97 protein-coding genes and 1 tRNA gene (2 of these 98 cut by a window edge) are annotated in these 115,343 nt (G+C 64.6%); 48 read left to right on the top strand and 50 right to left on the bottom strand.

The genetic code is table 11. From position 1 onward, the window contains the following. Together FHS03_RS05350 and FHS03_RS05345 are read right to left on the bottom strand one after the other, a co-directional pair. Positions 1-557, bottom strand: partial view of a glycosyltransferase family 2 protein gene (locus FHS03_RS05350; protein ID WP_183439960.1) — the 5' portion only. Its footprint begins 253 nt before the window's first position; 557 of the gene's 810 nt are visible here — the first part of the coding sequence; its start codon is at positions 555-557; its stop codon lies beyond the left edge, outside the window. A 7-nt stretch (positions 558-564) separates the two neighbouring features. Beyond that, positions 565-2,190, bottom strand: coding sequence for a hypothetical protein (locus FHS03_RS05345; RefSeq protein WP_183439959.1), 1,626 nt, complete (start codon positions 2,188-2,190; stop codon positions 565-567). A gap of 248 nt (positions 2,191-2,438) precedes the next feature. On the opposite strand from FHS03_RS05345, the gene dnaE reads away from it, so the two are divergent. Next, positions 2,439-5,993, top strand: a complete 3,555-nt coding sequence (dnaE, locus tag FHS03_RS05340) for a DNA polymerase III subunit alpha (protein WP_183439958.1) — start codon at positions 2,439-2,441, stop codon at positions 5,991-5,993. Between the two features lie 3 nt (positions 5,994-5,996). Beyond that, positions 5,997-6,968 (top strand): glycosyltransferase family 9 protein, encoded by a 972-nt coding sequence (locus FHS03_RS05335; protein WP_183439957.1) that lies wholly within the window; start codon positions 5,997-5,999, stop codon positions 6,966-6,968. Here the strand turns inward: FHS03_RS05335 and FHS03_RS05330 are convergent. Both FHS03_RS05330 and FHS03_RS05325 read right to left on the bottom strand, forming a co-directional pair. Further along, positions 6,935-7,168 (bottom strand): DUF6139 family protein, encoded by a 234-nt coding sequence (locus tag FHS03_RS05330; RefSeq protein ID WP_050411701.1) that lies wholly within the window; start codon positions 7,166-7,168, stop codon positions 6,935-6,937. The two genes, FHS03_RS05335 and FHS03_RS05330, sit on opposite strands and share 34 nt — an antisense overlap. A gap of 75 nt (positions 7,169-7,243) precedes the next feature. Then, a complete protein-coding gene (locus tag FHS03_RS05325; protein WP_183439956.1) occupies positions 7,244-8,161 on the bottom strand; it encodes a VirK/YbjX family protein in 918 nt (305 codons plus the stop codon). Between the two features lie 258 nt (positions 8,162-8,419). On the opposite strand from FHS03_RS05325, the gene FHS03_RS05320 reads away from it, so the two are divergent. After that, on the top strand, positions 8,420-9,028 hold the full coding sequence (locus tag FHS03_RS05320; protein ID WP_221208045.1) for a response regulator transcription factor: 609 nt from the start codon (positions 8,420-8,422) through the stop codon (positions 9,026-9,028). A gap of 142 nt (positions 9,029-9,170) precedes the next feature. Here FHS03_RS05320 and FHS03_RS05315 read toward each other — a convergent pair whose 3' ends face one another. Beyond that, positions 9,171-10,025 carry a glycosyltransferase family 2 protein gene (locus FHS03_RS05315; protein WP_229426064.1) on the bottom strand — a complete coding sequence of 285 codons (855 nt, stop codon included), beginning with the start codon at positions 10,023-10,025 and terminating at the stop codon, positions 9,171-9,173. 18 nt (positions 10,026-10,043) lie between these two features. Between FHS03_RS05315 and FHS03_RS05310 the strand changes: the two genes are divergently transcribed. From FHS03_RS05310 to FHS03_RS05290, 5 genes are all read left to right on the top strand, one after another. Then, the gene (locus FHS03_RS05310; protein ID WP_183439954.1) at positions 10,044-11,294 is read left to right on the top strand and encodes an O-antigen ligase family protein; all 1,251 of its coding nucleotides are present in this window, start codon (positions 10,044-10,046) and stop codon (positions 11,292-11,294) included. Beyond that, on the top strand, positions 11,287-12,324 hold the full coding sequence (waaF, locus tag FHS03_RS05305) for a lipopolysaccharide heptosyltransferase II (protein ID WP_183439953.1): 1,038 nt from the start codon (positions 11,287-11,289) through the stop codon (positions 12,322-12,324). The genes FHS03_RS05310 and waaF overlap by 8 nt, the downstream gene beginning before the upstream one ends. Before the next feature lie 17 nt (positions 12,325-12,341). Beyond that, positions 12,342-13,856: a sensor domain-containing diguanylate cyclase gene (locus tag FHS03_RS05300; protein WP_183439952.1), complete on the top strand. Its 1,515-nt coding sequence runs from the start codon at positions 12,342-12,344 to the stop codon at positions 13,854-13,856. 118 nt (positions 13,857-13,974) lie between these two features. Then, the gene (locus FHS03_RS05295; protein ID WP_183439951.1) at positions 13,975-15,720 is read left to right on the top strand and encodes a methyl-accepting chemotaxis protein; all 1,746 of its coding nucleotides are present in this window, start codon (positions 13,975-13,977) and stop codon (positions 15,718-15,720) included. Between the two features lie 96 nt (positions 15,721-15,816). After that, positions 15,817-16,338: a hypothetical protein gene (locus FHS03_RS05290; RefSeq protein ID WP_183439950.1), complete on the top strand. Its 522-nt coding sequence runs from the start codon at positions 15,817-15,819 to the stop codon at positions 16,336-16,338. Positions 16,339-16,355: 17 nt separating this feature from the next. Here FHS03_RS05290 and rng read toward each other — a convergent pair whose 3' ends face one another. The 9 genes from rng to FHS03_RS05245 all read right to left on the bottom strand — a co-directional run bounded on the left by rng (position 16,356) and on the right by FHS03_RS05245 (position 24,317). Continuing rightward, the gene (gene rng / locus FHS03_RS05285; protein ID WP_183439949.1) at positions 16,356-17,819 is read right to left on the bottom strand and encodes a ribonuclease G; all 1,464 of its coding nucleotides are present in this window, start codon (positions 17,817-17,819) and stop codon (positions 16,356-16,358) included. 8 nt (positions 17,820-17,827) lie between these two features. Beyond that, a complete protein-coding gene (locus FHS03_RS05280) occupies positions 17,828-18,448 on the bottom strand; it encodes a Maf family protein (protein WP_183439948.1) in 621 nt (206 codons plus the stop codon). A 19-nt stretch (positions 18,449-18,467) separates the two neighbouring features. After that, positions 18,468-18,938: a 23S rRNA (pseudouridine(1915)-N(3))-methyltransferase RlmH gene (gene rlmH, locus FHS03_RS05275; RefSeq protein ID WP_050411710.1), complete on the bottom strand. Its 471-nt coding sequence runs from the start codon at positions 18,936-18,938 to the stop codon at positions 18,468-18,470. Positions 18,939-18,941: 3 nt separating this feature from the next. Then, a complete protein-coding gene (gene rsfS / locus FHS03_RS05270; protein WP_183439947.1) occupies positions 18,942-19,658 on the bottom strand; it encodes a ribosome silencing factor in 717 nt (238 codons plus the stop codon). Next, complete coding sequence (gene nadD, locus FHS03_RS05265) at positions 19,659-20,306, bottom strand: nicotinate-nucleotide adenylyltransferase (protein WP_183439946.1); 648 nt, start codon at positions 20,304-20,306, stop codon at positions 19,659-19,661. Continuing rightward, positions 20,303-21,226 carry an oxygen-dependent coproporphyrinogen oxidase gene (gene hemF, locus FHS03_RS05260; RefSeq protein ID WP_183439945.1) on the bottom strand — a complete coding sequence of 308 codons (924 nt, stop codon included), beginning with the start codon at positions 21,224-21,226 and terminating at the stop codon, positions 20,303-20,305. The genes nadD and hemF overlap by 4 nt, the downstream gene beginning before the upstream one ends. A gap of 63 nt (positions 21,227-21,289) precedes the next feature. Continuing rightward, the gene (gene purD, locus FHS03_RS05255; protein WP_183439944.1) at positions 21,290-22,558 is read right to left on the bottom strand and encodes a phosphoribosylamine--glycine ligase; all 1,269 of its coding nucleotides are present in this window, start codon (positions 22,556-22,558) and stop codon (positions 21,290-21,292) included. 64 nt (positions 22,559-22,622) lie between these two features. Further along, on the bottom strand, positions 22,623-23,348 hold the full coding sequence (locus FHS03_RS05250; protein ID WP_183439943.1) for a YebC/PmpR family DNA-binding transcriptional regulator: 726 nt from the start codon (positions 23,346-23,348) through the stop codon (positions 22,623-22,625). A 93-nt stretch (positions 23,349-23,441) separates the two neighbouring features. Further along, positions 23,442-24,317 carry a DUF4214 domain-containing protein gene (locus FHS03_RS05245; protein WP_183439942.1) on the bottom strand — a complete coding sequence of 292 codons (876 nt, stop codon included), beginning with the start codon at positions 24,315-24,317 and terminating at the stop codon, positions 23,442-23,444. 212 nt (positions 24,318-24,529) lie between these two features. On the opposite strand from FHS03_RS05245, the gene FHS03_RS05240 reads away from it, so the two are divergent. The 5 genes from FHS03_RS05240 to FHS03_RS28365 all read left to right on the top strand — a co-directional run bounded on the left by FHS03_RS05240 (position 24,530) and on the right by FHS03_RS28365 (position 29,698). Continuing rightward, a complete protein-coding gene (locus FHS03_RS05240; protein ID WP_229426063.1) occupies positions 24,530-27,028 on the top strand; it encodes an alkaline phosphatase D family protein in 2,499 nt (832 codons plus the stop codon). Between the two features lie 198 nt (positions 27,029-27,226). After that, entirely contained in the window at positions 27,227-28,147 is a 921-nt protein-coding gene (locus FHS03_RS05235) for a DMT family transporter (RefSeq protein WP_371871601.1), read from the top strand. A gap of 25 nt (positions 28,148-28,172) precedes the next feature. Then, positions 28,173-28,565 (top strand): methylglyoxal synthase, encoded by a 393-nt coding sequence (locus FHS03_RS05230; protein WP_183439939.1) that lies wholly within the window; start codon positions 28,173-28,175, stop codon positions 28,563-28,565. A gap of 24 nt (positions 28,566-28,589) precedes the next feature. After that, the gene (locus FHS03_RS05225; protein ID WP_183439938.1) at positions 28,590-29,573 is read left to right on the top strand and encodes a quinone oxidoreductase family protein; all 984 of its coding nucleotides are present in this window, start codon (positions 28,590-28,592) and stop codon (positions 29,571-29,573) included. Further along, positions 29,570-29,698 (top strand): hypothetical protein, encoded by a 129-nt coding sequence (locus FHS03_RS28365; RefSeq protein WP_260108689.1) that lies wholly within the window; start codon positions 29,570-29,572, stop codon positions 29,696-29,698. Before FHS03_RS05225 ends, FHS03_RS28365 begins: the two co-directional genes overlap by 4 nt. Here FHS03_RS28365 and FHS03_RS05220 read toward each other — a convergent pair. The 11 genes from FHS03_RS05220 to FHS03_RS05170 all read right to left on the bottom strand — a co-directional run bounded on the left by FHS03_RS05220 (position 29,689) and on the right by FHS03_RS05170 (position 40,386). Beyond that, complete coding sequence (locus FHS03_RS05220; protein ID WP_183439937.1) at positions 29,689-30,582, bottom strand: HpcH/HpaI aldolase/citrate lyase family protein; 894 nt, start codon at positions 30,580-30,582, stop codon at positions 29,689-29,691. The genes FHS03_RS28365 and FHS03_RS05220 overlap by 10 nt on opposite strands. Before the next feature lie 2 nt (positions 30,583-30,584). Further along, positions 30,585-31,808, bottom strand: coding sequence for an 8-amino-7-oxononanoate synthase family protein (locus FHS03_RS05215; RefSeq protein WP_183439936.1), 1,224 nt, complete (start codon positions 31,806-31,808; stop codon positions 30,585-30,587). Between the two features lie 22 nt (positions 31,809-31,830). Beyond that, the gene (locus FHS03_RS05210; RefSeq protein ID WP_183439935.1) at positions 31,831-33,297 is read right to left on the bottom strand and encodes an MATE family efflux transporter; all 1,467 of its coding nucleotides are present in this window, start codon (positions 33,295-33,297) and stop codon (positions 31,831-31,833) included. 56 nt (positions 33,298-33,353) lie between these two features. Next, a complete protein-coding gene (locus tag FHS03_RS05205) occupies positions 33,354-33,779 on the bottom strand; it encodes a hypothetical protein (RefSeq protein WP_183439934.1) in 426 nt (141 codons plus the stop codon). Next, the gene (locus FHS03_RS05200) at positions 33,776-34,228 is read right to left on the bottom strand and encodes a DUF2000 domain-containing protein (protein ID WP_183439933.1); all 453 of its coding nucleotides are present in this window, start codon (positions 34,226-34,228) and stop codon (positions 33,776-33,778) included. The genes FHS03_RS05205 and FHS03_RS05200 overlap by 4 nt, the downstream gene beginning before the upstream one ends. A gap of 33 nt (positions 34,229-34,261) precedes the next feature. After that, the gene (locus tag FHS03_RS05195) at positions 34,262-34,579 is read right to left on the bottom strand and encodes a (2Fe-2S) ferredoxin domain-containing protein (protein ID WP_183440058.1); all 318 of its coding nucleotides are present in this window, start codon (positions 34,577-34,579) and stop codon (positions 34,262-34,264) included. Positions 34,580-34,663: 84 nt separating this feature from the next. Further along, positions 34,664-35,860, bottom strand: coding sequence for a fatty acid desaturase (locus FHS03_RS05190; protein WP_183439932.1), 1,197 nt, complete (start codon positions 35,858-35,860; stop codon positions 34,664-34,666). Positions 35,861-35,983: 123 nt separating this feature from the next. Next, on the bottom strand, positions 35,984-36,796 hold the full coding sequence (locus FHS03_RS05185; protein WP_183439931.1) for a phytanoyl-CoA dioxygenase family protein: 813 nt from the start codon (positions 36,794-36,796) through the stop codon (positions 35,984-35,986). Between the two features lie 37 nt (positions 36,797-36,833). Beyond that, positions 36,834-38,096, bottom strand: a complete 1,263-nt coding sequence (locus FHS03_RS05180; RefSeq protein WP_183439930.1) for an ATP-grasp domain-containing protein — start codon at positions 38,094-38,096, stop codon at positions 36,834-36,836. A gap of 61 nt (positions 38,097-38,157) precedes the next feature. After that, a complete protein-coding gene (locus tag FHS03_RS05175; RefSeq protein WP_183439929.1) occupies positions 38,158-39,033 on the bottom strand; it encodes a DUF6202 family protein in 876 nt (291 codons plus the stop codon). Between the two features lie 708 nt (positions 39,034-39,741). Then, positions 39,742-40,386, bottom strand: coding sequence for a DUF4136 domain-containing protein (locus FHS03_RS05170; protein WP_183439928.1), 645 nt, complete (start codon positions 40,384-40,386; stop codon positions 39,742-39,744). Positions 40,387-40,561: 175 nt separating this feature from the next. Here FHS03_RS05170 and pepN point away from each other — a divergent pair, with 175 nt between their 5' ends. The 7 genes from pepN to FHS03_RS05135 all read left to right on the top strand — a co-directional run bounded on the left by pepN (position 40,562) and on the right by FHS03_RS05135 (position 50,368). Then, complete coding sequence (gene pepN / locus FHS03_RS05165) at positions 40,562-43,333, top strand: aminopeptidase N (protein ID WP_183439927.1); 2,772 nt, start codon at positions 40,562-40,564, stop codon at positions 43,331-43,333. Between the two features lie 41 nt (positions 43,334-43,374). Beyond that, on the top strand, positions 43,375-44,376 hold the full coding sequence (locus FHS03_RS05160) for a class 1 fructose-bisphosphatase (RefSeq protein WP_050411726.1): 1,002 nt from the start codon (positions 43,375-43,377) through the stop codon (positions 44,374-44,376). 83 nt (positions 44,377-44,459) lie between these two features. Next, positions 44,460-44,535, top strand: a tRNA-Thr gene (locus FHS03_RS05155). 106 nt (positions 44,536-44,641) lie between these two features. Beyond that, positions 44,642-45,280, top strand: a complete 639-nt coding sequence (locus FHS03_RS05150; RefSeq protein WP_183439926.1) for a CCDC90 family protein — start codon at positions 44,642-44,644, stop codon at positions 45,278-45,280. A gap of 164 nt (positions 45,281-45,444) precedes the next feature. Then, positions 45,445-46,440 carry an AAA family ATPase gene (locus FHS03_RS28045; protein ID WP_183439925.1) on the top strand — a complete coding sequence of 332 codons (996 nt, stop codon included), beginning with the start codon at positions 45,445-45,447 and terminating at the stop codon, positions 46,438-46,440. Further along, the gene (locus FHS03_RS28500; RefSeq protein ID WP_183439924.1) at positions 46,398-48,584 is read left to right on the top strand and encodes a DEAD/DEAH box helicase; all 2,187 of its coding nucleotides are present in this window, start codon (positions 46,398-46,400) and stop codon (positions 48,582-48,584) included. The genes FHS03_RS28045 and FHS03_RS28500 overlap by 43 nt, the downstream gene beginning before the upstream one ends. A 53-nt stretch (positions 48,585-48,637) precedes the next feature. Continuing rightward, a complete protein-coding gene (locus FHS03_RS05135; protein ID WP_183439923.1) occupies positions 48,638-50,368 on the top strand; it encodes a methyl-accepting chemotaxis protein in 1,731 nt (576 codons plus the stop codon). A gap of 13 nt (positions 50,369-50,381) precedes the next feature. Here the strand turns inward: FHS03_RS05135 and FHS03_RS05130 are convergent, their stop codons facing one another. Further along, entirely contained in the window at positions 50,382-51,506 is a 1,125-nt protein-coding gene (locus FHS03_RS05130; protein WP_183439922.1) for a branched-chain amino acid ABC transporter substrate-binding protein, read from the bottom strand. A 266-nt stretch (positions 51,507-51,772) separates the two neighbouring features. On the opposite strand from FHS03_RS05130, the gene FHS03_RS05125 reads away from it, so the two are divergent. The 3 genes from FHS03_RS05125 (at position 51,773) to FHS03_RS05115 (ending at position 54,110) form a co-directional block, all read left to right on the top strand. Next, the gene (locus FHS03_RS05125) at positions 51,773-52,372 is read left to right on the top strand and encodes a winged helix-turn-helix domain-containing protein (protein ID WP_183439921.1); all 600 of its coding nucleotides are present in this window, start codon (positions 51,773-51,775) and stop codon (positions 52,370-52,372) included. Positions 52,373-52,482: 110 nt separating this feature from the next. Beyond that, positions 52,483-53,553 carry an extracellular catalytic domain type 2 short-chain-length polyhydroxyalkanoate depolymerase gene (locus tag FHS03_RS05120; RefSeq protein ID WP_183439920.1) on the top strand — a complete coding sequence of 357 codons (1,071 nt, stop codon included), beginning with the start codon at positions 52,483-52,485 and terminating at the stop codon, positions 53,551-53,553. Between the two features lie 23 nt (positions 53,554-53,576). Further along, the gene (locus FHS03_RS05115) at positions 53,577-54,110 is read left to right on the top strand and encodes a hypothetical protein (RefSeq protein WP_183439919.1); all 534 of its coding nucleotides are present in this window, start codon (positions 53,577-53,579) and stop codon (positions 54,108-54,110) included. Between the two features lie 102 nt (positions 54,111-54,212). Here the strand turns inward: FHS03_RS05115 and FHS03_RS05110 are convergent, their stop codons facing one another. Next, positions 54,213-55,604 (bottom strand): hypothetical protein, encoded by a 1,392-nt coding sequence (locus tag FHS03_RS05110; protein WP_183439918.1) that lies wholly within the window; start codon positions 55,602-55,604, stop codon positions 54,213-54,215. Between the two features lie 201 nt (positions 55,605-55,805). Here FHS03_RS05110 and FHS03_RS05105 point away from each other — a divergent pair, with 201 nt between their 5' ends. The 6 genes from FHS03_RS05105 (at position 55,806) to FHS03_RS05080 (ending at position 59,809) form a co-directional block, all read left to right on the top strand. Then, complete coding sequence (locus tag FHS03_RS05105; protein ID WP_183439917.1) at positions 55,806-56,342, top strand: DUF2589 domain-containing protein; 537 nt, start codon at positions 55,806-55,808, stop codon at positions 56,340-56,342. Positions 56,343-56,368: 26 nt separating this feature from the next. Next, positions 56,369-56,650 (top strand): hypothetical protein, encoded by a 282-nt coding sequence (locus tag FHS03_RS05100; protein ID WP_183439916.1) that lies wholly within the window; start codon positions 56,369-56,371, stop codon positions 56,648-56,650. Further along, positions 56,628-57,047 (top strand): hypothetical protein, encoded by a 420-nt coding sequence (locus tag FHS03_RS05095; protein ID WP_183439915.1) that lies wholly within the window; start codon positions 56,628-56,630, stop codon positions 57,045-57,047. Before FHS03_RS05100 ends, FHS03_RS05095 begins: the two co-directional genes overlap by 23 nt. Positions 57,048-57,172: 125 nt before the next feature. Next, complete coding sequence (locus FHS03_RS05090) at positions 57,173-57,793, top strand: DUF2589 domain-containing protein (RefSeq protein WP_183439914.1); 621 nt, start codon at positions 57,173-57,175, stop codon at positions 57,791-57,793. A gap of 72 nt (positions 57,794-57,865) precedes the next feature. Continuing rightward, positions 57,866-58,531: a glycoside hydrolase family 19 protein gene (locus tag FHS03_RS05085; protein WP_183439913.1), complete on the top strand. Its 666-nt coding sequence runs from the start codon at positions 57,866-57,868 to the stop codon at positions 58,529-58,531. Between the two features lie 24 nt (positions 58,532-58,555). Further along, a complete protein-coding gene (locus tag FHS03_RS05080; RefSeq protein ID WP_183439912.1) occupies positions 58,556-59,809 on the top strand; it encodes a hypothetical protein in 1,254 nt (417 codons plus the stop codon). 178 nt (positions 59,810-59,987) lie between these two features. Here FHS03_RS05080 and FHS03_RS05075 read toward each other — a convergent pair whose 3' ends face one another. Further along, positions 59,988-62,291, bottom strand: a complete 2,304-nt coding sequence (locus tag FHS03_RS05075) for a coiled-coil domain-containing protein (RefSeq protein ID WP_183439911.1) — start codon at positions 62,289-62,291, stop codon at positions 59,988-59,990. 14 nt (positions 62,292-62,305) lie between these two features. On the opposite strand from FHS03_RS05075, the gene FHS03_RS05070 reads away from it, so the two are divergent. The 5 genes from FHS03_RS05070 (at position 62,306) to FHS03_RS05050 (ending at position 69,524) form a co-directional block, all read left to right on the top strand. Further along, a complete protein-coding gene (locus FHS03_RS05070) occupies positions 62,306-62,677 on the top strand; it encodes a hypothetical protein (RefSeq protein ID WP_221208044.1) in 372 nt (123 codons plus the stop codon). 96 nt (positions 62,678-62,773) lie between these two features. Continuing rightward, on the top strand, positions 62,774-65,194 hold the full coding sequence (locus tag FHS03_RS05065; RefSeq protein WP_183439910.1) for a catalase: 2,421 nt from the start codon (positions 62,774-62,776) through the stop codon (positions 65,192-65,194). A gap of 108 nt (positions 65,195-65,302) precedes the next feature. Then, positions 65,303-66,934 (top strand): MFS transporter, encoded by a 1,632-nt coding sequence (locus FHS03_RS05060; protein WP_229426062.1) that lies wholly within the window; start codon positions 65,303-65,305, stop codon positions 66,932-66,934. After that, entirely contained in the window at positions 66,925-68,118 is a 1,194-nt protein-coding gene (locus FHS03_RS05055; RefSeq protein WP_371871600.1) for an HlyD family secretion protein, read from the top strand. The genes FHS03_RS05060 and FHS03_RS05055 overlap by 10 nt, the downstream gene beginning before the upstream one ends. After that, the gene (locus tag FHS03_RS05050) at positions 68,115-69,524 is read left to right on the top strand and encodes an efflux transporter outer membrane subunit (RefSeq protein ID WP_183439907.1); all 1,410 of its coding nucleotides are present in this window, start codon (positions 68,115-68,117) and stop codon (positions 69,522-69,524) included. Before FHS03_RS05055 ends, FHS03_RS05050 begins: the two co-directional genes overlap by 4 nt. A 4-nt stretch (positions 69,525-69,528) precedes the next feature. Here the strand turns inward: FHS03_RS05050 and FHS03_RS05045 are convergent, their stop codons facing one another. The 12 genes from FHS03_RS05045 to FHS03_RS04990 all read right to left on the bottom strand — a co-directional run bounded on the left by FHS03_RS05045 (position 69,529) and on the right by FHS03_RS04990 (position 85,467). Continuing rightward, positions 69,529-69,990, bottom strand: a complete 462-nt coding sequence (locus tag FHS03_RS05045; RefSeq protein WP_183439906.1) for an AraC family transcriptional regulator — start codon at positions 69,988-69,990, stop codon at positions 69,529-69,531. A 12-nt stretch (positions 69,991-70,002) separates the two neighbouring features. After that, a complete protein-coding gene (locus FHS03_RS05040; protein ID WP_183439905.1) occupies positions 70,003-73,122 on the bottom strand; it encodes an efflux RND transporter permease subunit in 3,120 nt (1,039 codons plus the stop codon). Between the two features lie 9 nt (positions 73,123-73,131). Then, on the bottom strand, positions 73,132-74,292 hold the full coding sequence (locus FHS03_RS05035) for an efflux RND transporter periplasmic adaptor subunit (RefSeq protein ID WP_183439904.1): 1,161 nt from the start codon (positions 74,290-74,292) through the stop codon (positions 73,132-73,134). Next, positions 74,289-75,701 (bottom strand): efflux transporter outer membrane subunit, encoded by a 1,413-nt coding sequence (locus FHS03_RS05030; RefSeq protein ID WP_183439903.1) that lies wholly within the window; start codon positions 75,699-75,701, stop codon positions 74,289-74,291. Before FHS03_RS05030 ends, FHS03_RS05035 begins: the two co-directional genes overlap by 4 nt. After that, positions 75,698-76,369: a CerR family C-terminal domain-containing protein gene (locus FHS03_RS05025; protein WP_183439902.1), complete on the bottom strand. Its 672-nt coding sequence runs from the start codon at positions 76,367-76,369 to the stop codon at positions 75,698-75,700. Before FHS03_RS05025 ends, FHS03_RS05030 begins: the two co-directional genes overlap by 4 nt. Before the next feature lie 325 nt (positions 76,370-76,694). Further along, positions 76,695-77,528 carry a response regulator gene (locus FHS03_RS05020; protein ID WP_183439901.1) on the bottom strand — a complete coding sequence of 278 codons (834 nt, stop codon included), beginning with the start codon at positions 77,526-77,528 and terminating at the stop codon, positions 76,695-76,697. A gap of 27 nt (positions 77,529-77,555) precedes the next feature. Then, positions 77,556-78,911: a hybrid sensor histidine kinase/response regulator gene (locus tag FHS03_RS05015; RefSeq protein WP_183439900.1), complete on the bottom strand. Its 1,356-nt coding sequence runs from the start codon at positions 78,909-78,911 to the stop codon at positions 77,556-77,558. Positions 78,912-79,001: 90 nt separating this feature from the next. Then, a complete protein-coding gene (locus FHS03_RS05010; protein WP_183439899.1) occupies positions 79,002-79,739 on the bottom strand; it encodes a 2OG-Fe dioxygenase family protein in 738 nt (245 codons plus the stop codon). Between the two features lie 45 nt (positions 79,740-79,784). After that, positions 79,785-81,839, bottom strand: a complete 2,055-nt coding sequence (locus FHS03_RS05005; protein WP_183439898.1) for a TonB-dependent receptor — start codon at positions 81,837-81,839, stop codon at positions 79,785-79,787. Between the two features lie 26 nt (positions 81,840-81,865). Continuing rightward, a complete protein-coding gene (locus tag FHS03_RS05000; RefSeq protein WP_229426061.1) occupies positions 81,866-82,375 on the bottom strand; it encodes a DUF6702 family protein in 510 nt (169 codons plus the stop codon). Further along, the gene (locus FHS03_RS04995; RefSeq protein WP_183439897.1) at positions 82,375-84,786 is read right to left on the bottom strand and encodes a M1 family metallopeptidase; all 2,412 of its coding nucleotides are present in this window, start codon (positions 84,784-84,786) and stop codon (positions 82,375-82,377) included. Before FHS03_RS04995 ends, FHS03_RS05000 begins: the two co-directional genes overlap by 1 nt. A 222-nt stretch (positions 84,787-85,008) precedes the next feature. Then, on the bottom strand, positions 85,009-85,467 hold the full coding sequence (locus FHS03_RS04990) for a MarR family winged helix-turn-helix transcriptional regulator (RefSeq protein ID WP_183439896.1): 459 nt from the start codon (positions 85,465-85,467) through the stop codon (positions 85,009-85,011). 289 nt (positions 85,468-85,756) lie between these two features. Here FHS03_RS04990 and FHS03_RS04985 point away from each other — a divergent pair, with 289 nt between their 5' ends. The 5 genes from FHS03_RS04985 to FHS03_RS04965 all read left to right on the top strand — a co-directional run bounded on the left by FHS03_RS04985 (position 85,757) and on the right by FHS03_RS04965 (position 92,594). Then, on the top strand, positions 85,757-88,198 hold the full coding sequence (locus tag FHS03_RS04985; RefSeq protein ID WP_183439895.1) for a M4 family metallopeptidase: 2,442 nt from the start codon (positions 85,757-85,759) through the stop codon (positions 88,196-88,198). Between the two features lie 48 nt (positions 88,199-88,246). Then, positions 88,247-88,663, top strand: a complete 417-nt coding sequence (locus tag FHS03_RS04980) for a hypothetical protein (protein ID WP_183439894.1) — start codon at positions 88,247-88,249, stop codon at positions 88,661-88,663. A gap of 89 nt (positions 88,664-88,752) precedes the next feature. Then, a complete protein-coding gene (locus FHS03_RS04975) occupies positions 88,753-89,064 on the top strand; it encodes a hypothetical protein (protein WP_183439893.1) in 312 nt (103 codons plus the stop codon). A gap of 67 nt (positions 89,065-89,131) precedes the next feature. After that, complete coding sequence (locus tag FHS03_RS04970; protein ID WP_183439892.1) at positions 89,132-90,223, top strand: HD domain-containing phosphohydrolase; 1,092 nt, start codon at positions 89,132-89,134, stop codon at positions 90,221-90,223. A gap of 70 nt (positions 90,224-90,293) precedes the next feature. Further along, on the top strand, positions 90,294-92,594 hold the full coding sequence (locus FHS03_RS04965) for a CHASE domain-containing protein (RefSeq protein ID WP_183439891.1): 2,301 nt from the start codon (positions 90,294-90,296) through the stop codon (positions 92,592-92,594). Between the two features lie 22 nt (positions 92,595-92,616). On the opposite strand, the gene FHS03_RS04960 is transcribed toward FHS03_RS04965, so the two are convergent. Together FHS03_RS04960 and FHS03_RS04955 are read right to left on the bottom strand one after the other, a co-directional pair. Further along, positions 92,617-93,441, bottom strand: coding sequence for a sugar phosphate isomerase/epimerase family protein (locus FHS03_RS04960; RefSeq protein ID WP_183439890.1), 825 nt, complete (start codon positions 93,439-93,441; stop codon positions 92,617-92,619). An 8-nt stretch (positions 93,442-93,449) separates the two neighbouring features. Then, complete coding sequence (locus tag FHS03_RS04955; RefSeq protein WP_183439889.1) at positions 93,450-94,289, bottom strand: phytanoyl-CoA dioxygenase family protein; 840 nt, start codon at positions 94,287-94,289, stop codon at positions 93,450-93,452. Positions 94,290-94,417: 128 nt separating this feature from the next. Between FHS03_RS04955 and FHS03_RS04950 the strand changes: the two genes are divergently transcribed. Next, positions 94,418-95,323 carry a LysR family transcriptional regulator gene (locus FHS03_RS04950; RefSeq protein WP_183439888.1) on the top strand — a complete coding sequence of 302 codons (906 nt, stop codon included), beginning with the start codon at positions 94,418-94,420 and terminating at the stop codon, positions 95,321-95,323. 120 nt (positions 95,324-95,443) lie between these two features. On the opposite strand, the gene FHS03_RS04945 is transcribed toward FHS03_RS04950, so the two are convergent. Next, positions 95,444-96,469: a M29 family metallopeptidase gene (locus FHS03_RS04945; RefSeq protein ID WP_183439887.1), complete on the bottom strand. Its 1,026-nt coding sequence runs from the start codon at positions 96,467-96,469 to the stop codon at positions 95,444-95,446. Positions 96,470-96,629: 160 nt separating this feature from the next. Between FHS03_RS04945 and FHS03_RS04940 the strand changes: the two genes are divergently transcribed. Together FHS03_RS04940 and FHS03_RS04935 are read left to right on the top strand one after the other, a co-directional pair. Then, positions 96,630-97,088 carry a hypothetical protein gene (locus tag FHS03_RS04940; RefSeq protein ID WP_183439886.1) on the top strand — a complete coding sequence of 153 codons (459 nt, stop codon included), beginning with the start codon at positions 96,630-96,632 and terminating at the stop codon, positions 97,086-97,088. Between the two features lie 151 nt (positions 97,089-97,239). Beyond that, on the top strand, positions 97,240-97,713 hold the full coding sequence (locus FHS03_RS04935) for a cache domain-containing protein (protein ID WP_183439885.1): 474 nt from the start codon (positions 97,240-97,242) through the stop codon (positions 97,711-97,713). A gap of 24 nt (positions 97,714-97,737) precedes the next feature. On the opposite strand, the gene FHS03_RS04930 is transcribed toward FHS03_RS04935, so the two are convergent. Beyond that, on the bottom strand, positions 97,738-98,586 hold the full coding sequence (locus FHS03_RS04930; RefSeq protein ID WP_183439884.1) for an HNH endonuclease: 849 nt from the start codon (positions 98,584-98,586) through the stop codon (positions 97,738-97,740). A gap of 167 nt (positions 98,587-98,753) precedes the next feature. On the opposite strand from FHS03_RS04930, the gene FHS03_RS04925 reads away from it, so the two are divergent. From FHS03_RS04925 to FHS03_RS04905, 5 genes are read left to right on the top strand one after another with little or no spacing between them, the layout of a single operon-like run. Further along, complete coding sequence (locus tag FHS03_RS04925) at positions 98,754-100,259, top strand: hypothetical protein (protein ID WP_183439883.1); 1,506 nt, start codon at positions 98,754-98,756, stop codon at positions 100,257-100,259. Next, on the top strand, positions 100,256-101,758 hold the full coding sequence (locus tag FHS03_RS04920; protein ID WP_183439882.1) for a hypothetical protein: 1,503 nt from the start codon (positions 100,256-100,258) through the stop codon (positions 101,756-101,758). The genes FHS03_RS04925 and FHS03_RS04920 overlap by 4 nt, the downstream gene beginning before the upstream one ends. A gap of 17 nt (positions 101,759-101,775) precedes the next feature. Then, positions 101,776-102,288, top strand: coding sequence for a hypothetical protein (locus FHS03_RS04915; RefSeq protein ID WP_183439881.1), 513 nt, complete (start codon positions 101,776-101,778; stop codon positions 102,286-102,288). Between the two features lie 16 nt (positions 102,289-102,304). Next, positions 102,305-105,937, top strand: coding sequence for a tubulin-like doman-containing protein (locus FHS03_RS04910; RefSeq protein ID WP_183439880.1), 3,633 nt, complete (start codon positions 102,305-102,307; stop codon positions 105,935-105,937). A gap of 12 nt (positions 105,938-105,949) precedes the next feature. Beyond that, on the top strand, positions 105,950-107,404 hold the full coding sequence (locus FHS03_RS04905) for a hypothetical protein (RefSeq protein WP_183439879.1): 1,455 nt from the start codon (positions 105,950-105,952) through the stop codon (positions 107,402-107,404). On the opposite strand, the gene FHS03_RS04900 is transcribed toward FHS03_RS04905, so the two are convergent. From FHS03_RS04900 to FHS03_RS04890, 3 genes are read right to left on the bottom strand one after another with little or no spacing between them, the layout of a single operon-like run. After that, positions 107,385-108,788, bottom strand: coding sequence for a hypothetical protein (locus FHS03_RS04900; protein WP_183439878.1), 1,404 nt, complete (start codon positions 108,786-108,788; stop codon positions 107,385-107,387). The genes FHS03_RS04905 and FHS03_RS04900 overlap by 20 nt on opposite strands. Next, positions 108,785-109,609, bottom strand: coding sequence for an ABC transporter ATP-binding protein (locus FHS03_RS04895; protein WP_183439877.1), 825 nt, complete (start codon positions 109,607-109,609; stop codon positions 108,785-108,787). Before FHS03_RS04895 ends, FHS03_RS04900 begins: the two co-directional genes overlap by 4 nt. After that, positions 109,606-109,998 (bottom strand): GntR family transcriptional regulator, encoded by a 393-nt coding sequence (locus FHS03_RS04890; RefSeq protein WP_183439876.1) that lies wholly within the window; start codon positions 109,996-109,998, stop codon positions 109,606-109,608. Before FHS03_RS04890 ends, FHS03_RS04895 begins: the two co-directional genes overlap by 4 nt. A gap of 133 nt (positions 109,999-110,131) precedes the next feature. Between FHS03_RS04890 and FHS03_RS04885 the strand changes: the two genes are divergently transcribed. Then, positions 110,132-110,476 carry an apolipophorin gene (locus tag FHS03_RS04885; RefSeq protein ID WP_183439875.1) on the top strand — a complete coding sequence of 115 codons (345 nt, stop codon included), beginning with the start codon at positions 110,132-110,134 and terminating at the stop codon, positions 110,474-110,476. Positions 110,477-110,509: 33 nt separating this feature from the next. On the opposite strand, the gene FHS03_RS04880 is transcribed toward FHS03_RS04885, so the two are convergent. The 3 genes from FHS03_RS04880 to FHS03_RS04870 all read right to left on the bottom strand — a co-directional run. Then, on the bottom strand, positions 110,510-112,618 hold the full coding sequence (locus FHS03_RS04880; RefSeq protein WP_307729523.1) for a tetratricopeptide repeat-containing diguanylate cyclase: 2,109 nt from the start codon (positions 112,616-112,618) through the stop codon (positions 110,510-110,512). A gap of 156 nt (positions 112,619-112,774) precedes the next feature. Next, positions 112,775-114,571, bottom strand: coding sequence for an ABC transporter ATP-binding protein (locus FHS03_RS04875; RefSeq protein ID WP_183439874.1), 1,797 nt, complete (start codon positions 114,569-114,571; stop codon positions 112,775-112,777). Next, a protein-coding gene (locus FHS03_RS04870) for an ABC transporter transmembrane domain-containing protein (RefSeq protein ID WP_183439873.1) crosses the window boundary here: on the bottom strand, positions 114,561-115,343 show its end. Its footprint extends 969 nt past the window's final position; the window shows 783 of its 1,752 coding nt (coding positions 970-1,752); its start codon lies beyond the right edge, outside the window; it ends in the stop codon at positions 114,561-114,563. The genes FHS03_RS04875 and FHS03_RS04870 overlap by 11 nt, the downstream gene beginning before the upstream one ends.

Here is a 115,343-nt window from a genome sequence, read left to right as displayed (position 1 = left end):
TCCGGGAAGGCGCGGTAATAGCCTTCGCGCAGGGCGGCCAGCCGGTACAGGTTCAGGCCCGAGCCGAGGTCGTGGATGGCGCGGCCGGCCACCAGCGAGAACAGGACGTTGTAGACGTGGTTGCCGACGGTGCGCAGCAGCGAGTAGCCGAGCAGGCGGCTGCCGCGCATGAAGCGCGCGCCGAGCAGGCAGTCGGCCGTCTGGTAGCTGCCGTTTTCGAGTTGCGGCAGCAGGTCGCGGATATCGGCCTGGTCGTCGCCATGCAGCACCACCAGGTAGTCGAAGCCCTGTTCCAGCGCGTAGGCGAAAGCGGCTTTGTGCGAGCCGCCCAGGCCATAGTTGTCGTCATTGGTCCAGGCCAGGAAGCGGCACCGCTGGAGGCGCTGGCCGGCGCGCTCGATGGCCGCGTCCAGGGTGCGGTCGGGCGAGCGGTTGTCCACCACCATGACAGTGTCGACCCAGGCTTGCACCCTAGCGTCGAACTGGTCGATGACCCGGGTGATCTGCTGTTCGCAGCGGTAGGCCGGGATGAAAACGAGGATGCGGGGCTTGTGCATGGCGGTATCAAGGGGGCGGCTGGCGCCGGTAATTGAGCAGGATCTGCCGCATGGCCGCATCGAGTTCATTGCCGTCGTAGAGCCAGAGTTGCACCTTGGCGGCCGGGCAGGCATGGATGCGGCTCGGCGGCGGCAGCAGCTTGCCCAGCGTGTCCGGCGTGTAGGTGAACTGGTCGTTATGGCCGGGGTTGTTCAAAATCGCGAAATTATACTGGTATTCCGGATAGGCCTGGGGCCGGCGGACCGGGCCGATGGTCGACACCCAGAAGAACGGCTGCAGCGTGTTCCAGGTGGCCAGGATGGGATTATGGCGCGGCAGATAGTGGCTGACGGCGCGGCTGTTCCAGTAATCGGCGACGCCGGCTTTCAGCGGCACGCCCTGTTGTTCCGCCGCGGCCAGGCAGTCGGCCACGGTCTGGGCCAGGTCGGTGCGCACGGGCGGGTGGCGGTTGACGCGCACGGTCGAAGCCAGCAGGAACAGCGCCAGCAGCAGGGCCAGCCCCTCCAGCGTCCAGCGCAGGCGCGGGCCGCCGCATTCGAGCAGGATCACCGCCAGCATCAGCCCCAGCGTCAGCGGGAACACGAAGTAGCGGTAGCAGGCCGGATCGACGAAGGCGCCCGAGAGGATGACGCCGAGCAGATTGATCGGCAGCAGCAGCAGCAGGAAGGCGGCGCTGGCGCCCAGGCGCCAGTCGGCGGCGGCGCCAAAGTCGATGCGCAAGCCCTTGGCGTCGAGCTTCACCTGGCGCAGCAGGCGCCAGCCCAGGTAGGCGAAGGCCAGCAGCAGCAGCACGGCCAGCGCCTGGGTCAGGCGGTTGTCGGCGGCGAAGGCGGCCTTGGTGGCGCGCATGAACAGCTTCAGCGCGTTGGCGGCGGTGTCCGGGTTGGCCTCGACCTCGCCCTCGATCGGACGGTTGGGCAGCAGCACCTTGCCCAGCGCGCCGGCCAGCACTTCGGCGGCAGCCAGCAGGGCGCCCATGAGCAGCAGGCGCCGCCGCGCCAGGCGCTCGCTGCCTTGCAGGCGCAGCAGCAGCCAAGCCAGGCCGCACAGCAGCAAGGCGGGCACGGTGAAGCTGAGCGTGAACAGGCCGGTGGACAGGCTGGCAAGCGTGCCCAGCAACAGCAATTGCAGGGCCAGCAGGCGGCCGCCCTGGACCAGGTAGCGCTGATACAGCACCAGGCCGAGCAAGCCCAGGATCACGGCCGCGATATGGTTATTGGTGCTGTAAAAATACAGCCACATATTCGATCGCGCCGCCGTCAGCGTGACCAGGGCCAGCAGCAGCAGCAGCCAGGACTGGGCGCGCCGGCTCAGTCCCGGCGCCAGTTGGCGCGCCGTCCAGACGATGGTCCAGCCCAGCAGCAGCACCTGGATGGCGGACACCCAGAAGATGCGCGCCGGCGCGTCGGGCAGCACGAAATACGCGGCCAGATACAAGAGCATATCGGGGAAGAAGGAGGGCGCGCGCGCGAATTTCCACTCCGTCCACACCCCATGGTGCGTCAACAGATCGCTGGCCAAGGCATCGAGGAAAAGCGCATCGGTCTGGATAGCCGTCTTAAAGCGAAGCAGGGAAGCCGTGCCAGCCAGGATCAGCCAAACAATGAATATTCTTGCCTTGTCGCTCTTCATTGAACCACTTTGTTTCTTTGGATAAAAGTTGCGACATTATAAATCATCCCACCCCCACCTTTGATCTACCGCAAACAATGTCCACCCTGGTGTCAGGCACTGGAGTCAGACATTCTTTGATCCAGATCAGCAAATGTCCGACCGTGGTGCCTGACACCAGGGTGGACATTGTTTGTGGTAGATCAAAGGCGATGCGGGGCGGCCAGGCGTTACAATACCGGCTTCCTGAGTCTTGACTGGCAGTACTTATGAATATGGCAACAATCGAACAAGAAGGCGTGGCGGACGTGGTGGAAGCGGCGGCCCCAACTGGCCCGGATTTCGTCCACCTGCGGGTGCACTCGGAATATTCGATTGTGGACGGCCTGGTGCGCATCGACGACCTGGTCAAGTCGGCCGTCAAGGACAAGCAGGCGGCGCTGGCCGTGACCGACCTGGCCAATCTGTTCTGCATGGTGCGCTTCTACAAGGCGGCGCGCGGCAAGGGCATCAAGCCGGTGGTCGGGGTCGACGCCTGGATCACCAACGACGATAACCGCGACAAGCCTTCGCGCCTGCTGCTGCTGGCGAAAAACCGCATGGGTTATCTGCAGCTGTGCGAGCTGCTGTCGACCGCCTGGCTGACCAACCAGTACAAGGGCCGCGCCGAAATCCGCCTGGAGTGGTTGCAGGCGCTGGCCACCAATAGCTATGAGCTGCTGCCCGGCGAGAGCGGGGCGGGCGGCTTGATCGCCCTGTCCGGCGCCCAGTTCGGCGATATCGGCATGGCCATCGACAACGGCAATCTGGAACTGGCCGAGCGCAATGCGCAGAAGTGGGCGGCCATCTTCCCCGGCCATTTCTATCTCGAGATCCAGCGCGCCGGCCAGCCCAACCAGGAAGCCCAGGTGCGCCACTCGGTGGCGCTGGCCTCGAAACTGGGCTTGCCGGTGGTGGCCACCCATCCGGTGCAGTTCCTGTCGCAGGACGAGTTCATCGCCCACGAGGCGCGCATCTGTATCGCCGAAGGCGAGATGATGGCCAACGCCAAGCGCGTCAAGCGCTTCAATGAACAGATGCGTTTCCTGTCCCAGGCCGAGATGCGCGAGCTGTTCGCCGACCTGCCGGGCGCCCTGCAAAACTCGGTGGAAATCGCCAAGCGCTGCAACCTCACGCTCACGCTGGGCAAGCCGCAGCTGCCGAACTTCCCGACGCCGCCGGGCGTGACCATCGACGAGTACCTGGTCTCGGAATCGAAAGCCGGCCTGGAAAAGCGCCTGGAACACCTGTTCCCCGATCCGGTGGTGCGCGAAGCCAAGCGGCCGCGCTACGAGGAGCGCCTGAAGTTCGAGACCGATACCATCTGCAAGATGAAGTTCCCGGGCTACTTCCTGATCGTGGCCGAGTTTATCCAGTGGGCCAAGGAGAATGGCGTGCCGGTGGGGCCGGGCCGGGGCTCGGGCGCCGGTTCGCTGGTGGCGTACTGCCTCTTGATCACCGACCTCGATCCGCTGCAATACAATCTGCTGTTCGAGCGTTTCCTGAATCCCGAGCGGGTTTCCATGCCCGACTTCGATATCGACTTCTGCCAGGAAGGGCGCGACCGCGTCATCCAGCACGTCAAGGACTTGTACGGCAAGGAGGCGGTCTCGCAGATCGCCACCTTCGGCACCATGGCGGCCAAGGGCGCGATCCGTGACGTGGGCCGGGTGCTGGACTTCGGCTACACCTTCTGCGACGGCGTCTCCAAGCTGATTCCCTTCAAGCCCGGCAAGCCGGTGACGATCGCCGAAGCGATCGAGGAAGAGCCGATGCTCAAGGAGCGCCTGGAGGGCGAAGAAGAGGTGCGCCAGCTGCTCGACCTGGCGCAGCAGGTGGAAGGCATCACCCGCAATATCGGCATGCACGCCGGTGGCGTGCTGATCGCCCCGGGCAAGCTGACCGACTTCTGTCCGCTCTACACCCAGGGCGGCGACGGCGGCGTGGTGTCGCAATACGATAAGGACGATGTGGAGGCCGTCGGCCTGGTGAAGTTCGACTTCCTGGGCTTGACCACGCTGACCATTCTGGACCGGGCGGTGCGCTACATCCGCGATCTCGATCCCGCCATGGCCGACTTCGACCTGGCCAAGGTGACGCTGACCGACCGCGCTTCCTACGATCTGCTGACCAAGGCCAAGACGGTCGCCGTCTTCCAGCTGGAGTCGCGCGGCATGCAGGGCATGCTGAAAGACGCGCGCCCCGACCGCTTCGAGGACATTATCGCGCTGGTGGCGCTGTACCGCCCCGGTCCGATGGACCTGATTCCCGACTTCTGCAAACGCAAGCACGGCGAGAAATTCGACTATCCCGATCCGCGCACCGAGGGCATCCTGTCCGAAACCTACGGTATCATGGTGTACCAGGAGCAGGTGATGCAGATGGCGCAGATCATCGGCGGCTACTCGCTGGGCGGCGCCGACATGCTGCGCCGCGCGATGGGCAAGAAGAAGGCCGAGGAAATGGCCGAGCACCGCCAGATCTTCCGCGAGGGCGCGGCCAAGGGCGGCCTGACCATGGAAAAGGCCGACGAGATCTTCGACTTGATGGAGAAGTTCGCGGGCTACGGCTTCAATAAATCGCACGCCGCCGCTTACGCGCTGCTGTCCTACCACACGGCCTACCTCAAGCAGCACCATACCGCCGCCTTCATGGCAGCCAATATGTCGCTGGCCATGGACGACACCGACAAGGTGAAAATCCTGGTCGAGGATTCGATCGAGGTGTGCGGCCTGACCATGCTGCCGCCGGACATCAACCTGTCCGACTACCGCTTCCGTCCCGACGGTCCGCCGCCATCGGTCACGGGCAAGAAGGTGACGCAGATCCGCTACGGCCTCGGCGCGGTGAAAGGCTCGGGCCAGAACGCCATCGAGGCGGTGATCGCCGCGCGCGAGTCGGGCGGCCCGTTCACCAGCCTCTTTGACTTCTGCAAGCGCGTGGACAAGAAGCAGATCAACCGCCGCACCATCGAAGCCTTGATCCGCAGCGGCGCCTTCGACAGCTTCGGCGTCGACCGCGCCGTGCTGTTTGCCTCGGTCAGCTTCGCCATGGAGTGCGCCGACCAGGACGCGAAAGCGGCCAACCAGGTCAGCCTGTTCGGCGGCGAGGACAGCGACCTGGTGGCTCCGCCCGAATATGTCAAGGCCCAGCCCTGGAGCGACCGCCAGAAGCTGGCCGAAGAGAAGCTGGCGCTGGGCTTCTACCTGTCCGGCCATATGTTCGATTCCTTCGCCGGCGAGGCGCGCCGCTTTGCGCGCACCAAATTGTCGGAGTTGGAACCGTCGCGCGAGCCGCGCATGCTATGCGGCGTGATCACCGGCATCCGTCCCCAGATGACCCAGCGCGGCAAGCTGCTGATCGTCACGCTGGACGACAAGAGCGGCGTGGTCGAAGTCACCGTCTACAACGAGGTGTTCGAGCCGAACAAGCGCATGTTCAAGGAAGACGAGTTCCTGGCCGTGGTGGGCAAGGTGTCGGAAGACCGTTTCTCGGGCGGCTTGCGCATCTCGGCCGAGAAGGTGTTCGACATCGTCACGGCGCGCGTGCAGTACGGCCGCCAACTCGGCATGGCCCTGCCGGCCACGCTCGACAGCAAGAAGATCGCCGAAGTGCTGGCGCCGCACCGCAACCCGGCCGGTCTGCCGGTGGCCGCGCGCATCCAGCCGCAGGGCGTGAGCTGCGTGCTGCAGCTGGGCGATGAGTGGCGCGTGGCGCCGTCCGACGAGCTGAATCTGGCGCTGCAGCAGCAGCTCGGCGCCTCCGACGTGGCCATCGAGTACTAAGCCATGAAGGTCCTGTTCTTTTCGCACGACGGCAAGCTGGGGGACGCGGTGGTCAACACCGCGTTTGTGAACGGCCTGCTGAGCCACCATCCGGATTGCGAGATCCACGCCACGGTGGCCGGCGTGACCGACGCCTTCTGGACCCTGGATGGGCGCATCGCCAAGCGCTGGCCGCTGGCGCTACGTTCCTGGCGCGCCATCTGGCGCACCGGGCTGGCCATGCGGCGCGAGCGCTTCGACTACATCGTGACCTGGCGCCGCATGCGCAGCGAAAAGAACAAGGTCCTGCTGTGGCTGGCGCGGCCCGGCAAGGTGGTCGACCTGCGCGGTTTTTATGAAGACGGCTTGCAGCACCAGATCGAAACCAGCCGCAGCGCCGTGCGCGCCATCACGGGCCGGGACGTGGCCGAGCTGCGCTACGATCTGGCGCCGGTCGCACCTTGCCCCGAACTTGACCGCCAGCTCGCCGCCGGTGGCGAACTGATCGTGTTGAACCTGTTTGCCGCCGATGCCGAGCGCAATGTGCCGGCGGCGGCGGCGGCGGCCATGCTGCAAGGCTTGCGCGCCCAGGCGCCGCAAGCCCAGTTGGTGCTGGTCTGCACCAATGGCAGCGAGGCGGCGGCGCGCGCGGTGCTGGCCCAGGCCGGTGTGGACGGCTGCGCCGTCAATTGCGACGGCCACCTGGGCCGCCTGTTCGACCTGTGCAGCCGCGCCCATCTGCTGATCAGCCCGGATACCGCGCTGATCCACCTGGCCTCGGCTTTCGACACGCCGGTGATCGGCATCTACCAGAACAACCAGATCAAGCCGGTGCAATGGGGGCCGCGCTCATGCCGCAGCGCCATCGTGCTGTCGGACAGTCCCGACGATATCGCTTGCTTCTCGGTGGACGAGGTGCTGGACCAGGCGCGCCGGTTGCGCGCGCCCGAGTCCGATGCGGCTCAGCCCATATCTTTCAAGCCGGTGATCGCATAGCCTTTCAGGCCGATTTGCTGCACCAGCTGTTCGATATGGAATTGGGGCAGGGTGGCGGCGCTGTCGTCGACTTCCAGCGCCCGGGTTTCGGGTTGCCAATCGGTATTGATTGCTTCCTGGGGGATGGGTTTGCCTTCGGGCACGGCCAGGTATGAGAAATGGCCGTTGTGTTCGTGGCGGCGGTAAATGTCCAGACGCATTGCGTTTCCTCCCAGAATGGATTGATCGGCAGAACTCTGACAAAGCGGCCTCCTGGCGGAGGCGCCGCCTAAATTTTACTCCGCTCGCGCCGGCTTGGGCGCATTGCTTGCCGCTTGCAGCGCGGCGCCGAGGGCGGCGAACACGTCTTCCTGCATTTCATGGCGCTTGCGCGCTTCCGAACGCTTCTTCGATGGAATCTCTTCCATATTGGGGGCGGGCAGGGGGATGCAGTCGAGCGCGAAATCGCCGTCCGGGCGCAGGCGCGCTTCCATTTCTTGCCACAGGCCATCGTAATCGGCCAGCACCAGTCCCTTGCTCATGGAATGGCGCACGGCGCGGTTGGCATTGCTGACCAGGACCATTTCCTGGCAGCCGTAGAGATGGCCGAGCTGGCGCACCAGGCGCACCATCAAGCTCTTCGGACGCAGTCCATGCAGCTCGCGCGTCGCTTCGCGGTTCAATTCCAGGCCGCGTTCGCCTTGTGGTCCCTGGATGCAGCCGATGCCCACCGCCATCTGTCCGTTTGACTGGAAAAAGCTGAACGCCACCGAATACACCAGATCCTGGCCGGCGCGCAGTTGCAGCACCAGTTCGCCTTCACGCTCCATCGGCCACACGGTCTGCAGCTCGATCGCATAGGGCGCGCCGGATTTGCCGGCAAACTGGACTAAGGGCACGGCGCCGCGCGAGGCTTGCAGCGCCAGGCTGCCCCAGCCCTGTTCCAGCATGAAACGGTAATGGCTGGCCAGCAGGCTGGCGCGCTGGGCGCAATCGAGGTGGTGGCTCAGATAAGGGCGGTAAATCTTCAGGATCAGGCGCGGATGGGCCAGGGCCAGTTCGCGCAGCGCCGGATGCGAGTTGAGCATGGCCAGCCACTCGGCGGTCGGGCGGCGGTTGCGCCAGGCGCGCAGGCGCAGCTTGAGCGCATCGCGCACATAGTTCAGATTGAGGGGGGTGCCGCTGAGGCAGGTCTGTAGGGTAATCGACGACATGGCTACTTCCAATCCGGCTTATCCGGTTGCGCGGCTCAGGGGTGTCGTTACATGATAGCCACAAGCCGATACATTACGTTACAATGCGCGTGATGTTATCGCTAGGAATGAAAGTTGGCAATTAGAAAAAATCCTTACGGGTTTTGACTAGATGGATGTTCTGGACAGGATAAGGCTGGGAAGGCGCCCTCAAGCGTTTTCCTGGGATAAATAAGTAAAACACGTAGTGGCATGGCTGGGAGAGCCGGGAGTGCAAATTTGTCCACCAACTTGACCGTTTTTATTGTTGACGACGATCCCGCGGTGCGCGACGCGTTGGGCCTGCAACTGGGCGCGGCCGGTTACCGCATCGCCGTCTTCGCCAGCGGCGCCGCCTTCCTGCAAGCGTGGCGGCCGGACTGGAGCGGGTGTCTGCTGATCGACGTCCATATGGCCGAGCTGGACGGCTTGGCCCTGCAGCGCCGCCTGGTCGAACTCGGCTGCGAGATTCCGATGGTGCTGGTCGCCTGCGGCGGCGACGTCGGCATGGCGCGCGCCGCCTTCCGCGCCGGCGCGCTCGACTTCATCGACGACCCCTGCGACGCCGCCAAGCTGATGCCCGCCATCGAAGAAGCGTTCGCCCACGAAAGCCGGCACCGCAGCGCCCAGCTGCACAGCGCCGCCAGCCGCGAGCGCCTGAACGACCTGACCCCGCGCGAACGCGAAGTCATGCGCCTGGTCGTGGGCGGCCACCACAACCGCGAAATCGCCCCCCAGCTCGGCATCAGCGTGCGCACCGTCGAAGTGCACAAAGGCCGCCTGATGAGCAAGCTCGGCGTCGACAACGTGGCCGACCTGGTCCGCCTCTCCCTGCTCACCGGCGATTGATCCGCATCAAACAATGTCCACCCTGGTGTCAGGCGGGGCCGCCGAGGCACTGGAGTCGGACATTTTTTGATCTAGATCAGCAAATGTCCGACTCCAGTGCCTGACACCAGGGTGGGACATTTGTTGAGGAAGATCAAAGGAGTCAGGCCATGTCGCGCAGGCCGACGGTGGCCTGGGTGGTGCGGTCGGCGGCGCGCTGCAGGACGACGGCGCGGTTGCTGCTCTCCTGGTCGCGCTGGTTTTCCTTGTGCCAGAGGTGGAAGACTTCGGTGGCGCAGGCGCCATCCTTGCGCAGCACGCCGGCGTTGAACAGGCGGACCACGAGGTCGGAGTCTTCATGCCCCCAGCCGAGGAAGCTTTCGTCGAAGCCGTTCACCAGGTCGAGGTCGCGGCGCCAGACGGCCAGATTGCAGCTTTTGATGCGGCGCCAGCTGAAGCGCTTGCGGCGCCGCCCCAGGTCGGGCCAGGTAATCGCCGTTTGCAGGAATTTGTTGCTGTGGCCGGCCAGACGCAGGCGCAGGCGGCCCCACAGGCCCAGGCGCGGCAGGTCGAGATGCTCGGCCAGCAGCCGGGCCGTGTAATCCTGGCTCAGCAGCACGCGGCTGCCGGACACCAGATAGCCGGGCTCGGCCAGCTTGCGGTGCTGGGCCACGAAATGCCGCGGCGGAATGCAATCGCCATCCAAAAACACGATATAGTCGCCGCGCGCCGCCAGCGTGCCCAGGTTGCGCACGCGCGCCGCGCGGAAGCCTTCGTCCGGTTGCCAGACATGGGTCAAAGGCACGGGCGCGCGCGCTTTCAGGGCCGCGACCCGCTCTCGCGTGTTGTTCGTGGAGCCGTCATCAGCGATAATGATTTCGAAATTCCGGTCGTCCTGCGCAAAACACGCTTCCACCACGGCAGTCAGCGCATCGGGCCGGTTATATGTGGTGATAATGACGGAGATTGTTGACGCTTGCTGCATGAAGTCGATTGTGCCCGTGTTGATTTTATGCAAGTACAGCCTGCCTATTTAATGAATAATACCTTAACCAAGAGTCAAGCGAAGTCACCCGCCGTCATCTTTCTCCATTGCCTGCTGTTGTGTTTCCCCGCCCTGACCCTGCTCAGCAACTCCGGCACGGGTTTTTGCAGTTTTGCCTTCCTGCTGCTAGCCCTTGTATACCACAAGGCGGGCGGCGCGGCCCTGGGCCGCCATCTTAGCGAGATTCGCTGGGTTTTGACAGCCTTCGGCCTGGCCTTCCTGTTTGCCCTGAGCAGCCTGCTGCTGCATCCGGAATTGCAGCTGCGCTGGCTGGAAAAGCCCAGCCGCATGCTGGCCGCCGCCAGCGTGCTGCTGGTGGTGCTGGCGCTGCGGCCCAGCCGCCGCCTGTTCTGGCATGGCGTGATCCTGGGCGCCATCGCCGGCGCCGCGTTCATCGGCTACCAGCGCTGGGGCCTGGGCATGGAGCGTCCCGGCGGCCTGATCAATGCCATCACGTATGGCGACCTGATGCTCGCCGTTGGCCTGATGTGCCTGGCCGGCATGCTGGATTTCCGCGGCCGCGCCCTGTGGTGGCCGGCGCTGGGCGTGCTGGCCGGCCTGGTCGGCTCGGTGGCGACGGGCACGCGCGGCGGCTGGCTGGGCGCGCTGCTGGCCTTGCCGCTGCTGCTGTACTACGGCCGGCATATGCGCGGCAGCAAGGTGCTGGCCATCGGCGCCGCCGTGCTGACGCTGCTCACGGCCGTCTACCTGATTCCGCAGACCGGCTTGCGCGAGCGCGTGGCCGAGGGCGTCAACGATGTCAGCAGCTACTATAACGGCGGCAATGCCTTTACCAATGTCGGCGTGCGCCTGGAGCTGTGGAAGGGGGCGGGCATGCTGATCAGCCGCCATCCCTGGAGCGTGTCGAGTCCGCAGCAGATGCGCCAGGGCTTCGAGCAGGCCGTGGCCGAGCAGCGCCTCGATCCCTTCGTCTTGCAATTCGAGCACGTGCATAACGATGCCTTGCAGGCGGCCGTGTATGGCGGCTTGCCCGGTCTGCTGATCTGGGCCGCGACCCTGCTGCTGCCCTTGCTGTACTTCCTGCACCTGCTGCGCAGCCGCGAGGCCGACCGTCCCGGCGTGACGCCGCTGGCGCTGGCGGGCCTGCTGCTGGTGGTCGGCTATTTCAGCTTCGGCCTGACCGAGGTGATTTTCTGGACCATGCGCAGCAGCCTGTTCTACGCCCTGATGCTGTTCCTGATCATGGGCCTGTGCCTGAACGCGAAGGATGGCCATGACTGAACCCGCGCGCATCCTGGTCATCTCGCCCAACTGGATCGGCGACGCGGTGATGGCCCAGCCGTTGCTGCAATTGCTGCGCGCCGCCCACCCCGGCGCGCCCATCGACGTGCTGGCGCCGCCCGCCGTCACGCCGGCCTGGCGCCAGATGACGGAGGTGGCCGAGGTGCTGGAGACCCCGTTCCGCCACGGCGCGCTGCAGCTCAAGGAGCGCTGGAAGTATGCGCGCCTGCTGCGCCAGCGCGGCTATGCGGCCGCCTATGTGCTGCCGAATACGCTGAAATACGCCTTGATTCCCTGGCTGGCGGGCATTGCGCGCCGCGTCGGCTACAAGGGCGAGAGCCGTTATGGCTTGATCAATGTGATGCATTACGACGATGTGCCGCCGCGTCCCATGGTGCCGTTCTACGCCGCCTTGGCCGGTGCGCCGCGCGCGCCGCTGCGCGCCGACGTGCCGCGTCCGCGCATGGCGGTCACGCCGCAGCAGGCGGCGGCCGCCTGCGCCAAGACCGGCCTCGATGCGCAACGCCCGCTGCTGGTGTTTGCGCCGGGCGCCGAATTCGGCGCCGCCAAGCGCTGGCCGCCCGAGCATTTCGCCGCGCTGGCGCAAGCGATCCTGGCGCGCGACGCCTCGGCCCAGGTGGCGCTGCTCGGCTCGCCCAAGGACCGCGCAACCTGCGACGCCGTGCTGGCCGCCGCCGGCGCTGCCGCGTCCATCCACAATCTGGCGGGCCAGACCTCGCTGGCCGAAGCGATCGCCCTGATCGGCCACGCCGCGGCCGTGGTCAGCAACGATTCCGGCCTGCTGCATATCGCCTCGGCCCTGAACCGGCCGGTGGTGGCGCTTTACGGGCCGACCGATCCGGACCACGCGCCGCCATTCTCCGATCTGGCGGCCGCGCTGTCCCTGCGCCTGGAGTGTTCGCCCTGCCGCCAGCGTGAATGCCCGCTCGGCCACCAGGACTGCATGCGCAAGCTGGCGCCGCAACAAGTGTGGCAGACGCTGGAACCGATGCTGGCGGCAGCGCGCTAAACGGGTAGCAAGGCTTCATGTACAAACGCTTACCCATTACGTTCTGGGCGACGCTCTTCGTCACCGTGGTCTGTGTCTCGCTGCTGGCCAGCGATGCCTGGCGCAGCTGGAATGCGCGCGAGGTGCTGCTGGCCGACACCGAGCGCGCCGCCGCCAATCTGGCGCGCGCCATGGCGCAGCAGGCCGACGATACGATCAAGGCGGCCGACACCAGCCTGGCCGATGTGGTCGAGCGTCTCGAAGCCGATGGCCGCGGTGCGGCCGCGCTGGCGCGCCTGCACCGCGTGATGACGAGCCAGGTCGGCAACCTGTCCCAGCTCAATGGCTTGTATGCCTATGACGAGGAGGGCCGCTGGCTGGTCAACTCGCGTCCCGTGCTGGAAACGCGTTTCAATAACGCCGACCGCGAGTACTTCAAATACCACCGCGCCAATCCGGGCCGGGGGCCGTATATCGGCGTGCCCGTGATCAGCCGCTCCACCGGCAAATGGGTGCTGCCCGTATCGCGCCGCGTAAGCCATGCCGACGGCAGCTTTGCCGGCGTGGCCCTGGCCACCATCGATGTCGAGTACCTGAAGCGCTTCCAGCAAAGCCTGGACATCGGCAAGCATGGCGCCGTGATCCTGGTGTCGAACGGCGGCACGACGCTGCTGCGGCGGCCGTTCAGCCCCGAGCTGATGGGACGCGATCTGCGGACCTCGCCGCTGTACCAGGCGTATATGCAGGGCAAGGCCGGCACCGGCATCTGGCGTTCCACGCTCGACGGCGAGGTGCGCCTGAACAGTTTCCGCGCGCTGGACAACTATCCCCTGTTCGTCTCGGCCGCGCTGTCCAAGGACGAGGTGCTGGAACACTGGCGGCGCGACACCTTCCTGCATACGCTGGGCGTGGGCATGCTGGCCGTGCTGCTGGGCTTTTTCGGCCGGCGCCTGGTGCGCCAGATCCATCTGCGCCTGCAGGCCGAGCAGGAGCTGCTGCAGGCGCGCGACGCGCTGGAAAGCCTGAACCGCCAACTCGAGAAGATGGCCTTGCAGGATGGCTTGACCGGCCTGGCGAACCGGCGCCAGTTCGACGTCACCCTCGGCAATGAGTTCAGCCGCGCCATGCGCCAGGGCAGCGAGCTGGCCTTCATCATGATCGACGTCGACTACTTCAAGCAGTACAACGATTTGCAGGGCCACAGCGCCGGCGACGATTGCCTGCGCGCGCTGAGCCGCAGCATCCGCATGCAGACGCCCAAGCGTCCCGGCGACCTGGCCGCGCGCTACGGCGGCGAGGAAATCGGCGTGCTGCTGCCGAATACCGATGCCGAAGGCGCGCGCGCCGTGGCCGAGCGCATCCGCGCCGCCGTCGAGGCGCTGCAGATTCCCCATCCGGGCAGCCTGTTCCAGGTCGTGACGGTGAGCGCCGGCGTGGCCGCGCTCAAACCGCGGCGCGGCGTGGACCACGCCACCGCCTTGATCGAAGCGGCCGACCGCGCCTTGTACGCGGCCAAATCCGCCGGCCGCAATCGCATCGGCAGCGCCGCGTAATTCGTCGTATTCCCGTCGCGGCATATCGTCCGCCTTTATTGGCGCGCGCTTTGGTGCTACATTTTTCTCTCTGCGGGCAGGCAGGTTTTCTTTCATCTTGCAATGAGGAGGACGGGAAATGCGGCTGAGCGATTTCGGTATCCGGCAAAAACTCTACTTCGGCTTTGGCGCCGTTGGACTGATCCTGGCGCTGCTGCTGGGCAGCGCCTACACCAATCTGTCGCGCCTGGACGAGGCCAACGGCTGGAATAACCACACGCATGAAGTCATCGCGGAAACCCAGTTTCTGCTTGAAAGCCTGCTGAATATGGAAACCGGCGAACGCGGTTTCGCGCTCACTGGCGACGAAGCTGCGCTGGCGCCGCTGAGCGCCGGCCAGGCGGCCTTTAAAACCCATCTCGCCAAAACACGTTCGCTGACCGCCGATAATGCGCAGCAGCAGGAACGCCTGGGGCGGCTGGAGCAGGCGCAGGCCGAATGGTTCGCCAATGCCGTGCAGCCGGTGTTGACGCTGCGCCGCGCCGCCACCGACCAGGCCGGCCTGGAGGCCGTGCTGGCGTTCGAGAAGGCGGGCAAGGGCCGCGCCGGCATGGATGGCATGCGCGCCCTGCTCAGCGATATCGGCGGCGCCGAACAAGGCCTGCTCGAGCAGCGCGCCCGCGATGCGTTGGCCTTGCAGCGCTTGACCAACAATACCTTGCTGTTCGGCGGCCTGCTGGCCGTCGGCCTGGCCATGCTGCTGGCGCGCATGCTGAGCCGCGCCATCGTGCCGCCGCTGGAGCAGGCGGTGGCCATTGCGCGCCAGGTGGCGGCGGGCGATTTGAGCGGCACCATCCGCGCCGAGTCGCGCGACGAGACGGGGCAGATGATGCTGGCGCTGGCCGAGATGAAGCAAAGCCTGCTGAACATTGTGGGCGAGGTGCGCAAGGGCACCGACACCATCGCCACCGCCACCGGCGAAATCGCGCGCGGCAACCAGGACCTGTCGGCGCGCACCGAGCAGCAAGCCAGCTCGCTGGAGGAAACCGCATCCTCGATGGAGGAACTGACCGGCACCGTGCGCCAGAACGCCGACAATGCGCGCGCCGCCAACCAGCTGGCCTCGGCCGCATCCGACGTGGCGCGCAAGGGCGGCGCGGTGGTGAACCAGGTGGTGGGCACCATGGATGCGATCAAGGCCTCGTCCAGCAATGTGGTGGACATCATTGGCGTGATCGACAGCATCGCCTTCCAGACCAATATCCTGGCGCTCAACGCGGCGGTGGAAGCGGCGCGCGCCGGCGAGCAGGGGCGGGGCTTTGCCGTGGTGGCGACCGAGGTGCGCAATCTGGCGCAGCGCTCGGCCACGGCGGCCAAGGAGATCAAGGCGCTGATCGACGACTCGGTGAGCAAGGTGGAGGACGGCAGCCGCCTGGTGAACCAGGCCGGCGAAACGATGGCGGAGCTGGTGGCCAGCGTGGAGCGGGTCACCACCATCATCGAGGATATCGCCAGCGCCAGCAGCCAGCAGATCGGCGGCATCGAGCAGATCAACGCCGCCATCACGCAGATGGATACGGTGACGCAGCAGAACGCGGCGCTGGTGGAGCAGGCGGCGGCCGCGGCGGAGGCCTTGCAGGAGCAGGCGTCCAATCAGTCGCAGGTGGTCAGTGTGTTCCGCCTCGACGAGGCCTTGCTGGCGCACGCCGCCGTGCACCGCCCGTCCGCGCCGCGTCCCGCCGCCGCGATTGCCGGACGTAAAGCGCCGGCGCGCAAGGCGCTGGCCGGTACCGGCGCCCGCCGCGCGGCGCATCCCGAAGCCGGGGCGCGGGCTAAAACCGCTGCCGCGGCCAAACCCGCTGCCGACGACTGGGAAGAGTTCTAAGCCGCCGCGCGCTGGCATTTTGCTGGGCTGCTAAAATGGATTGCCCATCCAAGCCGATGCGCGCAATGATGTTTGAGCCTGGTTCGAGGAAAGTTAATGCCGGATTTTGATCATTTAGACGACTTCTCAGTGTTGCTTCGAAGATTTGACGAGAAATTCACGAAGCTGAGAAAGAAGGTTCATCGAGTCCTGGAGAATAATCTGGATGAACAGTCTTACGATATTTATGTCAACTCGATTTTGATAGATTGCCGGGCTTTATTCATCGAGAATATCCGGTACAAGCATAACTGCACGATTCAGAATTTCTACAAAGTGACGCAGCAGCCGGACTTTGCGCAAGCCATTGATGCGCATTTTGATGGCTTGACATCCGGTGGTCTGACTTTGCGTGAAGTCATAAAGAGCTGGGTTGACCGGCATCTGGTGCACTTCGATTTCGTTGATGAAAAAACGGAACAAGCGCACTTCGATGACCTGGCCTCAGTTCTTGATCGAAGAACGATAGCTAATCTGTTCGTGGATATTTTGCTCATTGCGCAGCAATACAGCGAATACCGCTTATTCCTGCATCAGCAGGCATATGCCGTCTGTGAAGCATTGACGGGGGATGGATGACTATCGTGGGAAAATCATCACATTAAGATGACGTCGTACTGTTCCTGGTGGTAGGCCGTTTCGACCTGCAGCGAAATCTTCTTGCCGATGAAATCGCCCAGCATGGCCAGGTGTTGCGATTCCTCTTCGAGGAACATATCGACCACTTCCTGCGAGGCGAGGATGCGGAATTCGCGCGGATTGAACTGCTTTGCTTCGCGCAGCAGTTCGCGCAGGATTTCGTAGCAGATGGTGCGCGAGGTCTTGACCTGGCCCTTGCCGGTGCAGGCGGGGCAGGGTTCGCACAGGATATGGGCCAGCGATTCGCGCGTGCGCTTGCGCGTCATCTCGACCAGGCCGAGCGCCGAGAAGCCGCTGATCGAGACCTTGGTGCGGTCGCGCGACAGGGCTTTCTTCAATTCGGCCAGCACGGCGTTGCGGTGCTCGGCGTTCTCCATATCGATGAAATCGAGGATGATGATGCCGCCCAGATTGCGCAGGCGCAGCTGGCGCGCGATGGCGTGCGCCGCTTCCAGATTGGTCTTGAAGATGGTGTCGGCGAAATTGCGCCCGCCCACATAGCCGCCGGTGTTGACGTCGATGGTGGTCATGGCCTCGGTCTGGTCGACGATCAGGTAGCCGCCCGACTTCAGGTCGACGCGGCGGCCCAGGGCGCGCTGGATTTCCTCTTCCACGCCATACAGGTCGAACAGCGGACGCTCGCCGGTGTAGTGCTGCAGGCGCGGCAGCACGCTCGGGGTGTAGGTGGCGCCGAATTCGGACAGGGCCAGGTAGTTTTCGCGCGAGTCGACCTGGATGGTCGCGGTCTCGTCGTGCACGAAGTCGCGCAGCACGCGCTGGGCCAGGTTCAAGTCCTGGTGCAGCAGGCTGGTGGGCGGGCGGGTGCGCGCGCCGTGCGTGATGGCGGCCCAGGTCTTGCGCAGGTATTCGATGTCGGCCTGCAGGTCGGTGTCGCTGGCGTCTTCGGCCTGGGTGCGCACGATGTAGCCGCCTTTTTCCTCGGCCGGCACCAGGCTTTGCATGCGCGCGCGCAGCGATTCGCGCTCGGTTTCCTTCTCGATTTTCTGCGAGATGCCGATGTGCGAGTCCTGCGGCAGATACACCAGCATGCGGCCGGCGATCGAGATCTGGGTCGACAGGCGCGCGCCCTTGGTGCCGATGGGGTCCTTGATGACCTGTACCGTCAGCACCTGGCCGTCGTACAGCAGTTTTTCGATCGGCGTGGGCGCGGCGTTCTGGCCGTCGTGCGGACGGGCTTCCCAGATGTCGGCCACGTGCAGGAAGGCGGCGCGTTCCAGGCCGATGTCGATGAAGGCGGACTGCATCCCCGGCAGCACGCGCACCACCTTGCCGGAATAGACGTTGCCGGCCAAGCCGCGCGTCAGGGTGCGTTCGATATGCAGTTCCTGCACGGCGCCTTGCAGGATCAGGGCAACCCGCGTTTCCTGCGGCGTGATATTAATGAGGATGTCTTCAGTCATGGGCGCCTTCAGGGCAGGGGCAGGCCGGCCTGGCGCAGCAGCTGCGCCGTTTCAAACAGGGGCAGACCCATGATGCCGGAATGGCTGCCTTCGATATGTTCAACGAACAGGGCGGCCAAGCCCTGGATGCCGTAGGCGCCGGCCTTGTCGTAAGGTTCGCTGGTGGCGCAGTAAGCCTGGATCGAGGCCGGCGAGAGCGCGCCGAAGCGCACGTCCGACACCTGGGTGATCTGGCCGGCGAAATCGCGATGGCGCACGGCGACCGCCGTCAGCACCTGGTGGGTGCGGCCGGAGAGCTGCTGCAGCATGGCGATGGCTTCGGCCGTATTGGCCGGTTTGCCGAGGATGGCGCCGTCGATGGACACGGTGGTGTCGGCCGACAGCACCGGGCGGTGCACCAGATGGCGGCGCTGCACCAGGTTCCAGGCGAAATCGGCTTTTTCCATGGCGACCCGGCCCACATAGGCGTAGGCGTCCTCGTTGGGAATGACTTCCTCGGTCACGTCGGCGCCGCGCGGGCCGTCGCTGCGCAGCAGCAGCAGCTCGAAGTCCACGCCGATCTGGCGCAGCAGTTCGCGCCGGCGCGGGCTTTTGGAAGCGAGATAGATTTTCTTGTCGACCGGTTTCATCGGAGTCTTTTTATTCGAATTACACGCGATGATACGGGTGATTCTGCGTAATTGTCCACGCCCGATACAGCTGCTCGGCCAGCATCACGCGCACCATGCCGTGCGGCAGGGTCATGCTGGAGATGCGGATCAAGCCTTCGGCCCTGGCTTTCAATTCGGGATCGAGGCCGTCGGCGCCGCCGATCAGGAAGGCGGTATCGCGCCCATCCTGCTGCCATTGCTGCAATTGCTGCGACAGGCCGACGCTGGTCAAATCCTTGCCGCGTTCATCGAGCGCGATGATGCGCACCGATTTCGGCAGGGCCGCCTCGATGCGCTCGCGTTCCAGCGCCATGGCCGTGGCGGCCGTCTTGCTGCCGGAACGCTCGACCGGCTTGATTTCCTTGAGCACGATGCGCAGCTCGGGGGGCATGCGCTTCGTGTACTCGGCAAAACCGCTTTCGATCCAGGCCGGCATTTTGTGGCCGACCGCGGCGATAATCAGCTGCACGCCTTACTCGGCTGCGGGCTTTTTGATGCGCTTGATGACGGTCTTGGCCGGCGCCTCGGCTGCCTTGGCGGCGGATTTGGCCTTGGCTTCCTTGGCTGCCTTGGCCGAGGCCACGGAAGTCTTGGAGGCGGCAACCTTCACCTTCTTGCCTTCCGGCGCCTCGACGGCCGGCGTGGCTTTCTTCGCGGCTTTCTTGGCGGCGGCGCCGGCAGCGGCGGCGGCCTTCACGGTGCCAGGCTTGCGCGCCGGCGCGGCCTTTTTCTCGATCACGGCTTCGGCCGACTTGGCCGCTTTGGACGCGGCCAGGTGGCCCGATTTCTTTTTCGGCGCGGCTTCGGCTTCGGTGGCGGCCTTGCCTTCGGCCGAGGACTTGCGCTTGGCGGCGCCCAGCTTGACCGGCTTCTCGCCCCAGATTTCTTCCAGACGGTAGTAGGCGCGGATCGGCGCCTGCATGATGTGGACGATCATATCGCCCAGGTCGACCAGCACCCATTCACCGGTGTCTTCACCCTCGACGCCGATCACGTCGCCGCCGGCTTCCTTGACCTTGTCGCGCACGGACGCGGCCAGCGCTTTGGTCTGGCGGTTGGAGGTACCGGAGGCGATGCAGATGCGGTCGAATAGGCTGGTGAGACCCGTCGTGTCGAACATGACGATGTCCTGGGCTTTCACGTCTTCCAGAGCATCAACGACGGTGGTTTGCAGTTTTTTGATATCCATTTAATTCTTATAAAGATTATGTTGTTCAATATAGTCTAGCACTACCGGCGGGATAAGCGAGGCCGCCCTCTCCCCCCGTTGTAATGCAGCACGAATGGCGGTGGCCGAGATATCCTCGGCCAGATCGGCGGCCAGACAAGTCAGGCCGGCCGCTGCGCCGCGCAGCCGGGAAGGGCTGGCCAGGCGGCGCTGGAATTGCTCTGCGACGGCGGTCGGCACGCTGGCATCGTCCAGCGCAAAGCCGGGCCGCGCCGCCACGCAGAAGTGGGCCAGTTCAAACAGGGTGGACCATTCCTGCCAGCTGTCCAGGTTTTGCAGCTGGTCCGCTCCCATCAGGAAGCACAGCGACACGTCGGCGCCGACTTCGGCCCGGATCGCGCGCAGGGTGTCGATGGTGTACGTCGCCTTGCCACGGGCGATTTCCTGGCGGTCGATCAGCACCGGGAAGGGCAGTCCGGCAAACGCCAGTGCCACCATTTCCGCCCGCTGCTCGGGTGTCGCCTGCAGCGCCGCCTTCTGCCAGGGCAGGCTGGGGATCACGCGCAACTGGTCGGCGCCCAGCAGCTGCATGAAATGGGCGCCGAGGGCCAGATGGCCCTTGTGCACCGGATCGAAGGTACCTCCCAGCAGGGCGATGCAGGCGTTCACTCAGCCAGCCAGTCGCGGTGCGGCAGGAAGTCGGTGTACAGCGCGGCCTCCGGCGAGCCGTCCGCCGGATGCCAGTCGTAGCGCCATTGCGCCTGCGGCGGCATCGACATCAGAATCGCTTCGGTGCGGCCGCCCGACTGCAGGCCGAACAGGGTGCCGCGGTCGAACACCAGGTTGAATTCGACGTAGCGCCCGCGCCGGTAAGCCTGGAAGCCGCGTTCGCGCTCGCCGTAAGGCGTATCCTTGCGCGCGTTCAGCACCGGCAGGTAGGCGGCGAGGAAGGCGTCGCCCACGCTACGCACCATGGCGAAGCTCTGCTCGAAACCGAGTTCGTTGAAGTCGTCGAAGAAAATGCCGCCCACGCCGCGCGCTTCCTTGCGGTGCTTGAGGTAGAAGTAATCGTCGCACCACTTCTTGAAGCGCGGGTAAAGCGTCTCGCCGAACGGCGCCAGCGCGTCATGGCAGCTCTGGTGGAAGTGGCGCGCATCGCCGGCATTGCCGTAGAAGGGCGTCAGGTCCATGCCGCCGCCGAACCACCATACCGGCTTGCCTTCGGTGGTGCTGGTGGTGAAAAAGCGCACATTGAAGTGCACCGTCGGCGCGTACGGATTGCGCGGATGCAGCACCAGCGACACGCCCATCGCCTCCCAAGCGCGCCCGTTCAATTCAGGACGGTGGGCGGCGGCCGACGGCGGCAGCTTCTCGCCCATCACGTGGGAGAAATTGCAGCCGCCGCGTTCCAGCGCATGGCCTTCTTCGATCAGGCGCGTGATGCCGCCGCCGCCTTCCTCGCGCTGCCACTCGTCGCGCAGGAAGGGACGGCCGTCGGCCTGCTCCAGGCCTTGCACGATGCGTTCTTGCAGATCCAGCAGATAGGCCTTGACGGCGGCGGGGGAGGGCATGGCGGCAGCTGTGTTCATTTTTGTGCTTGTTCTCGGTGGGGAGGCCGGGCGTCCCGCGCCCGGCTTGCGTACAGCGTGTGCTTAGTGTTTCAGGCCGCGCCAGCCGATATCGCGGCGGAACTGCATGCCTTCGAAGTGGATCTTGTCGGCCACTTCGTAAGCCTGCTTCTGCGCCATCTTGACGTTGTCGCCCAGGCCGACCACGCACAGCACGCGGCCGCCGCTGGTCACGAGCTTGCCGTCGACGTCGGTGGTGCCGGCATGGAAGGTCACGGCTTCGGCGCTTTCGGCCGGAATGCCGTTGATGGCGTCGCCCTTGGTGGGGTTGTCCGGATAGCCGGCGGCGGCCAGCACCACGCCGACGGCGGTGCGGCGGTCCCACTCCAGTTCCACGGCGTCCAGCGTGCCGTTGACGGCGTGTTCCATCACGCCCAGCAGGTCGGTCTTCAGGCGCGACATGATGGGCTGGGTTTCCGGGTCGCCCATGCGGCAGTTGAATTCCAGGGTTTTCGGATTGCCGGCGGCATCGATCATCAGGCCCGCGTACAGGAAGCCGGTGAAGACGATGCCGTCTTTCGCCATGCCCTGGATGGTCGGGTTGATGATCTCGCGCATCACGCGCGCATGCATGGCCGGGGTCACGATGGGGGCCGGCGAGTAGGCGCCCATGCCGCCGGTGTTCGGGCCCTGGTCGTTGTCCTGCAGGCGCTTGTGGTCCTGGCTGGTGGCCAGCGGCAGCACGTTTTTGCCGTCGCACATGACGATGAAGGAGGCTTCTTCGCCGGCCAGGAATTCCTCGATGACGATGCGCGCGCCGGCGTCGCCGAAGCGGTTATCGGCCAGCATATGGTCGACCGCCTGGTGCGCTTCTTCCAGCGTCATGGCCACCACCACGCCCTTGCCGGCGGCCAGGCCGTCGGCCTTGATGACGATGGGCGCGCCCTTGGCGTCGATATAGGCGTGGGCCGGGGCCAGTTCGGAGAAGGTCTGGTATTCGGCGGTCGGGATGCCGTGGCGCTGCATGAAGGCCTTGGCGAAATCCTTGGAGGACTCCAGCTGGGCCGCTTCCTTGCTCGGGCCGAAGACCTTCAGGCCGCGCGCGCGGAACAGGTTGACGATGCCGCCGGCCAGCGGGGTTTCCGGGCCGACCACGGTCAGGCCGATATGCTCCTGCTCGACGAAATCGGCCAGCGCGTGCAGATCGGTGATGGGGACGTTCTGCAGGCGCGCATCGCGCGCCGTGCCGCCGTTGCCGGGCGCGACGTAGACCATCTGTACGCGCTCGGATTGGGCCAGTTTCCAGGCCAGTGCATGTTCGCGGCCGCCGGAGCCGACTACCAGAATTTTCATAAGGACCGTTCGTTCGTTTGGTAAGAGCGGAAGAGCGGCCCTGCGGCCGCGGGTGGAATGCGGATCAGTCTTCGATCACGGCGTTGGTATAGACTTCCTGGGTGTCGTCCAGATTTTCCAGGGCGTCCAGCAGCTTCTGCATCTTGAGCGCTTCTTCACCGGTGAACACAGTTTCGGTGGCGGGCTTCATGATGATCTCGGCCACTTCGGCCTTGAAGCCGGCTTTTTCCAGGGCGTCCTTGACGCCGGCGAAATCGTTCGGCGCGCACAGCACTTCAAAGCCGCCTTCCTCGTCCGCCACCACGTCTTCGGCGCCCGCTTCGAGCGCGGCGTCCATCAGGCTCGCTTCGTCGGCGCCGGGGGCGAACAGGAACTGGCCGCAGTGCTTGAACATGAAGGACACGGAATTCTCGGTGCCCATATTGCCGCCGAATTTGCTGAAGGCGTGGCGCACTTCAGCCACGGTGCGCACGCGGTTGTCGGTCATGCAGTCGACGATGATGGCGGCGCCGCCGATGCCGTAGCCTTCGTAGCGCACTTCCTCGTAGCTGGAGCCTTCGTCGCCGCCGGTGCCGCGCGTGATGGCGCGCTGCACATTATCCTTGGGCATATTGGCGTCGGCCGCCTTGTCCATGGCCAGGCGCAGACGCGGGTTGGCGTTGACGTCGCCGCCGCCCATGCGCGCGGCCACGGTGATTTCCTTGATCAGGCGCGTCCAGATTTTGCCGCGCTTGGCGTCCGTTGCAGCTTTTTTGTGCTTAATATTGGCCCATTTGCTGTGTCCTGCCATGTTCAATCTTCCTTAGACGGTATGCAATCGAGGGCGATATTCTAGCATACCGCCCCCCTGGAATTGCGCCGTCCCGGGGGGCTTGGCGGGCGCTTATACAGCGATGTAGTCGATGCCGTTCTGGATGCTGCCGATGACCTGGGCGTGGTTCTCCGGACTCTCGGCGAAAGCCAGCAGAACCGCCTCGCGCGCAACCCCCTTGTCCAGCATATCGATCCAGAACGCCAGGCCGCCCTGGTCGGCTGGGCGGTGCAGGGCGTTCAGGTAGAGCTGGGAGAGGAAGGCTTCGTTGCTCAGGGCGCTGCCGTACAGGCGCGCAAATTCGCTGCTCTGGGTGAAGCCGGCGGTGATGTCGAGGATGGCAAGGCCGCGGTCGGCGGCATCGATCCAAAAACCCAGGCCGCCCAAGTCCGGGGTGCGGTTCAGGGCTGCCTGATAAATGCGGTAAATCTGGCCGGCGTTGCCTTCTAAATCGAATGCGACGGCGCGGTCGGCGAACAGCAGGCGCTCGATCCCCAGCGTGACGTCGCTCTCGCCGCTGTGACTGACGGTATACCCTTCGCCATTTTTGGCCAGGCTATAGTCGGCGCGCTGGCCGCCGAACTGGGCGCGGTCGAGGCCGGCCCCGCCATCGAGCAGGTCGTTGCCGGCGCCACCGAGCAGCAGGTCGTCGCCGCCGCCGCCGCGCAGCTCATCGTCGCCCGTGTCGCCCAGCAAAAGGTCGCGGCCGCTGGCGCCGAACAGATGGTCGTTGCCGGCGCCGCCATCGAGCACATCGCCCAGTTTATCGGGCAGGCGCAAGCCGCTGGCCTCGTTATAGAAATCGCCGCTTTTGAGCGTATCGTTACCATCGCCGCCGCTCAGCTTGTCGTAGCCGCCATTGCCTTCCAGAACGTCGTCGCCGGCGCCGCCGCGCAGATCGTCATTGCCGGTAGTGCCATTGAGAAAAATGGGTTTTTCTTCAGCCATGATTGCCTCCTGGATTGTAAATATTATAAAAAAATATAGTCAATATTGCACTGAAAGCCCGCTACTGTCGACCGCCGGGCCAATCGTGCGCAACAGATACGCACGATCGTGCAATTTTGGCTCGCCGCGTCATTGCCCTGACATAAAGAACTGCTAGGATTTCTTTCTCAATAACAACTCTGAGAGTGGTAGCGATGGATAGACGGCAGTTTATGAAGCTCGGCGGCTTCATCACGGTATCGGTAGCCAGTGTGGGTCTGGTCGGCTGCGGCGGCAGCAGCAATAGCGGCGACAGCACGGCGGGCGGCCTGCCGCCGGCCAGCGGCAGCGACTGGAAATTCCCGCAGAGCGTGGCCTCGGGCGATCCGCGTCCGGACAGCATCCTGCTGTGGACGCGCGCCGTGCCGGCCGCCAGCGATGGCGTGGCCGCCGTCGGCGGCAAGGCCGAAGTCACGCTGCGCCTGCTGCTCACGGCCAGCGACAACAGCGCCCTGCTGGGCAGCAATGCGGCCCTGGGCGGCAGCATGCTCAGCGATGTGCGCCTGCCGCTCAATCCCGAATTCGACAACACCATCCGCCACAAGGTCACGGGCCTGCAGCCGGGCCAGACTTACTACTACCAGTTCGTGGCCGGCGACGTGCGCTCGAATGTGGGCCGCTGCAAGACCGCGCCGGCCGCCACGGCCGACGTCGACCAGCTGCAGTTCGCCTACCTGACCTGCCAGGACTGGAGCATCAACCACTGGGGCGCGCTGGGCCATATCGCCGCCAACGAAAAGCTCGACTTCATCGTCCACCTGGGCGACTACATTTACGAGACGGTGGGCGAAAGCTTCCAGACCGGCCTGGTGGAGTCGCGCCACGACGCGCTCAAGCTGCCCGACGGCACCTTCAAGAGTGGCAGCGCGGGCGCCAAATACGCGTCCACGCTGGCCGACTACCGCTATCTGTACAAGAAATACCGCAGCGACACCCGTCTGCAGGCCGTGCATGAGCGCTTCCCCTTCATCGCCGTGTGGGACGACCACGAGTTTACCGACGATGCCTGGCAGGACGCCCAGACCTACGAGGGCAGCCTGGCCGCCGACGGCAGCCATGTGCGCCAGCCGCAGCGCCGCCGCAGCGCCAATCAGGCCTGGTTCGAATACATGCCGGCCGACGTCAGCCTGGACACGGCCGCCAGCGGCTTCCAGAACATCAAGATCTACCGCGATTTCCAGTTCGGCAAGCTGGCCCAGCTGGTGATGACCGACCAGCGCCTGTACCGCGCCGACCACGTGATTCCGGAAGCGACGCCGAATCCGGCCAGCGGCAAGCCGCTGGGCAGCATCGGCACGCGCTATATGGTGGCGCAGGACGTGTTCAACGCCGCCGAGGCGCAGAAAATGGCCGCCGCCGGCGCCGCCGGCGATGCGCTGGCCGCCACCACCATGCTCGGCGCCACCCAGCGCGACTGGTGGAAGGGCACGATGAAGTCCGCCACGGCCACCTGGAAGCTGTGGGGCAATGAAGTGTCGCTGTTGCGCATGGGCTTGAGCGGCGTGGACGCCATCGCCACGCTGCTGGCGCTGAAAGCGCTGCCCGATGTGGCCAGCAAGATCGGTGCTACGGCGGCGCAGGCCGGCGGCAATGTGGCCGTGGCCGGCGCCATCGTCGGCGCCGTCACGGCCGGCGCCGCGCCCGAGAAGGCCCAGGCCGCCGCCGGCGCGATCGCCGCCTCGGCCGCCGCCAATGGCGACACCGTGGCGCGCACCACGGCCGCCCTGGGCGTAGGGCTGAGCCAGATCCAGGCCGGCGTTGCCGTGTTGGCGTTCGGCATGGCCCAGTCGGTGGCGGCCGGCGGCGCGGCCGCCCAGGCCACGGCGGCGGCCCAGGCCATCGCCGTCGGCTATATCAAGCCCGATGTGCAAGCCAAGAAAGTCGAATCGCCCTTCGTCGCGGCCTCCGGCCTGCAGGCGGCGCTGGCGCCGTACTTCCGCCGCTTCCTGCTCAACTGCGACCAGTGGGATGGTTATAACGCCGAGCGCAAGGCCCTGATGGCGCACCTGAAAACGAATGCCATCGGCAATGTGGTAGCGCTGACCGGCGACATCCACGCCTTCTTCGCCGGCACCGTCAGCGACGATTACGACGCCGCTGGCGGCGGCACGCCGGTGATGGTGGACCTGGTCTCGGCCGGCATCAGCTCGGACTCCTTCTTCAGCTATCTGCGCGACGCCTCGGCCGCGCTGGGCGAGTTGGGCGCGCTGGTGGCCTACCCGCTGACCCTGCCGGTGCCGGACCTGGGTTCCGTCAGCCTCTCGGTCAACCTGCTCGACTACACCATGGGCAAGGCCGCGCCCACCCTCGACACCCTGCTGGAACAAGTCAAGGTCCAGCTGCGCGGCGCGCTGGCGGCCAAAGGCGTACTAGAAACCCAGCTCGACACCATCACCCTGGGTCTGCTGGCCGGCCTCAAAGCCAACAGCGGTTTCAGCACCACCCTGCTTGGCCTGGCCCAGCAGTTGGCCAGCCTGAACAGCAACCCCTGGCTCAAGCATCTGAACACCGATGCCCAAGGCTACACCGTGGTCACGCTCACCCCCGGCAAGCTGGTCGCCCAGTTCAAGCAGGTCAACAAGCTGGTCGGCGCCACCGCTCCGGCCAACGTGATCGCCCGCATCACCACCGCCACGGTCGCCGCCGGCACCCCCGCCGTGACGATCAGCTAAGCCCTTCCTTTGATCTAGATCAGCAAATGTCCCACCCTGGTGTCAGGCACCAGGGTGGGACATTGTTTGCGCAAGATCAAAGAATGTCCGATTCCAGTGCCTGACACCAGGGTGGGACATTGTTTGCGCGAGATCAAAGGCGGCGGCGGATGGGGCTGGCCGGCAGGCGCTGGCGTTTGCCTTTACAATCCTGGCATGATGAAGAATTTGCCGGACCCGGCCGCCAGCGGCGGCGCGCGTACCGCCTATCTGGGCGGACTGGCCATCGCTATCGGCGGGGCCGTTTTGTTTTCGACCAAGGCGGTGGTGGCCAAGCTGCTGTACCGCTATCACATCGATGCGGTGACGCTGATCGCGTTCCGCATGCTGTTTTCGCTGCCCGTTTTCGCCGCCATCGCGCTGTGGCAGATGCGCACGGCGCCGCCCCTCAGCACGGGCGACCGCTGGCGCTTGCTGGGCCTGGGCCTGATCGGCTATTACCTGTCTAGCTTTCTCGATTTCCTCGGCCTGCAGTACATTTCGGTTGGCCTGGAACGGCTGATCCTCTTTCTGACCCCGACCTTCGTCCTGCTGATCTCGGCCACCTGGCTCCAGCAGCACATCAGCCGCAAGCAGTGGCTGGCGCTGCTTGCTTCCTATGGCGGCATCGTGCTGGTCTTCCTGCATGATTTGAAGGATGGCGGCAGCCATGTGGCGCTGGGTTCGACCCTGGTGCTCGGTTCGGCCACCAGCTATGCCGTGTACCTGCTGGCCTCGGGCGAGATGGTCAAACGCCTGGGTTCGCTGCGCCTGGTGTCGTATGCGATGTGCGTGTCGAGCGCGGCCTGCATCGCCCAGTTTTTCCTGCTGCGCCCGGCGTCGCTGTTGCTGCAGCCGCTGCCGGTATATGGCTTGTCGCTGGTGAATGGCTTGCTGTGCACCGTGATGCCGGTGTTCATGACCATGGTGGCGGTGCAACGCATCGGCGCCAGCGCCGCCTCGCAAGCCGGTATGATCGGGCCGGTGTCCACGCTGTTTCTCGGCGCCCTGATCCTGGGCGAGGCCGTCACCGGCTGGCAGTTGGCGGGCACGGCCCTGGTGCTGGCGGGCATTTATCTGTTGTCGAAAGTGAAGCACTGAACCTCAACCCTGAATGGAAGCCGATATGAAAGCGCGCATTGCCCTGATTGCCCACGACAAGAAAAAAGACGAGATGATCGCCCTGGCCGGCCAGTATGTGGAGTTTTTGCGCGGGTGCACCCTGTGCGCCACCGGCACCACGGGCGGCCGCCTGGTCAATGAGCTGGGCCTGACGGTGGAGCGCAAGCATTCCGGCCCCTTCGGCGGCGACTTGCAGATCGGCGCCATGCTGGTCGAGGGCCAGATCGACGCCGTGATCTTCCTGCGCGACCCGATGACGCCGCAGCCGCACGAACCGGATATTAATGCCCTGGTGCGCGCCTGCGACGTCCATAATGTGGCGTGCGCCACCAATCCGGCCAGCGGCCATATGCTGCTGTCGCATTTGCGCGAGCGCCAGACCGGCGGCGTGCTTTAACAATCCCAACCGCAAGGAGGTTTGATGAGCAAGGCGATACGCATGTCCCGGACCGGCGGTCCGGAAGTGATGGAGTATCTGGAGGTCGAGGTCGGCCCGCCCGCGGCCGGCGAAGTGCAGATACGGCAGGAAGCGATCGGCGTCAATTTCATCGACGTCTATTTCCGCACCGGCTTGTACCCGCAACCGCTGCCGGGCGGCCTGGGCCTGGAGGGCGCCGGCGTGGTCGTGGCCGTGGGCGAGGGCGTGACGACGCTGAAAGTGGGCGACCGCGTCGCGTATGCCGGCCATCCGATTGGCGCTTATGCCCAGTTGCGCAATCTGCCGGCCGCGCTGCTGCTGGCGCTGCCGGAAAAAATCGGCTTCGACACGGCGGCGGCCATGATGCTGCAGGGCTTGACGGTGCACTATCTGATGCACCGCACGGTCCAGCTGAAGGCCGGCGACACGGTGCTCTTCCATGCGGCGGCGGGCGGGGTCGGCCTGATCGCCTGCCAGTGGGCGCGCGTGCTGGGCGTGACGCTGATCGGCACTGTCGGTTCCGAAGAAAAGGCGGCGCTGGCCATCGAGAATGGCGCGGCCCATGTCATCAACTACAACCGGGAGCCGGTGGCCGAGCGCGTGCGCGAGCTGACGGACGGGCGCGGCGTGTCGGTGGTGTACGACTCGGTCGGCAAGGATACCTTCCTCGCTTCGCTGGATTGCCTGGCGCCGCTGGGCATGCTGGTCAGTTTCGGCAATTCCTCGGGGCCGGTGCCGCCGTTCTCGCTGCTGGAGCTGGCCGCGCGCGGCTCGCTGTTCGTGACCCGGCCCACGCTGTGGCACTATGTGGCCGAGCGCGCGGCGCTGGAGGCGGCCGCGCGCGCCCTGTTCGGCGTGGTGGGCAGCGGCGAGGTCAAGATCGCCATCAATCAGCGCTATAATCTGGCCGACGCGGCGCAGGCGCACCGCGACCTGGAGTCGCGCCAGACCAGCGGTTCTTCCATCCTCTTACCCCACGCCTCATGACTGATCACCGCAACTCCGCCGGCGATGACGGCAATCCCAAGTTTGGCCGCCTGCTCATCGTGCTGCTGCTGGTGGTCGGCCTGATCGGCCTGATCACCTTCGCCAGCGAAGCGTTCTATTCCTGAGCGAACGCCGCCGGATCCGCAGCGCCGGCGGCCTCCTCCAGCGGCCCCAGTTCGCGCAGCAGACGCTTGGCCCGCTTGACGAAGGGCGGGCCGATCATCTGCCCGTCGACCGTCGCGATCGCGCCGCCATGGAGCGCGTCGGCCGCCACGATGGCGCGCGCCCGCGCCTGCTCTTCCTGGCTGGGCGTGAACAGGGCGCGGATGATTTCCACCTGCTGCGGATGGACCGCCGCCTTGCCGTGAAAGCCCAGAGCGCGGGCGCCGCGGCATTCGCGCTGCAGCAACTCCGGGCCGGCCAGGTCGAAGCAGGGCGTGTCGATGGCCACGATGCCATGGCGGGCGGCGGCGAGGCCGATTTGTTGCCGGGCATGCAGCATGTTTTCCCAGCTGATGTCGGTGCCCAGCAAGGCGGCGAAATCGGCCGCGCCGAACAGCAGGCCGTCGGCGCGGGCGGCGATGGCATCGACCTGGTGCAGGCCGTTGAGGGTTTCGATCAGGGCGAACAGCAGCGGAAACTTGTCCTGCGCGCCGAACAGGGCGCGCACGATGTCGATTTCCGCCGCCGTTTCGACCATCGGCAGCAGCACCATATGCGGCGTCATGGCGCAATCGAGCAGGGCTTGCATATCGCTTAAGAATTCGCGGCTGCGCAGCTCGTTGATGCGGACCGCGAAGCGGCAGCTGGCGCCATGCAGCTGCAGCGCCTCCAGGCAGCGCGCGCGCGCCAGCGCCTTGTGCGCGCAAGGGACGGCGTCTTCCAGATCGATCAGGCAAATGTCCGCGCCGGAGCGCTTGACCTTGTCGAAATGCTCGGCCTTCAGGGCGGACAGGAACATGACGGCGCGCGGCGGGGCGGCGGGCGTCCGGTCGAGAGGGCGGTGCATGCTCACTCCTCCTGCAGGCAAGCGTGGATGGCGGCCGTCAGGCGCAGAATCTCTTCCGGCGTATTGTTGGCGTGCAGCATGACGCGCAGGCCGGCCGCCTCCCGCGCCACGATGGGGAAGAACACCGGCGGCACGTAAAAGCCCGCCGCGTACAGGGCTTGGGCGCAGCGCGCCACGCGGTCGTTGGCAACGGTGACGAGCTTGATCGGGAAGCGGTTGCCGCGCTGTTCGGTCTGCACCTGGGCGTCGAACAGCGCGATATTGCGGAGCAGGGCGGCCTGGCGCTGCTGCAGCTCGGGCGTGCGGTGCAGGGCGGCGGAGGCCAGCGAAGCGCCGATGGCGGCCGTGTTCATCGGCTGCGACCAGGTCAGCGGCCCGCCGAAACGCGCCAGCAGCTGGGCGGCGGCATCGCCGCGCGGGCCGAACATGATGGCGGCGCCGCTGGTGCCGAAAGCCTTGTTGAGGGTGGTCAGGATGATGGTATCGGCGTTCAGCTCCGGCATCTGCGAGCGCACAAAGCCCTGGCCCTGCTCGCCGTAAATGCTGAGTCCGTGCGAGTCGTCGAAGTACAGGAACAGACCGTAGCGCTGCTGCAGGTCCAACAGCTCGCGCAAGGGCGCATGGCCGCCCATGCTGTACGTGCCGTCGGCCACGTAGGCGACTTTGGCATGCCGCTTGCAGGCGTCCTCGATGAAATTCAGGTCGTTGTGCGGGCAGGTGAGCACCTCGGTTTCATCGGCGCAAACCGGCTTCATCAGATTCATGCCGAAGTGGGCGTGCTTGTCGAACACCATGAGTGGCCGCTGGCCTTGCGTCAGATGGCCCGAGGCCAGCAAGGGCAGCAAGCCGGTGGTGGCGGCCGAGGCGGAAATGGCGGTGACGATGGGCGCCTGGAACAGTTCGCCCAGCGCCGCTTCGAGTTCCAGTAGCGCCGGCAATTGGACGCGCACGCGCGAGGTGCAGTGATCGAGCGCGCCATAGCGGTCCAGGGCGGCATGGGCGCCGGCGAGGATGGCCGGATGGCAGTCGAGGTCCAGATAGGAGCAGCAGCCGAAATTGATGAAGGCGTGGCCGTCCTCGCTGAGCAGGCGGTTGTCGCCGCGGCGGTTGGCCACGATGCCCATCAGGCCGTGCGCCGCCGAATCGGACCAGAAGCGGTTGCCGACCTCGATCATCTTGCTATTGTTGCGATACGCATTGCGTCCACTGCTGTGCAGCACATCCATGGCAGGTCTCCGTGAGTGGCGGTCAGGTTTGTTCCAGCGTGGCTTCGGCCCGTGCCGTCCGCTCCGCCGGTAGCGGCACGCCCCCGGTCTTGGCCTCGGCCTCGGCTATGCGGCGCAGGGTCAGGCGCTGCAGCAGGACGATCAGCAGCACGGCCGCCACCGTCAGCCCCGCGGCCAGGCCGATCCAGAAGCCGGTCGCCGCCAGCGGCTGTGGCTGCCAGGGGAACCAGGCTGGCAGCCAGCCCAGGCCCAGCAGGCAGCCCAGGGGCAGGGCCACGCCCCAGAACGAGGTCAGGTGGATGATCATCGGCAGCTGGCTGACCTTGTAGCCGCGCAGCGCCCACGAGGCCGCAACCTGGGTCGCGTCGGAGAGCTGGAAGAATGCGCCCAGCAGCAGCAGGGCGGCCGTCATGTCGATCACCCGGGGATCGGCCACATAGGCTGCCGCGATCTCATGGCGGAACAAGGCCATCAGCGCGGCCGACAGCAGGGCGAAGCCGACCGACACGCCGACCCCGGTCAGCGAGACGAAGCGGGCGCGGCGCGGATTGCCCTCGCCCAGCGCGTGGCCGACGCGCGTCACCATGGCGACGCCGAAGCTGAACGGCACGACATACATGAGGGAGGTGAAGTTGAAGGTGATCTGGTTGGCCGCCACCGCATCAACGCCGAAGCGTGCCACCAACAGGCAGACGGCGGAAAACGCGCTCATTTCGGCGAAATAGGTCACGCCCATGGGCACGCCCAGCTTGAGCATGGCGCGGATTTCCGTCCAGTCCGGTCCTTCCCAGTGCGACAGCGGGTAGCTGGCGCGGTAGGCCGGCGCGTGCCGCAACCACCACAGCATGCCGCCCAGCATCAGCCACAGGCCGCTGGCCGTGCCGATGGCGCAGCCGATGGCGCCCAGCCGCGGCAAGCCCCAATGGCCATACACCAGCAGCCAGTTGACGACGATATTGTGGGCCAGGGCGCCGAGCGCGATGATCATCATCGGCTTGGTCTGGTTGATGCTGGCGCTATAGCCGTACAGCGTGCGGTAAGCGGTCAGCGCCGGCAGGCCGAGACTGATCACCTGCACGAAGCGCGCGGCGTGGGCGGCCACGTCATCGGGCAAGCCGATATGGTAGAAGGCGGCGGTGGCCAGATTGACCACGGCCACGGCCAGCAGACCGATGCCCAGCGCCATCCACAGCGCTTGCCGCACCACCCGCGGAATCTGGTCGAGGGCGCCGGCGCCGTACTGGTGCGCCACCAGGGCGTTGACCGGCATCATCAGGCCGACCAGGGTGCCGAAGACAACGATCCACAGCGAGGCGCCGAGGGCGACCGCGGCCAGTTCGGCCGGATTGACGTGGCCGGTCATGGCGACGTCGGAGGCGCCCATGCCGGCGGCGGCCAGCTGGGCAATGAGAATCGGCCAGGCCAATTGCCACAGGGCGCGGATTTCCTGGCGGATGGCGTGGAAGTTGCGAGGGGAGTCGGAAGGCATGGGAGCGGAAAAAGTTGGAGGAAAAACGCGGCCGTGGCGCGCGGGCGGATACCGGTTCAGCCGGGCAGCGCCGCGAGCAGGGCGCGCACCACTTCGGCCCGTTCCGGGCTGACGCTGACATAGCGCTTTTGCTGGCTGTCCCAGCGGCGGTCCATATGAATCAGGCTGCAGCATTTGCCGCTGACCGAATACGGCCGGCCCGGCGCCAGCACCGCGCGCTCGCCGGCCTGCAGCGTGAACAGCTCGAAGGGCTCGACCAGTTCGACCACGGCGGCCCCCCACAGCACTTCTTCGGTTTCGGTAATGGTGTCGTTGACGTGGTAACCCTCGGCGGCGGCGGGATAGCGGCCATCGGTCAAGACCAGGCAGCGCAAGCCGTCCGGGCTGACCGCGCTTTTGCCGCCGGGCACGGTGTACTCGGGCCAGGCCTGGGCGCCCAACTGGGCCTTATAGGCTTCATAGATTTGTTCGATCTGGATCATGGCGTTTCCGGTTGGGGTGGCGCGGCTTTGAGCAGCGAGAATTTCTTGGCCAACGGTTCGACCTTGTCGCGCTCGCCGAACATGAGCAGCACCACGAAATCGAGCTGCTCGCCGCCGGCCGCCTGTGTCGCCTCGATTTGCAGCGCGGCCGAGGCGCCGATCATCGAGGTGGTGAACACGTTGTAGTCCAGGCTGTCGTCGGCCATCACCTGCGGCAGCAGGTTGCGGATTTGGTTGCCGTTCTTGGCTTCGAGAATGATGAACGGGTATTCGCTGATCTTGGCCGCGAAGCCGCTGGCTGGGTTCGGGTAGTCGAGCAGCTTGTCGCGGCCGGCGGTCTTGGCCGTCAAGCCGTTCGAAGCATGGGCCAGGGCATTCATCAGCACCGGCAGCGGGTGCTTGCGATTGACCACGGCCACAAATTTGCATGGGGTGTTCTCGTATGCCATACCATCCTTTGTCAAAAGTGGCGGTGCCGCGCTTTACACGCGCAGCCGTTCGACGATCTGGCCGCCCAGCAGGTGGCCGTCGATGATGTCGTCAATATCGTTGTCGTCCACATAGGTGTACCAGACGCCTGCCGGATAGACCACCAGCAGCGGGCCTTCCTGGCAACGGTCGAGGCAGCCGGCCTTGTTGATGCGGACCTTGCCCGGCCCGCTCAGGCCGAGCTCCTTGATGCGGCGTTTGGCATGCTCCTGGGCCGCCTGGGCGCCGAAGCCGCCGCAGCAGCTGCGGCCTTCCTCGCGCTGGTTGGTGCAAAAGAACACGTGCTGGGGATAAAACTGGTCGTCGCTCATGGTGATCTCATTCATCGGTTCTCGACTATGGCGTGCCAGGCCGGCGCACGCCCCGCAGGGTGCTACTGTCTTACTGCATGCGCCTCAGGCCTCGCGCGCCCACGGCTGGGCCGCCAGTTCCAGGGCCGGCGCGCGCGCCATCGCCGCCAGCACATGCGCGATCATCTGCGGCAGCCCCCAGAGCTCGCGCAACTCCATGCCGGCCGAGAGGCCGCTATCGATGGCGCGCTGGCGTTCATAGATGGCGGATGGCCAAGCCTCCGGGCTGTGCCGCACCTGGCCGCACAGATGGTGCCAATCATGGGCCGGCAGATCGCCCACCAGCACGCACAGGCGGGTTGGCAGGTGCAGCAGCAGCAGGCGGCTGCTCCAGCCCAGCCATGCCGCCAGGCCGCCCGGCTTGCCGCCGCAGCCGGGCACCATTTCGCCGCAAAAGCGTCCCAGGCAGCGTTGCGCGTAGCCCTGCGTGCCATAGGGCGCGCGGGCGCTGAGCAGCCACATGTGTTCGGTGGAAAACTGCAGCAGGGCGCTCATCTGGTAGACCAGGATCAGCGGCAGCCAGAGCGCCAGCAGCACGGGCAGCAGGCCGAACGCCAGGGGCAGGCCAACGAAGACGGTGGCCATCCAGGCCAGCGCGAGGCACTTCCAGCCCAGCGGCCGGCGCAGGTTCGAGAGCAGGCGCGCCTTCAGGAACCACAGGTGGTAACGCGGCGAACACAGCGTCGTGAACAGGCGGTAGCGCAGGCGCGGCAAGGGGATGCCGGGCCGGATGCCGAATTTGTACAGCAGGGCGGCGTCGGCGTCGTCGAGCGTGGTGAAGATATTGCGGCGGTGGTGGTCCAGGTGTTCGCGCTCATACTCGTCCTGGTTCTGCGCCAGCGCGAACACGGTCAGCAGCTTGGCCGCGACGAGATTGGCCGGGGCTTGCGCGCCGAGCAGGGTGCTGTGGATGGCATGGTGGGCATACACCACCTGCACCATGCGCCAGCCGCCACCGAGGCCGACGGCGAAGACCGGCGTCAGCAGATAGCCCAGCAGGACCAGCTGCGGCGCGGCCGCGCCGAGCAGGGCCAGGTGCAGCGCGCTGAACAAGACAAGCGCCGCAATCGTCCATAGCACCATATAGGCCGGCGCCACGCTCAGCCAGGGCGCTTCGCCGGGCAGGGGCTTGCCGGTCAGCCAGGACCAGAACGGCTGGCTCCAGCGGCCGAAGCGCAGGTAGGACTGGCGGACCAAGGTTCCCGTGGCCGCGTCGGACGTGGCGATCTGAGTATCTTCCATGATTCCAGCTATATAGCGTTACCGCCACGGCGCCGCGTCGCAGGGCGCCGGTGGCGAAGGTTGTTGGGGCCTGTCGCGCCGGCAAAGCGGGTGGCCGCCGGGGCCGCCCCGTTTCTGCCGCGCTTACATCAAGACTTCGTCATGGCAAGGCTGCAAGGCTGCGCAATTGCGCGCGCACAGGAATTCCGGGCGCTGTGCGCGGGTCGGCTGCGGCGGGTTCTTGACGCTGTTATAGGAAATGAAGGCCACGCGGCGGTCGAACGGCGACATGTTCACGCCCGAGCCATGGAAGACATTGGCGTGGAAGACGATGATGTCGCCGGCCTTGCCTTTGGGCGCGGCCAGGCCATGGGTATGGACCAGGCGGCGCAGCGTATCATGCTCGACGGTGTAGCGCAGCTTGGCGGTGGTGTTGCTGAGCCAGGAGCTTTCGGCGTCATAGGCTTCGATGGTGTGCTTGTTCGAATCCTTGAAGCCTTCCTTGTGCGAGCCGGGAATGAGCAGCAGCGGGCCATTGAATTCGGTGACGTCGTCCAGCAGCACGGCGATGGTCAGGAAGTGCGGATGCGGGACCTCGTCCTCGCGGTGGTAGAAGGTCATGTCCTGGTGCCATTCCCACACATCGCCGACGAAGGCGGCCTTGATATTGAGTTTGAACTGGTGCACATACACGTCTTCGCCGAGCACGCCTTTGGCCAGGGCCAACAGGGTGGGGTGGCGGCACAGCTTGGACATCATCTCGTTGCGCAGGTGGATGCCGTGCATGCCGCGCACGGTATCGCCATCCTTTTCCCGCACCAGGCCCGGGTCTTCGCGGTCGGCGGCGCAGATGTCGGTTTCGGCGCGCAGATTGCGCACGGCGCGTTCGCTCAGGCAGCCGGGGTAGACAAAATAGCCATCTTCGGCAAATTGTTTTAGATGCTCTGTTGTCAGCATTGCGCGGATTCCTTTATATTGGGTTAAAGAGCGGTGCTTATTCGAGAACGTAGAGGGTGTTGCGGCTTTCCATGTCGCGCACCGCCGCATAGTCGGCCGCCATGACGGCCGGGTCGCTATGGCTCAGGAACAGCAGGCCGGGACTGGAATACGAATCGATGGTCGGCACCACGGCATCGCCGGGCTGCCAAAACACATCGGCGCCGTGGAAGGACGGCAGTGCCTGCAGGCTGGCGAGATCGATCCGCTTCAGTTGGCCCCTGGCGCTGGACAGCATCTGGATCATATTGGCCTGGCGCCGCAGCGGCGGGTAGGGCGCCTCCAGGCGCTGCAGCAGGCGCTGCGGCGCCAGATAGGCCTCCGCCGTCAGTTGCACCGTGTTGTGGCCGAGTGCCGCCGTGACCATCGAGACGTCCAGCGCCCCCATCATGCGCGCCGCGCTTTCGATCAGCAGCACCTTGCCCTCCGGCGTCAGCATGACTTCGGTGTGCGTCGGGCCGTGCGCGATGCGCAGCGCCGTCAGCACGCGCTTGACGTAGTCGGTCAGCAGTTCGAAGCTGGGGTCTTCGGCGTAGACCAGCACTTCTTTCTCGTACACCTTGGACTGGCCGCAGCGCCGCTTGTCGGTGCGCCAGATGTCGCTCACATAGTGGCGGCCGGCCGCGCTGACGCAGTTGACCGCGAATTCCTGGCCTTCGATCAGCGGTTGTACCAAGACCTCGTCGATGACGTCCTGAAAGATGTCCTTCGAGTTGTGCAGGCGCGCGAACGTGCTGCGGATTTCCGCCTCGCCGCTGCAGATATTGAAGCCGAAGGTGCCGGAACTGGACTTCGGCTTGAGCACCACCGTCTCCAGCTGCCGTTCGCGGACCCAGGCGCAGACCGCGTCCGCATCGCCCGACTTGAGAACGGGGATGACTTCAATGCCGGCCTGGCGCGCGGTTTCGGCCATGATGTATTTGTCGCGCCGGGCGGCGCTGAATTCCACCCCGTTGCTGGCCACCTCAAAGCGCTCCGACAGCCGGTCGGCCAGGCTGACGCCCGATTCGATGCCCGCGACGATGCATTTGATATGCGGGTAGCGTTGGCTCAGATGGCGGCACAGCTGCGCGAAATCGCCGTCGTACTTGATCGACTCGCGAAAATCGTCGGGACGGAACACCTCCTGCTGCGCCGCGCTCAAGGTTGGCAGCGTCTGGATATGGACGCTGGCATAACCTAGGGTTGCAAATGCCGGCGCGAGCAGACGGGCCGTCGAATAGGCATCCACAATGACGCAGGTGTATTTTCGGTATTCCACAGAATCCTCTCTGATGTGATGGCAGCGGGGCGCCTGGCGCCCGCTGGGCAGGCAGTACGGTTCAGGAGACGTTTTCCAGATCGGCGGCGGGCGCCAGCTTGGCCGTGTCCAGATAGTCGGCGAACTCCGTCAGGGCAGCGTTCCAGTTCGCGGCATACTCTTCGGTCAGGCGCAGCATCTCGGCGCGCTGGGCGTCGGTGTCGGCCAGGCCGGTGGTGCCGGTGTCGTGATCGCTGACGGCCTTGTGGTGAGCCACTTCGGCTTCGATATGCGAATCCATCCAGGCGAATTGCGGACCCTTGGTAAACACATGCTCGCCGTCGACCTGGGTCTTGGTGAGGACGCGCTTGAAGGCCACCGTGATGTCGAGCGCAATCGCTTCGACCACGCGCAGCTGGACTGCCGCGCCCAGCGGTTCGTCGATGAGGGCGCGCATATTGGCGATCAGTTTTTGGGCGGCCAAACCGAGCATATGGGTGGTGTCATTGTGCGGCGCGCCGAGGCGCTCCTTGAGCGGCACCACGATATCGGTTTCCCACCAGGCGTAGTGCATGCCGGCCGGACCCGGCGGCGCGACCTTCTGGAAGGCCGGCATGATGTTGCTGAAGTCGTCGCCGATCACGGTAAAGATGGTCTGCATGGCTTCCAGCATATCGACCGCAGGGTAATCCTCCAGATCGGCCTGGCGCGCCATCACGCCGAGACCGGCAACCGACGTGAACATGAAGGCCTTGGTCATTTCGCGCCAGCCGTGGGCGATGCGCAGGGACGACAGCGCGTCGATTTCCTGCACCCGTTTGGCGCGGACGAAGAAGGCGTTGTCTTCCCGCAGCAAACCGGCGCGCGCGATGCAGTCGGCGATTTGCGCATCGAATTTACCCTGGCTGCTCAGCTCTTGCGCCGAGCTGTCTACATTAATAACGGTATTGTTTGTCATGATTTTCCAAAAGACCTTCAGCACATGGTTGATATTGCTTTTGAACGGCATAACGCAAGCGCTTGGCCTGGTGCGCGCCATGCCCCGGTAAAATATTAATAAAAATATTAAGGCAATACATTGCCAGCGAACGAAGACTGATTTTTAAATCAGCGACTTCGTTTTGCTGAAAGCAAACCTGTTTATGGCCGCTTTTTATCTAGCTGTATTTTATTGGCGCAAGGAAAATCGATCAGCCATGATTATTACTTGCGCTGCAAGGTGAACCATTGACTTTACAACGAGGGTCTAAGTGATGCGAGAACCAACCGATAGGCGGGGCTGCAAGAAGAAGGGGATGGTGCAAGAAAAAGTAGCGTAGGCGCGAGCGCCTGCTGCGGACTTTTCATGGTTCCTCCTATATATTTAAAAGCAACCTTACTTATTTGGCTGGGTTGGACAAATTATACGTAAACACTTTGTGATGATTCTATCGGATTGTCACATTGCGAATATTTTATTGTTGTGTTTTTGTGTTTGTTAAAAATAAAACAAATTAAGGGATTTTGTCTATTTTTATTAACATATGTTTCTTGGTAAATTGCTGTGTATTTTTGGAAATTTAAATGAGGTATTTTGAATGGCTGGCAGATTTGCAGTTGCGCCGTTATTTTCATGGGCGAAAAAAAGCGCCTCGATAGAGGCGCTTTCTGATGCGTGGCGGCGGCTTTATTCGATGTCGAGGTCGACGCGCCGGGCTTTGCCGCTTTCGCCGGGGAAGCCGGTGAAGGCGCTTTGCACCAGGGCCGGCATGACGGCGGGCGTCGATTGCTTGCGGCTGGTGTTTTGCACGGTGACGTCAAACAGCTTCTTGCCGTTCATGCTGTTGATGGTGACGCGCAGATTGCGGTCGTAGTTGTGCTGGATGACTTCGCGGAACTCCGTCGGGCCGTAGAACCAGGGGTCGTAGTAGGGACGGTAGTAGCCGTAATAGCGGTAGCGGTAGTACGGGCCCCAGCCGAAGCGCGGATAGCCCCAGGGCGAGTAGTAGCGCGAGGCCAGGAAGGGATCGGTGCTCTGCAAGACCTTGGTCGGACGGTCGATGGTGCTGAACTGCATGCCGACCTTGAGCTTGGCCTGTTCCGGCGCGCCGACCTGGGCGAAGCCGAGTTTGGCCAGCTGGCCGCTGACCAGGTTCAGATAGCTGCGGTATTCCAGCGTGTCCTCGGCCGGGGCCGGGGTCTCGAAGACATAGGTTTTGTCCTGGGTGTCCGCAGGCCACTCGTGGAACACGGTGACATTGCTGCGGATGGTAGTGGCGCAGCCGCTCAGCAACAGACTGGCTGCTGCAACCACGATGGCCAAGGCTTTCATGATCTTGCTCCCCTGATAAAAAGATTTCTTTCCTACCGATTAGTTTAGAACTAAGGGAGGCTCTCCGCTTCATTATTACAGAATGTTACGGAGGCCGGGAAACCGGAAAAGAATCGGGCGTCCCCTGCGCCCGGTGTTGGTAAAATAGCTTTTTGTCTCAGTCTCTCGAAACCCTATGCGCACCGACAGCCCTCAGACGATCTTCCGTAAAGACTATACCCCTCCTAGTTACTTGGTAGAAACTGTTGAACTAGGTTTCGACCTCGATCCGGCCCGCACCATCGTGGCCAACCGCGTCACCTTGCGTCACAACCCCGACAGCAAGAGCCGCGACCTGGTCCTGCACGGCGAGGAAATCGAGCTGGTGGCGCTGCGCATGAACGGCACGCTGCTGGCGCCGGGCCAGTACCTGTTGGGCGCCAATACGCTGACCATCCGCAAGGCGCCGCTCAATGTGGTGCTGGAAATCGAAACCCTGTGCGCGCCGGACCAGAACACCACGCTGTCCGGCCTGTACGTGTCGAACGGCAGCTTCTATACCCAGTGCGAGGCGGAAGGCTTCCGCCGCATCACCTATTTCCCCGACCGTCCCGACGTGATGGCCAAATACACGGTGATGCTGCGCGCGAACAAGGAACAGTTCCCGGTGCTGCTCTCCAACGGCAATCTGGTGGAAGAGGGCGAGCTGGGCGACGGCCGCCATTACGCCAAATGGGAAGACCCGTTCAAGAAACCGTCCTATCTGTTTGCCCTGGTGGCGGCGCGCCTGGTCTGCCAGGAAGAGCGCTACACCCTGCAGTCGGGCCGCGAAGTGCTGCTGCAGGTGTGGGTGGAAGAGGGCAATCTGGACAAGACCGACTACGCCATGCAGTCGCTGAAGAACTCGATCCGCTGGGACGAGGAACGCTGGAACCTGGAGCTGGACCTGGACCGCTTCATGATCGTGGCGGTGAGCGACTTCAATATGGGCGCGATGGAAAACAAGGGTCTGAACATCTTCAACACCAAGTATGTGCTGGCCAATCCGCGCGTGGCGACCGATATCGACTATGCCGGCATCGAAGCGGTGGTGGGCCACGAATACTTCCACAACTGGACCGGCAACCGCGTCACCTGCCGCGACTGGTTCCAGCTGTCGCTGAAGGAAGGCTTGACCGTCTTCCGCGACCAGGAATTCTCGGCCGATATGATCGGCACCGACACCGGCCGCGCCGTGACCCGCATCGACCAGGTGCGCACGCTGCGCCAGGCCCAGTTCCCGGAAGACGCGGGGCCGATGGCGCACCCGGTGCGGCCCGACTCCTTCGTCGAGATCAATAATTTCTACACCGTCACCGTGTATGAAAAGGGCGCCGAAGTGGTGCGCATGTACCAGACCCTGCTGGGCCGCGACGGCTTCCGCAAAGGCATGGACCTTTACTTCCAGCGCCACGACGGCCAGGCGGTGCAATGCGACGACTTCCGCGCCGCCATGGCCGACGCCAACGGCCGCGATCTGAAGCAGTTCGAACGCTGGTATAGCCAGGCCGGCACGCCCGTTGTGACGGCGCGCACGCGTTACGATGCCGCCGCCCATGCCTACGAAATCACCCTGAGCCAGCGCTGCCCCGCCACGCCCGGCCAGGCCGACAAGCTGCCCTTCCACATCCCCGTCGCCGTCGGCCTGCTCGACGCCCACGGCAAAGACCTGCCGCTGACGCTGGAAGCCCCTTCCAGTCGAGCCCGTGTCCACCATGGGGTCAGACCCCAATCGGACACAAGCTCGACTGGAAATACGAGCCGAGTTCGTGTCCGAACGGGGTCTGACCCCACGGTGGGCGGGACGGCCGACCCGACGGACTCGGCAGTGACGACGCTGGTGCTGGAGTTGACGGAGGCGGAGCAGACCTTCCGTTTCACCGGTGTGAAAGAAGCGCCGACGCCGTCCATCCTGCGCGATTTCTCGGCGCCGGTGGTGCTGGAATGCGATTACAGCGACGACCAGCTGCTGCACCTGTTCAAATTCGACAGCGATCCGGTGAACCGCTGGGAAGCGGGCCAGCGCCTGGCGCTGGAGCGCCTGCTGAAGCTGGTGCCGGCGGCAGCCGCCGGCCAGCGCCTGGAACTGGACGATACCTTCATCGCCGCCCAGCGCGCCGTGCTGACGGATACCGCGCTGGACGCCGCCTTCCGCGAGCAGGCCCTGATCCTGCCGTCGGAAACGGTGATCGCCGAGCATATGGAGGTGGTCGACCCGCAAGCCATCCACACCGCGCGCCAGTTCATGCGCCGCACCCTCGGCACCGTGCTGCGCAACGAGCTGCTGGCCGTGTACGCGGCCAACCAGACGCCGGGCGCCTACAGCCCCGACGCCGCCTCGGCCGGCAAGCGCGCGCTGAAGAATCTGGCGCTGTCTTACCTGATGGTGGCGCCCGACCAGACCGCGCTGCGCCTGGCGCAGCAGCAGTTCGACGCCGCCGGCAATATGACCGACCGCGCCGCCGCACTGAGTGCGCTGATCCACAGCGGCGCCGACGCCGGCAAGTACCTGGACCGCTTCTATCAGGACTTCCTCAACGAAGCCCTGGTGGTGGACAAATGGTTCGGCATGCAGGCCACCGCGCCGCATGCCGACGTGGCGGCCGTGCGCGAGCTGATGAAGCATCCGGCCTTCACGCTGAAAAATCCGAACCGCGCGCGCAGCCTGATTTTCAGCTTCTGCAACGGCAATCCGAGCCAGTTCCACGCGGCCGACGGCAGCGCCTACGATTTCTGGGCCGAGCATGTGATCAAGCTCGATGCGCTCAACCCGCAGGTGGCGGCGCGTCTGGCGCGCAGCATGGACCGCTGGCGCCGCTACGCGCCCGAGCTGCAAGTGCATATGCGGCGCGCGCTGGAACAGGTGGCCGGCACGTCGCCCCTGTCGAACGATGTGATGGAAGTGGTCAGCAAGGCCTTGGCGAATTAAGAGAGCGCCATATCAAGAATTTAAAACCAAAAGGAAGTTTCATGAAACGTATCAGCCTTACTCAATATCTGGTCGAAGAACAGCGCCAGCACCACAGCATTCCGGCCGAACTGCGGCTGCTGATCGAAGTGGTGGCGCGCGCCTGCAAGACCATCAGCCACTCGGTGGGCAAGGGCGCCCTGGGCGACGTGCTCGGCGCGCTGGAATCGGAAAACGTGCAAGGCGAGGTGCAGAAAAAGCTCGACGTGATCTCCAACGAGATCCTGCTGGAAGCGAATGAGTGGGGCGGCCACCTGGCGGCCATGGCGTCGGAGGAGATGGAATCGATCCACCCGATCCCGAACCGCTATCCGAAGGGCGAATACATGCTGCTGTTCGATCCACTGGACGGCTCCTCCAATATCGACGTCAACGTCTCGATCGGCACCATCTTCTCGGTGCTGCGCGCGCCGGAAGGCATGGCCGATCCGAGCGAGCAGGACTTCATGCAGGCCGGCAGCAAGCAGGTCGCCGCCGGCTACGCCGTGTACGGCCCGCAGACCATGCTGGTGCTCACCACCGGCAATGGCGTGAACTGCTTCACGCTGGACCGCGAGATGGGTTCCTGGGTGCTGACCCAGCGCAATATGCAGATCCCGGCCAAGACCAAGGAATTCGCCATCAATATGTCGAACCAGCGCCACTGGCATCCGCCGGTCAAGCGCTATGTGGACGAGCTGCTGGCCGGCGCCACCGGCCCGCGCGGCACCGATTTCAATATGCGCTGGATCGCCTCGATGGTGGCCGACGTGCACCGCATCCTGAACCGCGGCGGCATCTTCATGTATCCGGCCGACCTGCGCGATACGTCCAAGCCGGGCAAGCTGCGCCTGATGTATGAAGCCAATCCGATGGCCTTCATCGTGGAGCAGGCGGGCGGCATGGCCACCGACGGCAAGCACCGCATCCTCGACATCCAGCCCGAGAAGCTGCACCAGCGCGTGCCGGTCTTCCTCGGTTCGCGCGATGAAGTGGCCGTGGTGACGGGCTATCACCACGAATAAACGCTGAATTTGCAATCTAAGCAACAATATTTGCGCGCAACACTAGCAAAACAGCAGAATTGTTTGCTAGAATGAGCGCCTTTGCCGGTGTAGCTCAGTTGGTAGAGCAGCGCATTCGTAATGCGAAGGTCGTAGGTTCGACTCCTATCTCCGGCACCAGAATTTGGCAGTAAAGAAAAAGGTTGCAGGCTTCGGCTTGCAACCTTTTTTTTCGTCCGTGGTCTAACGATTGGTGAAGAGGCAATCCAATATCATGGAGCACATCATGAGTGCCGCAGACTTTGATAGCCACAACTATTCCAAGCGCCTGGTCGCAGTCGGCTTTTCCGCAGAACAGGCCAATCTGCAAGCCGAGGTGACGGGAGAAGTCATGAAGGAAGTGGCTGTGCTTAGCCAAGCCGTGGAAGCCCAGCAGGATAAAGGAAGGGACCAGCGGCAATGGCTGGAGGCGACGGTCAATCAAGCCGTCCGGATCTTGAATGACAAGATTGATCGGGTTGCCAGTGAACTCAACGTGAAAATCGACCGGGTTGCATCGGAGCTGAATGCAAAGATCGACCGCGTTGCGGCGGAGCTGGATGCGAAGATCGACCGCGTTGCGGCGGAACTGGATGCGAAGATCGACTGCGTTGCGACTGAGCTGGATGCAAAGATCGACCGGATTGCCGCGGAGCTGAATGCAAAGATCGAGCAGGTGGCGGCGGAGCTGGATGCGAAGATCGACCGGGTGGCTGCAGAGCTGAATGCAAAGATCGATTGTGTAGCGGCCGAGTTGAGGCAGGAACTCGGCGAAAAGATCGAGGCGGCCAAATGGTCGAACATCCGCTGGACGCTCGCCATCGTCAGCACGGTATGTTCGATACAGACGGGCGTGGTGCTGGCGGTGCTGCGATACGCCCACTGACCCGGCGCAAGGCGTCTGTCGCCGAAGGCGCAGAAAGCGACTTGCATGCCTGCGCTCCGGCGCTGGCGCAGATAAGCGGTGAGGGGGATTTGGCCTCGCCTTCTCCACCGATGCGCTATCATGCGGCGCCGTACCACCTCAACCAATAATAAAACCGCTTGCGCATGAACCGAGCCAGCACTATCGATCGCATTCCCTTGCCGTATTGGCGCGCCGCGCTGGCGGAGGTCAGCCTGCTGCATCCCGAAATCCCGGCGGCCAGCAAGCCGCTGGCGGTTGGCTTTGAGGATGGGGAGTGGCGGGTGCGGCAGGCCGCGCCCAGCGTTGCCGCCTGGACCGCCGCGCAGTTCGCCGCCAGCAAGGCGCGCGCCGATGGCAAGGAAGCGCGGGCCATTCCATTTCTGCTGATTCCGGCCCGGCTCTCCGAGCAGGTGCGCCATGGCGTGAAATGGGGCGCGGGCGATATCCACCTTGGCCGCACGCTGGTCTGCATTCCCTGCCTGCTGGAGCGTTCCGGCGTGCTGCGGCCCGATCCCGAACGCCAACCCTGGATTCCGCGCGACCTGCTGGCGCCGACCATGAAACCGGTCGTTGTCGGCGAGCTGGCCAGCCAGGACCGTTTCATCGGTAGCTTGCCGCTCAAAGCGGCCTCGCTGGGCGACGCGCTGAAGATCGCCTCGGAATTGTTTATGCAGGTGACGGGCGCCGCCTTGCCGCTGTTGCCGGCTGCCGAAGATGGCGCGCCGCTGCCGAAGTTCGCGCTGGAAGGCCATGAGCTGGTGTCGGAGTGGCATGGCTTGCCGTATGAGCCGCCCGTCGTGGCACGCCACCTGATCCGGCTGTATGACCAGATCATCGGCGACCAGCCGGCGCTGCCGCTGCTGGATTGCCTGCGTACCGTGGGCGAACGTCCGGCTGCGCCGCCGCCCACCATCGCCGAGGCGGAGCCGTGGCACGCCAATACCGTTGGCCATATCAACCGTGAACATCCGCTTTCGCCCTCGCAGCGCGAAGCGATGGTGGAGCTGGCGCGGTTGAAAGACGGCGCCATCCTGGCCGTGAATGGCCCGCCCGGCACCGGCAAGACCACGCTGCTGCAAAGCGTGGTGGCCCAGCTGTGGGTGGATGCCGCACTGAATATGGCGCCGACTGCCCCTTGATCCTGGTGGCGTCCACCAACGTCAAGGCGGTGGAGAATGTGCTCGACAGCTTTGCCAAGATCGGCGCGGAGAACGGCCATGAACGCTGGCTGCCGTATCAGGGCGGCTTTGGCCTCTTCCTCGCTTCCGAATCGCGCGAAAGCCACCATCCGACCTGCACGGCATGGAACCATTCCTTCACCGATCACGAGACGCCGGAAGCGGTCGCCCGCGCCGAGCAGTATTACCTGGGCAAGGCCACGGCCCTGTTCCCACAAGAAGATACGGTGGAGGGCGTGAGCGCGGCCCTGCGCCGGACCTTGCAGTACCTCCAGCGCAAAATGCAGGACATCGTGGCGGCGCGCTACGCCGTGTTCAGGGCGGCGGGAGAAGATCCCGGCGAAGGCGCGGAAGTCTCCTGCAAGCGCCTGCTGGCGGAACAGCAGGCGCTGATCGACGCGGCCCAGGCAGCCATCGAAGCGGCGCAGCGCGAACTGCATGCGCAAGAGCAGCAGGCGCGCGTGCTGGAAGGCAGCCATCAGCGCATGCGCGAGGAGATCGACCGCGCCGAGAAGGCCTGGCTGGCCTATCTGGAAAGCACGCCGTGGTGGATGGATTTACTGAGTTTTCTGCCGCCGGTGCTGCGCCGCCGCCAGGCGCGCGACCGCCATTTCCTGCTGTCGAATGCGCTGACGGCCGATCTGCGGCATCGCGACGATGGCCTGGAGCAGCACTTCAAGGCGCTGCGCGAAAGGGCGGCGCGCCACCGATCCCAAGCCCTGCTTGCGCTCAAGGAGCGCCGCGCGGAAGTGGAACATGGGCTGGCCGCGCAAACGCAGCGGCGCGCAGCGGCCCAGCAGGCGCAGGTGAAAATCGACGGCATCTTCCAGCGCTGGCTGGAGGCGCTGCAGGACGGCTACGAAGCCATGCGCGATATGGCGCTGAAGGACTTGAACGACGCCATCGACATCATGATCCGCGCGGTGATGTTCGGACTGGCCGACCGCTACTGGTCGGGCCAGTGGCTGCTGGAAATGCGCCAGCGCCTGATTGCCGGCGAAAGCGATTCCAAGGGGCGCGTCAGGCTGGAGGCCAAATACCGCCGCTTTGCCAAGCTCGCGCCATGCCTGGTGTCGAACTTCCACATGGCGCCAGCCTTCTTCACGGCCTGGCAGGGCCGCGATATGCCGTTCTGGAATACCATCGATCTGCTGATCGTGGACGAGGCGGGCCAGGTTGCGCCGGACGTCGGCGCGTCCATGTTCGCGCTGGCGCGCAAGGCGATGGTGGTGGGCGACACCTATCAGATCGAGCCGGTGTGGAACAATGGCGAAGGTTGCGACCGCGCCAATGCGGTGAAATTCGGCCTGCTGTCCGATGTGGCGGACGCGCGCTACGATGCGATGGAGCAGGGCGGCTACACGCCGGCCAGCGGTAGCCTGATGCGCGTGGCGAACCAGGCTTGCCGCGTGCGGAAATATCGCGATATGCGCGGCCTGATGCTGACCGAACACCGGCGCTGCGTGCCGGAGCTGATCGGCTATTGCAATGAGCTGATTTACGCGGGACGCTTGCAGGCGCTGCGCTCGCGCATTCCGCCGGAGCAGCGCCTGCTGCCGCCGTTCGGCTGGCTGAATGTGGCGGGCCAGGACCGCAAGGCCGGCGCCAGCCGCCAGAATCCCGAGGAGGCGCAGGCGATTGTGGACTGGATCAAGGCCAACCGCGCCGATATCGAACGGCACTATGCCGATGAATCGGGCCAGCCCACGCCTTTGTGGAAGCTGCTGGGCATCGTGACGCCCTTTGCCGCCCAGGCGGCAGCCATACAAAGGCTGCTGCGCAAGGAGACGCCCGATCTGCTGCACAAGTCTGCGCGCCTGACGGTGGGCACCGTGCATGCCTTACAGGGGGCGGAGCGCAGCATCGTCATCTTCTCGCCCACGTATGGCCCATCCTTTACGGGCAGCGCTTTTTACGACCAGAAGCCGAATATGCTGAACGTGGCGGTGTCGCGCGCCAAGGACAGCTTCCTGGTGATCGGGAACGCGGCTTTGTTCGACAAAACGAAGAGCAGCCGGCCTTCGGGACTGTTGGCAAGATATCTATTTCACCCGCAATGGGGAGCACAACTGGCGGGCGCACGAAAAGCAAGACTTGTAGTTTAATATGAGATAGCCGTACCGATAGTGTCCTTTCCTGACCCCAGAGGAGATGCACCATGTACTCGAATCTCTCCATCAAGCGCATCTTCATTGCGCTCTTCATCATCACCGTTGTGCTGGCGGCGCTCACGATGCTATCCCTGCTGCGGGTCTCGGCCAAACAGGCGGAAGCCCGGCAGGCGGCCGATTCGCGCTACCAATCCTATCTCCTGGCCGATGAGCTGAGGCAGAGTTCTGACGATCTGACCCGGCTGGCGCGCACCTACGTGGTGTCGGGAGAGGAGCGCTACGAGCGGCAGTATCTGGATATTCTGGCCATCCGCAATGGCCAGAAGCCGCGCCCCGAGCATTACGAGCGCATTTACTGGGACTTTGCGGCGGCCAATGCGCCTTTGCCGCCGTCTTCCGGCCAGACCGTGTCGCTGCAGGAGCTGATGAAGCGCGCGGGCTTCAGCGACAAGGAGTTCGCCAAGCTGAAGGAGGCGGAGGCGAATTCCAATGAGCTGGTGCGCACCGAGGTGATCGCCATGAACGCGATCAAGGGCCGCTTCGACGATGGCAAGGGCGGCTTCACGCGCAGCGGCGATCCCGATCCGGAAATGGCGCGCCGCATCATGCACGACCAGGCCTACCACCAGAACAAGGCCAAGATCATGCGGCCGGTGAACGACTTTCTCTCCCTGCTGGATGAGCGCACCAGTGCTGAGGTGGCGACGGCCACGGCGGCCTTCGAGAGCGCGCAGGCGCTGGCGGAGTGGCTGCAAGGCTTGTCCGTGCTGGCGTCGGTGGCTTGCCTGCTGTTCGCCTACCGCTATATCCGCAGCGGCTTGCAGCAGGCGGTGGACACGGCCAAGTGCATCGCGGCCGGCGATTTGAGCCACGATATCGACGCCAGCCGCAATGATGAAATCGGCCAGCTGCTGCAGGCCATGCAGCACATCAACCGCAGCCTGGCCGAGATGATCGGCAATATCCGCAGCAGCACCGACCAGATGACGGTCGCCACCAGCGAAATCGCCAGCGGCAACGCCGACCTGTCGGCGCGCACGGAATCGCAGGCCAGTTCGCTGGAGCAGACCGCGAGCGCGATGGAAACCCTGACTGACACAGTGCAGCAGAACGCCAGCAATGCCCAGCAGGCCAACCGGCTGGCGGCCGATGCGGCCAGCGTCGCCGAGCAAGGCGGCAGCGTGGTGTCGCAGGTGGTGTCGACCATGGGCGCGATCCGCGATTCCTCGGCGCGCATCAGCGACATCATCGGCGTCATCGACGGCATCGCGTTCCAGACCAATATTCTGGCGTTGAACGCGGCGGTGGAGGCGGCGCGCGCCGGGGAGCAGGGACGCGGCTTTGCCGTCGTCGCTTCGGAGGTGCGCAATCTGGCGCAGCGCAGCGCGGCGGCGGCGCGGGAAATCAAGGAGCTGATCGGCGCTTCGGTGGCGCGGGTCGAGGAGGGCGGCCGGCTGGTCGATGCGGCGGGCGAGACGATGCAACGCGTCGTGGCCTCGGTGCATAAGGTGGCGGGCATCATGGGCGACATTACCAGCGCGAGCCAGGAACAGAGCAGCGGCATCGGCGAAGTCAATGTGGCCATCAGCCAGATGGACTCCATCACCCAGCAGAACGCGGCCCTGGTCGAACAGGCCGCCGCCGCCGCCGAGAGCCTGCAAGAGCAGGCGCAGGCGCTGGGCAAGGCGGTCAGCATCTTCCGCCTGAAGGGCGGCGCGTTACAGCGCAGCGCTGCGACGGCCCTGGTGCCGCTCCGGGCAGCCAGGGCCAGAGCCTGATTGATGCCGAGGCTTAGAAGCTGGCGATGGCCGCCGGCTGGCCGTTCTTGAAGGTGTAGATGGTGACGGGCGATTGCTTCATATCGCCCTTGCCGTCGAAGGCATAGGTACCGGTCACGCCCTTGTAGCTGTTGGCCGAAATATCGGCGCCGACCTTGGCCGGATCGACCGAACTGGTTTTCTGCATCGAGGCGGCGTACATCTGCACCGCGTCATAGTAGGCGGCGGCGTAGACGTCGGGATCGGCGTTGAAGCGTTTCTTGAACTTGGCCTTGAAAGCGGGACCGGCGGCGGCTTTTTCCAGCAGGGCGCCGCCCTGCACGCACAGCACATTGTCGCCGACGGCCGGGCCGCCCAGCTTGCCCATCTCCGGGGTGCAGATGGTGTCGCCACCGAGCAGCTTGGCGTTGATGCCCAATTGCTTCATCTGGCGCGCCATTGGCGCGCCTTGCGGTGCGTAGCCGCCGAAGAAGATGGCGTCCACCTTCTTGGTTTTCAGCTTGGTCAGGATCGAGGTGAAGTCGAAGGACTTGTCGGTGGTGAATTCGTGTCCGGCCACCGCCAGGCCGGATTGGCGCGCCTGCTTCTTGAATTCCTCGGCCAGGCCTTGGCCGAAGGCGGTGCGGTCGTCGATCACGGCCACGGTTTTCAGTTTCAGCTCATTGGCCGTGTACAGGGCCATCTTGGCGCCCAGCTGGGTGTCGCTGGCGTTCACGCGGAACAGGTTCTTGTAGCCCTGCTGGGTGATCTTGGGATTGGTGGCGACGGTGGAGACCACCATGCCGGCGTCGCTGTAGACGCGCGAGGCGGGCATGGCGACGCCCGAGTTGTACGGGCCGACGACGAACTTCACGCCATTGTCGGCCAGCTTCTGGGCCACGGTGACGCCGGCTTTCGGATCGCCCTGATCGTCCTCGGAGAGCAGTTCGAACTTGAGCTTCTTGCCCGCCACCGTGATGGGCTTGGCGTTCAATTCCTCGACCGCCAGGCGCGCGCCGTTTTCATTGTCCTTGCCGGAGAAGGCTTGGGGGCCGGACAGGGGGCCGGTGTGGCCGATTTTGACCAGCATGTCCTGCGCGCCGGCGCCAGCGGCCATGCCCAGCAGCGCAATCGCGCCCACGGTGTGCTTTAAGTTCATTAGGTCTCCTTCTGATTGGTTGGCTTGCGCTGAATTATCCACGATCCAGTGGAGAGGGCAAGGAAAATGCAGTCGATTCCGAGCTTCGCCGCAGATGCTGGCCGTGCGTCGTTGATTTGCCAGGTAATAATTGCCTTAGCCAGAAAAAAGACTGAAACGCAACTTTATAATGGTCAGGTTTTGCCATTATCGGTCAGTTATTGTCAGAATGAAAAATAATCTTTGCCATAACATTTCCTTGTGAATATAATAAGGCGAAGAGGTTCATGACAGATTTACTTTTACTGGGATGCGGTCCACAACGCACCCATGAATTGCGCTCGATTTTTCGGCAAGCTGGCTATCATGTGATTGAAGTTGATAATGTGGGCGCCTGTTGCCGGCGCTTGCAAGCCGAATTTCGGCAGTCCGGCCATATCTCTTCAGACCAGATAGACCATGCCGTCCCGTCCGCGCCGCCGAAGGGCGTCACGATCCTGGATACCGCGATGCTCAGTGCCAGTTCCGGTCAGCCACAGCTGCTTAGTTGCATCATGGATCTGGCGCGGCAGCTGGCTCCCGGCTGGCGTCTCGGCCTGCGCCATCGCCGCCTGGAGGCGCCAAATGGCGCAGGTGTCGAACTGACAAGCCTGGAGTTTGATTTCATGAAAATCTTTACCATGGTAGAAGTTGGCGAGACGGTTTCGCGCAAAAAAATTGTGCAGACATTTGGCGAGGATTATCTAAGCTATGACCAGAATCGTCTGGATACCATGGTGCGCCGTTTGCGCCAGAAAATAGAAAGCCATCTGGGAATTAAACTTCCGCTCAATACCGTGCGGGTGCGCGGTTTTTCTTTCGATGATGTGCTTATCATCGACCCGTAAATTAAGCAAGGCGGCCTCGGTCAGCAAATGTCATAAGCGCGGGACTTATCTCTTCTATAGTCAAAAGCGGCCAATCCGGCCAGTTTTTCCGACGATAGAAAGGATATTCAATGAAAGAGAGCGCTTTTCTGCTGCTAGGGCGCAGCATCTGCTTAATGGCATGGCCGGCATTGGCCTGTGCCCAATCTGATTCTCTTCCCGCAATGGGAGCGGATTTGACGCGCACTTCGGTGTCCGGCATTTCCTCCGGTGGTTTCATGACATCCCAGCTGGCAACGGCCTACTCCGGCCTGTTCATGGGGGCCGGCGTCATTGCGGCCGGCCCGTACTACTGCGCCGGCACATATGGGGAGCAGTCTCTGCTGGAAAACGCGACGGCGGCCTGCATGTCGCCGTTGGACTCGACCGTAGCCGCCAATGCCGCGGTGTCGTGGCGCAACGCCCAGCGTTTTGCCGCCGCCGGTGATATCGATGCGGTCAGTAACCTGGCCCGCCAGCGCGTCTATATCTTCAGTGGTGCAAACGACCGCACGGTCAAACCCGTGGTGGTCAATGAGGTCGCCAAGTATTACGCCTTGGCGGGGGCCGGCAAGGCGCAAATCCTGTATGCCAATAATATCAATGCGGGCCACTCGATTGTCACGGATCGGGAAGGGGATGTCCCTTGCAGCGAAACCCGCGAGCCTTTCATCAACAACTGCGGTGTGAAGCAGGCGGAAGTGTTGCTGCGCCATATTTATGGCGAGCGCAGCGCGCCGGCGAGCAGCGCTCCCTTGGACGGCAGGTTTATCCGGTTCAAACAAAGCGAATTCATTACCGGTACGCGCAGCAGCATGGACGATGAGGCCTACGCTTATATTCCGCAATCCTGCGAGCAAAATGCCTGCGTTGTCCATGTCGCCTTCCATGGCTGCCTGCAGGGTGCCGGCAGGATCGGTGACCGTTTCTATAAGGGTACGGGCTATAACGAGTTCGCTGACAAGAACAATATGATCGTGCTGTATCCCCAGGCCAAAGCCAGCAACGGCATTCCGTTCAATCCGAAAGGTTGCTGGGACTTCTGGGGCTATTCGGATGAGGACGCGACGCGGCCCGCCTTCTACACCCGTAAAGCGCCGCAGATGGCCGCCGTGGTGGCCATGGTCCGCCGTCTGGGCCAGCCACGCTCGTCCAAACCCTGATTTTTTCCTATGGAGTGATCCTCATGATGTCCCAGAATCTGTTTACCCCATGGCTGGCTTGCTGCACATCAGCCCTGTCCATGCTGAATGAGGCCCGCCAGCAGCTGCCGGCGGGCCAAGCACAGTGCGCCCACTTCCTTAAAACGCTGCTGGATGCCGATAAACAGCGGCAGCAGTTGCAGGCCGAGGCCGTGACCAGCTGGCTGCACCTGCAGGCAGGTTTGCTGCAGCCGCTGTTGAGTGGCTACGGTCCGCGCCAGTGGGCCGAATTCCAGGCGGGATGGTCGGCACAGCAAGAAGAGAGCTGGCAGGCATTTTCCGAACGCGGCGCCATGTATTGCGCTGATCTGCGCAAGACCCAGACCCAGGACGAGGCCACGATGGTCCTGGGCGGCGCCTTGACGGATATGGGCGCGCGACTGAAGGAAGATGCGGAGCAGGCGTTCACTCTGCTGAATTCGGCAAGCGCCGCTGCCGGTATCCTGAGCACCAAGGTGTTGGACCAGCTGATCGGCCGGGTGGCGCCGGCGTCGGCCGAGACGCCTCGCGGCGAGTAAGATCGGGCGGGCTGGCGGCGGATGCTGCGCCGCCAGCCCGCCCTGGCGCATAGACCGGGTCCTGCTTCGCGCAGGACTCGTTTTTTTCGCTCCCCGCCACGCTTAATCCGGCGCGGATGGGGCTTGCACCTCCAGTGGGAGTTCCAGCATTTCAGGCGGCAGGAGACGGCCATAGATACTGCCGAATAAGGTGGCCGCCTGTGTGGCCGCCTGACGGAAGCGCAATTGCAGCGCGGCCCGAATCTGGGCATCCGTGCTGGCCTGGTAGCGCTGTTGCAGGCTCAGCATGCCTTGCAACTGCTCCTGCAAAGGCCGCAGGTGGTCCGCAGTCGCATGGCCACCGACATAGGCACCCTGGCTCATTCCCATCAAGGCCAGCAAGGTGGCCGAGATCTGCAGATGCCCCAGCTGGTCGGCGCCGCTGGCAATCACATAGGCGGCAATCACAAACGTAAACACCAGCATCTGGAATTTATAGATATCGAAGCGCTGTTCGGTCATCAGCATTTCCCGCGCGCGCGCGCGGCGCGCCGGTCCTGCCGGCGGGGCGTTGAACCAGCCCAGTTGCTGCGCATAGGCGTAGCTCTCCGTTTCCAGGGTCTTTTTGAACGATGTGGTGATCTGGGTACTGGCGGCGCCGGCGGTCGAGATGCCGATCAGATAGAGCAGATCGCTGGAAATTTCCTGCAACAAGCCGGTTCGCAGCCACTGGTAGAACAACAGGGTTGCCACAATCAGGGTGAAGACCAGCATCTGTAATTGAGACAAGCTGGCCTGGCCGCTGGCACCGCTGATTTTCCATGGCAGCAGCCGGGTACAGGCGCGCCGCCAGCCAGGCAGCTGTGGCGCGGGGGCGACGGCGGCGGCAATCAGGTAGAACGCCGCCGCGAACAAAAGGGCGGCCAACACGCTGGAACTCTTATTGGAAATCGTCAGCGCCAGTTTGCGCCCGAAATACACTTCGCCGCGCTGGCCCTCGTCGTAATGGAAGGCCGCGATTTTCAGCTGCACGGTCTGATGGCGCTGCCAGAAGCGCCAATTGCCGCGCATCTCCCGCGCATTGGCGAATTCCTCGATGCGCGGTGTGCGGAAGTAAATGCGGGTGCTGGCAATGGCCTGATTCGGGTCGCCCGGGTGGGGACGTTGGGCCACCTCAACATGCTCGACCAGCAGCGGGATGGCCTGGATCTCGCCTTGGCGTTCCAGTTCGAAGTAACCGAGCACGCAGACCTTGTCGAGTTGCTCGGCAAAATTGGGCGTGATGCTGAGATAGCTGACGTTGCCGCTGGCCAGACTCGGTGAGGGCAATTCGATCTTGGCATTGTCCAGCGTGGCGATGGCGGCCGCGATGGGCGCGCGCATCGCTTGCACCCGCTCTGGCGCCGGCAGGCCGCCGGCATGCAGGGGGGAGCAGATCTCGGCCGGCGGCAGACCGGCGGCAGCGGCGGGGATGAGGGACAGACCGCAAGCAAAAATACAAAACCATTGTTTCATGTGTGCACCTGGCTGGTTGAGAAAGGGAACCCGCGGCTGCGGGGATCTGCTCATGCTAGGCAGCGCTGTAGCCGGTGCGGCTGACGCTCTCTGGCAACGCGCCTTGCCAGAATTGGTCAGTCAGGCGGTCGTCGCCGCCACTAAGCTTGCTTGGCCGTCGGACCCCGGTGGCGAATCCTCAACCCTTTTACTGGAAAATCTATGGCTATCCTGACGACTCTGGAAGACATGGTGCGCGCCATTGCCGGCTCCATCATGAATGCGCAGCACATGGTGGAAAAAGCGCAATTGGCGAACATCGCCTCGTTTTTTGACGATCAGCACCGCCCCACGGCCATCGAGGTCGAGCTGCCCGCCATTCACAGCAGCGCCGAACCCGGCGCGCGCTATCGCTACGAAGTGCCCGTGCTGTCGCTGGTGCCGCACAGCTCGCTGATCATCGGCGAGGCCGAAATCGAACTGGATGTGGAACTCGGTCCACTCGAAGAACATGAACGCAGCGGCGTGCACGAAGGCATTCTCGACCAGCTGGGACGCGCCGCGCCCGCGGAGAAAAAGGCTGGCTTGCTGGTCAATCCGGGCAATGGCGGTGTGGCCAACAAAAGTGGGAATGTGGCGCACATCAAGCTGAAGCTGGTTGCTACGGAAAAATCGGAGGGATTGGCCCGTCTGCTCAACGACGTGGTCAAGGCGCAAGGTCCGACCCTGGTGCCGGTACCGAAGGCGGCCCGCCGCTGACCTTTTTCTTGCTACAGGAGGGTGCTATGAGCAGCAATAATTTTCAGATGACCAATATCCGCTTCATCAAGCGCATCGTGGTCGGCAACGACAATCCGCAAAACATGAGGACCGAAGCGGAAGTCCAGGAAGCGATGGACTTGGTAAACCGCTGCCTTTCTTCGACGCCGCGTGGGTATTTGCTGAATGTTGAAAAGAGCTTCGGTTTATACAATATCGGCGAACACCAGATCGTGCTGCAGTATGCGGTCTATCACATCGGCTTCGAGCGCAAGCCGCTTTACCTTGACGACCATGTTGCGGCTTAATCCAGTGACCCAGTACCGGGTCGAGCTGCTGCAACAGCTGCTGCAGCAGGCATATGGCGTGGGCAGTGTCGGCCAGCCAGGCCTGCACCTGCAGACGCTGGAGTTCAGCATTCATGGCTACTGCATCTACCGGCAGTTCGGTTGGGAGCGTATCAAGGAAGCGGCGTTCAGCACCCGCCCACCGCCTTTCTGGCAACGCCTTTTTCAGCGCGCGCCGCTGCTGGAATTGCGCGTCTGCGTCAATCGGGATGGATGCAGCATCGCCATCGGCGCCACCCGGCCCGGCACCAGCCGGAGCCGGGCGAATTGCATCTGGCGTTTGACGCCGGAACTGCAGTGGCAAATCAGCCAGATCGATGACGGCTGCCGGCAGGCACGGTCAGAAACCGGCATATAAAGCCTCTGCCAAGAACCTAATCTAGCCATATCGCAACCGCAAACAGCAAGCGCGGTTGCCGATAACGGTCCACAGCAATGTGGCTTCTTTCGGCTCGCAAGAGCTTCATTTAACAGGAGTAGAAAATGGCTGAAATTATCGATATGGCTTCGCAGTTCAAGGGCCTGCCCATGGGTGATCTGATTGGTGGTCCGCTGTCGGCAGCCTGCGATGCGCAGGTCAAGCTGGCGACGGCGACGGCGGACTTCATCAAGCACGTCGGCTTCCTGCCGCCGACCGATGGCGACAAAGGCGGTGTCGGCGCGACCCGCCTGGCGCACTTTGCATTCACCCGCCCGGTCGCCGATCCCAACGATCCAAGCAAGCAAATCGACCAGGCGGTTTCGCTGGATGTGCCGCTGCTGGCGATCGTCAAGATCCCGAGCCTGTCGGTCACCAAGGTCGACATCACCTTCGACATGGAGGTGAAGTCTTCCTTCGCCTCCAAGGAAACGGAAGACAAGTCCGGAAAATTCTCCGCCGACGTCAAGGCGGGTTGGGGGCCGGTCAGCGTTTCGGTGCACCTGGAAGGTTCGGTCGCCACCCATAAGGAAAATACCCGCAGCTCGGACAATTCGGCGAAATACCACGTCCAGGTGCTGGCCGAGGACAACGGCATGCCGGAAGGCCTGGCGCGCGTGCTCGACATCCTGCAAACCTCGATCCAGCCGCGTGTGGCCGCTCCGGCCGCTCCGGCCACGCACTGATCCGCGTAAGCCGGCGATGCCGCAAATGGACCTGCGGGTCCATTTGCCTCCCGCATATCCCATAGGAGTTTTATGACGACGAACATCATCACGCAGGAGCAGCTGCGCGCGCTGCTGACCGCGAGCGATGCCGAGACGCGTGCCGAAGTCTGGCTGGAACCGCTCAAGCAGTGCATGCATGCAGGTTCGATTACGACGGCAAGGCGGCAGGCGGCCTTTCTGTCCCAGATCTTGCTGGAGTCGGGGCAACTCAAGCATCTGGAAGAAGACCTGGTGTACAAGCATCCCGCCCAGCTGTGCGCCGTCTGGCCCAGGCGCTTTGCCAGCGAGGTGGCGGCCATTCCGTTTTGTAACAACGAGCAGGCACTGGCCAATCTCGTCTACGCGAACCGCATGGGTAATGGCGATGCGGCCAGCGGCGATGGCTGGAAGTACCGCGGGCGTGGCCTGATCCAGCTGACGGGGCGCGAGAACTATGCCCGCTTCTCCGCCGCCACCGGCTTCGACGCGCTCAACAATCCCGACTTTTTGCAGCACCCCGTGGGCGCGGCGCTGTCCGCGGCCTGGTTCTGGCAGGCGAATGGACTGAACGAGCTGGCCGACCTGGCGCTAGGCGCCAAAGCGGACGAGCAGTTCGACCTCATTACGCACCGTATCAACGGCGGTACAACCGCGAAGGACGAACGCCGCGCCCTATGGCGGCGAGCCAAGCGGGTGTTCGATGTCGACGCGACCTAAGCTGGCGCTGGCGCTAGAAAACAATTGACTTTGAAAGGTGAAATCATGGGAAAAAATACCAACGCGATGGAAATAGAGCATGTTCCGACCAAGAACAAATACGAAAAAGTGCAATTTATTTCCTGGGAAGTTCATACCGGTCCCTACATTCATGGACAGGGAGTGGGCTTGTATACTGGTTTGAGAAGCGAGACAAATGATTTACGTACCGACGCCTTGGGGCAGTGTAAGGATATTGATGCGCGCGTCGCTTTCACGGATGAGGCTCTTAAGCTGGCCTTTGCAGGTAGCGATCCTAGTCCCAAGACGCTTAAAGTCTTCATGGCACCGGAATTTCTGTACCGCGGTGCAGGTGGTGCCTATCTGTTCGATTTGCTCGACGGCTGGAAATCGGCGCCTGCAGATCTTGGTCTGCCGCCTCCGTATAACGGTCCCTGGCCCGGCTTGTTTGTAAAACTTCGTAATCTGATCGCCAAGAAGGACTACGAGCATTGGATCGTTGTCTTCGGCACAGCTGTCGGCGCATCGTTTGACACCGTCGACTCCAACGGGATACGCCAGCTGGATCTGGCCAAGGCAAGTGTGGTCTACAATTGTGCATTGGTCCAGCGCGGCGGGGCCACGAAAGAGGAGCGCGAGGATACTCATATCGCGCGCAAACACTTTAAGTCCCCCATCGATTTCTTCAATTGGATTGGGGCTGCGCTGCAGCACGGCGGGAATGTGGAACATTTCGATCCGCGTACAAAGCGTGTGACTGACACCAATGACATGAGCGAAGGAAGTGCTCTCTTCAATTTTGGCTCGGTGGGCGACCGCGATGGAAGGCGTTTGGAATTTGGCATCGAGATCTGTCTTGACCACTGCGCTAGTGCCGTGAGCAACAATTTCGGCCGCATTCGTGCCGCAGGCGAATACGTCAACATTCAGCTGGTGCCATCCGCTGGCATGAATTTGTGGCCTGAATCGGTTCGTCTCCTGCCAGCGAATAAAGCAACTCCGACTTCCTACGCCTTTAACTGCGATGGTTTGAGTCAGCAGATCAACACCGCCGGCAGCCATACCCAGATCTGGAGTCGCGTGGATAGTGGCGCTGCGGCTCAGTTCCACGAACTTGTGAATGCAAACGGCGGCTCGCTTCGCCCCGGTAGACTGCTCCCGATGCTACACCGGGTGCCGACCATACACGGTCTGGTGACAGCCGATCTCTTGTGGAACAACCAAGCGGGTGTCCAGGGCGCGGGCTGCGTGCGCGTTATGGACGCGCTGCCAATTTGATCGATATCTGTAGTCGAAGAGTGGCGGTCCGCATAGCGGGGCGGACCGCTTCATTCGAGAACAGGAGAGTGTATGGAAATGAATCGGGGTATGAACATGAACTTGAATTTACAGAAAGGCGGCGCGTATCGAAGCGGTATCCAGGCGCTGCGCAAGCAGGTGCGAAGCAATGGCAACGTCAGCGGGGCCGTCTGCCGGCGCCTGGCCCCGGTGACGCGGGAGTGGGATTCGGATTTCCTTCACCGACGGCGCTGGCCCGGGCGGATCCTCTGACTGGCCCCACTGGCGCCACCGGTTCAGGTCTCGGACCCGCTTGCGCCGTCTGCCGGCCGGCAGAGGCGCCAGACTCGTTCAAGCGATAGGCGGCGACGGCGGCGGCAGTGGCCGGGTCGCTGGCGATGTCGCGGGCGGAACGTTGCAGATTGGGCGTCGGCTGTGCGGCTGCGCTTGCCGTTGCCGCTGCCCCCGTCGTTCCGGTAGGCGGTGCGGCGGGGGGCCCGGCAACGCTGGAGGGCTGAGCGCTTGCCAGCGAGGCCTGGGCGCGCGCGGCCGCTTCGGCGGCGGCATCGGCGTTGGCCGCGTTGCGGGCGATGATCTGCGCGTCGGCAGCGCCACCCACGGCAGCCTGGCGGTTCGGACTGGTGGTGGGCACGCCCTGGTTGCGCGCGGTGCTGGCTACCGTCTGTTCCTGAGCCTGGACCTGGGTTTGGCGCGTTTGGCTGGCGCGGCGGATTGCCGCCTCGTCATCAGCCTCGGACTGGGCGCGCAGGCGTTCAAGCATGGCTTGCGTATCCTGCTGGCGCTGCAGGACGGTGCCGGCATCGCGCCGGGATTGCTGTTGCTGGTCGCGTTGCTGCGCTTGGCGGGCCTGGCCCTGCATCTCGCGTAATTGCTGTTGCTGCGCAGAGCCGATGGCTGCGGCCTGCTGCAGTTGCGTTGCTTGCTCAAGTGCCTGCCGTTGCACACGCTCCAGATTGAGCTGTTCCTCGATCGTGGCCCGGACCGCGGCCCGGCGTTCAGCCGCGAGACGGTCCGCCAGCGCCGTGGCGGCCGCGTCTTCCTCGCGCGTGCTGGTGAGCTGGCGCACGGCGGTGGCCTGGGCCTCCGCGACGCGCGTTTGCTGGGTTTCGTCGAGCTGGCGGTTCTGCAGCTCGACATTGGCGACTTCGCGCGTAAAGGCCAGGCGCCCTGCTGCCTGCCGTGCTTCTTGTGTCAGCGCTGCGGGATTGGCGGCGTTTGCGGCAAGCCGCGCCGTTTCCAGTCGTTCGGCCTCGAGCTGCGCGGCACGCAACTGGGCCGTGCTCAATTGCGCTGCGGTGGCATTGCCGCTGGTGCGCGCCCCTTCCTGCCGCGCGGCGTCAAGGCCTTGCGCCTCCTGCTGTGCGGCGGCTGTCTGTGCGGCGTTTCTGTCGGCATTGACCCGTGCCACGTCCTGCTGGGCGGCCTCCAGCCTTTGCGCTTGCCGTTGTGCGCCGGCTTGCTGCGTGGCGTCGATGCGGGCTTGCAGGGCGCGCTGTTCGGCGTTGCGGCGCGCATCCTGCGCGCTTTGCGCGGCTGCACTGCCTTGCGCTCTCGCCTGCGCCTCGGCCTGCAAAGCGGCCTCCTGCTCCGCGCGGGCGGCTAGCAGTTGGGCGGCGTTGATGGGTTGATCGGCATCCTGATTCTGCGGTGCGCTTGCCTCGGCCTGCTGCGCAAAGGGTGGCGGGGCGGCGGCCTGCACACCAGCGGTGGCGGCGGTAATGCCGGGTGTGGCAGTGGGTGTGCCGAAGGCGCCCACGTTGCGGCTGGCGTCGAGCGGCGCGTTTTGCGCTACGGCGGCGGGATTGAGATTGGCTCCGATCTGGTCCAGCTGCTGCGCGGCGGAAGCCAGTTGTTCCAGTGTGCCGGCGCGATCCGTTTCAAAGGCGGCGCGCAGGCGCGGACTATCGACGTGCAGCGTCTCCAGCTCCTCGTTCAGTTGCGAGGGCTGCATGGCGAAGCCCAGTTGCGTCAACTGGAGCGGCAGCGCAATCGGTGCATTGCCTTGCGCCGCATTCATGCCTTGCAGGCCTTCATACGCTTGTGCCAGCGCGAAGGCGGTATCGTTCAGCGCACTGAGATCAAGTGCGCCGCTTGCCCCCGCATTTTGTTGCAGCTCGCTTAAACGCTTCTGCGACAGCGCCACCAGCGAGAGGTAGTGCCCGAGCGGCGACAGCTCGGCGCTGGCTGCGGCTGGCGTCGCAAGGGCGGGGGCGGGGACACTGGCCGCCTGCAGGGGATTGATATCGGGCGCGCGGTACACGGCGCCTGGCTCGGCAACGGAGGGAACGGAGAGCATGGACGCACCTGCTTGGGCAAGAAAAACCAGCATGCCAGATTTGGCCGCCGCCTTGTGTGTGCTGGCTAACAGATGGCGGCGATCCGCATGTTTGGTTAGCTGCCGCACGGTAGGCGCGGCGGCACAGGCATATTGTTGATCCCGGCTATTCCAAATGACCATCACGCGAGGACTCCACCATGGAAGACAATATCGAGAAGCAAATTGAGAAGCAGGCCGCCAATCTCGCCAATGCGAGCAACAACACCCGCAACGAACTGCATAGCGTCATCGACAAGGTGGCCGACAAGGTGCCGGCCGCCACCGACCGTCTCAGCACCGGCGCCCACAATAGCGTGGACAAGGTGGCCGACAAGGTCAGCTCCCTGTCCGAAAGGCTGAGCAGCAAGGGTGAGCAGCTGAGCGCAAGCTATAAGCGTCTGGCTGATTCGAGCCACCGCATGGCCGAAACGGGCCGCGGCTATGTGCGCAAAAGCCCGGCCATATCGGTGCTGGTGGCCATGGCCGCCGGCTACGCCGTGTCGAAGCTGATCGGTTCGCGCAAGCATTGATGGCCGCGGCCCTACCGCGGTAAATGGTTTGGGGACGGTTCGCCTCTCAGGAGGCGGCTGTCCTTTTTGTTTTGTTCTCCCGATTTGAGGTCAACCATGGTTACACGCAAGCAGAACGTTTCGCCCACCGATGGTGCCGGCTCCGTGTTGAGCACCATCGCCGGTCCCGCCGGCTCCGCACCGCCCGATACCCTGGGCAGCAACACGCCGCAAGGCGCGGCGCTGCTGGAAAAGGTCCGCAGCGCGGGTACGCTGGCCGAGCAGCAAACCAGCAATGCCAACAAGGCACGCGAGTATGGCGAGGCGGCCCGCGCACCGCAGGCCGGTGCAATGGCCAATCCCGTCAGCGCCTTGGCCACGGCCAGCACGGCCAGCGAAGGCACGGCCTCACCCAAGGTGGGCGACGGCTTGCCGCCGCTGGGCGAAAGCCTGGTGCGCGGCGCGCTCGACCGCGTGCGCGCCGACTCCGGCGGGCGCGCCCTCAGCACCAATCAGGGCGTGCCGGTGGCCGACAACCAGAATTCACTCAAGGCCGGGCTGCGCGGTCCGACGCTGATGGAAGACTTTATCCTGCGCGAGAAAATCACGCATTTCGACCACGAGCGCATTCCCGAACGCGTGGTGCATGCGCGTGGCTCGGCGGCGCACGGCTACTTCGAATGCTACAAGGACTTAAGCACCGTTACGCGTGCCGCGCCCTTTTCCCACGCAGGCAAGCGCACGCCGGTCTTCGTGCGCTTTTCCACGGTGGCCGGCGAGCGCGGCTCCACCGATACGGCGCGCGACGTGCGCGGTTTCGCCGTCAAGTTCTATAGCGACGAAGGCAACTGGGATCTGGTGGGGAACAATATTCCCGTTTTCTTCATCCAGGATGCCATGAAGTTTCCCGACCTGATCCACGCCGTCAAGCCGGAACCGCACAACGGCATGCCGCAGGCAGCCAGCGCCCACGATACTTTCTGGGACTTCGCCTCGCTGATGCCGGAATCGATGCACATGCTGATGTGGGCCATGTCGGACCGCGCCATCCCGCGCAGCTACCGCATGATGCAGGGCTTCGGCGTGCATACCTTCCGCCTGGTGAACGAGGCCGGCGAGAGCGTGTTCGCCAAGTTCCACTGGTCGCCATTGGCCGGCACGCATTCGCTGGTGTGGGACGAGGCGGTACGCATCAGCGGCGCCGATTCCGATTTCCACCGGCGCGACTTGTGGGAGGCCATCGAAGCGGGGGCTTTCCCCGAATACGAATTGAGCCTGCAACTCTTTACCGAAGAGGAGGCGGAACAATTCCCCTTCGACGTACTGGACGCGACCAAGCTGATTCCCGAGGAGCTGGTGCCGCTCACGCCGGTCGGCCGCATGGTCTTGAACCGCAATCCCGACAACTTCTTCGCCGAGACCGAGCAGGTGGCGTTCTGCGCCGCGCATATCATTCCCGGCATTGACTTCAGCAACGATCCGCTGCTGCAGGGACGCATCCATTCCTATGTCGATACGCAGATCAGCCGCCTGGGCGGCCCCAATTTCCACGAGATTCCCATCAACGCGCCGCTGGCCCAGGTGCATAACAACCAGCGCGACGGCATGCACCGGCAAGCCATCCACCGTGGCCGGGTTGCCTACGAACCCAATTCGCTGGGCGGCGGCTGCCCCTTCCAGGCCGGGCGCATGGGCTTCACCAGCTTCCCCCGCTCTGGCGCGGAGGACAAGGTGCGCGGCAAGCCGGAACTGTTCGCCGACCATTATTCGCAGGCGCGCTTGTTCTGGCAAAGCCAGACGCCAGTCGAGCAGGCCCACATCATCGGCGGTTTCCGTTTCGAGCTGACGCGGGTGCAGGTGCCGGCCATCCGCGAACGCATGCTGTCGATGCTGGCCAATGTGGACGAGACGCTGGTGGGCGCGGTGGCCGCCGGATTGGGCATGGCGGTGCCGCCGCCGCAGCCGCTGGCGACGGAGCGGCCCTTGCCCAAGCTGGCGCCATCGCCGGCGCTGTCGCTGACGGCGCGTCCCGGCGAAGCGGGAATCCAGACGCGGCGCGTGGCGCTGCTGGTCGCCCATGGCAGCGATGCGGCCGGCGTACGCGCCATCTATACCGCCCTGTTGGCGCAGGGCGCGGTACCGCGCCTGGTGGGCAGCGGCATGGGCCGGGTCGGCGGCGAGAATGGCGAGGCCGGCGCCCTCGATGTGGAGGTGACGCTGGAGGCGGCGCCGGCGGTGCTGTTCGATGCGGTGGTGGTGCCGGACGGCGCGCAGGCGGCGCAGACGCTGAGCGAGGACGCCAACGCGCTCGAATTCGTGCGTCTGCAATACCGTCACTGCAAGCCGCTGATGGTGGTGGGAACGGGCGCCCTGCTGCTGTCGCGCGCCGGCATTCCGGCGGCGCTGCCCGACGGCACGCCCGACCCAGGCCTGATCGGCACCGAGCGGGCGACCCAGGAGGCGGCGCTGGAAGAGTTCATCGAAGTGCTGGCCGGCCACCGCGTCTGGCAGCGTGAAAGCGATCCGCCGGCCGTGTGAGGCAAAAACGTGCAAGTTGGTGGTATGCTCAGGGCTGATGAGCAATAAGCCCTGAGCGCCTGCATGGATGTCTATGCCCCTCAAACGTGGTTGCCGCATGAACGGCCGATGCTGCCGGGATCCCCGTCCACGCCCCATCATTCGGCGCGGCGGCGTGTAGCGTATCTGCTGGTCGGTTTCATCGTCGCGCTGACGGGCGGCTTGGGCAACGCGCTGGTCACCGTCAATCTGCCTTATCTGCAAGGCGCGCTGGGCGTTTATCCCTTCGAGATTCAGTGGCTGCCGGCCGTGTATGTGATGGCGAATGTGTCCATGAATCTGCTGCTGGTGAAGTTCCGCCAGCAGTATGGCCTGCGCCTGTTCACCGAATTATTCCTGCTGCTGTACGCGGTCGCCACGCTGGCCCACCTGTTCGTGCACGGCCTGGCCTCGGCCATCGCGGTGCGCGCGGCGCATGGCATGTCCGGCGCGGCACTGACGGTGCTGGGTCTGTACTATGTGCTGCAGGCCTTCCCCAAGGAGCACCGGCTGAAGGGCGTGGTGATCGGAGTCGGCTTCGCGCAACTGGCCCTGCCGCTGGCGCGCCTGTTTTCCACCGACTTGCTGGAGATCGGAGAATGGCGCGGCCTGTACTTCTTCGAACTGGGCATGGCCCTGCTGTCCCTGGGTTGCGTGCTCTTGCTGAAATTGCCGCCGGGCGACCGCGTCAAGGCTTTCGAAAAACTGGACTTCCTGACCTTCGCCCTGTTTGCGCCGGGTGTGGCCCTGCTGTGCGCCGTGCTGGCGCTAGGCCGCACGGTCTGGTGGCTGGAGGCGCCCTGGCTGGGCTATTGCCTGGCCGCGTCCATCGTGCTGGTGAGCGGCGCGCTGCTGGTCGAACACAATCGCGCGCGGCCGCTGCTGAACACGCGTTGGCTGGCCACGTCCACCATTGCGCGGCTGGCGCTGGCCGTGGTGCTGATCCGCATCGTGCAGTCCGAAGCCAGCGGCACGGTGGGTTTCCTGCAGGCGCTGGGCCTGAACAACGATCAGATGCAGGTGCTGTGGTTGGTGACGCTGGCGGCCAGCGTGCTGGGCATGCTGTGCAGCGCGCTGACGATCACGCCGGCGCGTATTCCCGCATCGATGGTGGCGGCGCTGGCGATGATGGCCGCGGGTGCGCTGATGGACGCCCACGCCAGCAATCTGACGCGGCCCGCGCAAATGTATGTAAGCCAGTTTCTGCTGGCTTTCAGCGGCGTCTTCATACTGGGGCCAGTCTTCATTTCCGGCTTCGGCGCGGTGATTGCCGAGCCACGCAACCTGATCAGTTTTTCACTGATGTTTTCCATGACCCAGAATCTGGGCGGCCTGCTCGGATCGGCCATGGTCGGCACTTTCCAGGTGCTGCGCGAAAAATATCATTCGAGCCAGCTGGTCGAGCATCTGACCCTGCTCGATCCGCAAGTGGCGGCGCGCATCCAGTCCGGCGGCGCCGCGCTGGGCGGCACGTTGGCCGATCCCGGCCTGCGCGGCGCGCAAGGCGTGGCCTCGCTGGGCGCGGCCGCTACGCGCGAAGCGAATATCCTGGCGTATAACGACGTGTTCCTGATGATCGCGCTGGTGGCCATCGGCACCATCGCCTGGATGCTGCTGCACTACTTCTGGAATCTTTTCACTGCAAGCAAGGCCCGCCCCATGGCGCAGAATGCGCAGACCGGCATGGCCCAAGTCTCACTCAATAACTCGGGATCGCAATGAGTACACCGACCACACCGGCCACGCCGGAGAACAAGGACGGCGCCGTGCCCGCGTCCGCAACTGCCACCATGCCCGAACAGCCGGATCGCCGCCACCAGTGGTATTCGGCGGCGGGCTTTGGACTGGTGGCGCTGATCGGCGTGCTGGTGGTGCTGTACGCGTGGCGGCTGCCGCCGTTCACCAGTCCCATCGTCTCCACCGAAAATGCGCTGGTGCGCGGCCAGGTCACGCTGATCGGCACCCAGCTGCCGGGTTATGTGGTGGAGGTGAAAGTGCAGGACTTCCAGCATGTGAAGGCGGGCGATCTGCTGGCGCGCATCGATGCGCGCATCTACGAGCAGCGCTTCGAACAGGCGCAGGCGCAATTGGCGGCGCAGCAGGCGGCGCTGGCGAATTGGGAACAGTCGCACCGCAGCGCCCAGGCCAGCATCTTGCTGAACCAGGCGGCGCTGGCCAATGCCGAGGCGCAGGCGGCGCGTTCGAAAGCCGACTTGGGGCGCGTGGACCAGTTGGTGGCCGACGGCTCGCTCTCGGTGCGCGAGCAGGATTCGCAGAAGGCGGCGCGGGCGCAGACCGTGGCCGCCGTGTCGCAGGCGCGCGCCAGCCTGGAGATATCGAAACAACAGGCGCAGTCCGTCACGGTGAACAAGGCTGCGCTGGAAGCGGCCGTTGCCAACGCGCAGGCGGCGCTGAAGGCGGCCAGGGTGGATCTGGACAATACCCGCGTCACCGCACCGGCCGACGGGCAACTGGGGCAGGTCACGGTGCGCCAGGGTGCATACGTGAACGCGGGAACGCAGCTGATGGGACTCGTGCCGCAGCAGATGTGGGTGATCGCCAATCTCAAGGAAACCCAGATGAGCAATGTGCAGGTGGGGCAGGGCGCCACCTTCAAGGTCGATGCGCTGGATGGCGCCACCTTGACTGGCCAGGTTGAACGCATTTCGCCCGCCACCGGTTCGGAATTCAGCGTGCTGCCGGCCGATAACGCCACCGGCAATTACGTGAAGATCGCGCAGCGCATTCCGGTGCGCATCCGCATCGATCCGGGCCAGAAACTGGCGGCGCGCCTGCGGCCCGGCATGTCGGTGATTGTCAGCATCGACACCTCGGCGGTGCTGAACGATGTGGACCGCAATCCGCCGCCGGCGCCGCGCGGCAAGGCGCAGGGAGCGCGGCCATGACGCCAGCGCGAGGAGCCGCGCCGGTTGCGCTGCTGGCATGGGCCTTCCTGCTGGGCGGCTGCGCCGCAAAGGTCGGCGCGCCGCCCGTGGCGACGCTGGAAATGCCGGCGCAATGGCGCATGGGCATTGGCTCCGCAAATCAAGGGCAGGCGGTGGAGCGCCAATGGTGGCAAGCGTTTGACGATGCCGCGCTGACGGCCCTGGTGGCGCAGGTGCTGGAGCACAATGGCGATTTGCGCATCGCCCAGGCGCGCGTGGCCGACTACCGCGCCCGCCTGGCCGCCGCCGGCGCGGCGCAGCAGCCCACGCTGAGCGTCAGCGCCGGTCCGGGACGGGCGCGCGCGCTGGCGCCGAATGGCTTGCCGCGCGTGGGCAATGTGTTCCAGGCCGAGGCACAGGCGGCGTATGAGATCGATGTCTGGGGCCGTCTTGCCAGCCTGACGCAGGCCGCCGCCGCGTCCTACCGCGCCGAACAGGCCAGCGCCGATGCCGCGGCGCTGTCCATCGCCGCCACCGCCGCCAGCGGCTACCTGAATCTGCGCGGCCTGGACGCCCAGCTGGAATTGGCCGAGGCCACGCTCAAGCTGCGCGCCACCTCGCGCGATCTGGCGCGGCGCCAGTTCGAGGTCGGCTACAGCTCGCGCCTCGAATGGCTGCAGGCGCAGGCGGAATACCAGGCCGCGGCCGAGCAGATACCGCAATTGCAGCGCCAGATCTTCGAACAGGAGAATGCCCTGTCCCTGCTGGCGGGCGGCAATCCGGGAGCGGTCCGGCGCGGCAAGCCCCTGGCCGAGCTGGCGCCGCCGCCCGTGCCGGCGGGCCTGCCGTCGGAGCTGCTGCGGCGCCGCCCCGATATCGCGCGCGCCGAGCAGAATGTGGTCGCCGCCAACGCCGCGCTGGCCGCCACGCGCGACCAGCTGCTGCCGTCTTTCCGCCTGACGGCGGCGGGCGGCATCCAGTCCAGCGATTTCAGCGACTTCCTGCATTCGCCCATCAAGCTGTGGCGCCTGGCCGCCGGCGTCAGCGCGCCGCTGTTCGATGGCGGCCGGGTGCAGGCCCAGACCGATTCGGCCGCCGCCCAGCGCGACCAGGCCATTTACGTTTACGAAAACACGGTGCGCACCGCGCTGGCGGAAACCGAGAACGGCATCGATGCCATTGTCCGCCTGCGCGAACAGGCGGTGCAGAATGACGCGCGGCGCGATACGGCGGCCGAAACCCTGCGCATCGCGCGCAACCGCTACCGCAATGGCTATGCTTCGTATCTGGAGGAGCTGGATGCGCAGCGCACCCTGTACAGCGCCGACGTGCTGCGCCTGCAATTGAGAACGCGGCTCCTGGCCGCGTCGGTGGACTTGTACCGGGCCATGGGAGGCGGCTGGAGCGCCGCCCCCGTCCAGCCCTGAGCGATTACTTCACTGGCGCGAACAGATCGCACTCGAACACGCCGCCTTCCTCCTCGACGTATTCGGCGTCATAGCGCTCGAAGCAGGCCGCTTGGCGCGATTCCAGGCCCATGGCCGGCAGCACCTTGCTGTAGAACTCCTGCCACGCCTTGACGATCTCCTGCGGCTGGCCCCGGAAGCGGGCCACGGCATAGCGGCCGCCCGGCAGCGTGGTGACGCTGGCCGGCGCCGGCGCCAGGTAGCCGGCCGCCACTTCCACGCAGGCGTCGTAACGGCACTGCTCGGGCGGGGTGCTGTGCGGATCGTCCAGGCCGATGCCGTAGGTGACGCGCTTGCCCAGGCCATGCTGCTCGCGCCATGGGTTGAACACCTTGTCCCAGAAGTCGGCGATGGCCGGGCCGAATGGGCCGGTATAGCGCTGGTAAGCCACCGTGGTGGGCGGGAAGTCGACAATTTTCACATCCACTGACTATCTCCTTTATTTGGATGGTGAGGCCTGATGGACAGGCGGGGTTTCGTGTTTATGGCGGCGCAGCTTGCGCATGATGCGTCCCAACAGGTGTTCGGCGTCGTCGATATAGGTGAACACGGCCGGCACCACCAGAAGGCTGAGCAGGGTCGAGGTAATCAGGCCGCCGATCACCGTGATCGCCATCGGCGAACGGAAGCTGGGGTCGGCACCCCAGCCCAGGGCCAGCGGCATCATGCCGGCGCCCATGGCGATGGTGGTCATCAGAATCGGACGGCTACGTTTGTGGCAGGCATCGACCAGGGCTTCGAAGCGGCCCATGCCGGCCTGGCGCGCCAGGATCGCATAGTCCACCAGCAGGATCGAATTCTTGGTCACGATCCCCATCAGCATGATCAGGCCGATCATGGATGGCATCGACAGCGCGCTGCGCGTGATCAGCAGGGCCACGAAGGCGCCGCCGATCGACAGCGGCAGCGCCGCCAGAATCGTCACCGGCTGCATGAAGTCCTTGAACAGCAGCACCAGCACGCCATAGATGCACAGCACGCCGATCAGCATGGCCAGGCCGAAGCTGGCGAACAGCGCCGCCATCTCCTGGGCGTCGCCCAGTTCCGCGATCTTCACCGACGGCGGCAGGTTCTTCATCGACGGCAGGGCGCGCGCTTCCTCGTTCAGCTCACCGAGCGAGCGGCTGCCCAGTTCCACGTCCAGCGTCACGTTGCGGCTGCGGTTCAGGCGGTCTATCTGGGCCGGACCGCTTTCCATCGTGATGGAAGCCAGGTTCGCCAGCATGACCGGGCCGTTCTTGCCCGGCACCGTCAGGCGGCCGATGGAATCGAGGTCGGCGCGCACGGCGTCCGGCAGCTTGACGCGGATCGGCACCTGGCGTTCCGGCAGGTTCATTTTGGTCAGGTCGAAGTCGTAGTCGCCGGCCGTGGCCACGCGCACCGTTTCGCCGATGGCGGCGGCGGTCACGCCCAGGTCGGCGGCCTTGGCGAAATCGGGACGCACGATGATTTCCGGACGCACCAGCGAGGCGCTGGAGGTGACGTTGCCGATGCCTTTCAGGGTGCGCAGCTCGCGCTCCACCTTCTTCGCCGCTTCCGTCAGCGCCAGCGGATCTTCGCTGCGCAGCACCAGCTGCATCTTCACGCCGGTGTCGGGCGGGCCGACGTTGAAACGCGCGCCGGGAATATGCGCCAGCTGTTCGCGCAGGCCGTTGTCGATGTCGGTCATCGATTCCTTGCGGTCGTTGCGGTGCGTGGTGGTGATGGTCAGCACGGCGCGGCGCGCCTCGGCCGCGGCGCCCGGTGCGAAAGCGTCGCCGCTGGAGCCGCCGCCGATGGAGCTGAACACCTCGGTTACGCCCTTGACGCGCATGGCGGCCAGGCGCGCCTGCTCGGCCACCGCCTTGGTTTCCGCCAGCGTGGAGCCGGGCGGCAGTTCCAGATTGATCTGGGTCTGGGCGCGGTCGGCCGCCGGCACGAAGCCGGTCGGCAGCAGGCCCACCAGCATGATGGAGCCGACGAAGAAGGCCATCGAGGCGATCGCCGTGATGTGGCGGTGGGTCAGGCACCAGCGCATGGTCTTCATATAGCGCTGCATCAGCCAGCCGTCGCCCTGGTGCGCCTTGGGCTTGGCCGGTTTCAGCATATAGGCCGCCATCATCGGCGTCAGCAGACGCGCCACCACCAGCGACGCCAGCACAGCCAGCACGGCGGTCCAGCCGAACTGCTTGAAGAATAGGCCCGGCACGCCGCCCATGAAGGCGGTCGGCAGGAACACGGCCACCAGGGCGAAGGTGGTGGCGATCACCGCCATGCCGATTTCATCGGCCGCTTCCATCGCGGCCTGCATCGGCGACTTACCCATATGCAGGTGGCGCTCGATGTTCTCGATTTCCACGATGGCGTCGTCCACCAGCACGCCCACCACCAGGGCCAGCGAAAGCAGGGTCACGGTGTTGAGCGTGTAGCCGAACCAGAAGATGCCGAGGAAGGCCGGCAGCACCGACAGGGGCAGGGCGGCCGTGGCCACCAGGGTGGCGCGCCAGTCGCGCAGGAACCACCACACCACCAGCACCGCCAGCAGCGCGCCTTCGTACAGCAACTCCATCGAGCCTTCGAAGTTTTCCTCCACCGGCTGGGCATTGTCGATCGACTGCTTGATCTCGATATTCGGGTTGCCCTTCTGCAGCTCTTCCACGGCGGCGCGCGCATCGCGCGCCACATCGGTTTCGCTGGCGCCCTTGGTGCGGAAAATCTCGAAGCCGACCACCGGCTTGCCGTCCTGGGTGGCGACGGCGCGCGATTCGGCCACGGTATCGCTCACGGTGGCAACCTGGTCGAGGCGCACATGGCGGCCATCGCCCAGCGGGATATCCATGCGCGCCAGGTCGGCCGCCGTCTGCACGGTGGCGATGGTGCGCACCGATTGCTCGGCGCCGCTGACGTCGCCGCGTCCGCCCGGCGCTTCCTTCTGCACCTGGCGCAACTGGCGCGACACGTCGAGCGCCGAGACGCGCAGCGCGGCCATGCGCTCGTCATCCAGCTCGACGCGGATTTCACGGCTGGCGCCGCCCACGCGCTTGACCGCGCCCACGCCATGCACCGACAGCAGGCGCTTGGCGACGGCGTTGTCGACGAACCAGCTCAGTTCCTGGTCGTCCATGCGCGTGCCGCTATCCTTCTTATTGGTGACGACGAAGGTCAGCACCACGCGGCCGGCGGTGGACACCTTGCTCACCACCGGGTCGCGCAGCTCGGCCGGCATATCGGCTTTCACGCGCGCCACAGCGTCGCGCACATCGTTCACCGCGTCGGAGATATTCTTCTCCAGGATGAATTCGACGGTGATGGTGGCGGTGCCGTCCAGCACCTTGGTGTAGATATTCTTGATCCCCTGCAGGGTCGCCACCGAATCCTCGATCTTGCGCGCCACCTCGGTTTCCAGCTGGGCCGGGGCGGCACCCGGCAGCGAAGCGCTGACGGTGACGATGGGCAGTTCGATATCGGGGAAGTCCTGCACCGGATTGGCCTTGTATGCCAGCAGACCGGCAAGGGTCAGCAGCACGAACAGCATGATGGCCGGGATCGGATTCTTGATCGATAAGGCGGAAAAGTTCACGGACGCTCCTTAGTTGCCGGCCTTGACCGGCTTGGCCGAGGCGGTGGCGGCCGCTGGGGCCACATTGCGCACCAGATCGCCGTCGTTGAGGAAGCCGGCGCCGCTCACCACTACCGGGGTATCGCCCTTGATTCCGTTCAGCACCTCGATGCGGTCGCCCAGGCGGCGGCCAGTCTGCACCTTGATCTGGCTCACGCGCTGGTCGCCGTTCAGGCGGAACACATAGCTGAAGCCATCGCGCACGGCAATGGCCTGCTGCGGCACGGTCATGGCGTCGCTGCTGCCCAGCTCAAACTGGCCGCTGGCGAACATGCCGGCCTTGAACGGCGCGTCCTGGCTGCTGTTCGGCGGCAGGTCCACGTAGACCAGGGCGGAGCGCGTCTGCGCGTCCACAGTCGGCGCGATCATGCGGACCTTGCCCGTCAGTTCGCTGCCGTTGGCGGCTTTCACCAGCGCGCTGGCGCCGACCTTGATGCGGCGCAGTTCGGACGCGGTGATTTCGGCGCGCCATTCCAGACGGCCCTGGCGGATCATGCGGAACAGCTCCGTGCCCGCGCCGACCACGGCGCCCACGGTGGCGCTGCGCGCCGAGATCACGCCGGCGTCAGGCGCCACCACCTGCGTGTACTTCAGGCGCAGTTGCTGCGTCGCCAGCACCGCCTTGGCGGAAGCGATGCGCGCGTTGGCGGTCTGCTCGGCGGTCAGGTATTGGCTGATCTGCTGGGCGCTCAGGGCGCCGCTGCTTTCCAGCGTGCGCGCCCGTTCGGCATTGCCTTTCGCTTCGGCGGCATTGGCTTCGGCTTCCAGCACGGCTGCGCGCGCCTGGGCCAGTTCGGCGTTGACGGTATCGGCCGAGAACACGGCCAGCACTTCGCCCTTCTTCACCACATCGCCCACGTTCACGCGCACCTCGGTCAGGCGCAGGCCGTTCGATTCGCTGCCGATGCTCGCTTCCTGCCAGGCGGCCACGTTGCCGTTGGCGGTCAGGCGGTTGGGCAGGGTGGCGTTCTGCGGGCGGGCGGTGGTCACGGTCAGCGCCGGCTTCTGCGCCTCGGCCTTCTTCTCGTCGGCGGCCACCGAGGCCGGCGCGTACAGCGCGCTGCCCGCGGCGGCGACCGCCAGGGCGGCCAATGTGGCCAGGGCGGCCGGTTTCATCTTGATGTTCTTCATGGTTTTTCCGTATCAGTCGATTGTGCTTGCCAGCCGCCGCCGGCGGCGCGGTAGAGGGCGATCCAGGCGGCGCTGCGCTCGCGCTGCAGGCCGACTACCGTGGTTTCGGCCGCCAGGCGCGTGCGGCGCGCGTCTTCCAGCTCGAACAGGCTGGCCAGGCCGTTTTTGTAGCGGTCCTCGGTGGCCGTGAAATTGAGGCGGTAGCCATCGAGCGCCGTCTGCGCGTCGTTGCCGCGCTGCGCCGTGCTGTCCAGGTTCACCAGCGCCTCCTCCACTTCGCGCACCGCCTGGCGCACGCTGCCGCGATAGCCGCTCACGGCCGCTTCGTAGCGCGCCTTGGCCGCATCCACATTCGCGCGGCGCGTGCCGGCGTCGAAGATGGGCAGGGTCATTTGCAGCGGGCCGACCGTCCAGGTGTTGGCGGTCACGTTGGCGCCATTGGCGTGGATGCGGCCGCGGCCCACCGAACCGCTGATGGACAGGCTGGGGAAGCGTTCCGCCTGCGCGCCCGCCACTTCAAAGCTGCTGGCCGCCACTTCGCGTTCGGCGGTGAACACGTCGGGACGCTGGCTCAGGGTGTGCGCCGGCAAGCTGGCGATGCCCACGCCTTGCGCCGGCACCAGCGCCGCCTGGGCCGCGTTCGCGCCCAGCTTCTGGCGCAGCTCCGGCTCGCCCAGCGCGGTCAGCGCCACCAAGGCCTTGACGTCGATATCGCAGGCGGCGCGCTGCGCCACCTCGCGGCTGCGGCCATCGGCCGCGCTGGCGCTGGCCAAAGCCGCGTTGGCGGGCGACTGGAAGCCGGCCTTGGCGCTCAGCTGCGTCAAGTTCGCCGTCTGCTGGCGCGACACGCTGTCCTCATGCGCCACCGCCAGCAGGCGTTCGCAGGCGCGCAGGCTGTAATACTGGTTGGCCGTTTCCGCCGCCACCGAGACGCGCGCCTCATGCCAGCCCGCCTGCGCGCTCTCGTAGCGCGCCTGGGCCGCGTCGCGCGTGGCGCGGTTGGCGCCGAACAGATCGATCTCCCACGAAGCCTGCAGCATGGCTTGCGAGGTGGTGTTCACCGGCGCCTCCGACTGCTTGCTCATGCGGGTGGATGTCGCCACCGCGTTCACTTGCGGCGCCAGCGCCGCGCCCGAGGCCACGCGCGCGGCGCGCGACTGCGCAATGCGCGACTGGGCGCTGGCGATGCTCGGACTGGCCTGCTGCGCCGCTTCGATCAGCTCCACCAGCAGTGGATCGCCCTGGTGCTGCCACCAGCCGGCCAGGTCGGTAATGCTGCCGTTATGCGGCAAAGGCGCCTGCCACTGCGGCGGCGTTCCGGCCGCGACCTTGCCGGCCGGCCCGGACGTGCCGCAAGCGGCCAGCGCCAGCGCTGCCGACACGGCCAGCGCGCTTGAACGAATCTTCATGCTTTCCCTTCTTCTTGTAGTCTGATCCTCTCCGCCGCCACCAGGGCTTCGGCATAACGGACCAGGTGTTGAATCCAGTGACCGATCGGATCCGGCCCCTGCATCAGGCGCGGCGAGCAGATATGGATGACGTCGCGGCCGATCATCAGCTGCACCGCCATGGCGGCGATCGCATGCACCAGCCTTTGCACATCGTCGCTGGGCAGCGGCACGCCGAGATGGCGCGCCAGCACCTCCGTCATCGCCAGATGCTCAGGCTTGATGCCGTTGACGATTTCCTCGGTCCACAAGCCGGTCGGCTCCAGCATTTCGCGCATCCACATGCGCATGCACAGCTGGGCCAATTCGCCCTGCATCACGGGCGCCAGCAGCTGGGCGTAGAAGCCCTCCAGCGCCTGGCGCAGCGTGAAATGCGGCTGGTTGAACATCTCGATATTCGACTCCGGCAGCGGCATCAAATCGGTCAGGCTGGCGCGGTACAAGCCTGCCTTATCGCCAAAGTAGTAGCTGATCGCCGCCACATTGGCGCCCGCCGCCAAGGCAATCTCGCGTGTCGAGGTACGCGCATAGCCCTGTTCCGCGAACAGGCGCATGGCCGCCAACAGCAAGCGTTCGCGCGACTGCTCGCCATCGGAGCGGGGTTTTCGGGTGGGAGTTTTGTCAATCATGCAGCATTAAAGCATACAATTAAAACATTTGATATAAGTAAATCAGTCATTTGATTTACTTATGTAATACGCAGTCTAAGCCTAGCATCGGAAGCCGTCGCCAATCTTAAGAAAAGACTAAGCAAAATACCGAAAGTTGTTTGATCTGCCTCAACAAATGTCCGACCCTGGTGTCAGGCACCAGTGTCGGACATTTGTTGAGGGGGATCAAACGGGGACGAAAAAAAGCCCGCTGCGGGAGCGGGCAAGTTCCAATGTTCTTTGAACGCTTGGAGGAGACAGTTCCAATATAGGCTTCTAGATGTTGCGCTGCAATACCGTAGAACTACGATGACGAAATGTCCATCATGTCGCTTGCGTCAGACTGGGCTGCGGTGAGCTGTGCGTCGATGGCGGCGGCGAGCTGGGCCGGCTCGAGCGGGTGCGACAGCAGGCGCGGCGGCGGGATGCGGCCGGCCGGCGGCGCGGCATCGTCGGGCTGGATCAGGATGGCGGGCAATTGCGCGAAGCTGCGCAGCGCTTGCGCGACCAGGGCTTGGCGGCCGGCGTCGGGCAGGCCGATGTCGCACAGCAGCAAATCGAAATGTTCGACCGTGCAGGCCGCGATCTGGGCCGCTTCCGAGACCACCGTCAGGCGGTAGCCAAAGTGGGACAGCAGGCTGCGGCTCAGGCCCGCGTACTCGGGCGCGGCGTCCAGCAGCAGGATGTGGATGGCGGCGTGGTCGCTGGTTGGCGCGGCGGGCGCCGCCACGTTCTCTTCATGCCCGGCCGGCAGACGGCCGATGCGCAGCGCCGGCGGCAGGTAGGCTTCCAGCGCCGGCACCAGCACGTCGGGCTCCAGCGACTTGGGCACGCAGCCGGTAAAGCCGGCGCGGCGCAGCGCGGCGCCGTTGTCGTTGACCGGCAGGGCGCTGGCGGCGACCACGGGAATGCCGCGCGTGGCGGGCTGGCCGCGCAGCGCCTGCAGCACGCCGTAGCCATCGAGCTTGGGCAGGTGCAGGTCGCAGACGATCAGGTCGGGCCGTTCGCTTTGCGCCAGCGCCACGCCTTCTTCGCCGTCGAAGGCCGACAGCGGCTGGTGGCCGACGGCGTCCAGCAGGTAGACCAGCAAATCCATATTGGCCTGGTTGTCCTCGATGATCAGTACGCGTGCCGCCATCGCCGCCTCCCCAGGTTTGCCAAGCCCCTAATGCAGCTTGCTTTTCATCGCCAATGTAAACACGCTGCCCTTGCCGAAATCGCTGGTGAAGAAGAGGGCGCCGCCCAGCAGATTGGCCAGGTTCTGGCACAGGTAGAGGCCCAGACCGGCGCCTTCGGCATGGCGCGTCGAGGTCGAATCGAGCTGGGAGAAGGCCTGGAACAGCTTGGCCTGGTCCTCTTCACGGATGCCGGCGCCGCTGTCGGCCACGGCGAATTCGGTGATGCGGTGGCCGCCTTCGCTGCGCTGGCTCAGGCTGATCTTCACCCGGCCCTTCTCGGTGAACTTGATGGCGTTGTTGGCCAGGTTGATCAGGATCTGGGTCAGGGCGCGCCGGTCGGTGTCGAGGTCCGCCGGTTCCGGCGCCAGCTCGATCTCCAGCTCCAGGCCCTTTTGCACGGCCAGCGGGCGCAGGGTGTCGGCCACTTCGCGGATCAGGTCCTGGCACTGCACATGTTCGACCGAGAGCGTGACCTTGCCCGCTTCGATCTTGGCCACGTCGAGAATATCGTTGATCAGCGAGAGCAGGTGGCGCGCGCTGTTGCGGATGGTGTTGAGCTGGCGGTCCTGTTCATCGGTCAGCGGGCCGGGAAGCTTCATCAAGAGGGCGCCGGTAAAGCCGATGATGGCGTTCAGCGGCGTGCGCAGCTCGTGCGACATATTGGCGATGAAGGCCGATTTCATGCGGCTCGCTTCGGCCAGTTCCAGATTTTTCAGCGCGATTTCGCGGTTGATGGTTTCCAGCTCGCCGGCGTGGTGGGCCAGGCGCATATTCAGTTCGATCACCTGGCGTTCGCGCGCCTGCAGCTCGCTGTTGACCTGCACCGCCTGTTCATAGGTGGAGATCAGCAGGTCGAGGATCTGCTGCCGTTCGGCGTTGATGAAGTGCTTCTGGTCGCCCAGATAGAGGGCGATGCCGACCTCCATATTCTGGTCCTTGCGCAGCTTCTGGTTGACCAGCATATGGCCGATGCGGTTGAGCAGATAGTCTTCCGCATAGGGCTTGCGGATGAAGTTATCGGCGCCGCATTCGATGCCGCGGATGATGTCCTTGGGATCGGTCAGCGAGGTGACCAGGATGACGGGGATGTCGCGCAGCTCGGGATTGTTCTTGATGGTGCGGCATAGCGTGTAGCCGTCCATCTCCGGCATCACGATATCGGACAGCACCAGGTGCGGTTTGCGTTCGCGGATCGATTCCAGCGCCAGCTTGCCGTTGGCGGCCACGCGGGCGCCGTAACGCATCGACTGGATCAGGCGGCGCAGGCGTTCGGCCTGGGTCGGGCTGTCTTCGACGATGAGAATCTCGATCTCATCAGGCTGGATTTCATAGCTTGAGTCCACGAACTACCTCCCTATGAGGATGCACAGCTGTTGTGACTATATAGGATTTTGCTCCCAAGGCCTTGTACTTTCGTGCGCCACAGCCCCAGCCTAGTTGCTTTCGCCCTGGAAGCCACCGGCACGGTAGGTCAGCACCAGGGTGTCGCGGTGGCCGTGATCCGTCAGCGGCTGGATCGGCGTCGATTCGTGTATCACCACGGCGTCGTCCATCAGCAGCAGCGACCAGGGCTCGTTCAGCGTGAAGCGTTTGCCGTTCGGGCCATCGGCTTCGAAGATGCGCGTCTCGCCGCCTTTGATCTCGTGGCGCGCCACCAGCAGCACGGCGACGAAGTCGACGCCGTCGCGGTGCGCGCCTTCGGGCGTCGGACGGCCGATGCCGTCGGCGGTGTCGATGCGGAACTGGTGGGCTTCCACATACCATGCCGGCTGCGGGCGCGCGGCGAAGCACAGGCGCCCGATGCCGTTCACCAGGCCCTGCCAGGCCGGGTTGGCGACGGTTTCCGGCAGCACCGGCTCGAACAGGCGGTGCATGCCGCCGTGCAGAGCGTTGTATTCCACCGGCTGCCAGTGGGCGCGGTGCGGCGCCTGGTTCAGTTCCTGCGGCGTCTGCACGAAGCAGGCGTGGCGGCGGCGCCGATAGCGGCCGCCATCCTTCAGGTAATTGTCGAGTTCCAGCTGGTCCCAGCTGGGCAGCAGGCTGGCCAGCTGCGCCACCGTGCAGCCAGCCAGCGCCGCCACGTCCTGCGGCGGCAGCAGGGCATAACCATGGGCGCGCAGCGCCTCGCTGACCTGGGCGGGATGGGTGAAGGTGGGGGCGGCAGAACTCATGGGCGGCAGCGGTAGCGGTGGATGATGAGTCTATTGTATTACTAACTAGAAAGTTCGGCTCAGGGTCAGGCGCAGCGAACGCGATTCGACCGGGTGGAAGTGCACATCCTCGACCGCCTCGGCTTCGCCGCGCAGGCGGGAAGCATAGTAGTAGTCGATGGCCGAGACGCGGCGGTTGGCCAGGTTGAAGGCTTCCAGCTCCAGGTGGGTATCCTTGTTGAAGCGGTAGCCGATGCGGCCATTTAGCGTGGTGCTGGCTTTCGAGCGCACTGCATTGTTCTCGGCCAGCGGGCGCGGGCCGAAGTAGCGCAGGCGCAGGGCGCCGGACCAGGGGCCGAGATTGTCCACTGTGACGGCCAGCTGGCCCACGCCTTCCACCGCGCCGGGAATGCGGCGGCCGGCCGCATCGTCGTTGCGGTAGCGCGCCTTGGCGAAGGCGATGTCGGCGTCGATGCTGAGCCAGGGCAGGGGTTTGTAGTAGTTGGAGAATTCCACGCCGTAGCGGCGGCTCGGGCGGCCCGCCTCGGTATTGCCGGCGTCGCCGATGAAGACCAGCTCCGAGTCAAAGTCCAGGCGGTATAGCGAAAGGGCGCTTTGCAGGCGCGGCACCCATTCGCTGCGCACGCCGACTTCCAGGCCGCGCGAACGGGCCAGCGGCGTCACCTTGTCCACCGCCTCCTTGCTCTTCGGATCGACCGTGATCGTGGTGCCGCGCGCGTCATTGCTGTGGAAGCCATTGCCGGCGTTGACGTAGAACTCCGTCTGCGCCCAGGGGCCGAAAATCAGGTTCAGGCTGGGGCTGAGCAGGGTGTCGTTGGCCTTGCCCGAATTTTCCGCGTGGTCGCTGCCGACCTTGAAGCGGTAATGGTCGGCGCGCACGCCGGCCACGGTGCGGAAGGTGGGCGTCCAGCGCGTCTGGTTTTCCACATACAGGCCCAGGCTCGATTCGACGATATGGTCTTCGCGCGTCACGTCCAGCGTCTGGCGCGCCTTGGTGTGGTACAGGCCATTATGGATATTGTCATTCTGCGCCTGCAGGCCGATGGTGGTGGTGGACGCCAGGTCGCCGTCGTGCCGGTGCCAGCTATGGCTGGCGTTCACGCCGCTGGTGACGCGGCGGTCGGGCTGGGCGAACTGGTCGCCGTTGACCGGATCGTCCATGAAGTAGGTGAAGTTGGAGAACAGCTGCAGGCGGTTGGCGATCAGATAGGCGCTGACCTTGGACGAACTGTCTTCCGCCGTGCGCCGCCACTGGCCGGACAGGCTGAAACGGCGCGCCGCGCCGCCGTCAGTGTTGTCGATGGCGTCGAAGCGGCCCAATTCGCCGCTGGCGACGGCGCGCTGCGGAATCTGGTCGGTGGCGTTCCAGTTGGCGCGGTAGGCCATGGCCGTGAGATTGAAGCCGTTGTTGGCATAGCCTTCGCTGTAGCGCAGCACGCCGTTGACCTTGCGGTAGTTGTCGCCGCGCGTGAAGGGGCCGTCGTTGTGCAGGGCTTCGATGGCATACAGCAGGGCGCCTTTGCCCAGTTGCGGCGAGTCGGCCAGCAGGGCGCGCGCATAGCCGTTCTGGCCACCGGTGACGCTGGCCACGCCGCGCAGCAGGCGGTTGGCGTAGGTGATCGACGCCGCGCCGGCCGAGGCGAAGTCGCCTTCCGCTGCCGAATACGGGCCTTTCTTGTAATCGAGGCGGGCCGACAGTTCGGGAATCAGGAAATTCAGGTCGGTCCAGCCCTGGCCGTGGCCATGGCTGCGCTGATTCACCGGCATGTCGTCGACCGTGGTGCGCAGGTCGGTGCCGTGGTCCAGGTTGAAGCCGCGCAGGTAGAACTGGTTGGCCTTGCCCTCGCCGCTATGCTGGCTGACGATCAGGCCGGGCGTCGCTTCCAGCAGTTCGCCGGGACGGTAGTTGGTGCGCGCTTCGAGCTGGCGCTGGCTGATGCTGCCCATGCCCGCCGCATCGGCCAGGCCGAGCTGGCTGATGCGCGAGCCGTCGACCAGCACGCGCTGCACGAAGGGATCGTCGGCCAGCGCCGCGAGCGGGGCGCACAGCAGCAGGAAGGTGGCGGAACAGCGAGAGAGTACGGAGGAATGGCGTGTCATGAAAGCGGTCTGCGAACAGGCCGCGCTCAGGGCAGCGTCTGTTCGTTCTTTTGCGAGTTGAAGATGAGGGTCAGGGCGGCGCGGCCGTCGCTGGCGGCGCCGATATTGACGGTATTGGTCTGCGTGGGCAGGAAGTCGCTGAGCACGGCGTTGTGCAGCACGGCGCCGGCGGGCAGGGCGGTCTTTTCGATTTCCTGGAACACGGTCACGGTGTCCGAACGCAGTTGCATGCCCACCCATTGCAGCGGCAGGCGGCGGCCGTTCACGCTCAGGTGGAATTGCTGGTCCAGATAGCGGCGGAAGGCTTGCTGGTCCTCTTCCCGTCCCAGGTCGAACTGGCGCTGATAGAGATTGGTCAGCAGCGCCTCCACATCGTGCGCCGTGTAGGTATGCACCACTTCGGTGCTGCCGGTGCGCGCATTGAGGCTGATGTCGGCGATGCCCATATGGTAGTTATGGGCATGGCCGGCCGCGCCCAGGCAGAGCAGGGCGGCGGCCACGGTCGCGCGCAGAAGACGGGAGACTGGCATGGGCATCAGCGCTTGCCGATCTCCGCGTCCGCCTTGGCATCCTTGCCGTTGGCGGGCTTCTTGTCTTCTTCCGGTTCCTTGGTCTTGAGCGGGGTGGCGAAGTCCTTCATCAGGTTATCGCGGCCCTGTTCCATCTTGTACAGCTCCAGGCGCGAGGGCGTGAGCTTGCGCGGCCAGGCATTATTGCTGTTGTCGATGTCGGCCGTCTCCCAGTAAGGATCGTGGGTCAGGCCCACCAGCGGCTCGTCGGTGACGATCAATTTGGTGATCTTCTTCGGCGAGTAGCGCCACACTTCGGCCGGCACGCGCTCGATGTATTTTTTGCCCGACTTCAGTTCCAGCTCCAGGATCAGGGGCATGACCATGCCGCCCAGATTGCTGAAGTCCACCAGATAGATATGCTTGCCCTGGGCCAGCAGCTCCTTCTCCCATGGCTCCAGCTTCTCGACGTCTTCCTGGTACTTGTTGCGGTCCTTGTTGGTGACCGTGAAGTCGTCATGCTCGTTGTAGAAGTCCTTCAGCTCGGGATGGGCGTCAAGGCGGCGCGCCATGCCTTTGTTGCGCTGGTCGGTGACCGATTCCGGCTCGGCGTCGCGGCGCGCCTTCTTCCAGGCCTTTTCAGTCTCCGGATTCTTGCTGCTCACGCCCACTTCGCTGATGCCGTCGACGCTGATGTCGACCGGGTCGGTGGTGTAGAACCAGCCGCGCCAGAACCAGTCCAGGTCCGTGCCGGAGGCGTCTTCCATGGTGCGGAAGAAGTCGGCCGGGGTGGGATGCTTGAACTTCCAGCGCCGCGCGTATTCGCGGAAGGCATAGTCGAACAGCTCGCGGCCCAGGATGGTTTCGCGCAGGATGTTCAGGCCCGCCGCCGGCTTGGCGTAGGCGTTATTGCCGAACTGGAGCAGCGACTCCGAGTTGGTCATGATCGGCACCTGGTTTTTCGAGCGCATATAGTCGGCAATGGCGCGCGGTTCGCCGCGCGACTGCGGATAGTGCTCTTCCCACGCCTGTTCGGCCAGGTACTGCACGAAGGTGTTGAGGCCCTCGTCCATCCAGGTCCACTGGCGCTCGTCGGAATTGACGATCATCGGGAAGTAGTTGTGGCCCACTTCATGGATGATGACGCCGATCAGGCCGTACTTGCTGCGCTTGGAATAGGTGATCTCGCCGGTCTTCTTGTCCTTGACCGGACGCGGACCATTGAAGGAGATCATCGGATATTCCATGCCGCCCACCGGGCCGTTGACCGAGATCGCGGTCGGATAGGGATAGTCGAAGCTGTACTTGTTGTATTGCTCGATGGTGTGGATGATGGCCGGGGTCGAATACTTCTCCCACAGCGGATTGCCTTCCTTCGGATAGTAGGACATGGCCATCACGTCCGTGCCGTCCTTCTTGTAGCCCTGGGCGTCCCAGATGAATTTGCGGCTCGAAGCCCAGGCGAAATCGCGCACGTTCTTCGCTTTGAAGTGCCAGGTCTTGCTGGCCTTGCTGACCGACTTTTCGGCCGCTTCGGCTTCGGCCTGGGTCACGATCACTACCGGCTTGCCGCTGCTGCGCGCGCGCTGCAGGCGCTCGCGCTGGGCCGCGCTCAGCACCTCGTTCGGATTTTGCAGCTCGCCGGTGGAGGCCACCACGTGGTCGGCCGGCACGGTCAGCTTCACGTCGTAGTCGCCGAATTCCAGCGTGAATTCGCCGGAACCGATGAACTGCTTGTGCTGCCAGCCCGCCACATCGTAGTAGGCCGCCATGCGCGGGAACCACTGGGCGATTTCGAACAGGGCGTTCTTGTCCGCTTCGAAGTACTCGTAGCCGGAGCGGCCGCCCAGCACCTTCTGTTCGTTGATCTTGTATTCCCAGTCCACGCCGAAGCTGAAACGCTCGCCCGGCTTCAGCGGCGTGGGCAGGTCGACGCGCATCATGGTCTGGTTGATGGTGTATTTCAGCGCCTGGCCGCCGGCCGCTTTCACGGCGGCGATCTTGAAGCCGCCGTCGAACTCGCGCCCGGCCAGGATGCCGCGCAAGCCCTCGAACTTCATGCCTTCTTCTTCGTTGCGGGCGCGGGTCCACGCTTCGCGCGACGGCGCGGTCAGCATGCGGCGCGCGTCGGAGTCGGGCTTGTAGATATTCTGGTCCAGCTGCAGCCACAGATAGCGCAGCGTGTCGGGCGAGTTGTTGTGGTAGGTGATCTGGCCGCTGCCGCTGATGGCCCGCTTGGCCTCGTCGAGCGTGGCGCGGATGGTGTAGTCGGCGCGCTGTTGCCAGTAGGCGTGGCCGGGCGCGCCGGAAGCGGTGCGGTAGGGCGTGGCGGTGGGCAGCAGCTCGTCGAGCTGGCGGAATTTGTCGTCGAACGGTTCGGCGGCAAAAGCCGAGAACGCCAGGCTGAACACAGCCAGGCCGAAAGGCAAACGCTTCATTGAATCCCCTGAAATATTTTAGTTTTAGGAAATATTGCAGGGTATTCTAAGCGCAGAAAATGTGTCATGGTTCGACTGATTTGTAACAACCATGAAACAAAAACGAATATAGGAGACCGCTGCAAACTGGCTGTGGCGTCGTTACCGCTCCTTGCCGTGCAGGCGCACTGTCTTCGGCGCGGCGCCTAGCCACAGCCAGTTTGCAGCGGCCTCCATCGCTGTTCAGGCGTTTTTCATCAGGCTGGCCCGCAGGGTATTCAAGGTTTCCTTCATGTCGACAATCTGCGCCACATCGCAGCCGCTGGCGCACAGCACCTGCTCGGGCAGCTTGGCGGCTTCCTCGCGCAAGCGGTCGCCCTGCTCGGTCAGCGAAATGATGACCTGGCGTTCGTCGTTGGGGCAGCGGTTGCGGTGGATCAGCGCCGCCTGTTCCATGCGCTTGAGCAGCGGGGTCAGGGTGGCCGAATCGAGGAAGAGGCGCTCGCCCAGGGCCGACACGGTTTGTTCGTTCTGTTCCCACAACACCATCATGACCAGGTATTGCGAGTAAGTCAGTCCTAACTTGCGCAGCAGCTTGCGGTACAGCTTGTTCATCGCCAGCGAAGTCGAGTACAGCGCAAAGCAGAGCTGGGCGTCCAGGCGCGGTACCTGGTGCAGGGGATTGGAAGAAGGGGTAGCCATGCAGGCAGTATAGATAGTGCGCTATCTACTTGCAAGCTATTTTGGATGCGAACAACAGCAGCTTGCTAATAAAAAAACAACAATTGCAGCCATGCAGGGGTACATAAAATATCGGAACAATTGATGTTTTTATAATTATTGCTTATGGTCAGGGTTCCCCTGCTCAGCAGGTAGCGGGCCGGGGTGGGCGCCATGGGCATCCATGGCATTGACGATTAGCGGTACTAATAGCGACGCAAATACTATGATCAAATCTCATAAGAAGTCGGTATATGGTTCTGGAGTACTCTTGGCTCTGCTGCTTTCAGCAGCCCCCTCTCAAGCGCAGGTGCGTGCCTTGGCGGACGAGGTGCTGGTCCGCCTGCAGGCGGCCGAAAAGAGCCGCGAGCTGAAGGCGGCCCAGCAACTCGATGGCCTGAAAAGCGAACTGGGACTGGATGCCCGCACGGAGTTCAAGCCCATTAAAACCATCACCGATTCCTTCGGACAGAGCCACACCCGCTTCCAGCAGCATTACGCCGGCCTCAAGGTTTGGGGCGGCGAAATCATCACCCACCTGGATGCCGAGGAAAAACAGGCCGCTCCCACCAACGCGCTGGAAAAAAATATTTCGCTCGACCCCACTCCCACGCTGAGCGCGGAGGATGCCCTGGCTCTGGTGGCCGCCCAGATGGGCGTGAAAGGCCCGTATGCTTACCAGCCCAAGCTGGAGCTGCTGATTTACCCCATCGTCGTCAAGACGCCGACCGTCGACAGCAAGAACGGCCAGCTGGACGCCACCCAGGTGCGGCGCGATGTACTGCGCTACGCGCTGGCCTATCACGTGCATGTGGAAGTGCACAACGCGGACGACGGCGCCCAGGCGCGCGACTTCATGATCGATGCGCACGACGGCGCCATCCTGAAGCAGTGGTCCAGCCTGCAGACCGCGCACACCGTGGCCAGCGGCGCGCGCTCCCAATACAACGGCACAGTGTCGCTCAACACCAATAGCGCCAACGGCGGCTACGAGCTGCGCGATATGCTGCGCGGCACGGGCGGCAGCTATGGCAACAATGTGGTGCTGCGCTATGTCTCGGCCACCCCGGCCATCGGCGATATCTTCACCGATGCCACCAACACCTGGGGCGATGGCCAGAACTACCTGCCCGGTTCGCCCACCACGAGCGACACCTACCAGACCGCCGCGGTGGACGTGGCCTATGGCATGGGCGCCACTTGGGATTTCTACAAAAAAATCTTCAACCGCAATGGCATCGACGGCAGCGGCAAGGCCACCTTTGCCGTGGTGCACGATCCGCAGCTGAAGTCGGGCGGCGTGAATGCCAGCTGGAGCGACGCCTGCTTCTGCATGCGCTTCGGCGATGGCGACAGTTCCGGCTACTACAAGAATCTGACCAGCCTGGACCTGGTTGGCCATGAGATGGCGCACGGCTTGACCGGCAGCACGGCCCAACTGGTCTATATGGACGAATCCGGCGGCCTGAACGAAGCCACCTCGGACATCCTCGGCACGGCGCTGGAATTCTATGTGCGCGGCGGCGGCCTGGCCGCCGGTTCGTACGGCATTCCGGCCAGCGGCGGCAACTGGAGCATCGGTGAGGGCGTGATGCAGACGCTGACCCGCTATATGGACAAGCCCAGCCGCGATGGCGTCAGCCACGACGCCTGGAGCCTGACCCTGGGCGAAAGCGATGTGCATTATTCCAGCGGTCCGATGAACCGCGCCTTCTATTTCATGAGCAAGGGCGCCACCACCTCGGGCGACACTTCCAGCCCCCATCTGCCGGGCGGCATGAGCGGCATCGGCATCGACCGCGCGGCGCGCATCTGGTACCGGGCCGTGTCGACCTACCTGACCGCGACCAGCGATTATGTGGCCGCGCGTCAGGCTGCCATCGCCGCCGCCAAGGAGTTGTACGGCGCCGGTTCGGCCGAGGAAATCGCCGTGTGGAATGCCTTCCGCGCCATCAATGTGGGGGCGGCCTGGAATGCCCAAGCTTGCGGCCGCCTGGATGCCGGGCGCGAGCTGGCCGCCGGCGAGAGCGTCAAGTCCTGCAATGGCCAGTACACGCTGATTCAGCAAGGCGACGGCAATCTGGTGCTGTACCGCAGCGGCAATGTGCCGGTCTGGAATGCCCTGACCTATGGCAATCCGGGCGCCTACAGCATCTTCCAGCAAGATGGCAATCTGGTGGTCTACCAGAGCGCCAGCCGTACCCCGCTGTGGAATGCCAACACCTATCACTCGCCAGGCGCCCAGCTGACCGTGCGCGACGACGGCAATATGATCATCACCAGCCCGAACGGCTTGCCGGTCTGGTTCGTGACGGCGCCGGCTGGCGTCGGTCCGGTGCAAGCGGCCTCGGGCGGCAATACCGCCTTCGGCAGCGCCGATGTGGTGCAGGCTGGCGCGGCCGGCGTGCGCGGCGCGGTCGATGTGGCGGCCAGCCAGTACTTCCGCCTCAGCGTGGCGCCGGGCAAGACGGTGACGGCCGACTTTGTGGGCGGCTGGATCCCGAAACGCGGCAGCGACTTTACCGTGACCGTCTTCAACAGCGCGAATGCGCAACTGAGTTCGGCCACCTCGTCCTACCATGCGACCCGTCTGCAGCAAAGCTATACCAATACCACCGGGGCGGCGCAGGACATCGTGCTCCAGGTGTACCGCAATTGGAATAGCATTGCGCCGTTCTATGGCCCGGTGCCGTACACCATCGCCATCAAATAGCAACGGCAGGACAGCGCGCCCGGGAGTTGCTATGCAAAAGCGGCAATCATGACGTTTTTTCCTCTTTGGCTTAGCCTGGGCGCGCTGCTCGGCGCCTGCGCGGCGGCGCCCGCTCCCGCGCTGGCGCCGTTTCTGGCGCTGGAACAGCAGGGCGGCTGCGCGCCGCGCCTGCGCCTGTATTTGATCGACGAGCGCTATGTATATCTTGAGTCCGATAGCCAGGTCTGCTCGGATGCGAATACGCGCAGCCTGTTCGACCGCCGTCCCGAACATTTCCTCTGCGGCAGTGGCGGCCTGGCCGCGGCCACGCATTGCCGCGACGAGCATTTCCGCGCGCTGTTCGAACAAGTGCGCCGCCATGTGGCGCGGCCCGGGCCAGCGCAGTCCGGCCAGGCGCTGGACGGGGGCCACCGCCTGCGTCTGCTGTACGACGGCGAGGGGGCCGGCGGGCCGCCTGGTTTGTAGCTTGCTAGTCCATTTTTTTCTTGTCAGGCGATGGCAATTTGGCTATCGTTCAAGCGTAGCTCCGTTCACAATGCGGCAGGGGGATGACAATGGATTTGACAGTGCACCGCCGCGCGGCTGGTTCGCCGTTGCCGGAACAACGACTGGGTTTGCTGCAGCTTAATCTGGTGGAATTGGACCCAGTGGCTATCGTCGATGGCACCCGCTACGACGATAACTATCTCGCAGACGATGTCTACGCCTGCGGTTCCATGCGCGAAATGTGCCCGATTTGCGAAGAAGGTCACCTGCAGCTGGTGTTACGCCAGCGCAGCGTGCGCGTTGCCCATCTCTTCTGTCTCCACTGCACCCGCTGTTTCGGCGCCTTTTTGCCGGACGGCACGCCCGCCCTGGCCGACTGACCCGGCGTGGCCCGCCTCGGGTATCATGCTGGCAGTACGGCCATCCGGGCCAGGGGAGATGTGTTAGATGAATGTGAAAGCAAAGCCAGTGGTGCTGGTCGCCGACGCGGTGGCCAGCAACCTGATCTGGATGAACAGCCTGCTGCAAGAGCGTTACGAAATCAAGCTGGCCGACAGCGGCGCCCAAGCCCTGCGCATCGCCCAGCAACTGCCCCGTCCCGACCTGATCCTGCTCGCCGCTGACCTGCCGCAGCCGGACGGTTTCGCCGTCTGCCAGCAGCTCAAGCGCGATCCCGACACGGCCGGCATTCCCCTGATGCTGATCGCCACCGGCGCCGGCGCCGAGCAGCGCGGCTTTGCCGAAGGCGCGGCCGACGTGCTGCTGCGCCCGCTGGTGGCCGAAGCGGTGCTGGCGCGCAGCGCGCTGCAAATCGAGCTGGGCCAGGCGCGCGGCCTGCTCAAGCACGAAAGCCACCGTCTGGCGCATCTGGTGGAAGAACGCACCGGCGAGCTGCGCCAGATGGTCGACGCCGTGATCTGGGCGCTGGCCTCGCTGGCCGAAACGCGTAATTACGAAACGGCCAACCACCTGCGCCGCATGCAGTACTATGTGCGCGCCCTGGCCCAGCGCCTGCAGCAGCATGCGCGCTTCGCCCATGAGCTGAGCGACGAGAATATCGCTTATCTGTACAAGGCCGCGCCGCTGCACGATATCGGCAAGGTCAGCATTCCCGATGCCATCCTGCTCAAGCCGGGCCGCCTGACCGAGGCCGAATTCGCCATCATGAAGATGCACACCGTGTATGGCCGCGACGCCATCGTCGGCGTCGAAGAGCGCCTGGGCTTCAGCAATACCTTCCTGCGCTTCGCCAAGGAAGTGACTTACTCGCACCAGGAAAAATTCGACGGCAGCGGCTATCCGCAAGGCTTGGCGGGCGATGCGATCCCGGTCTCGGCGCGCCTGCTGGCGGTGGCCGATGTGTACGACGCCATGATTTCGCGCCGCGTCTACAAGCCGGCCTTCACCCACGAAACGGCGCTGGAGCTGATCCGCCAGTCCAGCGGCCAGCAATTCGACCCGGACGTGGTCGATGCGCTGCTGGCCGTGGAGCAACAATTCCAGGACATCGCGGCGCGCTACGCCGATGCGACAGAGTAAGAAATTTCCCTTGTGAATGGGCCATTGCCCTTGATATAGTCAATTCACGATCAGCTGAGGGGCGCCTGGAATGCGGATACATGGATACCTGGCTTTTCTTGTCGGGGTTTGCGTAACCGTCTGGGTCTGCCTGTTCGTGATGGAGGTGCAGGATCAGCAGATCCGCAACGGCTTCCAGCGCGACACCGAGAAGGTGGCGCGCGACACCACGCTGCGCCTGCAAACCTATTTCGACATGCTGCTCAGCATCAAGGGCGTGTTCGCGGTCAGCCAGGACCTCGACCGCGCCGCCTTCCACCGCTATGTGCGCGAGTTGAATTTGACGGAGCGCTATCCCGGCTTCCAGGCGATCCAGTTTGTGCGGCGCGTGCCGCGCGAGCAGCTCGGCGCCTATGCCGACGCCATCCGCCGTGACGCGGCCTTGCAGGCGGGCGGCTACCCAGAATTTAAAATTCATCCCGCAAGCAAGCAGGATGAGCATTTCATCATCGAGTACAACGAGCCGATGCGTGGCAACGAAAACGCTTTCGGCCTCGACCTGGCGGCGTTGCCGCCGCATTACGAAGCGCTGCGCATGGGGCGCGACAATGGCGGCGTGATCGCCACCGAACGCATCACCCTGGTGCAGGACGCCAGCGGCCAGCCGGGCTTCGTGGCGCGCCTGCCGGTATACAAGCCCGGCGTGGCGCTCGACTCGCTGGCCAGCCGGCGCGCCGCCCTGATCGGCTTTGTCGCCATCGTCTTCCGCGTCAATAATCTGATGCGCGAAGTGATCGACAGCCCGCTGCTGGGCCATCTGTATGTGCGCATCAACGACGGCGGTTATTTGCGCGACGGCGGCACGGCCGCGCCCAGTCTCGACAACCTGCTGTTCGACAGCGCCGGCAAGGCCGGCGAGGCGCGCCTGCCGGCCTTGCCCGGCCTGTCGCGCAACGTCAGCCTGAATGTGGGCCAGCGCCGCTGGCGGCTGCAATTCGAAGGCCACGCCGGCCAGCGCTATGGCCGCAACTGGATGGTGATCGGCGTGACCGGCGCGGCGGGCGTCATCATCAGCGCCCTGATCGCGGCCCTGCTGGTGGCCTGGCAGCGCCGCCGCGCGCTGGCGCGCCAGCTGCGCAATGCGCTCAATGAGCAGCGCGCCTTCCAGGATACGGCGGTGGTGGGCATCGGCTTGTTCAGCAATGGCCTGATCCTGCGCTGCAACCGCGGGCTGGAAGAAATGACCGGCTATCCTGGCGGCGGCCTGGTGGGCATGCGCAGCAGCGTACTGCTGCGCGCCGGCGGCGCCATCGACCCCTTTGCCTGCGGCCCCTGCGGCGAACCGGCCCACCTGGAGCTGGAGCTGCTGCGGCGTGACGGCAGTCCTCTGTGGTGCATGGTGAACGGGCGCCGGCTCGATCCCGAGGAGCCGGCCAAGGGCTGCGTGTGGGTGATCGCCGACATCAGCGACCGCAAGGCGGCCGAGGCGGCGCTGGTGGAGACCAAGCTGGGACTGGAGCGCAGCCTGGCCGAGCTGGCGCGCGAGAAGGCGCGGGTGGACGAAGCGCACAAGGAGCTGTCCTCGGCGCTGGCCGCGCTGAAGCAGGCCCAGTCCACCTTGATCACCTCGGAAAAAATGGCCTCGCTGGGCGCGCTGGTGGCCGGCATCGCGCACGAGCTGAATACGCCGATCGGCAATAGCCTGCTGACGGTGTCGGCGCTGAGCGATATGGTGGCGGACTTCGAGCGCAAGCTGGCCGAAGGCGGCATCAAGCGCTCGACGCTGGACGTCCACCTGGCCGACGCCAAGGCCGCCTGCACCATCATCGCCGGCTCGCTGGGGCGGGCGGCCGATCTGATCACCTCCTTCAAGCAGGTGGCGGTGGACCAGACCTCCGACCAGCGCCGCCGCTTCCATCTGGCCAGCGTGCTGCACGATACGCTGGCCACCTATTCGGCCCAGCTGCGACGCGCCAATTGCGAAGTGAAGGTGGACGTGCCGGAGGCGCTGGACTTCCTGTCCTATCCGGGCAGCTTGAGCCAGGTGCTGAGCAATCTGATTAATAACGCCATCCTGCACGCCTTCGAGGGCCGGGCGCAAGGGCTGATCACGATCGCCGCGCGCGCCGAAGGCGAGGAGGAGGCGGTACTGGAATTCAGCGACGATGGCATTGGCATGAGTGCCAAGACCTTGCGCCAGATTTACGATCCCTTCTTCACGACCAAGATGGGGCAGGGCGGTTCGGGACTCGGCATGAATATCGTTTATAACATTGTCACCGGCGTGCTCAAAGGCCGCATCGATATCCGCTCCGAACCGGAGCAGGGCACCACGGTGGCGCTGACCTTGCCGCGCCGCGTGCCGGCGCGGGAAATGGAACAGGCGGCCTGAGAGGCTCCCTGCGCGGCTTGAATCAGCGGCGGCGTCCGTAGCGGGAACGCAGCAGATTGAGCATCGCCACATTCAATTCCCAGGCATTGCTGACCGGGCGCTGGCTGTAAGGCAGCTGGAAGGTGTAAGGCGCCGGGCCGAATTCCGGCGTCAGCGTCATGCGCTGCGCGCCTTCCGACTTGCGCAGCGCGATGATGCGGTCCCACCAGCCCAGATGCGCTTCCAGTTCGGCCGCCGCTTCCGGCGCGCGGAAATCGGCCACCTGCGGCCCTTGCGCATGGCCGACGCGGGCGTGGATATGGCGCACGCGCGGCAGGGTGGCGGCCAGCGTCTGCGGCTGGTCTTCCAGTAGCGACTCGCAGGCGCAGCACCAGTGCGACAGATCCGCCGTCAGGTGCAGGCCCGGCAGGCGCTGCAAATACGGCAGCAGCAGCATCGGGTGGCCGCTGAAACGGCTGCGGTGGATCTCATGGACGATAGCCACGCCGTGTTCCTGCGAAATGGCGTCGGCCAGAGCGATCAGTTCCTCGTTCTGTTCGGGCGTGTAGTAATCCTTGCCCGTGTGCGAATTGACCAGCAGCGGACGGGCCGCGCAGGCATTGTTCAGCAACTGGGCCAGCGCATGCTTGTGCGCCTCGAACTGAGGATGGAAAACGGTTTCCCACTGGGCCACGATCAGGCCCAGGCCGGCGTCGGCGATCAGCCGCACCCACTGGTCGCGCTCGGCCGCGTCCAGCGGCAGCGACATTTCGATGCCGTCGAAACCGGCCGCCAGCACGCGCTCGATGAACGCCTGCGGCGCCAGCTCATTGCTGCCCCAGTGGGGCGCGAAGATACGGATATCCATGGCGCGCCTTAGATGAAGCCGCGCACGGGGAAGGACGCGTCGCGCTGAATCCAGTTCTGCGGCGAGTAGACGGTGTTGGCGTCGGTCACGTGCAGGGTGTAGGCGTGGCGCGAGACGGGCGAGCGGTTCGGCGCGCTGTAATGCGGCAGCAGGCCGTGGAAACATACCAGGCTGCCGGCCTTGCATTCGAGCGGCACGGCTGTCGAATCGTCCGGCCATGGCGTGCTGTCGAGTTTTTCCACGCTGATCTTGTCGCCGTGGCGCAGGAAGCGCTCGCGCAGCGGGCCGCGGTGGCCGCCCGGTTCGGCCCACAGGCAGCCGTTGTCCAGGGTCGCGTCTTCCAGCGCGAACCAGAAGGTGGTGACGCTGATCGGCGTGGTGTCGAAATAGGTGGCGTCCTGGTGCCAGCGCACCTCGCCGCCGATGCCGGGCTGCTTGAAGATATACATGGATTGCCAGACCTGGGGCTGGGCCAGGCCGACGTCGGCCGCCAGCCGCACCAGGCGCGGATCGGCGGTGAAGGCGCGGAAGACCGGGTCGAGATCGTGCATGGCGTGGCCGATCTTGTTGATCGACAGTTCCTTGGCCTGTTTCAGCGCGCCGTCCGGGCCGAAAGCCTCTTCCTCGAAGAAGCAGCGGATGGTGTTGTCGGAGGCCAGGAAATAGTCATCGGCCTTCTTTTCCTGCTCCTTGGTGGTGAAGATGCCTTGGGCCACGGCTGGATCGAAATCGTTGACAATCTGGCCAGCGCGGGCGCGCAGGGCGGCGATTTCTTCAGACGATTTGAAATCGGGGATGACGATGAAACCGTCGCGCAGATATTGCGCTTTCTGCACCTCGTTCAGCATGGCTCGTGGCTCCTGGATTGATTCAATACCCGCATTGTACGGAGGGGCGCTGTATCAAACAATGCGCGAACGGTTGACACATTGTCTTCAAAATGGAGACAATTCAAGGCATGGACCAGTTAAGGGCAATGGAGATATTTGTCGAAGTGGCGCGCCTGCGCAGCTTCAGCGCGGCGGCGCGGCGGCTGGGGCTGACGCGCGCCATGGTCAGCAAGCACATCATGCAGCTCGAAGACAAGCTGAATGCGCGCCTGCTGCACCGCTCCACGCGCGAAGTGAGCCTGACCGATGTCGGCAGCGCCTATCTGGAACCGTGCACCGCCGCCGTGCGGCAAGCGCAGGAAGCGGCGCGCATCGTCACCCATGCCGGCGAAGGTTTGGCCGGGCCGCTGCGCATCCAGGCGCCATCGAGCTTCGGCAGCGAATGGCTGGCCGACGCCCTGGCACGCTTCGCCCAGCCGCATCCCCAGCTCAAGCCCCTGCTGCATGTCGACGACGCCCTGCTCGACCCGATCGAACACGGCTTCGACCTGACGATACGGGTAGGCGGCATCCCCGACAGCCACGCCCTGTCGATCCGGCCGCTGGCGCCGTGTAGAGGCGTGCTATGCGCCGCCCCCGCATACCTGGAAAAATGGGGCCAGCCCCAGCACCCCAGCGAGCTGCACGGCCACAAATGCCTGCACTTCAGCCATCTGACCGACGGCACCGCCTGGCACTTCCGCCGCGGCGAAGAGGAGGAAATCGTACGGGTCGAAGCCAGCTTCACCGCCAACAATGGCCTGGTACTGCAGCACGCCGCGCTAAGAGGGCTAGGCATCGTCTACAGCACCACCTTCCTGGCGTGGCGCCAGCTGCTCGAAGGCAGCCTGGTTCCCGTCCTGGGCGATTGGGAGCTGCCCCTGAACCACCTCAGCGCCCTGTATCCAGCCAGCCGCCAGCCATCCCCCAAGGTGCGCGCCCTGATCGACTTCCTGCTGGCCGAATACCACCCCATCCCCCCCTGGGACCGCGCCCTCGCCCCCATCCTTTGATCTATATCAGCAAATGTCCCACCCTGGTGTCAGGCACCAGAGTCGGACATTCTTTGATTTAAATCAGCAAATGTCTAACCCTGGTGCCTGACACCAGGGTTAGACATTGTTTGATATTGGTCAAACTTGCCAGGCGCCGTCGGCGTAGATGCGCTCGCCGTCGAGGTAGACGGCTTCGGTGACGGCGAAGACGTCGACGTGGTAGCGGGTGTCCTTGCGCTTGAATTGGGGCTTCTGGTATTGGCCGTGCTTGGCGCCCAGCGAAAGGTGGATGCCGCACATGCGTTCATAGGTGCCGATGTCGTCGACCATCTTGTCGCGCGAGAAGGCGCGGTTCATGCCGAAGCCGAGTTCGCGCACCCACACTTCGCCTTCGTGGGCGCGGATGATGGACAGCATTTCGTCGAACGCGGGCGTGCTGTTTTCGGCGCCGACCACGCGTCCCTTTTCGATGATCATGGTGATCGGCACGTCGGGACGGTTGACGTGGAAGGTGGTGTCGCCAAAGACGAAGACGCGCACGCGCCCGTTCACCGCTTCCAGATCCTGGGCTTCGGTGAAGACTTCGCCGATCGGGAACAGGCCGCCGACATTGTTCATGGCGCTGTAGTCGCCGATATTCAGTTTGGCGCCTTCAAACGGGCTGCCGAAGACCAGCTGCGCGCCTTCGCCGCTGTCGACCACGCCGCCCTGGGCGCGGTCGATGCGCGCTTTGAGCGCGTGGCCGACGCCGCGGTAGTAGGCCGGGTCGTAGGCCAGCGCTTCGATATAGGCCAGGCCTTGCGCGCCGGGCATGCGCGACAGGTGCAGGTGTTCGATTACCTTCAGCCCGCGCTTGAACAGTTCGATGCGGATGCGGAAGGCTTCCAGGCGGAAGCTGGTGGTCTGGATCAGCGCCACCAGGTCGCCGGACTGCATGGCGGCGAAGGCGTCCAGCACTTCCTGCGGTTCGACGGCGTCGAAGTCGATGAAGCGGGCATCGGGAACGGCGCGGCGATAGGCTTCGGTCAGCACCGCATTCAATTCGCTGCGGCGGTCGTGCACGATCAGGGCGCGCTGGGGCGGGGCGTATTCGATGGCCATGGCCAGCAGGTCGCGCACATGGCGCGCCGCCTGGTCCTGGACATCAGGTGAAAAGGACATCATTTTGCACTATAACGTTAGAAGGGATGGGCGTTGCGCATTATACGACGCGGCAATGCCGCGACAGCCCGCTTGTCCCCGCCCGGGGGGCGTTGTAGAATCAACCAAATATAGCCGGTGGGAAACATCCCTTTGAGCCGGCCTCACATGGAGCGGGGCAAGAATGAGCATACAGTTTGGACAAGATTTGCCCTTGCAGCGGCCGGACAAGGAAGACAGCCGGGCCGCCCTGTTCGTCCCCACGACGAATATCAAGGAAGAGGTGTTGCAGGCGCTGCGCAATGGCGCGGCCATCGTCGGCTTCGGGAACCATGACCGCACGCTGACGATTTATTACGAGTGCAACCGCTTCAACGAACCGGAAATGGCGAAATGGGAGCAGAAGGCACGCAAGGCCTATGACCGCCTGCTCGACAATCTGCCCACGACCTCGAAAATGGTGGTGAAGATTGAGAGTTTCGAGCAGATCGGCTATATCAGCAGCAAGGGCATCAATATCCGCCGCATGGACAGCCTGGTGCGCTGGCTGGAAAATTCCGGCATTCCGGAATCGGCGCCGGCCGAGGCCCATGTGACCTGGGCGCCGCCGCCGCCGCCGAAAAAGATCGTGGCGGGCGACTAAGCCTGGTCTAAGCTTGGCATTGTTGTTGCTGTATGGATTTTTTCATGTGGCACGATTTATTGCTTAATTGCATGTGCTACTCTGGTTTCGGGCTGTCGCGCGGCCCGTCACAACACGGTCGCAGACCGGATTCCAGAGGAGACAATGCAAGATGAAACGAGTATTCCAGACCCTGCTCGCGACCCTGTTCGCACTCGCCATGGGACAAGCCCTGGCCCAGGACGCCCAGCGTGGCACGGCCGACGAGGCGGTGGCCATGGTCAAGCGCGCCGGCGCCTTCCTTGAAAAGAATGGCCGCGAGAAGGCGATTGCCGCCTTCAACGATTCCAAGGGCGAATTCATCAAGGGCGACCTGTACGTCTTCATGTTCGGCATGAATGGCGAGGAGCGCGGCGTGGCCCTGGCCCACGGGCAGAATGCCAAGATGGTCAACAAGAACCTGACCGAGCTGAATGCCGGCGGCGTGTATCCGATCAAGGAATTCCTCAAGCTGGCCGGCACTCCGGCGGGCAAGGGGTGGGTGTCCTATAAATGGCCGAATTCCATCAGCAAGAATATGGAAGACAAGTCCACCTATATCGAGAAGTACGGCGATGTCCTGATCGGCGTCGGCATCTACAAGTAGATTTTTGCCGGCGGGGGAGCGCACTTAATTCAGATCGAACAGCTGGCGGTGAATGCGCAAGAACGCAATTTGCGTGGCCGTCGGCGGCCGGCGCAGATTCATGGGGATGCCCAGTACTTGATGCTGCTCCGGCGGGATATGCGCAGAGACAAGCATGGTTCCATCATCCTGGAAGCCGATCAAGCCACGGTCGAACAGGCAATCCAAGGTCGCGATCAAAGGCAGCCCGTTGTCGACGGAAAGCTTTTCCTCGGGCGTTGAAATTCTCCAGGGTTTGATGTGCGAGGCCCGGATGGCCGTGGCAATGTGGCAGGCGGTCACGGCGCACTGGTCTCCCCATTGGGCCAGCACCTTGGTCCGGAATTCTCCTTGTCCCAGCCTGGTTTCCACCATGCGCAGGCACTCCGTCGGCCTGTCGGCAAACTCGTTTTGAATTGTTTCAATATCGTTGCCGAGAGATGCCGGTGCGCGCAGCTCGATCAAACCCATGATTTTGTCCAGCCCGGTCTGTAATTCAGTAATGGCCGCCAGCGGGTACTGATTACGGATGGCCTTGATTGCGCCGGGGCTGATAGGCTGCTCGCGCAGGTCGGCGAACCAGTTCATTTGCCGGTGGTATTCCTCACTTTCCAGCGGGCTGACGGTTGCGTTGCCGCGAACCGTTTGGTTCTCGTCGTCCAGAACAGTGCCGGCGGCGACGATGCCTGTGGCGTTGACATACATGAGCAGGATGTCGCCCCGTTTCACTTTCGCCAGCGTGGAATAGTACTTCCCTTCGCCGCTGGTGACGGCAATCTGTTGGCTTAGCCACTTATCGTGGTAGCTGGCACCGCCATTGCTCGCGGCATCGGTGTTGATGAAATAGACCTTCATGGATTTCCTTACTCGTTGGCTGGACTGGATGCGGCGTATTGTACTGTTTGAGGACGGCCTCTATACGAGACAGCGGCAGGCCACCAGGAGCGTTTTTTGTCTGGTGCAATGTGGCAAATGCGCTATGATTGCCCTCACACCCAAGGGGGCAATATAGTTGATGAAGCATGGCTTATAGATGGGAATCCGAGAATAGCGTCTGGCTGGAGCAAGAGAGCGGCCAGTTTCAACTTGCGGAAAGCAATGGACTGGGCCGCACCGAGTGGCCCGCCCAGGCGCGCAGCCGGCTGCCGGATGTGGCCAGCCTGCTCGGCGCGGCGCTGCCGCAGGCTTGCGAACATGGTTCCATCTACCCCGAAGACTTCCGGTTCTGTCCCGAATGCGGCGCGGCGTTGCGCCATCCGGCCGCCGCCGCCGATGCGCCGGAGTGGTGGGGCGCCAGCAGCGCGCCCTTGCCGGACAGCTCCTACCCCTTGCCCAAGCATGCGCCGCATGGCCTGCCGCTGACCGCCTTGCCGCTGGCCACCGCGCTGGAAAGCCGTCCGCCCGAACCGCATGTGGGGCAGGCCGAACGCCGCCTGCCCGCGCCGCCGAATGCCGTCTGCGTGTTCGCCGCGTCCAGCTTCGGCTTCCGCGCCCAGCGTCTGTTGGCGCTGGCCTATACCCGCAATGTGCTGCAGTACTGGGATCCGCTGGCCCAGCATTGGCAGGTGATGGCGGCCGAAGACTATGAATCCGACCTGCGCTTCACCGCGTCCGACTATGCCTGGCTGCCGCTCGACGCGGCGGCGGGGCGGCGCGGCGATGTGGCGCTGGTGCCGGCGGCGCAGGGGCTGTTCCGCCTGCGTATCAACCCGGTCAGCGAAAGCTACCGCACCGAGGCGGTGTTCCTGGCTCGCCTGGCCAGCGCGCCGGGCGCGGTGGGCAAGCATATCGCCTGCCTGTTTGCCGACGACGACGGCGTCCACCTGTGGGCGGCCGATGCCGACGGCGCCAATCCCGCAGCGCTCTCAGTGGCGGGCGGCGCCGCGCCCAGCGGCGGCTGGTCGCGTCCCCTCAGCTATGACGGCAGCTTGATCTGGCTGCACGAACAGGGCCATCTGGTCTGGCGTCCCGGCGCCGCGCCGCAATGGCTGGCCTGGCCCTTCCCCTGGACGCCGCGCCTGATCCTGGGCGGCCCGGTGCGCAGCCGCGACGGCCGCCTGTGGCTGATCGGCCATGATGGACAGGGCTATTCCTTCCGCGAGCTGGGCGTGGCCCAGGCCCAGGTGGAAGCCATCGACGGCGCGCGCCTGGGCTTCGGCACCTTGCTGTTCCGCCGTGGCCACCAGGTGAAGGATGAACCCTGGGCCATCGAGGATGTGGAAGACCAGCGCCATAGCGACGCGCTGGTGCTGCCGCTGCTGGAAAACCTGAGCAGCACGCGCAGCCAGCCCACGGGCCTGGTGCTGCGCTTCGAGAAATTCACCGGCAAGGCCGAAGCGGCGCTGGAAAGCGCGACCCTGCCGCGCACCCTGATCGAGTGGATCGGCCAGCGCAATGTGATCCTGGACGAGGCGGTGCGCCTGAGCCGTCCCGGCGATTGCGTGCCCTTCGTGTACGACAATTGCCTGTGGCTGCACCATCCCACCTGGAACGAGATCCGGGGCTGGCAACTGAAGGCGCTGGCATGAAGCGCCTGCTCATGAGCGCAGCGGCGGCCTTGCTGCTGCCAGGGGCGGCGCTGGCCGTGCCGCAGGTTTTCCTGGTGCAGAATTCGGGCTGGATGGAGCCTTTCTTCAGCGATCCCTCGTCGCAGTACAAGGCGCTGGTGACGGAGGTGATGCTGGCGGCGACGGAGCAGGGCGATGCCGTGGTGCTGGCTTCCTTCAATCAGAGCCAGCCCGGCGCGCCATCGCCCAAGGCGCTGCTGTCGGAACGCGCCGACGGCGCGCAATTGCGCCAGCATGTGGCGGCGGCGTTGTCGCCGCTGGGCGTGGCCAAAAAGCCCGGCAGCGGCGCGCTGGCCGACACCGATCTGGGCGAGGCGGTCAGCGCTGCCATCGGCACGGCGCTGGAGAATAAACCAGGCCTGGTCTGGCTCTTCACCAACAACAAGAACAGTCCGAACAACGACCAGGCGACGGCGGCGCGCAACCGCGAATTCTATGAGCTGATCCACCACGGCGGCGCGATCCGCAAGGCGCTGGCCTTTCCGCTGCATATGCCGGTGAAGGGCAAGACTTACAGCGCGAATGGCCTGATGGTGTATGTCTTCGCCATTCACGGCGCGGGGGCGGCCCAGCTGGATGCGCTGCTGCGCTCCGGCCGCTTGCGGCAGGTGATTACCGAAACGCCGGCCCGCCTCAAGCCGCTGGACCAGGACACGGTGCGTCTGCGCCCGGTGCGGGTGGAGAATGTGCCGGGCGTGGCTTTCTCCACGCTGCCGAACGGCATGCTGCGCGCCGACGTGGACGCGGGCGCCACGGCCGCCGCGCAAGGCGGCAGCGCGCCGGCCGCCCGCATCGGCTGGCAGCTGGAAAACGCCATCTACCCTTACACCATCGTCAGCGCGCATCTGGACGCCGCCTCGGCGTTGGCGGGCGAGCGGAAAGCCATCGCGCTGGGCAGCGACAGCGTGCGCGCGCTGGTACCGGGCAAGCCGCAGCCGCTATCCTCGTCGCTGCAACTGCCGGTGGCGCAACTGCCCGGCAAATGGTCGCTGGCGGCGGTGAAGGCGGCCGGCTCGGCGCAGTTGCTGCCGGGCCGCGTCGAAGTGCGCCTCAGCGAACAAAAGCTGGAACTGTCGCAAGCCTTCCGCCAGCGCATGGCGGCGCTCTTTCCCGGCGATCCGCTGCCGGACATCTTCACGCCGCCGGAGCGGATTCAAGGTTCGCGCGCCGTGCTGCCGGTCGAGGTGCGCGTCAACTACGGCATCGCGCCGCTGCTGGCCGCCCTGGGCCTGGTGGGCGCGCTGCTGGCGCTGGCCGCCGGCCTGGTGATCGCCCTGACGCGCGGCCGCAAGGTGCGCCTGGTGGTCGAGGGCGAGCCGCGCACCATCCACACCAAGCCTGGCATGCGCACGCCGATCCACGACAAGGCGGGCAATAAGGTGGCCGAACTGCATACCACGCTGTTTGCAAGCACATTGAACGATCTGCGCGAAGGCGCGCAGGTCCGCCTGGAAAAATGACATTCAGAGGAAACCCGATGCAGAAATCACACGACATCCAGCTGGCCCAGGCCAACACCGATCCCGGCTTCAAGATTCCGGGCGGCGACAAGCCGGCACAGCCGGGCAGCCAGCCAGCGGCCAGCGCGCCCGCCGACACGCAGGCAGCGCCAGCGCCGGACGGCAGCAGCGGCGGCTTGAGCGGCACGCCGCCGGCCAGCGGCATCGAAGTGGCGCCGGTGGCCGGCGCGCCCGCCACCGACACCAGCTCGCGCGACCTGATCATCGGCGGCGGCATCGTCGTGGTGCTGCTGATTGTCTTCGTCTTCGTGCGCAACGCCTTCGCCAATCATCTGGTCAAGCGCCGCGTGGCGCCATCCTCGGCCGACACGGCGGGTTGGCTGCTGTTCTGCGGCCTGTCCTTCCTCAGCGCGGCCGCCGTGCTGGGCATCATCAATTCCGACCGTTTCCTGAGCGTGGCGATCACCGGCACCTTGCTGGTGTTCGGCATCGCCTCGCTGGTGGGTGCCGCGCTGACCGGCCGCCGCTGAAAGAAAGAATATCGCCATGGCTGAATTCCCCAATCCCAGCATCGAGAAAAAGGCCGAGCTGAAGGTCGATCTGCGGCCCACGCTGTTCATCGGCGCGGGCGGCACCGGCATGGAAGTGATGATGCGCATCCGCCGCCGCATCCTGTCCGAAGTGTGGAACCGCCATCATCCGGTGCGCGTCGATTCCATCGGCCAGTTCCCGGTGGCGCGCTTCCTGCATGTTGACCTCGACAGCGGCGCCCTGATCGACGAGGGCAAGTCGCAACGCACCGATCCCTGGTATGAGCTGGTCAAGCTGAGCGAGGAAGAGCGCCTGGTCGAGCATATCGACCTGCCGCAGTACCACGAGTCGGACGATAGCCTGGCGCGTTTCCCGCTGATCGAAAACTGGATGCCGCTGCGGCCCAAGAAACTGCGCTCGCTGGGCATCGATCCGTCCAAGGGCGCTGGCCAGATCCGCGCGCTGGCGCGGCTCTACCTGTTCGACAAATATCCCAAGCTGCGCGGCCGCATCAAGGGCGCGCTGAATTTCCTGAGCAGTAATGCCGGCAATGAGCGCAAGGAGAATTACCAGCGGCTTGGCCTGCAGGTCGATACCTCCAAGTTCCGCATCGTGGTGATCGCCTCGAACGCGGGCGGCACCGGTGCGGGCAGCGCGCTCGATCTGGGCTGGATCGCCAAGGCCGTGGCGCGCCAGGAGGTGGCGGACAGCCAGGTCGATCTGGTGATGCTGATGCCCTCCGGTTACGCCAAGGCGAACAAGGAGCGCACCGAGGCGAATGCCTACGCCACCTTGATGGAGCTGGAAACGGCGATGCGCGATATGAACGCGCAAGTGCGCTGGGCCGATCCCGACAGCCTGGTGGGACGCGGCGCGCCTTTCGACGATGTGTATTTCGTCGACACCGCCAACCTGGCCAACAAGGCCACGATGGACGTCAAGGACGTGTACCAGATGGTGGCCGATTCCCTGTTCGAGGATTTCGCTTCCGCCGATTTCGCCAACCGCAAGCGCTCGGTGGCGGTCAACCAGCAGCAGCACAAGCTCGGCCCCTTCAATCCGCGCGTGCCGGAGCAGCGCTTCGGCGATATGCGCCTGTCCTATTCCAAGGTGTATTCGGCCTTCGGCCAGGCGGTGCTCGACACCCAGCAAAGCCTGCGCGACGATATCCGCGCCTACGAGTTGTCGGCCTTGATGGTGAAGGCCTTCTTCGGCATCATGGGCAGCGACGGCGTGCCGGCGCGGCGCGCGGGCGACCAGGAACGCGATGTCTTCATGCGCGAGCAGATGGGCATGAGCGAGCGCCCCTTCGACGAGTTCCCCGACTTCCGCAAGGGCACGGTGGACGTGACGCCGTTCTACGATTACGCCCTGACCGACCAGCTGCTGCTGGACAAGGACCAGCGCTCCCTGCTGGAGCGGGTGGAAAGCAAGGTGCAGCTGGAAATCGACCGCATCACGGGTTCCTACGAGCTTAAAGCCTGGCGCGAGAAAGTGGCGGAACTGCTGCCGCACCTGGAACGCGACGCCATCCGCGAGGCCGGCGCCACCGCCGAAACCAGCGAGGACAGGCTGAAACGCCACACCGCCGAGCTGCTGCAAAGCCTGAAGGGCCGCGTGCGCGAAAAGCTCTATCAGCTGCTGGATGACCGCAAGCAGAGCGGCCTGGAATTCGTGCTCTCGCTGCTGGAGCAGATCAAGGGCCGCATTTCGCTGCGCGACCTGGCCCATGTGGAGCGCAATGCGCGCCGCTACCGCGATATGCGCGATGCCCTGCGCACGCGCCAGGTCGAGGAATCGCTCAACAATCTGTCGCAGGCGGCGAGCAAGCTGTTTGGCCGCGAGGCGCAGGCGCGCGAAGTGATGGGGCATTTGAAGCGCGACATCTCCGACTATCTGCGCTTCCACCTGCTGGCGGTGGCGGCGGGACAGGCGATGGAAGTGCTGCGCTATATGTCGTCCTGGCTGGGCGATATCGAAACGGTGGACGAGAAAGGCCAGCCGGTATGGAGCGGCGTCGCCGGCGAATTCCAGGAAGGCCGCCGCTGCGTGGATGCGATGCTGATCGCCATCGACCAGCGCATCGCCCAATTGCGCGCCGATGCCCAGCACGAGCATGCGACGTATATGAAGTTGGCGCCGGAAACCCTGCCGGAGCCGGTCAAGCTGACGGGCGATGTCAGCGCCTGGAGCGAGGAAGTGCTGACCGAATTCGGCGGCTCCGAGCGCCTGTTCCCGCAACTGGGCGACGAGAAGCTGCGCGCCTCGCTGCTGCTGCAGTTGTTCCGCCGCGCCCAGACCCAGCTCAGTACCGAGCAACTGGGCGATGCCGCCCCGCCCGATCCGCTGCTGGAAAGGCTCACGGCCCTGTCGCCGCAGGAGCGCCAGCGCATCTTCGGCGAATGGATACGCAGCGCCATGCCCTGGATGAACGCGCGCTTCAGCGCCGAATTCACACCCAACGCCGACCAGTTCAAATGCTTTATCGGCGTGGGCGACGTCAACGCCTGGCGCAAGCTGGAGGCCGAGATCAAGGCCGCCGTGCCGACCGGTTTCTTCCACGGTGAGCTGGTGAATATCGTGAACACGGGCATATCGGGCAAGGCGGTCTGCTATATCGAGCTGTCCGGCTTCCCAATGACGGTGCTGCGCGGCTTGCCGACCTGGCGCACCTCCTACCAGATCGAGAATCCCAAGATTCCCACCCATCTGCATTTCGATGCCACCCGCTTCCGCCATCCGATCGCGCCGAATATGGATGAACTGAACCGGCTGGCCGACGACTACGAATGGTTCCTGCAGGCGATTGCGCTGGGCGTTATCAAGCGCAAGGCCGACCTGGCCGACCGCGAGGCGCTGTTCCAGCCCAAGGGCCAGTATCTGTTCGAGGTGGAGCAGGGTTCCGGCGAGTGGCTGCAGATCGGGAATGAATTCGCCATCCGTTCCAACGGCCTGCCGCCGTATTACCGCGAACAGGTGATCGCCGCGGTGCGCCAGCGTCTGGCCCATGTCGGCGCTTATCAACTAGTGCTGCTGGCGGCCTTGATGCGCCACTACCAGCTGCGCGTGTACCAGCCCAAGCTGGAGGTGGACGAGACCGGGGCCGAGCTGCCTTCGCCATCGCTGCCGAATATCACGGCCAAGCGCCTGCACGACGAATGGCTGCGCCGCGCGCAGTCGCTGGAGGCATCGGTGTCGCCCGCTTCGGTGGAGCAGGCGCTGGCCGCGCTGGCGCAGTGGAGCGAGGCGGTGGATGGTTCGGCCAGCGATGCCTATGGATGGGAAGTGCAGAACCGCGTCGAGAAGCGCGTGCTGCGTCCCGAGTATCTGACAAGCGAGAATGCCGCAGCGGCCGTGCTGCGCGGGCCGCAGCAGCGCGCCGAGCACGCGACGCCTGCCGCGCCGGCCGCCGCCGCAGGCGCGCTATACAAGATATTCCTGAACAAGGCGCAGCACGGGCCGTATTCACTGGCGGAGCTGGCGCAGCGCATTGCGCGCGGCGAGGTGGAACGCGCCACCAAGGTGTGGAATATGGCGTGGACGCCGCATGTCGACCAGTGGAAGGCGGCGGTCGATATTGCGGAGATCGCGGCGCTGTTCTCGCCCGCGATTCCCGATCCGTATGACGACATTCCCGATCCGGAGTAAGGAAACCGGCCAGTGACTCAAGAGTTGATCTACCGTTGTACCAACGATGCTTGCGGCAGGGGATGGCCAAGGCAGGTGGCCTTCTGTCCCTATTGCGGTACGCAACAGGAGGCGGCAAGCGAAGCGCCGGTTGAGCCGAGTCCCGCCGCGCCGGCCGCCGCGCAGCCGCCGCGTCCTGCCGCCAGTGGCGGCGCCACGGCGATCGGCGCCAATTCAGGCACCGCGCAAAACGAACTCGATTTCGAGCCGCCATCGCTGACGCATGCAAACGCCGCGATCCGCGATCTGGCGCCGCCGTCGCTGGCGAAAACCATCGCCTCGGCGCAGGCCGAAGTATCGCGTGGGGATGGCGATGCCGAGGGGGCGTCGCGCGGCGGCAACCTGGCCTGGAATTCCGGGCAGGGCGGAGCGCCGAACAAGCCGCCTGTGGCTCAGGGGCCGGCATTATCGTCCGACATGCCCGAGTGGGCATCTCCCGCGCCGCCAGCGCGCAAGCTGGCGCCGGACGAAATCCTCGCGCCACCGGCCCAGGGCATCCATTCCGCCCAGCAGGCCAATGCCGGCGGCGGCAAGCCGGCCGCCGCGCCGCGCGCCGAGGCGCCGCGTTCCGGCGCACCGCTGCGCAAGCCGATCAGCAAAACCACCTGGTTCATGGTGGCGCTGTTTCTGCTGGCGGTCTGGATACTGATGCGTCCCGAGAGCGCGGCCAAGAAAGCCGCGTACCGCGTCGATGACGCCATCGCCATGCTGCCCGAGTGCCGCCTTGCCGATGCGCGCGCCGAGCTGGCGGCGCTGACGGAAGCCAAGGCTCCCAAGGCGCAGACCAAGCGCTTGCAGGATGCCATCGCCGGTGCTGCTCCCGGTTGCGAGAAGAAAGTCCGCCGCGACAAGGCATGGAAGGAGCTGGCGCCGATCCTGGAAAGCGCCACCAAGTCCGGCGCGGCGGAACGCGCCGCCGAGCGCCTGTCCGGCTTCACGCGAAAATGGGGCGAAAGCACGGAGACGAAGGAGCTGGCGGGGCGCATCGATGCCAAGCGCGCCGAAAACCTGCTCGACGAAGCCGACGCCTGCCTGCGCAAGAATGACCGTCCATGCCTGGAGGCCCGCATCAAGGCGGCTGAAAAGTTGAAGCGTCCCGAGGCCGAGGAGCGCATCCGTCAGTTGAGGGAGCGGCTATCGCACCTGCTGGAATCGACCTTGCTGGACCAGGCGTCAAGCCCGGCGCCGCAGAGTGAGGCGGCCAGCGCCACGGCGCGCGAGGCGCAGCGCTTGCAAGCGGACGCCCAGCGCGAGATCGGACAGGGGAATTACCGCGCCGCCATCGGCCGCGCCAGCCAGTGCATGACCCAGACCGATCCCGGCAACCGCGAATGCCAGCAGTTGCACGAGAAGGCCGAGCGGCTGGAACGCGAGTACCAGCGCTGCATCATGGGCGGCATGAGCTGGTTTAACGGCCGCTGTCTGTAGTTGCCCGGAACGCCATGCCAAAGCGCGTATTGTCGAGCAGGCGCTGCGGCGTCCAGCGCCGGTTGGCAAAGGCCAGCAGCGCGGCGCTGCCGCCCAGCAGGCAGGCCAGGTAAGCTGGTCCTACGGCCAGCGCCTCAAAAGGCGTTGGCGGCAGATCTTTCAGGTAGAGATAGGATGTCCATCCGCCCAGGGCGACGAGCGCGAAAATCCAGCCGAAAATAATGAATGAGCTGGCACGTATGGCGATGGCGCACGACACGACGAAGATCATTTCGGGCAGTGCGATGAGGTGTCCGGCAAAGGACTGCAGAATCGTAAGCGGCGCCTTATCCAGGAACGTGTACGAGAAGAAGAAAACTATCGTGTATCCGAGCAGCCAGCACAGTGTCATGATCTGCATGGTCGCCAGCAGAATGCTGGTGCCGATGCGCCCGCGTTTCAATCCACCTGGCATCACAAAAGAGCGCCAGTGCAGGTCGCGGATGGTCAGCGCACTTGCGGCATTGGCGCACAGGACGGCCAGGACGAAGAGGTTCATCATCGACAACGGTGCTCCCCATGGCTTGCCCAGCCAATTGGGCACCATATGGGCTAGCAGGATCGCATTGAAGCCGGCAATGAAATTCATGGTCGTGATACTGCGCTCCGCGCCTGGCGCGCTGTTTTCCACGGCCGAATTCCATAGTAGGGGATGAAAGCGCTGCAAATAGCTTTTGAGCGGCTGCCAGAGCTTCATGCCTTCCGCATTGCCTGATTTTTCGCGCAGGGACGCCGTTTGCCAGCGTTGGTGCAAGATCCATGCGGCAGCTGGCCAAGCCAGGGCAATGGCCAGCAGCAACGGGGCAGGCAGGATCAAGAACGGCTGGAGCATCGTCACCGGTCCAAACCAGAGCACAAGTCCCAACAGCGCCGCCAAGCCATACAACACGGACTTATGCTGGTGGAAGGGCAGTAGATTCTGCTTACTCAGTGGAAGGGCAATGCCGGCGCACAGCGCCAGCGCAGACAGCGCAAAGGCCGTGCTCCATTCCGCCCGTGCGGAGCACAGCACGATCTGCGCCGCGCCGGCCAGTCCGATGCCGAACCAGGCAAGCGTCAGTTGCCGGATGAAGCGCGCCGCGGCCTTGCGCCACAGTCCGGAAGGGGCGCGCAGGCCACCCAGTACGGCGAAGGCGCGCGCCAACGCAGCGGCGCGCAGGAAGGCATAGACGAAGCTCCCCAATGCGATCACCATCAGCAGCAGCGCCGAGCCGGCGGTTGCATCGTCCACCGGCGCTTGCACCAGCAGGATGGTGGCGATCCAGGCGACGCCGATGGCGGCCAGTCCCGCCTTGCTCAAGTTCTGCTGCAAGGGGCTTGCATAATCCTTGTTCTCGGCAATCATGCGTTCAGCTCCACGAACAATTCATCCAGCGTCAGCGGACGGCCTTGCGCCGCGTGCTGCGGAGCGCGGCGGGTATCGACCACGCAGATGCGTTCCGTCTTGCGGGCGCAGACGATGGCCTGCGGCGGCAGCTCCGTAGTGAACGTCATCAGGCGGTAGTGCTCCAGGATCGCATCCCAGGTATCGAACAGCTGCAGCTTGCCTTCGCGGATAAAGGCCAGGTGCGAGACCACGCGTTCCAGGTCGCTCAGGATATGGCTGGAGATCAGCACCGTGCGTTCGCCATCTTCGTCGTCGAATAGCGAGCGCATGAACTGGCGGCGCGCCAGCGGGTCCAGATTCGATACCGGTTCGTCCAGCAGCAGCACATCGGGATGATGCGCCATCGCCAGCACTACCGACAGCGTCTGCTTCTCGCCGGCTGACAGGTGCGGGATGCGTTTGCCGATGGGCAGGTCGAGGCGCGCCGCCAGCGCCAGGCAGCGGTGCAGATCCCATTTCGGATAGGCCTTGCCCACCAGTTCCAGATGCTCGGCCACGCCCATCCACTCGAACAGGTCGGGCGTCTGTGCCACATAGCCCAGGCGTTCGCGCACCGCGTCGCTCAAGTCGAGCGATGGGCAGTCGAGCAGGCTGGCCTTGCCGCCAGTCGGCTCGTTCAGGCCTGCCAGGCAGCGCAGCAGCGTCGATTTGCCGGCGCCGTTGCGTCCCACCAGGCCAACCACGGCGCCGGCTGGAATCGCCAGCGAAATATCGTCGAGGATGGTCTTGCCTTCCTGGCGCAGCGACAGGTGCTGCGCTTCGATCGCGATGTAAGTCATGCGGATTCCTTGTTGTGTTGTTCTTGCAGGCAGGTTTGGAACAGGACCAGGGCTTCCTTGTCGCTGAGCGCCAGCTGGTGGGCCATGCGGGCCGCCGCCTCCAGCGCGGGACGCAGCATGGCCGCCTTGTCCTGCGTGGAGGTTTTGCCGCGCTGGCCCGCCACGGCCATGCCCACGCCGCGCCGGCGTTCCAGCAAGCCCTCGCTTTCCAGCATGCTGTAGGCCTTGCTGACGGTCATAGGATTGATCGCATGGTGCTGCGCGACCGCCCGCACCGAAGGCAAATCCTCGCCCGGCGCCAGCTGTCCGCTCGCTACCATGCGGCGCACCTGTTCCACGATCTGCTTGTAGATCGGGACGGGTGAAGTGGGGGCGATATCGAAGTTCATGCGAATTAGTGTATCACTACAATAATACACGTAGCAACAAAATATTTTTTGAATAAAAGTTGCTGGAGCTGTGCGCAGCAACGCGCAGTTTTTTGCTAATCTGAATGACAAGAACTGTTTTCAGGAGACTGTGATGCAAGCCAAGTACTGGGTGATGGGGATGATGCTGGCGGCGGCGCTGGCGGGGTGCAAACGCGAGGAGCCGGCGACGCCGAAAGTGGGGCCGGCGGAACGGGCCGGTCGCGAGATCGACAAGGCGACCGCCAAGGCGGCGACGGAGCTGGAGAAGGCGAATGAACAGCTCAGCGGCGCGGCCAAGGAAACCGGCGAGCAGTTGAACAAGGCCGCCGGAGAGGCGGGACAGAAGCTGAATCAGGCGACCGAAGAGCTAGGCCGCAAGGTCGAGCGTGCGGGCGAGAAGATGCAGGAAACCGCCCGCGAACGGCGTGAAGAGCGCAAAGAGGGCGCTGCTCATTAGGCGTGAGGCAAGTGCCGGCCTTCGATCAATCGATCATCCGGGGTTGGTTTTGAAGCCCGGCTTCAAAGGCACCACATTGCTATGTTCCCCGGCTGCCGGCGGTGGCGCTTCGGGCGAGCCGCCCAGCACTACGCTCATGTCGACGAAGCCGGCGCGCCAGGCGCGTTCCAGATCCTGTTCGATGTCTTCCATCGAGGTCTGGCTGAAGTTGTCGAAGCCGCGCACGCCGTAGGCGCGGTTGCGGCCGTGGGCCTTGGCCAGGTACAGCGCCATGTCCACCAGGTTCACCGCGCGCTCCCACGGCAGCGGCGTGTCGCCCGGGATCAACGGGAAGGGCGCGAAGCCGACCGAGACGTTGACGCTGATCGGCACGCCCTGGTAGTCGAGTTTTTGCGCCGAGATGGTGTTCAGGATCCGCCGCGCCACTTCCTCCACGCCATTGCGCGGAATCGCCGGCAGGAAGGCGAGGAACTCTTCGCCGCCCCAGCGCACGATCATATCGGTTTCGCGCAGCGCGATGCGCAGCTGTTCGGAGATCATCTTCAGCACCGCGTCGCCCGCCGCGTGGCCGTAGCTGTCGTTGACGTGCTTGAAGTGGTCGACGTCGAGCAGGAACAGGGCGCCGACGATATCCTCGTTGCCCATGCCGCGCCGTTCCGGCTTGTGGCTGCGCATGAATTCCTGGAAGTGGCGGCGGTTGTAGAGCAGGGTCAGGGGATCGAGCGCGCTTTGCTGCTTGAGCTCCTGGTTCTTCTCTTCCAGCTTGGCGTTGGCATGGCGCACCTTGCGGTACAACAGGCCGACGATGATGGCGGTCAACGCCAGCACCACGGCCAGCAGCCACCATACGCGCTGCTGCAGGCGGCGGTTGTCGATCTCCGCGCTCTTGACGCGGTTCTCCTGGCTGAGCGCTTCGATGCGGCGCTGCTTCTTTTCGGTGTCGTACTTTTCCTGCAGCTCCAGCATGGTTTTCTGGCGCTGGCGTTCGAACAGCTCGTTGGAGAGGGTGCGCTCGCGGTGGTAGGCGGCGATGGCGCCGGCAAAGTCGCCAGCGCGTTCCAGCGCCGAGCCGTATTCCTGCAGGATCACCTGCAGTTCGACCTTGCCGCCGGTTTTCTCGAAATGCGCCAGCCCCGCTTCGAAGCTCTTCTTGCCTTCGGCCACGCGGCCCATGCCCAGATAGGCCTGGCCGATGTTGACGCGGGCGGTGGCTTCGGTGGCGGCGTTGTTGATCTCGCGCGCGGCGATGATCGATTCCTGGCCGTAGCGCATGGCGCGTTGGTAATCGTGCTCTTTCAGGTAGCTGTCCGAGAGGTTGACCAGGAGGTCGGCCACCATGCCGCGCGCGCCGAGCCGGCGCGCCAGGTCGAGGGCGCGCAGCAGGGCTTGCAGCGCGCGGCGCGGCTGCATGGAGTCGATGGCCAGGCCGTATTCGGTGTTCATGGCGGAGGCGAGGCGGCCGGGCGAGTTCATTTTCTCGGCCACCTCCACCGATTCGGCCAGGGTTTCCCAGCCCTTGCCGAATTCCTTCATCTGCGTGTAGAGCTGGGTCAGGGCGTTCAGCGCGCTGGCCAGGGGAATCAGGTCGTCCTTGATCTGGCGCGCCTGGTCGGTGGCCGTCTGCAGGCGCGCCAGCGCGGCAGGGAAGTTGCCCTGCTCGGCGTAGCATTGGCCGGCCGTGATGGTGGCCTGCACGCGCAGTTTCATGTCATTGGTGGCGTTGGCCAGCCTTTCGGCCTCGAAGGCGAGGGCGTGCGCCGCCTTGGCGTCGGCCATGGCCGAATACACGTAGGCGCGCGTCAGCACCGCCTTGGCGTTCAACGCTGGATCGTTCTGGGATTTGCCGAAGGCCTGCAGTTCGTCGGCCAGCACCATGGCCGTTTCGTACTGGCCCAGGTAGCGCCAGGCCAGGCTAAGCTGGGACAGGAATTCGCCCTTGGTGGCAGGCGGCGCGGCGCGCGCCGACGCTTCCATCTGCTGCAGCTGCATCAACGCCTTGTCGGGCGTGAAGCGGACCTGTTCGCGGATGGTGGCGATTTCCGCATCGAGCGACTGGCCGAAGGCCAACGCCGGCGCCAGCAGCCAAGCCGCCGCCAGCAGACGAATGCGATGCGAAATCGGCTGTTCCTGTAGACCTGACAACGTGGGAGTCCTTGTGCTGCACTGCGCGGAGTTGAGGCGCTAAGTGTCCGGACAATTATATGCGCGTTGCAAGTGGGAAACGTCAATAGCCTTGCAGATTTTCCTCAAAACCGCACAGTTTTCGTGGTCTCGTTGGCAAGTTTATTGACGTTTTAATCAGGCGGCAAGCTGCTGCAGCAAGTAGAGGCGCTGGTACAAGCCGCCCTCGATCTGCATCAGCGCATCGTGCGGGCCGGCTTCGGCGATGCGGCCGTGATTGAGCACGATGATGCGGTCGGCGTCGCGGATGGTGGACAGGCGGTGGGCGATGGCGATCACCGTCACCTTGCCATGCAGCTCGCTGAGCGCGGTCTGCACGATTTGCTCGGTTTGACTGTCGATATGCGAGGTCGCCTCGTCCAGCAGCAGGATGCGCGGCTGGCCGGCCAGCGCGCGGGCGATGGCGATCAACTGCTTCTGCCCACTCGACAGGCGCGAACCGCCTTCGCCCAACACGGTTTCGTAGCCGTCTTCCATGGCCAGGATGAAGTCGTGGGCGTGGGCGGCGCGCGCGGCGGCCTCGATCTGGGCCTGCGTCAGGCCGCGTCCCATATCGATGTTCTCGCGCGCCGACGCGGCCAGCAGGAAGGGGTCTTGCGGCACCAGGCCGACGTCGGCGCGGAACTGCTCGTTGCCCAGATCATCGAGCGGCTGGCCGTTCATCAGGATGCTGCCGTGCGGCGCGGGATAGAAGCGCAGCAGCAGCGAGAGCAGGGTGGACTTGCCGCTGCCGGTATGGCCGACGATGCCGAAGAAGGCGCCTTGCGGAATATCCAGCGACAGATTGTGCAGCACGCGCTGGCCGGCGTTGTATTCGAAGTCCAGGGCGCGGATCGAGACGGCCGGCGTGGCGGCGTCGTTCGCGGCGCGCGCGTCGGCGCCGGCCGCTCTGGCGCCGTCGCGGTGTTCCGGCGCGCCTTCCTCGTCCAGCAGCGCCGCCACGCGCGAGCTGGCCACCACCGACTGCTGCAACTGGCTGAACTGCATGGTGATCTGGATCAGCGGCTCGATTACGCGCGCGATATAGTTAATGAAGGCATACAGCACGCCCACCTCGGCCGCGCTGATGTCGCGCTGGCCGAAGGCGAAGATCACGCCGGCCAGCAGCAGCACGTTGAGCAGGTCGAGCGCGGGCCGCAGCAGCCAGGCGTTGGCGCGGATCTCGGCCATGCGCTGCGTATAGTGCTCGGCGTTGGTCTTGCCGAAGCGGGCGGCGAAGCGCGCCTCGGCATTGCTGGCCTGGAGCACGCTCATGCCGCCGATGGATTCGGCCATCTGGCCATTGATCTCGCTGCGCAGCTGGCGCGCCTTGCTGACGGCCGGAGCGCTCATGCGCTGATACAGCCAGACGATGGCCAGCACGCAGGGCAGCAGGGCCAGCACGATCAGCATCAGGCGCCAGTCGAGGAAGGCCATGGCCGCCACCGTGCCGACCAGCACGATGCTGCTGTCGAGGATCACGAACAGCACCTGCACATACAGGCTCTTGACCGCCTCGGTATCGTTGGTCACGCGCGACACCAGCTGGCCGGTGATGGCGCGGTCGAAGAAGGCCATCGGCAGGCGCAGCACATGGCTGTAGACCTGCTCGCGCAGGCGCTGCACCGAGCGCATGGCCAGGCCGGACAGGCGCACCAGCTGCAGATAGCGCAGGCCGGTCGAAATCCAGCCCGTCAGCAGCACGCCGGCCAGCAGCAGGGACATGCGCGGCCAGTCCAGATGCTTGGGCAGCAGATGTTCGTCGATCAAGTGCTTGCCCAGCAGCGGGCCGACCACTTCCAGCGCGGCGGCCAGGATCAGCCACAACACGGCCCAGTAAAGATGGTGCTGGTCGGGCCGCGCCGCCTCGCGCAGCAGGGCGGTGGCCTTGGCGGCCTGGCGCTTCAGCGAAGCGTCTTGCGGTTTAGAGAGCATCGAGGCTGGCCTCCAGTTGTTGATAGCGCCACTGGCTGGCATACCAGCCATCCAGGGCCAGCAGCGCGTCATGGCTGCCTTGCTCGACGATGCGGCCATGGTGCAGCACCACGATCAGGTCGGCGTTGACCACGGCGCTCAGGCGGTGGCTGGCGATGACGGCGCTGCGTCCGGGACGCTGGGCGCGCAGTTCTTCCAGGTGTTCCAGGATGGACGTTTCGGTGCCGGTATCGACGGCCGACAGCGCATCGTCCAGCAGCAGCAGGTCGTTATCGGCCAGCAGGGCGCGCGCGATCGCCACGCGCTGGCGCTGGCCGCCTGAGAGCGTGATGCCCTTCTCGCCGACCTCGGTCTCATAGCCCTGCGGGAAAAGCAGGATATCGTCGTGGATCGCGGCCAGGCGCGCGGCCCGTTTGACCTCGGCGCGGCTGGCCTCGGGACGCGCCAGCGCGATATTGTCGGCAATCGAAGCCGAGAACAGGAACGATTCCTGCGGCACCCAGCTGATCGCCGCGCGCAGGGTCTTGAGCTGGTACTCGTCGAGGCCATGGCCGCCCCAGCGCAAGGCGCCATGCTGCGGCGCCAGCTGGCGCAGGATCAGGCGCAGCAAGGTCGATTTGCCGCTGCCGGTCGGTCCCACCAGGCCAAGCGTCTGGCCCGGGCGCAAGGTCAGGGTAATGCTCGACAGCGCCGGCTCCAGCTGGCCGGAATAGGCATAACCGACATCGCGCAATTCCAGCGCGCCGGGCACGCGCTGGTTCAGCGTGCCGTG

The organism is Pseudoduganella violacea (assembly GCF_014191875.1).
GTDB classification, from domain to species: Bacteria; Pseudomonadota; Gammaproteobacteria; order Burkholderiales; family Burkholderiaceae_D; genus Rugamonas; species Rugamonas violacea_A.
Note: the sequence above shows the minus strand (reverse complement) of the source record. Positions and strands in the feature narration are given on the sequence as shown.

Bases quoted from the DNA above. Each gene is read 5' to 3' on its own strand.
- FHS03_RS05345 (WP_183439959.1), bottom strand. From the start codon at position 2,190: ATGAAGAGCGACAAGGCAAGAATATTCATTGTTTGGCTGATCCTGGCT.
- dnaE (WP_183439958.1), top strand. From the start codon at position 2,439: ATGAATATGGCAACAATCGAACAAGAAGGCGTGGCGGACGTGGTGGAA.
- FHS03_RS05335 (WP_183439957.1), top strand. From the start codon at position 5,997: ATGAAGGTCCTGTTCTTTTCGCACGACGGCAAGCTGGGGGACGCGGTG.
- FHS03_RS05330 (WP_050411701.1), bottom strand. From the start codon at position 7,168: ATGCGTCTGGACATTTACCGCCGCCACGAACACAACGGCCATTTCTCA.
- FHS03_RS05325 (WP_183439956.1), bottom strand. From the start codon at position 8,161: ATGTCGTCGATTACCCTACAGACCTGCCTCAGCGGCACCCCCCTCAAT.
- FHS03_RS05310 (WP_183439954.1), top strand. From the start codon at position 10,044: ATGAATAATACCTTAACCAAGAGTCAAGCGAAGTCACCCGCCGTCATC.
- waaF (WP_183439953.1), top strand. From the start codon at position 11,287: ATGACTGAACCCGCGCGCATCCTGGTCATCTCGCCCAACTGGATCGGC.
- FHS03_RS05300 (WP_183439952.1), top strand. From the start codon at position 12,342: ATGTACAAACGCTTACCCATTACGTTCTGGGCGACGCTCTTCGTCACC.
- FHS03_RS05295 (WP_183439951.1), top strand. From the start codon at position 13,975: ATGCGGCTGAGCGATTTCGGTATCCGGCAAAAACTCTACTTCGGCTTT.
- FHS03_RS05290 (WP_183439950.1), top strand. From the start codon at position 15,817: ATGCCGGATTTTGATCATTTAGACGACTTCTCAGTGTTGCTTCGAAGA.
- rng (WP_183439949.1), bottom strand. From the start codon at position 17,819: ATGACTGAAGACATCCTCATTAATATCACGCCGCAGGAAACGCGGGTT.
- FHS03_RS05280 (WP_183439948.1), bottom strand. From the start codon at position 18,448: ATGAAACCGGTCGACAAGAAAATCTATCTCGCTTCCAAAAGCCCGCGC.
- rsfS (WP_183439947.1), bottom strand. From the start codon at position 19,658: ATGGATATCAAAAAACTGCAAACCACCGTCGTTGATGCTCTGGAAGAC.
- hemF (WP_183439945.1), bottom strand. From the start codon at position 21,226: ATGAACACAGCTGCCGCCATGCCCTCCCCCGCCGCCGTCAAGGCCTAT.
- purD (WP_183439944.1), bottom strand. From the start codon at position 22,558: ATGAAAATTCTGGTAGTCGGCTCCGGCGGCCGCGAACATGCACTGGCC.
- FHS03_RS05250 (WP_183439943.1), bottom strand. From the start codon at position 23,348: ATGGCAGGACACAGCAAATGGGCCAATATTAAGCACAAAAAAGCTGCA.
- FHS03_RS05245 (WP_183439942.1), bottom strand. From the start codon at position 24,317: ATGGCTGAAGAAAAACCCATTTTTCTCAATGGCACTACCGGCAATGAC.
- FHS03_RS05240 (WP_229426063.1), top strand. From the start codon at position 24,530: ATGAAGCTCGGCGGCTTCATCACGGTATCGGTAGCCAGTGTGGGTCTG.
- FHS03_RS05235 (WP_371871601.1), top strand. From the start codon at position 27,227: ATGAAGAATTTGCCGGACCCGGCCGCCAGCGGCGGCGCGCGTACCGCC.
- FHS03_RS05230 (WP_183439939.1), top strand. From the start codon at position 28,173: ATGAAAGCGCGCATTGCCCTGATTGCCCACGACAAGAAAAAAGACGAG.
- FHS03_RS05225 (WP_183439938.1), top strand. From the start codon at position 28,590: ATGAGCAAGGCGATACGCATGTCCCGGACCGGCGGTCCGGAAGTGATG.
- FHS03_RS28365 (WP_260108689.1), top strand. From the start codon at position 29,570: ATGACTGATCACCGCAACTCCGCCGGCGATGACGGCAATCCCAAGTTT.
- FHS03_RS05220 (WP_183439937.1), bottom strand. From the start codon at position 30,582: ATGCACCGCCCTCTCGACCGGACGCCCGCCGCCCCGCCGCGCGCCGTC.
- FHS03_RS05215 (WP_183439936.1), bottom strand. From the start codon at position 31,808: ATGGATGTGCTGCACAGCAGTGGACGCAATGCGTATCGCAACAATAGC.
- FHS03_RS05210 (WP_183439935.1), bottom strand. From the start codon at position 33,297: ATGCCTTCCGACTCCCCTCGCAACTTCCACGCCATCCGCCAGGAAATC.
- FHS03_RS05205 (WP_183439934.1), bottom strand. From the start codon at position 33,779: ATGATCCAGATCGAACAAATCTATGAAGCCTATAAGGCCCAGTTGGGC.
- FHS03_RS05200 (WP_183439933.1), bottom strand. From the start codon at position 34,228: ATGGCATACGAGAACACCCCATGCAAATTTGTGGCCGTGGTCAATCGC.
- FHS03_RS05195 (WP_183440058.1), bottom strand. From the start codon at position 34,579: ATGAGCGACGACCAGTTTTATCCCCAGCACGTGTTCTTTTGCACCAAC.
- FHS03_RS05190 (WP_183439932.1), bottom strand. From the start codon at position 35,860: ATGGAAGATACTCAGATCGCCACGTCCGACGCGGCCACGGGAACCTTG.
- FHS03_RS05185 (WP_183439931.1), bottom strand. From the start codon at position 36,796: ATGCTGACAACAGAGCATCTAAAACAATTTGCCGAAGATGGCTATTTT.
- FHS03_RS05175 (WP_183439929.1), bottom strand. From the start codon at position 39,033: ATGACAAACAATACCGTTATTAATGTAGACAGCTCGGCGCAAGAGCTG.
- FHS03_RS05170 (WP_183439928.1), bottom strand. From the start codon at position 40,386: ATGAAAGCCTTGGCCATCGTGGTTGCAGCAGCCAGTCTGTTGCTGAGC.
- pepN (WP_183439927.1), top strand. From the start codon at position 40,562: ATGCGCACCGACAGCCCTCAGACGATCTTCCGTAAAGACTATACCCCT.
- FHS03_RS05160 (WP_050411726.1), top strand. From the start codon at position 43,375: ATGAAACGTATCAGCCTTACTCAATATCTGGTCGAAGAACAGCGCCAG.
- FHS03_RS05150 (WP_183439926.1), top strand. From the start codon at position 44,642: ATGAGTGCCGCAGACTTTGATAGCCACAACTATTCCAAGCGCCTGGTC.
- FHS03_RS28045 (WP_183439925.1), top strand. From the start codon at position 45,445: ATGAACCGAGCCAGCACTATCGATCGCATTCCCTTGCCGTATTGGCGC.
- FHS03_RS05135 (WP_183439923.1), top strand. From the start codon at position 48,638: ATGTACTCGAATCTCTCCATCAAGCGCATCTTCATTGCGCTCTTCATC.
- FHS03_RS05130 (WP_183439922.1), bottom strand. From the start codon at position 51,506: ATGAACTTAAAGCACACCGTGGGCGCGATTGCGCTGCTGGGCATGGCC.
- FHS03_RS05125 (WP_183439921.1), top strand. From the start codon at position 51,773: ATGACAGATTTACTTTTACTGGGATGCGGTCCACAACGCACCCATGAA.
- FHS03_RS05120 (WP_183439920.1), top strand. From the start codon at position 52,483: ATGAAAGAGAGCGCTTTTCTGCTGCTAGGGCGCAGCATCTGCTTAATG.
- FHS03_RS05115 (WP_183439919.1), top strand. From the start codon at position 53,577: ATGATGTCCCAGAATCTGTTTACCCCATGGCTGGCTTGCTGCACATCA.
- FHS03_RS05110 (WP_183439918.1), bottom strand. From the start codon at position 55,604: ATGAAACAATGGTTTTGTATTTTTGCTTGCGGTCTGTCCCTCATCCCC.
- FHS03_RS05105 (WP_183439917.1), top strand. From the start codon at position 55,806: ATGGCTATCCTGACGACTCTGGAAGACATGGTGCGCGCCATTGCCGGC.
- FHS03_RS05100 (WP_183439916.1), top strand. From the start codon at position 56,369: ATGAGCAGCAATAATTTTCAGATGACCAATATCCGCTTCATCAAGCGC.
- FHS03_RS05090 (WP_183439914.1), top strand. From the start codon at position 57,173: ATGGCTGAAATTATCGATATGGCTTCGCAGTTCAAGGGCCTGCCCATG.
- FHS03_RS05085 (WP_183439913.1), top strand. From the start codon at position 57,866: ATGACGACGAACATCATCACGCAGGAGCAGCTGCGCGCGCTGCTGACC.
- FHS03_RS05070 (WP_221208044.1), top strand. From the start codon at position 62,306: ATGGAAGACAATATCGAGAAGCAAATTGAGAAGCAGGCCGCCAATCTC.
- FHS03_RS05065 (WP_183439910.1), top strand. From the start codon at position 62,774: ATGGTTACACGCAAGCAGAACGTTTCGCCCACCGATGGTGCCGGCTCC.
- FHS03_RS05060 (WP_229426062.1), top strand. From the start codon at position 65,303: ATGCTGCCGGGATCCCCGTCCACGCCCCATCATTCGGCGCGGCGGCGT.
- FHS03_RS05050 (WP_183439907.1), top strand. From the start codon at position 68,115: ATGACGCCAGCGCGAGGAGCCGCGCCGGTTGCGCTGCTGGCATGGGCC.
- FHS03_RS05035 (WP_183439904.1), bottom strand. From the start codon at position 74,292: ATGAAGAACATCAAGATGAAACCGGCCGCCCTGGCCACATTGGCCGCC.
- FHS03_RS05030 (WP_183439903.1), bottom strand. From the start codon at position 75,701: ATGAAGATTCGTTCAAGCGCGCTGGCCGTGTCGGCAGCGCTGGCGCTG.
- FHS03_RS05025 (WP_183439902.1), bottom strand. From the start codon at position 76,369: ATGATTGACAAAACTCCCACCCGAAAACCCCGCTCCGATGGCGAGCAG.
- FHS03_RS05020 (WP_183439901.1), bottom strand. From the start codon at position 77,528: ATGGCGGCACGCGTACTGATCATCGAGGACAACCAGGCCAATATGGAT.
- FHS03_RS05010 (WP_183439899.1), bottom strand. From the start codon at position 79,739: ATGAGTTCTGCCGCCCCCACCTTCACCCATCCCGCCCAGGTCAGCGAG.
- FHS03_RS05005 (WP_183439898.1), bottom strand. From the start codon at position 81,839: ATGACACGCCATTCCTCCGTACTCTCTCGCTGTTCCGCCACCTTCCTG.
- FHS03_RS05000 (WP_229426061.1), bottom strand. From the start codon at position 82,375: ATGCCCATGCCAGTCTCCCGTCTTCTGCGCGCGACCGTGGCCGCCGCC.
- FHS03_RS04995 (WP_183439897.1), bottom strand. From the start codon at position 84,786: ATGAAGCGTTTGCCTTTCGGCCTGGCTGTGTTCAGCCTGGCGTTCTCG.
- FHS03_RS04990 (WP_183439896.1), bottom strand. From the start codon at position 85,467: ATGGCTACCCCTTCTTCCAATCCCCTGCACCAGGTACCGCGCCTGGAC.
- FHS03_RS04980 (WP_183439894.1), top strand. From the start codon at position 88,247: ATGACGTTTTTTCCTCTTTGGCTTAGCCTGGGCGCGCTGCTCGGCGCC.
- FHS03_RS04975 (WP_183439893.1), top strand. From the start codon at position 88,753: ATGGATTTGACAGTGCACCGCCGCGCGGCTGGTTCGCCGTTGCCGGAA.
- FHS03_RS04970 (WP_183439892.1), top strand. From the start codon at position 89,132: ATGAATGTGAAAGCAAAGCCAGTGGTGCTGGTCGCCGACGCGGTGGCC.
- FHS03_RS04965 (WP_183439891.1), top strand. From the start codon at position 90,294: ATGCGGATACATGGATACCTGGCTTTTCTTGTCGGGGTTTGCGTAACC.
- FHS03_RS04960 (WP_183439890.1), bottom strand. From the start codon at position 93,441: ATGGATATCCGTATCTTCGCGCCCCACTGGGGCAGCAATGAGCTGGCG.
- FHS03_RS04955 (WP_183439889.1), bottom strand. From the start codon at position 94,289: ATGCTGAACGAGGTGCAGAAAGCGCAATATCTGCGCGACGGTTTCATC.
- FHS03_RS04950 (WP_183439888.1), top strand. From the start codon at position 94,418: ATGGAGATATTTGTCGAAGTGGCGCGCCTGCGCAGCTTCAGCGCGGCG.
- FHS03_RS04945 (WP_183439887.1), bottom strand. From the start codon at position 96,469: ATGATGTCCTTTTCACCTGATGTCCAGGACCAGGCGGCGCGCCATGTG.
- FHS03_RS04940 (WP_183439886.1), top strand. From the start codon at position 96,630: ATGAGCATACAGTTTGGACAAGATTTGCCCTTGCAGCGGCCGGACAAG.
- FHS03_RS04935 (WP_183439885.1), top strand. From the start codon at position 97,240: ATGAAACGAGTATTCCAGACCCTGCTCGCGACCCTGTTCGCACTCGCC.
- FHS03_RS04930 (WP_183439884.1), bottom strand. From the start codon at position 98,586: ATGAAGGTCTATTTCATCAACACCGATGCCGCGAGCAATGGCGGTGCC.
- FHS03_RS04925 (WP_183439883.1), top strand. From the start codon at position 98,754: ATGGCTTATAGATGGGAATCCGAGAATAGCGTCTGGCTGGAGCAAGAG.
- FHS03_RS04920 (WP_183439882.1), top strand. From the start codon at position 100,256: ATGAAGCGCCTGCTCATGAGCGCAGCGGCGGCCTTGCTGCTGCCAGGG.
- FHS03_RS04915 (WP_183439881.1), top strand. From the start codon at position 101,776: ATGCAGAAATCACACGACATCCAGCTGGCCCAGGCCAACACCGATCCC.
- FHS03_RS04910 (WP_183439880.1), top strand. From the start codon at position 102,305: ATGGCTGAATTCCCCAATCCCAGCATCGAGAAAAAGGCCGAGCTGAAG.
- FHS03_RS04900 (WP_183439878.1), bottom strand. From the start codon at position 108,788: ATGATTGCCGAGAACAAGGATTATGCAAGCCCCTTGCAGCAGAACTTG.
- FHS03_RS04895 (WP_183439877.1), bottom strand. From the start codon at position 109,609: ATGACTTACATCGCGATCGAAGCGCAGCACCTGTCGCTGCGCCAGGAA.
- FHS03_RS04890 (WP_183439876.1), bottom strand. From the start codon at position 109,998: ATGAACTTCGATATCGCCCCCACTTCACCCGTCCCGATCTACAAGCAG.
- FHS03_RS04885 (WP_183439875.1), top strand. From the start codon at position 110,132: ATGCAAGCCAAGTACTGGGTGATGGGGATGATGCTGGCGGCGGCGCTG.
- FHS03_RS04875 (WP_183439874.1), bottom strand. From the start codon at position 114,571: ATGCTCTCTAAACCGCAAGACGCTTCGCTGAAGCGCCAGGCCGCCAAG.